The sequence below is a fragment of the Streptomyces sp. NPDC088157 genome (assembly GCF_044741545.1).
Taxonomy (GTDB): Bacteria; Actinomycetota; Actinomycetes; order Streptomycetales; family Streptomycetaceae; genus Streptomyces.
In genome coordinates this window covers 288,358-402,692 of record NZ_JBIUSU010000001.1, presented here as the reverse complement: position 1 = coordinate 402,692, position 114,335 = coordinate 288,358, and the positions used below count along the sequence as shown (strand labels likewise).

General features: G+C 71.7%; 98 protein-coding genes and 1 tRNA gene (1 of these 99 running past the window's edge). 53 read left to right on the top strand and 46 right to left on the bottom strand.

The genetic code is table 11. From position 1 onward, the window contains the following. Positions 1-136: 136 nt before the first annotated feature. From ACIPFH_RS01735 to ACIPFH_RS01670, 14 genes are all read left to right on the top strand, one after another. Entirely contained in the window at positions 137-1,249 is a 1,113-nt protein-coding gene (locus tag ACIPFH_RS01735) for a mechanosensitive ion channel family protein (protein ID WP_401822061.1), read from the top strand. Positions 1,250-1,543: 294 nt separating this feature from the next. Next, on the top strand, positions 1,544-2,755 hold the full coding sequence (locus ACIPFH_RS01730; protein ID WP_401822059.1) for an ROK family transcriptional regulator: 1,212 nt from the start codon (positions 1,544-1,546) through the stop codon (positions 2,753-2,755). An 87-nt stretch (positions 2,756-2,842) separates the two neighbouring features. Continuing rightward, positions 2,843-4,192: an ABC transporter substrate-binding protein gene (locus ACIPFH_RS01725; RefSeq protein ID WP_401822056.1), complete on the top strand. Its 1,350-nt coding sequence runs from the start codon at positions 2,843-2,845 to the stop codon at positions 4,190-4,192. A 2-nt stretch (positions 4,193-4,194) separates the two neighbouring features. Beyond that, complete coding sequence (locus ACIPFH_RS01720) at positions 4,195-5,136, top strand: carbohydrate ABC transporter permease (RefSeq protein ID WP_401822054.1); 942 nt, start codon at positions 4,195-4,197, stop codon at positions 5,134-5,136. 5 nt (positions 5,137-5,141) lie between these two features. Next, entirely contained in the window at positions 5,142-6,035 is an 894-nt protein-coding gene (locus tag ACIPFH_RS01715; protein ID WP_356264503.1) for a carbohydrate ABC transporter permease, read from the top strand. A 6-nt stretch (positions 6,036-6,041) separates the two neighbouring features. Next, positions 6,042-7,307: a 6-phospho-beta-glucosidase gene (locus ACIPFH_RS01710; RefSeq protein WP_356264500.1), complete on the top strand. Its 1,266-nt coding sequence runs from the start codon at positions 6,042-6,044 to the stop codon at positions 7,305-7,307. Beyond that, positions 7,298-8,275: a BadF/BadG/BcrA/BcrD ATPase family protein gene (locus tag ACIPFH_RS01705; RefSeq protein ID WP_356264497.1), complete on the top strand. Its 978-nt coding sequence runs from the start codon at positions 7,298-7,300 to the stop codon at positions 8,273-8,275. Before ACIPFH_RS01710 ends, ACIPFH_RS01705 begins: the two co-directional genes overlap by 10 nt. Before the next feature lie 224 nt (positions 8,276-8,499). Further along, positions 8,500-9,909, top strand: coding sequence for a hypothetical protein (locus tag ACIPFH_RS01700; RefSeq protein ID WP_401822049.1), 1,410 nt, complete (start codon positions 8,500-8,502; stop codon positions 9,907-9,909). Between the two features lie 122 nt (positions 9,910-10,031). Then, positions 10,032-11,063, top strand: coding sequence for a glutamate ABC transporter substrate-binding protein (locus ACIPFH_RS01695; RefSeq protein WP_401822047.1), 1,032 nt, complete (start codon positions 10,032-10,034; stop codon positions 11,061-11,063). A gap of 66 nt (positions 11,064-11,129) precedes the next feature. Beyond that, positions 11,130-12,467 (top strand): hypothetical protein, encoded by a 1,338-nt coding sequence (locus ACIPFH_RS01690; protein ID WP_401822045.1) that lies wholly within the window; start codon positions 11,130-11,132, stop codon positions 12,465-12,467. Positions 12,468-12,469: 2 nt separating this feature from the next. After that, positions 12,470-15,199: a tetratricopeptide repeat protein gene (locus ACIPFH_RS01685; RefSeq protein ID WP_401822043.1), complete on the top strand. Its 2,730-nt coding sequence runs from the start codon at positions 12,470-12,472 to the stop codon at positions 15,197-15,199. Positions 15,200-15,202: 3 nt separating this feature from the next. Then, entirely contained in the window at positions 15,203-16,861 is a 1,659-nt protein-coding gene (locus ACIPFH_RS01680; protein ID WP_401822041.1) for a protein phosphatase 2C domain-containing protein, read from the top strand. 158 nt (positions 16,862-17,019) lie between these two features. Further along, on the top strand, positions 17,020-18,366 hold the full coding sequence (locus tag ACIPFH_RS01675; protein ID WP_401822038.1) for a VWA domain-containing protein: 1,347 nt from the start codon (positions 17,020-17,022) through the stop codon (positions 18,364-18,366). A gap of 48 nt (positions 18,367-18,414) precedes the next feature. Further along, positions 18,415-20,160, top strand: a complete 1,746-nt coding sequence (locus ACIPFH_RS01670) for an FHA domain-containing protein (protein WP_401822036.1) — start codon at positions 18,415-18,417, stop codon at positions 20,158-20,160. Here ACIPFH_RS01670 and ACIPFH_RS01665 read toward each other — a convergent pair. Further along, positions 20,157-21,251 carry a methyltransferase domain-containing protein gene (locus ACIPFH_RS01665; protein ID WP_401822033.1) on the bottom strand — a complete coding sequence of 365 codons (1,095 nt, stop codon included), beginning with the start codon at positions 21,249-21,251 and terminating at the stop codon, positions 20,157-20,159. The two genes, ACIPFH_RS01670 and ACIPFH_RS01665, sit on opposite strands and share 4 nt — an antisense overlap. 98 nt (positions 21,252-21,349) lie before the next feature. On the opposite strand from ACIPFH_RS01665, the gene ACIPFH_RS01660 reads away from it, so the two are divergent. Then, positions 21,350-21,763, top strand: a complete 414-nt coding sequence (locus ACIPFH_RS01660; RefSeq protein WP_401822031.1) for a globin — start codon at positions 21,350-21,352, stop codon at positions 21,761-21,763. 217 nt (positions 21,764-21,980) lie between these two features. Here the strand turns inward: ACIPFH_RS01660 and ACIPFH_RS01655 are convergent, their stop codons facing one another. The 8 genes from ACIPFH_RS01655 to ACIPFH_RS01620 all read right to left on the bottom strand — a co-directional run bounded on the left by ACIPFH_RS01655 (position 21,981) and on the right by ACIPFH_RS01620 (position 32,038). After that, complete coding sequence (locus ACIPFH_RS01655; RefSeq protein WP_401822029.1) at positions 21,981-22,661, bottom strand: hypothetical protein; 681 nt, start codon at positions 22,659-22,661, stop codon at positions 21,981-21,983. After that, a complete protein-coding gene (locus ACIPFH_RS01650; protein ID WP_401822027.1) occupies positions 22,658-23,080 on the bottom strand; it encodes an acyl-CoA thioesterase in 423 nt (140 codons plus the stop codon). The genes ACIPFH_RS01655 and ACIPFH_RS01650 overlap by 4 nt, the downstream gene beginning before the upstream one ends. A gap of 6 nt (positions 23,081-23,086) precedes the next feature. Then, entirely contained in the window at positions 23,087-24,751 is a 1,665-nt protein-coding gene (gene ettA / locus ACIPFH_RS01645; protein ID WP_356252065.1) for an energy-dependent translational throttle protein EttA, read from the bottom strand. Between the two features lie 309 nt (positions 24,752-25,060). Further along, positions 25,061-25,348, bottom strand: a complete 288-nt coding sequence (locus tag ACIPFH_RS01640; protein ID WP_359123152.1) for a DUF4190 domain-containing protein — start codon at positions 25,346-25,348, stop codon at positions 25,061-25,063. A gap of 249 nt (positions 25,349-25,597) precedes the next feature. Then, positions 25,598-27,016, bottom strand: coding sequence for a TQXA domain-containing protein (locus ACIPFH_RS01635; RefSeq protein WP_401822024.1), 1,419 nt, complete (start codon positions 27,014-27,016; stop codon positions 25,598-25,600). 473 nt (positions 27,017-27,489) lie between these two features. Beyond that, positions 27,490-27,972, bottom strand: coding sequence for a single-stranded DNA-binding protein (locus tag ACIPFH_RS01630; RefSeq protein WP_401822022.1), 483 nt, complete (start codon positions 27,970-27,972; stop codon positions 27,490-27,492). A gap of 277 nt (positions 27,973-28,249) precedes the next feature. Continuing rightward, a complete protein-coding gene (locus ACIPFH_RS01625; protein WP_401822020.1) occupies positions 28,250-30,427 on the bottom strand; it encodes a GTPase in 2,178 nt (725 codons plus the stop codon). A 3-nt stretch (positions 30,428-30,430) separates the two neighbouring features. Then, positions 30,431-32,038, bottom strand: a complete 1,608-nt coding sequence (locus tag ACIPFH_RS01620; RefSeq protein WP_401822018.1) for a dynamin family protein — start codon at positions 32,036-32,038, stop codon at positions 30,431-30,433. A 321-nt stretch (positions 32,039-32,359) separates the two neighbouring features. On the opposite strand from ACIPFH_RS01620, the gene ACIPFH_RS01615 reads away from it, so the two are divergent. After that, a tRNA-Arg gene (locus ACIPFH_RS01615) sits at positions 32,360-32,432 on the top strand. 906 nt (positions 32,433-33,338) lie between these two features. Here the strand turns inward: ACIPFH_RS01615 and ACIPFH_RS01610 are convergent. The 3 genes from ACIPFH_RS01610 to ACIPFH_RS01600 form a co-directional block, all read right to left on the bottom strand. Continuing rightward, positions 33,339-34,619, bottom strand: a complete 1,281-nt coding sequence (locus ACIPFH_RS01610; protein ID WP_401822016.1) for a hypothetical protein — start codon at positions 34,617-34,619, stop codon at positions 33,339-33,341. Positions 34,620-35,235: 616 nt separating this feature from the next. Beyond that, on the bottom strand, positions 35,236-35,712 hold the full coding sequence (locus tag ACIPFH_RS01605) for a hypothetical protein (protein ID WP_401822015.1): 477 nt from the start codon (positions 35,710-35,712) through the stop codon (positions 35,236-35,238). A 128-nt stretch (positions 35,713-35,840) separates the two neighbouring features. Next, complete coding sequence (locus ACIPFH_RS01600) at positions 35,841-36,995, bottom strand: 4'-phosphopantetheinyl transferase superfamily protein (RefSeq protein WP_401822013.1); 1,155 nt, start codon at positions 36,993-36,995, stop codon at positions 35,841-35,843. On the opposite strand from ACIPFH_RS01600, the gene ACIPFH_RS01595 reads away from it, so the two are divergent. Beyond that, complete coding sequence (locus ACIPFH_RS01595) at positions 36,994-37,713, top strand: alpha/beta hydrolase (protein ID WP_356252104.1); 720 nt, start codon at positions 36,994-36,996, stop codon at positions 37,711-37,713. The two genes, ACIPFH_RS01600 and ACIPFH_RS01595, sit on opposite strands and share 2 nt — an antisense overlap. 31 nt (positions 37,714-37,744) lie before the next feature. Here the strand turns inward: ACIPFH_RS01595 and ACIPFH_RS01590 are convergent, their stop codons facing one another. After that, the gene (locus ACIPFH_RS01590) at positions 37,745-38,125 is read right to left on the bottom strand and encodes an S-adenosylmethionine decarboxylase family protein (protein ID WP_256918927.1); all 381 of its coding nucleotides are present in this window, start codon (positions 38,123-38,125) and stop codon (positions 37,745-37,747) included. A 505-nt stretch (positions 38,126-38,630) separates the two neighbouring features. Between ACIPFH_RS01590 and ACIPFH_RS01585 the strand changes: the two genes are divergently transcribed. From ACIPFH_RS01585 to ACIPFH_RS01570, 4 genes are all read left to right on the top strand, one after another. Next, on the top strand, positions 38,631-40,469 hold the full coding sequence (locus ACIPFH_RS01585; protein ID WP_401822010.1) for a GNAT family N-acetyltransferase: 1,839 nt from the start codon (positions 38,631-38,633) through the stop codon (positions 40,467-40,469). After that, entirely contained in the window at positions 40,466-41,587 is a 1,122-nt protein-coding gene (locus ACIPFH_RS01580; RefSeq protein ID WP_401822009.1) for an HAD-IIIC family phosphatase, read from the top strand. The genes ACIPFH_RS01585 and ACIPFH_RS01580 overlap by 4 nt, the downstream gene beginning before the upstream one ends. Beyond that, positions 41,584-41,862, top strand: a complete 279-nt coding sequence (locus ACIPFH_RS01575) for an acyl carrier protein (protein ID WP_401822007.1) — start codon at positions 41,584-41,586, stop codon at positions 41,860-41,862. The genes ACIPFH_RS01580 and ACIPFH_RS01575 overlap by 4 nt, the downstream gene beginning before the upstream one ends. A gap of 140 nt (positions 41,863-42,002) precedes the next feature. Further along, positions 42,003-42,338, top strand: coding sequence for a chaplin (locus tag ACIPFH_RS01570; RefSeq protein WP_401822005.1), 336 nt, complete (start codon positions 42,003-42,005; stop codon positions 42,336-42,338). Between the two features lie 178 nt (positions 42,339-42,516). Here the strand turns inward: ACIPFH_RS01570 and ACIPFH_RS01565 are convergent, their stop codons facing one another. The 8 genes from ACIPFH_RS01565 to ACIPFH_RS01530 form a co-directional block, all read right to left on the bottom strand. Next, the gene (locus ACIPFH_RS01565) at positions 42,517-43,383 is read right to left on the bottom strand and encodes a tyrosinase family protein (protein ID WP_401822004.1); all 867 of its coding nucleotides are present in this window, start codon (positions 43,381-43,383) and stop codon (positions 42,517-42,519) included. Next, complete coding sequence (locus ACIPFH_RS01560; RefSeq protein WP_401822003.1) at positions 43,367-43,849, bottom strand: tyrosinase family oxidase copper chaperone; 483 nt, start codon at positions 43,847-43,849, stop codon at positions 43,367-43,369. The genes ACIPFH_RS01565 and ACIPFH_RS01560 overlap by 17 nt, the downstream gene beginning before the upstream one ends. A 238-nt stretch (positions 43,850-44,087) precedes the next feature. Beyond that, a complete protein-coding gene (locus tag ACIPFH_RS01555; RefSeq protein ID WP_401822000.1) occupies positions 44,088-44,612 on the bottom strand; it encodes a hypothetical protein in 525 nt (174 codons plus the stop codon). A gap of 137 nt (positions 44,613-44,749) precedes the next feature. Then, the gene (locus ACIPFH_RS01550; protein WP_401821998.1) at positions 44,750-45,346 is read right to left on the bottom strand and encodes a vitamin K epoxide reductase family protein; all 597 of its coding nucleotides are present in this window, start codon (positions 45,344-45,346) and stop codon (positions 44,750-44,752) included. Beyond that, positions 45,346-45,843 carry a DUF5949 family protein gene (locus ACIPFH_RS01545; RefSeq protein ID WP_356258969.1) on the bottom strand — a complete coding sequence of 166 codons (498 nt, stop codon included), beginning with the start codon at positions 45,841-45,843 and terminating at the stop codon, positions 45,346-45,348. The genes ACIPFH_RS01550 and ACIPFH_RS01545 overlap by 1 nt, the downstream gene beginning before the upstream one ends. A gap of 167 nt (positions 45,844-46,010) precedes the next feature. Then, positions 46,011-46,298: a hypothetical protein gene (locus ACIPFH_RS01540; RefSeq protein ID WP_401821995.1), complete on the bottom strand. Its 288-nt coding sequence runs from the start codon at positions 46,296-46,298 to the stop codon at positions 46,011-46,013. Between the two features lie 164 nt (positions 46,299-46,462). Next, entirely contained in the window at positions 46,463-47,308 is an 846-nt protein-coding gene (locus ACIPFH_RS01535; RefSeq protein WP_401821993.1) for a hypothetical protein, read from the bottom strand. 256 nt (positions 47,309-47,564) lie between these two features. Then, positions 47,565-47,804, bottom strand: coding sequence for a chaplin (locus ACIPFH_RS01530; protein ID WP_401821992.1), 240 nt, complete (start codon positions 47,802-47,804; stop codon positions 47,565-47,567). A gap of 237 nt (positions 47,805-48,041) precedes the next feature. Here ACIPFH_RS01530 and ACIPFH_RS01525 point away from each other — a divergent pair, with 237 nt between their 5' ends. From ACIPFH_RS01525 to ACIPFH_RS01485, 9 genes are read left to right on the top strand one after another with little or no spacing between them, the layout of a single operon-like run. After that, positions 48,042-49,190 carry a DUF3344 domain-containing protein gene (locus ACIPFH_RS01525; RefSeq protein WP_401821990.1) on the top strand — a complete coding sequence of 383 codons (1,149 nt, stop codon included), beginning with the start codon at positions 48,042-48,044 and terminating at the stop codon, positions 49,188-49,190. Between the two features lie 49 nt (positions 49,191-49,239). Further along, positions 49,240-50,415 carry a glycosyltransferase gene (locus tag ACIPFH_RS01520; protein ID WP_401821989.1) on the top strand — a complete coding sequence of 392 codons (1,176 nt, stop codon included), beginning with the start codon at positions 49,240-49,242 and terminating at the stop codon, positions 50,413-50,415. Then, entirely contained in the window at positions 50,412-51,827 is a 1,416-nt protein-coding gene (locus ACIPFH_RS01515; protein ID WP_401821987.1) for an exopolysaccharide biosynthesis polyprenyl glycosylphosphotransferase, read from the top strand. Before ACIPFH_RS01520 ends, ACIPFH_RS01515 begins: the two co-directional genes overlap by 4 nt. Positions 51,828-51,834: 7 nt before the next feature. Continuing rightward, positions 51,835-53,145 carry an O-antigen ligase family protein gene (locus ACIPFH_RS01510; RefSeq protein ID WP_401821985.1) on the top strand — a complete coding sequence of 437 codons (1,311 nt, stop codon included), beginning with the start codon at positions 51,835-51,837 and terminating at the stop codon, positions 53,143-53,145. Beyond that, positions 53,142-54,875 (top strand): murein biosynthesis integral membrane protein MurJ, encoded by a 1,734-nt coding sequence (gene murJ, locus ACIPFH_RS01505; RefSeq protein WP_401821983.1) that lies wholly within the window; start codon positions 53,142-53,144, stop codon positions 54,873-54,875. Before ACIPFH_RS01510 ends, murJ begins: the two co-directional genes overlap by 4 nt. Then, positions 54,862-55,611: a polysaccharide deacetylase family protein gene (locus ACIPFH_RS01500; RefSeq protein ID WP_401821980.1), complete on the top strand. Its 750-nt coding sequence runs from the start codon at positions 54,862-54,864 to the stop codon at positions 55,609-55,611. The genes murJ and ACIPFH_RS01500 overlap by 14 nt, the downstream gene beginning before the upstream one ends. Further along, positions 55,608-56,771 (top strand): glycosyltransferase, encoded by a 1,164-nt coding sequence (locus ACIPFH_RS01495; RefSeq protein ID WP_401821978.1) that lies wholly within the window; start codon positions 55,608-55,610, stop codon positions 56,769-56,771. Before ACIPFH_RS01500 ends, ACIPFH_RS01495 begins: the two co-directional genes overlap by 4 nt. Further along, the gene (locus ACIPFH_RS01490) at positions 56,768-57,412 is read left to right on the top strand and encodes a lipopolysaccharide biosynthesis protein (protein ID WP_401821975.1); all 645 of its coding nucleotides are present in this window, start codon (positions 56,768-56,770) and stop codon (positions 57,410-57,412) included. Before ACIPFH_RS01495 ends, ACIPFH_RS01490 begins: the two co-directional genes overlap by 4 nt. Beyond that, positions 57,409-58,524: a GNAT family N-acetyltransferase gene (locus ACIPFH_RS01485; RefSeq protein WP_401821973.1), complete on the top strand. Its 1,116-nt coding sequence runs from the start codon at positions 57,409-57,411 to the stop codon at positions 58,522-58,524. The genes ACIPFH_RS01490 and ACIPFH_RS01485 overlap by 4 nt, the downstream gene beginning before the upstream one ends. 28 nt (positions 58,525-58,552) lie before the next feature. On the opposite strand, the gene ACIPFH_RS01480 is transcribed toward ACIPFH_RS01485, so the two are convergent. Next, a complete protein-coding gene (locus ACIPFH_RS01480; RefSeq protein ID WP_401821972.1) occupies positions 58,553-59,968 on the bottom strand; it encodes a glycoside hydrolase family 26 protein in 1,416 nt (471 codons plus the stop codon). Between the two features lie 162 nt (positions 59,969-60,130). On the opposite strand from ACIPFH_RS01480, the gene ACIPFH_RS01475 reads away from it, so the two are divergent. Then, positions 60,131-61,492: an ATP-grasp domain-containing protein gene (locus ACIPFH_RS01475; protein WP_401821970.1), complete on the top strand. Its 1,362-nt coding sequence runs from the start codon at positions 60,131-60,133 to the stop codon at positions 61,490-61,492. After that, complete coding sequence (locus ACIPFH_RS01470; protein ID WP_401821968.1) at positions 61,492-62,736, top strand: NAD(P)-binding domain-containing protein; 1,245 nt, start codon at positions 61,492-61,494, stop codon at positions 62,734-62,736. Before ACIPFH_RS01475 ends, ACIPFH_RS01470 begins: the two co-directional genes overlap by 1 nt. Before the next feature lie 272 nt (positions 62,737-63,008). On the opposite strand, the gene ACIPFH_RS01465 is transcribed toward ACIPFH_RS01470, so the two are convergent. From ACIPFH_RS01465 to ACIPFH_RS01455, 3 genes are all read right to left on the bottom strand, one after another. After that, positions 63,009-63,908 (bottom strand): chaplin family protein, encoded by a 900-nt coding sequence (locus ACIPFH_RS01465; RefSeq protein WP_401821967.1) that lies wholly within the window; start codon positions 63,906-63,908, stop codon positions 63,009-63,011. A 106-nt stretch (positions 63,909-64,014) separates the two neighbouring features. Then, positions 64,015-64,272 (bottom strand): chaplin, encoded by a 258-nt coding sequence (locus tag ACIPFH_RS01460; protein WP_401821966.1) that lies wholly within the window; start codon positions 64,270-64,272, stop codon positions 64,015-64,017. 308 nt (positions 64,273-64,580) lie between these two features. Next, positions 64,581-64,991 carry a rodlin gene (locus ACIPFH_RS01455; protein ID WP_401821965.1) on the bottom strand — a complete coding sequence of 137 codons (411 nt, stop codon included), beginning with the start codon at positions 64,989-64,991 and terminating at the stop codon, positions 64,581-64,583. 227 nt (positions 64,992-65,218) lie between these two features. Here ACIPFH_RS01455 and ACIPFH_RS01450 point away from each other — a divergent pair, with 227 nt between their 5' ends. Together ACIPFH_RS01450 and ACIPFH_RS01445 are read left to right on the top strand one after the other, a co-directional pair. Beyond that, positions 65,219-65,629, top strand: coding sequence for a rodlin (locus ACIPFH_RS01450; RefSeq protein WP_366881754.1), 411 nt, complete (start codon positions 65,219-65,221; stop codon positions 65,627-65,629). Positions 65,630-65,946: 317 nt separating this feature from the next. Continuing rightward, positions 65,947-66,354, top strand: a complete 408-nt coding sequence (locus ACIPFH_RS01445) for a rodlin (RefSeq protein WP_401821964.1) — start codon at positions 65,947-65,949, stop codon at positions 66,352-66,354. 90 nt (positions 66,355-66,444) lie between these two features. On the opposite strand, the gene ACIPFH_RS01440 is transcribed toward ACIPFH_RS01445, so the two are convergent. The 9 genes from ACIPFH_RS01440 to iolC form a co-directional block, all read right to left on the bottom strand. Continuing rightward, the gene (locus ACIPFH_RS01440) at positions 66,445-67,941 is read right to left on the bottom strand and encodes a von Willebrand factor type A domain-containing protein (protein WP_401821962.1); all 1,497 of its coding nucleotides are present in this window, start codon (positions 67,939-67,941) and stop codon (positions 66,445-66,447) included. A 141-nt stretch (positions 67,942-68,082) separates the two neighbouring features. Then, positions 68,083-68,937: an ABC transporter permease gene (locus tag ACIPFH_RS01435; RefSeq protein ID WP_401821960.1), complete on the bottom strand. Its 855-nt coding sequence runs from the start codon at positions 68,935-68,937 to the stop codon at positions 68,083-68,085. Next, the gene (locus tag ACIPFH_RS01430) at positions 68,934-71,579 is read right to left on the bottom strand and encodes an alpha/beta fold hydrolase (RefSeq protein WP_401821958.1); all 2,646 of its coding nucleotides are present in this window, start codon (positions 71,577-71,579) and stop codon (positions 68,934-68,936) included. The genes ACIPFH_RS01435 and ACIPFH_RS01430 overlap by 4 nt, the downstream gene beginning before the upstream one ends. 107 nt (positions 71,580-71,686) lie before the next feature. Then, positions 71,687-73,084, bottom strand: a complete 1,398-nt coding sequence (locus tag ACIPFH_RS01425; protein WP_401821956.1) for an APC family permease — start codon at positions 73,082-73,084, stop codon at positions 71,687-71,689. 255 nt (positions 73,085-73,339) lie between these two features. Further along, positions 73,340-74,842, bottom strand: coding sequence for a CoA-acylating methylmalonate-semialdehyde dehydrogenase (gene mmsA, locus ACIPFH_RS01420; protein WP_401821954.1), 1,503 nt, complete (start codon positions 74,840-74,842; stop codon positions 73,340-73,342). A gap of 14 nt (positions 74,843-74,856) precedes the next feature. After that, entirely contained in the window at positions 74,857-76,749 is a 1,893-nt protein-coding gene (gene iolD / locus ACIPFH_RS01415) for a 3D-(3,5/4)-trihydroxycyclohexane-1,2-dione acylhydrolase (decyclizing) (protein ID WP_401821951.1), read from the bottom strand. Next, entirely contained in the window at positions 76,746-77,582 is an 837-nt protein-coding gene (gene iolB / locus ACIPFH_RS01410) for a 5-deoxy-glucuronate isomerase (RefSeq protein ID WP_401821950.1), read from the bottom strand. The genes iolD and iolB overlap by 4 nt, the downstream gene beginning before the upstream one ends. 7 nt (positions 77,583-77,589) lie before the next feature. Next, positions 77,590-78,474, bottom strand: coding sequence for a deoxyribose-phosphate aldolase (locus ACIPFH_RS01405; RefSeq protein WP_401821948.1), 885 nt, complete (start codon positions 78,472-78,474; stop codon positions 77,590-77,592). Beyond that, positions 78,471-79,421: a 5-dehydro-2-deoxygluconokinase gene (gene iolC / locus ACIPFH_RS01400; protein ID WP_401821945.1), complete on the bottom strand. Its 951-nt coding sequence runs from the start codon at positions 79,419-79,421 to the stop codon at positions 78,471-78,473. Before iolC ends, ACIPFH_RS01405 begins: the two co-directional genes overlap by 4 nt. A 175-nt stretch (positions 79,422-79,596) precedes the next feature. Between iolC and ACIPFH_RS01395 the strand changes: the two genes are divergently transcribed. The 3 genes from ACIPFH_RS01395 to ACIPFH_RS01385 all read left to right on the top strand — a co-directional run bounded on the left by ACIPFH_RS01395 (position 79,597) and on the right by ACIPFH_RS01385 (position 82,310). Next, complete coding sequence (locus ACIPFH_RS01395; protein ID WP_356250789.1) at positions 79,597-80,523, top strand: sugar phosphate isomerase/epimerase; 927 nt, start codon at positions 79,597-79,599, stop codon at positions 80,521-80,523. A 160-nt stretch (positions 80,524-80,683) separates the two neighbouring features. Beyond that, the gene (locus ACIPFH_RS01390) at positions 80,684-81,643 is read left to right on the top strand and encodes a helix-turn-helix domain-containing protein (protein WP_401821944.1); all 960 of its coding nucleotides are present in this window, start codon (positions 80,684-80,686) and stop codon (positions 81,641-81,643) included. A gap of 466 nt (positions 81,644-82,109) precedes the next feature. Continuing rightward, complete coding sequence (locus ACIPFH_RS01385) at positions 82,110-82,310, top strand: helix-turn-helix transcriptional regulator (RefSeq protein ID WP_401821942.1); 201 nt, start codon at positions 82,110-82,112, stop codon at positions 82,308-82,310. Between the two features lie 371 nt (positions 82,311-82,681). Here ACIPFH_RS01385 and ACIPFH_RS01380 read toward each other — a convergent pair whose 3' ends face one another. Continuing rightward, positions 82,682-83,725 carry a zinc-dependent alcohol dehydrogenase family protein gene (locus ACIPFH_RS01380; protein WP_356250783.1) on the bottom strand — a complete coding sequence of 348 codons (1,044 nt, stop codon included), beginning with the start codon at positions 83,723-83,725 and terminating at the stop codon, positions 82,682-82,684. A gap of 48 nt (positions 83,726-83,773) precedes the next feature. Continuing rightward, positions 83,774-86,200: an MMPL family transporter gene (locus tag ACIPFH_RS01375; RefSeq protein WP_401821939.1), complete on the bottom strand. Its 2,427-nt coding sequence runs from the start codon at positions 86,198-86,200 to the stop codon at positions 83,774-83,776. A 142-nt stretch (positions 86,201-86,342) separates the two neighbouring features. Here ACIPFH_RS01375 and ACIPFH_RS01370 point away from each other — a divergent pair, with 142 nt between their 5' ends. The 3 genes from ACIPFH_RS01370 (at position 86,343) to ACIPFH_RS01360 (ending at position 89,926) form a co-directional block, all read left to right on the top strand. Then, on the top strand, positions 86,343-87,014 hold the full coding sequence (locus ACIPFH_RS01370) for a TetR/AcrR family transcriptional regulator (RefSeq protein WP_401821937.1): 672 nt from the start codon (positions 86,343-86,345) through the stop codon (positions 87,012-87,014). 318 nt (positions 87,015-87,332) lie between these two features. Next, positions 87,333-87,572, top strand: a complete 240-nt coding sequence (locus ACIPFH_RS01365; RefSeq protein ID WP_401821934.1) for a heavy-metal-associated domain-containing protein — start codon at positions 87,333-87,335, stop codon at positions 87,570-87,572. Between the two features lie 110 nt (positions 87,573-87,682). After that, positions 87,683-89,926 carry a heavy metal translocating P-type ATPase gene (locus ACIPFH_RS01360; RefSeq protein WP_401821932.1) on the top strand — a complete coding sequence of 748 codons (2,244 nt, stop codon included), beginning with the start codon at positions 87,683-87,685 and terminating at the stop codon, positions 89,924-89,926. A gap of 848 nt (positions 89,927-90,774) precedes the next feature. Here ACIPFH_RS01360 and ACIPFH_RS01355 read toward each other — a convergent pair. Both ACIPFH_RS01355 and ACIPFH_RS01350 read right to left on the bottom strand, forming a co-directional pair. Next, positions 90,775-92,073 carry a citrate synthase gene (locus ACIPFH_RS01355; RefSeq protein WP_020131734.1) on the bottom strand — a complete coding sequence of 433 codons (1,299 nt, stop codon included), beginning with the start codon at positions 92,071-92,073 and terminating at the stop codon, positions 90,775-90,777. A gap of 242 nt (positions 92,074-92,315) precedes the next feature. Further along, the gene (locus ACIPFH_RS01350; RefSeq protein ID WP_401821929.1) at positions 92,316-94,574 is read right to left on the bottom strand and encodes an ATP-dependent RecD-like DNA helicase; all 2,259 of its coding nucleotides are present in this window, start codon (positions 94,572-94,574) and stop codon (positions 92,316-92,318) included. Positions 94,575-94,803: 229 nt separating this feature from the next. On the opposite strand from ACIPFH_RS01350, the gene ACIPFH_RS01345 reads away from it, so the two are divergent. The 6 genes from ACIPFH_RS01345 (at position 94,804) to ACIPFH_RS01320 (ending at position 102,518) form a co-directional block, all read left to right on the top strand. Then, positions 94,804-96,018 carry a substrate-binding domain-containing protein gene (locus ACIPFH_RS01345; RefSeq protein WP_401821928.1) on the top strand — a complete coding sequence of 405 codons (1,215 nt, stop codon included), beginning with the start codon at positions 94,804-94,806 and terminating at the stop codon, positions 96,016-96,018. Then, positions 96,015-97,550 (top strand): sugar ABC transporter ATP-binding protein, encoded by a 1,536-nt coding sequence (locus tag ACIPFH_RS01340; protein ID WP_401821925.1) that lies wholly within the window; start codon positions 96,015-96,017, stop codon positions 97,548-97,550. Before ACIPFH_RS01345 ends, ACIPFH_RS01340 begins: the two co-directional genes overlap by 4 nt. Continuing rightward, a complete protein-coding gene (locus ACIPFH_RS01335) occupies positions 97,540-99,489 on the top strand; it encodes a substrate-binding domain-containing protein (protein ID WP_401821923.1) in 1,950 nt (649 codons plus the stop codon). The genes ACIPFH_RS01340 and ACIPFH_RS01335 overlap by 11 nt, the downstream gene beginning before the upstream one ends. Before the next feature lie 128 nt (positions 99,490-99,617). Then, positions 99,618-100,523 (top strand): ribokinase, encoded by a 906-nt coding sequence (locus ACIPFH_RS01330; RefSeq protein WP_401821921.1) that lies wholly within the window; start codon positions 99,618-99,620, stop codon positions 100,521-100,523. Continuing rightward, a complete protein-coding gene (gene rbsD, locus ACIPFH_RS01325; RefSeq protein ID WP_401821919.1) occupies positions 100,520-100,909 on the top strand; it encodes a D-ribose pyranase in 390 nt (129 codons plus the stop codon). Before ACIPFH_RS01330 ends, rbsD begins: the two co-directional genes overlap by 4 nt. A gap of 400 nt (positions 100,910-101,309) precedes the next feature. After that, a complete protein-coding gene (locus ACIPFH_RS01320) occupies positions 101,310-102,518 on the top strand; it encodes an esterase/lipase family protein (RefSeq protein WP_401821917.1) in 1,209 nt (402 codons plus the stop codon). Between the two features lie 67 nt (positions 102,519-102,585). Here ACIPFH_RS01320 and ACIPFH_RS01315 read toward each other — a convergent pair whose 3' ends face one another. Further along, complete coding sequence (locus ACIPFH_RS01315) at positions 102,586-102,843, bottom strand: GntR family transcriptional regulator (RefSeq protein WP_401821915.1); 258 nt, start codon at positions 102,841-102,843, stop codon at positions 102,586-102,588. Between the two features lie 164 nt (positions 102,844-103,007). Between ACIPFH_RS01315 and ACIPFH_RS01310 the strand changes: the two genes are divergently transcribed. Next, positions 103,008-103,298: a hypothetical protein gene (locus ACIPFH_RS01310; protein WP_401821914.1), complete on the top strand. Its 291-nt coding sequence runs from the start codon at positions 103,008-103,010 to the stop codon at positions 103,296-103,298. Further along, entirely contained in the window at positions 103,295-103,555 is a 261-nt protein-coding gene (locus ACIPFH_RS01305; RefSeq protein WP_401821913.1) for a hypothetical protein, read from the top strand. Before ACIPFH_RS01310 ends, ACIPFH_RS01305 begins: the two co-directional genes overlap by 4 nt. Positions 103,556-103,633: 78 nt before the next feature. On the opposite strand, the gene ACIPFH_RS01300 is transcribed toward ACIPFH_RS01305, so the two are convergent. Genes ACIPFH_RS01300 through ACIPFH_RS01290 form a run of 3 tightly spaced genes read right to left on the bottom strand, consistent with a single transcriptional unit; the run spans position 103,634 to position 106,778 of the window. Beyond that, positions 103,634-104,434, bottom strand: coding sequence for a sugar phosphate isomerase/epimerase family protein (locus ACIPFH_RS01300; protein WP_401823695.1), 801 nt, complete (start codon positions 104,432-104,434; stop codon positions 103,634-103,636). Between the two features lie 35 nt (positions 104,435-104,469). Then, positions 104,470-105,624 (bottom strand): dihydrodipicolinate synthase family protein, encoded by a 1,155-nt coding sequence (locus ACIPFH_RS01295; RefSeq protein WP_401821911.1) that lies wholly within the window; start codon positions 105,622-105,624, stop codon positions 104,470-104,472. Then, on the bottom strand, positions 105,621-106,778 hold the full coding sequence (locus ACIPFH_RS01290) for a Gfo/Idh/MocA family protein (RefSeq protein ID WP_401821909.1): 1,158 nt from the start codon (positions 106,776-106,778) through the stop codon (positions 105,621-105,623). Before ACIPFH_RS01290 ends, ACIPFH_RS01295 begins: the two co-directional genes overlap by 4 nt. A gap of 276 nt (positions 106,779-107,054) precedes the next feature. Here ACIPFH_RS01290 and ACIPFH_RS01285 point away from each other — a divergent pair, with 276 nt between their 5' ends. From ACIPFH_RS01285 to ACIPFH_RS01275, 3 genes are all read left to right on the top strand, one after another. After that, on the top strand, positions 107,055-108,101 hold the full coding sequence (locus tag ACIPFH_RS01285; RefSeq protein WP_401821908.1) for a LacI family DNA-binding transcriptional regulator: 1,047 nt from the start codon (positions 107,055-107,057) through the stop codon (positions 108,099-108,101). Continuing rightward, entirely contained in the window at positions 108,098-108,481 is a 384-nt protein-coding gene (locus tag ACIPFH_RS01280) for a hypothetical protein (protein WP_401821906.1), read from the top strand. The genes ACIPFH_RS01285 and ACIPFH_RS01280 overlap by 4 nt, the downstream gene beginning before the upstream one ends. A 174-nt stretch (positions 108,482-108,655) precedes the next feature. After that, positions 108,656-109,444 carry a sugar phosphate isomerase/epimerase family protein gene (locus ACIPFH_RS01275; protein WP_401821905.1) on the top strand — a complete coding sequence of 263 codons (789 nt, stop codon included), beginning with the start codon at positions 108,656-108,658 and terminating at the stop codon, positions 109,442-109,444. 162 nt (positions 109,445-109,606) lie between these two features. On the opposite strand, the gene ACIPFH_RS01270 is transcribed toward ACIPFH_RS01275, so the two are convergent. Then, positions 109,607-110,212 (bottom strand): RBBP9/YdeN family alpha/beta hydrolase, encoded by a 606-nt coding sequence (locus ACIPFH_RS01270; protein ID WP_401821902.1) that lies wholly within the window; start codon positions 110,210-110,212, stop codon positions 109,607-109,609. 51 nt (positions 110,213-110,263) lie between these two features. Between ACIPFH_RS01270 and ACIPFH_RS01265 the strand changes: the two genes are divergently transcribed. Continuing rightward, entirely contained in the window at positions 110,264-111,250 is a 987-nt protein-coding gene (locus tag ACIPFH_RS01265; RefSeq protein ID WP_401821901.1) for a LysR family transcriptional regulator, read from the top strand. On the opposite strand, the gene ACIPFH_RS01260 is transcribed toward ACIPFH_RS01265, so the two are convergent. The 3 genes from ACIPFH_RS01260 to aroA are packed head-to-tail and all read right to left on the bottom strand — an operon-like array spanning position 111,243 to position 113,493. After that, a complete protein-coding gene (locus ACIPFH_RS01260) occupies positions 111,243-111,596 on the bottom strand; it encodes a hypothetical protein (protein ID WP_401821898.1) in 354 nt (117 codons plus the stop codon). The two genes, ACIPFH_RS01265 and ACIPFH_RS01260, sit on opposite strands and share 8 nt — an antisense overlap. After that, positions 111,593-112,225, bottom strand: a complete 633-nt coding sequence (locus ACIPFH_RS01255; RefSeq protein ID WP_401821896.1) for a GNAT family N-acetyltransferase — start codon at positions 112,223-112,225, stop codon at positions 111,593-111,595. Before ACIPFH_RS01255 ends, ACIPFH_RS01260 begins: the two co-directional genes overlap by 4 nt. Then, positions 112,222-113,493, bottom strand: a complete 1,272-nt coding sequence (aroA, locus tag ACIPFH_RS01250) for a 3-phosphoshikimate 1-carboxyvinyltransferase (RefSeq protein WP_401821894.1) — start codon at positions 113,491-113,493, stop codon at positions 112,222-112,224. The genes ACIPFH_RS01255 and aroA overlap by 4 nt, the downstream gene beginning before the upstream one ends. Positions 113,494-114,190: 697 nt before the next feature. Here aroA and ACIPFH_RS01245 point away from each other — a divergent pair. After that, positions 114,191-114,335, top strand: the 5' end (the start) of a protein-coding gene (locus ACIPFH_RS01245; RefSeq protein WP_401821891.1) for a glycoside hydrolase family 3 protein. Its footprint extends 1,640 nt past the window's final position; the window shows 145 of its 1,785 coding nt (coding positions 1-145); the start codon lies at positions 114,191-114,193; its stop codon lies beyond the right edge, outside the window.

The window sequence follows — 114,335 nt, the reverse complement described above, 5'->3', positions numbered from 1 at the left end:
ATCTCGCCGGAGCACACACAATGCCCGGTTAGTGTGGTGGTTCTGCCCGTCCGGTGACCTTTCCGTGACCTCGCAGTGCGTGTCGCCCTTGACCGCCGCACCGAATGGAGCAGTGCAGCACCTGGAGGTACCTGCCGTGTCCTTGCCCGCCGTCCTACTGGCCGCCGATGCGTCGCCGTCGCCGACTCCTTCGGAGTCGCCGACCGCGGTGACGGTCCCGACCCTTCAGGACGCCCAGGAGAGCGCGACGAACGCGGCCAGCTGGGTCGAGCAGAACTGGTCGACCTGGCTGGCGATCGGTCTGAGAGTCCTGCTGATCCTGGTGATCGCGGTGGTGCTGAGAGTGGTGGTGCAGCGGGCGATCACCAAGATGATCGATCGGATGAACCGCACCGTCGCGTCGGTCGACGGCACGGCGCTGGGCGGGCTGCTGGTCAACAACGAGCGGCGACGTCAGCGCTCGCAGGCGATCGGCTCGGTGCTGCGTTCGGTGGCGAGTTTCCTGATCCTCGGCACGGCGGCCCTGATGGTGCTGGGCACCTTCGAGATCAATCTGGCCCCGCTGCTGGCCTCCGCCGGTGTCGCGGGCGTGGCGATCGGTTTCGGCGCGCGCAACCTGGTCACCGACTTCCTCTCCGGTGTGTTCATGATCCTGGAGGACCAGTACGGCGTCGGCGACCAGATCGACGCGGGCGTGGCCAGCGGCGAGGTCATCGAGGTGGGGCTGCGGGTGACGAAGCTGCGCGGTGACAACGGTGAGATCTGGTACGTCCGCAACGGTGAGGTCAAGCGGATCGGCAACCTCTCGCAGGGCTGGGCGACCGCCGGCGTCGACGTGACCGTGAAGGCGTCCGAGGACCTCGACCTGGTCAAGGCCACCCTGGACGAGGTCGCCGAGAAGATGAGCAAGGAAGAGCCCTGGAACGAGCTCCTGTGGAGCCCGATCGAGGTGCTCGGCCTGGACAGCGTCCTCCTGGACTCGATGGTCGTCCGCGTCTCCGCGAAGACGATGCCCGGCAAGGCCCTCGCCGTCGAGCGGGAGCTGCGCTGGCGCGTCAAGCGCGCCTTCGACGCGGCCGACATCCGCATCGTGGGCGGCGCGACCGCCCCCGTCACGGAGGACCCGGCCGATCCGACGGCCCTGGTCGCGGCGCCGTCGGTGTTCGCCAACGCGGACTCCCCGCAGGTGGCGGCGGCGAGTCCGATCGCCCAGCCGCGGGCGGCCGCCCCGGCGACCCCCGCGAAGTAGCGGTCCGCCGGAAGGCCGCACCCGGGGCGCCCCGGGTGCGGCCTTCCGGCATGTCACGGCCTTTCGGCGCGTCCCGCGCCGTGCCGGCCGTCCGCCCACCCGCGAACGTTCCGCCCCCGAAGTAACGACTCTGTTGCCTCGGGGGCATTTCCCCTTTCACTCCTTGACGTCCCCTTCGTGACGGGCTTACGTTCCTGCCAGCCGATAGGAAACTTTCCTAACAGTGGCCGTATGTGGACTTGCGTCCGGCGGCACTGAGAAGCTGGGCAGTTCAGAAAGGCAGGTGTCGACCCCATGGCAGGAACCGCCGGTACGCCGGGCACCCCGCGCGTCCTGCGCGCCATGAACGACCGCGCCGCACTCGACCTCCTGCTGGCGCACGGCCCCCTGTCCCGCACCCGCATCGGCAAGCTCACCGGCCTGTCGAAGCCGACCGCGTCCCAGCTGCTGGCCCGCCTGGAGGCGGCGGGACTGGTGCTCGCGACCGGCACCACCGAGGGGCGCCCCGGCCCCAACGCCCAGCTGTACGAGGTCAATCCGGCCGCCGCGTACGCCGCGGGACTCGACGTCACCCCGGAACGCGTCCTGGCCGCCGTCGCCGACGCCACCGGCCGGACCGTGGGCGCCTTCGAGGTGGCCACGCCCGGCCGGAAGACCGCCGAAGCCGTCGTACGGCAGGTCACCGACGCCCTCGACGGCGCGGTGAAGACCGCGGGCCTCACCCGGGACGACGTACGACGCCTCGTCGTCGCCACCCCCGGCGCCTTCGACCCCACCACCGGTCGGCTGCGCTACGCCTCCCACCTGCCCGGCTGGCACTCCCCCGCGCTGCTCGACGACCTCGCCGCAGCGCTGCCGATGCCGGTCGAGTACGAGAACGACGTCAACCTCGCCGCCGTCGCCGAACAGCGCCTGGGCGCGGCCCGCGGTCACGAGGACTTCGTCCTGCTGTGGAACGAGGGCGGTCTCGGCGCCGCCCTGGTCCTCGGCGGCCGACTGCACCGCGGCTGGACCGGCGGCGCCGGAGAGGTGGGTTTCCTGCCGGTTCCGGGCGCACCCCTGGTCCGACAGGTGACCAAGGCCAACAGTGGCGGCTACCAGGAGCTCGCCGGCTCACAGGCCATTCCCCAGCTGGCCCGGGAACTCGGCATCACCGGCATCCCGTCCGGGCCCTACGCCGAGGTCGCCGCCGCACTCGTCGAGCGGGCCGCCGCCGAGGACACCGTCCTGAACCGGCTGCTGCTCCAGACGTACGCGACCCGGCTCGCGACCGGTCTCGCCTCGCTCGTCTCCGTGCTCGACCCCGAACTCGTCGTCCTCAGCGGCGCCTCCCTGACCGCCGGCGGCGAGGTGCTGCGCGCCCTCGTCCAGGACGAGCTGGAGGAACTGGCCGCGTCCCGGCCGAAGCTCGTCATGAGCGACGTCACCGAACGGCCCGTGCTGCGCGGCGCGCTGGAGAGCGCGCTGGCGGCCACCCGCGACGAGGTCTTCGACACCTCGCGCTAGCCGCACCACCACCCCTCCTCTCCCACCTTCACCTCACCCCGCTCCACCTCATCCCTTTCACCTGCCCTGTTCCTGGAAGGCTCCGCCATGCCCACACGCATACCCGAAGTCGTCCGAAAGGCGGCTTTCGCCCTCACCGCCTCCACGGCCCTCCTGCTCAGCACCACCGCCTGTACCGGCCAGTCCGCGACCGGATCCGACGACGACGCGTCGAAGGAGACGACCCTCACCTTCTGGCACGCCTGGAGCGCGCCGAACGAGGTCAAGGCCGTACAGGCGCTGGTCGCCGGCTTCGAGAAGACGCACCCCAACATCCATGTGAACGTCGTCGGCAACATGACCGACGACAAGATCAACCAGGCGCTGCGCGCGGGCGGCACCAAGGCGCCGGACGTGATCTCGTCGTTCACCACCAACAACGTCGGCAAGTTCTGCTCGTCGGGGGCCCTGGTCGATCTCAACCCCTTCTTCAAGAAGTCGGACATCGACGCGAACGCCATCTTCCCGAAGGCGATGAACGAGTACACCCAGTTCGAGCTCAACCGCTGCGCGGTTCCGCTGCTGGGCGACGCGTACGGCCTCTACTACAACAAGACGGCCTTCGCGAAGGCAGGCATCACCGACCCGCCGAAGACCTGGACCGAGTTCGAGGCCGACGCCAAGAAGCTGACGATCACCCAGGGGAACACGTTCAAGCAGCTCGGCTTCATGCCGAACTACCACGGCTGGGAGACGACGACCGAGCACTACATGGGCCAGTTCGGTCCGACCTACTTCAACAAGTCCGGCAAGTCGACGCTCGCCACCGACCCGGCCGTCGCCGACGCCTTCACACTGCAGAAGAAGCTCGTCGACGAACTCGGCGGCTTCAAGAAGCTGGAGACCTTCCGCTCCACGCTCGGCGACGAGTGGGGCCCGAAGCACCCCTTCCAGACCGGTCAGGTCGCCATGCAGCTCGACGGCGAGTGGCGCCTGGGCATGGCCCTGGACGCCAAGCCGGGCTTCGACATCGGCGTCGCCCCGCTCCCCGTCCCGGACGACCAGGTGGCCCAGTACGGCAAGGGCTACATCACCGGCACCATCGCCGGCATCGCCGCCACCAGCAAGAAGCAGAACGCGGCCTGGGAGCTGGTGAAGTACATGACCACCGACACGGCCGCGGTGGTCGCCTTCTCCAACGCCATCCACAACGTGCCGTCCACGCTGGCCGCCCTGAAGTCCCCGGACCTGAAGTACGACCCGCGCTTCAAGACGTTCCTGGACATCGCCGCGAACCCGAACTCGACCACGTCCCCGGCGTCGATCAACGGCGGCGTCTACCTGACCACCGTCCAGCAGCTCGGCTACGACTACGAGAGCGGCAAGGTCACCGACCTGAGGGCCGGCCTGAAGAAGGCGGCCGCACAGATCGACACGGACATCGCGCAGGCGAAGTAGCGATGACCACCCACACGTTGAGGGCGAAGCACCGGCGCTCGGCACTGCGCAACTTCGCCTTCCTCTCCCCCTGGCTGATCGGCTTCGCGGTCTTCTTCGCGTACCCGATGATCTCGACGGTCTACTTCTCGTTCATGCACTACGACGGCTTCAAGCCGCCCACGTGGAGCGGCACGAAGAACTGGACGTACGTCTTCGAGCACTACCCGTTCTTCTGGCCTGCCCTGCGCAACACCCTGTGGCTGGTCGTGATCATGGTGACCATGCGGGTGCTGTTCGGACTCGGCATCGGCATGCTCATCACGAAGATCAAGACGGGTACGGGTGTCTTCCGCACCCTCTTCTACCTGCCCTACCTCGCCCCGCCGGTGGCGGCCACCATGGCCTTCGCGTTCCTCCTCAACCCCGGTACGGGCCCGGTCAACTCGATCCTGGAGAAGATCGGCGTCCCGGCCCCGGGCTGGTTCAACGACCCCGACTGGTCCAAGCCCGCCCTCACCCTGATGTTCCTGTGGGGGGTCGGTGACCTGATGGTCATCTTCATGGCCGCGCTGCTCGACGTGCCGAAGGAGCAGTACGAGGCGGCGGAACTGGACGGCGCCTCGGCGTGGCAGCGGTTCCGGTTCGTCACCCTCCCCAACATCTCGCCGATCATCATGTTCGCGGTCGTCACCGGGGTGATCGCGGCGATGCAGTGCTACACACAACCCCTGGTCGCCGGAAAGGTCGCCTCGGGGGTCATCCAAGGGGCGGGCACCATGTTCGAGCCCGGCTACCCCGAGCACTCCACCCTCACCCTCCCCCAACTCGTCTACAACCTCGGCTTCCAGCGCTTCGACTACGGCTCCGCCTGTGTCGTCGCCCTGGTCCTGTTCGCCCTGTCGATGGCGTTCACCGCGCTCCTCATGCGGCGCCGGGGCGGCCTCATCCAGGCAGGTGACTGACCCACATGACACAAGTACTGGACCGCCCCGCGGAGTTGGCGACCCCGTCCTCTCCCGCCGAGCGCACCGCCCGCCGCAAGGCGCTGCTGGAGTGGATCGCGATCCACTCCCTCGGCGTGGCCGCCGCCCTCTTCTTCACCCTCCCCTTCGTGTTCGTGTTCCTGACGTCCCTGATGAGCGACTCGCAGGCACTCAGCCGGGACCTCGTCCCGCACACCTGGGAGTGGGCCAACTACCGGAAGGTCTTCGACACCCCGGGGTTCCTCACCTGGTGGAGGAACACGCTCGTCTACGCCGGACTGGGAACGGTCCTCACGGTCGTCTCCTCCATACCCGTGGCGTACGCGCTGGCCAAGTTCCGTTTCCGGGGCCGGAACCTGACGCTCATGCTGGTGATCTCGATGATGATGCTGCCGCCGCAGGTGGTCGTCATCCCGATGTACCTGTTCTGGGCGAAGCAGCTGGACCTGTCGGGCACCCTGTGGCCGCTGATCATCCCGCTGGCGTTCGGCGACGCGTTCTCGATCTTCCTGCTGCGCCAGTTCCTGCTGACCATCCCGAACGAGTACCTCGACGCGGCGAAGGTGGACGGCTGCGGCGACCTGCGGACCCTGCTGAAGGTCGTCCTGCCGATGGCCAAGCCCGGCATAGCCGCCGTCGCCCTCTTCCAGTTCTTCGCGGCGTGGAACGACTACTTCGGCCCGCAGATCTACGCCTCCGAGAACCCGAACGCGTGGACCCTCTCCTACGCCCTGGAGTCCTTCAAGGGCGCGCACCACACCGACTGGAACCTCACCATGGCGGCCACCGTGCTGGTCATGGCCCCCGTGATCCTCGTGTTCTTCTTCGCCCAGAAGGCGTTCGTCGAAGGTGTCACCCTCACCGGAGTAAAGGGTTAACAAGCCATGAAACTCACCGTGGTCGGCGGCGGCTCGACCTACACCCCAGAACTCATCGACGGCTTCGCGCGCCTGCGGGACACCCTCCCCGTGGAGGAACTGGTCCTCGTCGACCCGGCGGGCGACCGTCTGGAACTCGTCGGCGGCCTGGCCCGGCGCATCTTCGCCCGGCAGGACCATCCCGGCCGGATCGTGACGACGTCCGACCTGGACGCGGCCGTCGAGGGCGCCGACGCCGTGCTGCTGCAACTCCGCGTCGGCGGCCAGGCAGCGCGCGAGCGGGACGAGACCTGGCCTCTGGACTGCGGCTGCGTCGGGCAGGAGACGACGGGCGCGGGCGGTCTCGCGAAGGCGTTGCGCACGGTCCCGGTGGTCCTGGACATCGCCGAACGGGTCCGCCGGACCAACCCGCACGCCTGGATCATCGACTTCACCAACCCGGTCGGCATCGTGACCCGCGCTCTTCTCCAGGCCGGCCACAAGGCGGTCGGCCTGTGCAACGTGGCGATCGGCCTGCAACGGAAGTTCGCCGCCCTGCTCGACGTCACCCCGGCCGACGTCCACCTGGACCACGTGGGCCTCAACCACCTCACCTGGGAGACCGGGGTGCGCCTGGACGGCCCCGAGGGCGACGACGTCCTCCCGGGCCTGCTGACCGCCCACGCCGACACGATCGCCGCCGACCTGCGGCTGCCCCGCGCACTCCTGGACCGCCTGGGCACGGTCCCCTCCTACTACCTGCGCTACTACTACGCGCACGACGAGGTCGTACGGGAACTGCGCACGAAGCCGTCGAGGGCGGCGGAGGTGGCCGCGATGGAACGCGAGTTGCTGTCGCTGTACGCCGACCCGACCCTGGACGAGAAGCCGGAACTGCTGGCGAAGCGAGGCGGCGCCTACTACTCGGAGGCGGCGGTGGACCTGGCGGCGGCCCTGCTGACCGGCTCGGGCAGCCCCTACCAGGTGGTGAACACCCTCAACAACGGCACGCTGCCCTTCCTCCCGGACGACGCGGTGATCGAGGTCCAGGCGGCGGTGGGCCCCAAGGGCCCGTCCCCGCTGCCGGTGGCCCCCGTCGACCCGCTCTACGCGGGTCTGATGGCGAACGTGACGGCGTACGAGGACCTGGCGCTGCGGGCGGCCCTGCACGGCAGCCGCGACAACGTCTTCAAGGCCCTCCTGTCCCACCCCCTGATCGCCCAGTACGAGTACGCCGAGCAGCTGACCGACCGACTGATCGCACACAACCGGGAGCACCTCGCGTGGGCCTGACGGCAAGCGTTCTCGCCATCGACGCGGGCAACAGCAAGACGGACGTCGCGGTCGTGGCGGCCGACGGGGAGGTCCTCGCCACGGCCCGCGGCGACGGATTCCGCCCGCCCGCCGTGGGCGTGACCGCGGCGGTGGACGCCCTGGCCGACACCGTCACGCGCGCGTACACGGCCGCCGGCGTCGGCTCGGCGGTCCATGTCTCGGCCTGTCTGGCCAACGCGGATCTGCCGGTGGAGGAGGAGCAGCTGGCGGCAGCCCTGCACGCACGCGCGTGGGGCGCCTCCGTGGACGTCCGCAACGACACGTTCGCCATCCTGCGGGCGGGCGTGGCCGACCCCCGGGGAGTGGCCGTCGTCTGCGGCGCCGGCATCAACTGCGTCGGCATGCGCCCCGACGGCCGCACCGCCCGCTTCCCGGCCCTCGGCCGCCTCTCCGGCGACTGGGGCGGCGGCTGGGGCCTGGCCGAGGAGGCGATATGGCACGCGGCGAGGGCGGAGGACGGCCGGGGAGGACCGACGGCCCTCACCGACGCCCTCCCGTCCCACTTCGGCCTGCCGTCCATGTACGCCCTGATCGAGTCCCTCCACCTGGAACACATCTCCCCCTCCCGCCGCCACGAACTGACCCCGGTCCTCTTCCGGACGGCGGAGGCCGGAGACGCCGTGGCGCGCACGATCGTCGACCGGCTGGCGCAGGAGGTGGTGTCGATGGCGACGGTGGCCCTGACCCGTCTGGACCTCCTGGAGGAGGAGACACCGGTACTGCTGGGGGGCGGAGTCCTGACGGCGGGCCACGGGCAACTGGACGACGGCGTGAGAGAACTCCTGGCCGCGCGGGCGCCGAAGGCCGTGGCCAGCGTCGTACGGGAACGCCCGGTGCTGGGGGCCGCGCTGCTCGGCCTGGACCGACTGGGGGCGGACGCCGAGGCGCAGCGGAAGGTCAGGACGCACTTCGCCTCGGGCGAGTGAGCACACCGGGGGCGCGCGGGGCCGTATCGGGATACGGCCCCGCCACCTGGGCGCGAGCAGCGCCGACGCACGCGCCCCCGAACACAACACGAGCCCCCGCGAAGGAACCGAACACCCACCCGCAGCGTATTCATGGGCAGGGGTGACTGCGATCTGATCAAGATCCAGTGAAGGCCGGTGCGCAACACCGGTCCCGCCAGCGATACTGGCGGCGGCAGCTGACCATGGGGGAGGTCAAAAACGTGGCAAACCCGGCTACAAGCACCACCGTACCGGCGCCCACGCCCGCGCCGGCACCGCCGCCTACCCGCCGTACGGCTTTCGCCGAGGGCGTCGACAAGGCGCGCGCGGCGGCGACCACCGAGCCGGGCCGGCTCCGCATCATCGGCGCCCTCCTCGCCCTCCTCGTCATCGCCTTCGGCTCCGTGACGGCCTGGCAGACGACCGACCGCGCGGCCGCCGCCGACGACGTCCTGCACAAGAGCCAGCCGCTCAGCGCGGCCGCGGCCGACATCTACCGTTCGCTGGCCGACGCCAACACGGCCGCCTCCAGCGGCTTCCTGGCGGGCGGGCAGGAGACGGCGGAGTCCCGGCAGCGCTACGAGGAGGACATCGACGAGGCCGCCTCCAAGCTCGTCACCGCGGCCAACAACGCCGACCCCGACTCGCCCTCCACGGCGGTCATCACCAAGCTGAACAAGCTACTGCCCGAGTACAAGGGCCTGGTGGAGCGTGCGCGGACGTACAACCGGCAGGGTTTCCCCGTCGGCGGCGCCTATCTGCGGTACGCGAACCAGAAGATGCAGCAGGACATGCTCCCGGCGGCCCAGAGCCTCTACACCAAGGAGAACCAGCGCCTCCAGGACGACTACGCCGACGCCACCCCCTATCCGTGGGCGGCGATCGCGCTGGGCGTCCTCGCGCTGGCCGGCCTCTCATGGGCGCAGCACCGCAACTACCGCCGTACGAACCGGGTCCTGAACCAGGGTTTGGTCGCGGCGACGGCGACCACCACGGTCGTCCTGCTCTGGCTGGTCGTCGGCCACACCGTGGCCCGCGCGGGTCTCGACGACTCCTACGACCACGGCGTCCGCTCGCTGAACGTCCTGCACGACGCCCGGATCGCCTCCCTCAAGGCACGCGGCAACGAGAACCTGACACTGGTGGCGCGCGGCGCCGAGACGGTGAAGGTGGCGGCCGACGGCGAATCGGTGACGCTAGACAAGTACGACCACGACTTCACCACCGAGATCACCACCCTCGGCAAGGGCCTCACCCTCGCGGCGAAGCTCGCCGACGACGAGGCGGGCGAGAAGCCGGTCGAGACCGCCGAGAGCAACATGCTGGAGTGGAAGAAGCGCCACACGGCGGCCCGCGCGCAGGACGACAACGGCAACTACGAGCAGGCGCTGGCCCTGGTGATCGGCGGCAAGGACGCGACCGGCGCGTGCTTCGACGGCGTCGACAAGAACCTCGCGAACGCGCTGGAGCACGAGCAGAAGGAGTTCAGGCAGGCGGCCGGGGACGGTCTGGGCGCGATGACCGGCCTGCCGATCGGCGCCGCCGTCCTCGCCGTACTGGGCGCCGCGGGCGCGGTCCTGGGCATCGGCCGCAGGCTGTCGGAGTACCGGTGAACAGGCGCGGGCCGGTGAACGGGCGCGTACCGGTGAGCCGACGCCTGTCGGCGGGCACGAAAGGGTCGGTCGGCGGGGGCGAACCGGCGGAAGGAGGCGTACCGGTGGAAGGGGGCGTGACGATGCGTGTGCGACGTGTGCGGGCCGGCCTGAAGGGCTGGGGCGGAGTGGGCGCGATGGCGGCTCTGTGCGCCCTCGCGCTGGCCTTCGTCCTGCTCCTGCCGTGGACGACCCAGTCGCCCGGCGACGGAAGCACGGGCCGGGCCGGCCAGGGCGTCGCCGAGGGCACCCAGGCGGCCGACGCCGCGTGCACGGACCCGGAGAAGCGGACGCCGACGCCGTCCAGCGCGGACGGCGCGACGATCGCCGCCATCAAGGCCCGGCAGGGCCCGAAGCGCAAGCTGATCGTCGGCGTCGACCAGAACAGCTACCGCTGGGGCTACCGCGACCCGAACAACACGGGGGCGGAGCTGGAGGGCTTCGACATCGACCTGGTCCACCGGATCGCCCAGGACATCCTCGGCGACCCGAACGCGGTCCAGTTCAAGGCCATCCCGACCAACCAGCGCATCCCGGCCATCCAGGAGGGCCGGGTCGACATGATCGTCCGCACCATGACGATCTCCTGCACCCGGCTCGACGAAGTCGCCTTCTCCGCGCCGTACTTCAAGACGGGGCAGCAGGTCCTCGCGCCCAAGTCCTCGAAGATCACCGGCTATGACGGCACGCTGGCGAACAAGAAGGTCTGCACGGCGACCGGTTCGACGGCCAACACCAAGCTGGCCGACGACAAGAAGGCCGGCCGGATCGCCTCCACCGTCGACATCTCCACCACCGTGCCCAACCAGCTCGACTGCCTGGTCCGATTGCAGCTCGGCGAGGTCGACGCGGTGGTCACCGACGGCGCGCTCGCGGCCAGTCAGGCCGCCCAGGACCCCACGGTCCAACTCAAGGGCGCCCCCTTCACGACCGAGTACTACGGCGTGGCCATGGCGAAGAAGGCGACCGACCTGGTACGCCGGGTCAACCAGATCCTGGTGGAGTACCGCGCGAGCGGCTGGCAGGCCTCGTACGACAGGTGGCTGTCGGCGACACTGGGCGGTGACGCGACGACATCGAAACCGCCCGCGCCGCAGTACCTGAGCACGAACTGACGGGTCACCGCGCAGGTCAGGCAGCGTACAGAGCCGAGTAACCGAAACAGCAGCGAGAGGTGATCGATGGGCGTCACGGGACCCCCCGGGCCGGTGATGGACCGGGACGAGGTCGACCGTGCGCTGGCGCGGCTCGGCGCGGAGCACGAGGCGATCGAGACCTCGCTCCTCGCCCTCCAGGACCACGCGGGCCGCAGACTCCTCGAAGGCGCCGAACTCACCGGCGTCACCAAGGAGCGCTGGGCGTCCGCCGAGGTGTCGATCACGCTGCTGTGGGCGTACTTCGACGCGTACACCGACGCGCTGCGCGGCGCCCGCGACATCCGCTCGCGCCGCCGCTGGTCCAGCCGCGAGGACCTGACGGAGCTGACGGAACTGCTGCGCGGCGAGTCGGTCACGGTAGCCGGGTCGATCGCCGGATCGGCGACCGCCACCGCCGAAGCGCCGACGCTGCACGGCGCGGGCAAGCTCAGCCACAGCTTCTCCCTCACCGCCCTCGTCGACCGGATGAACGAGCTCTACGCGTCGTCGCTCGACATCGTCGTGACCGCCGACGCGGTGTGGTCGGCGCTGCCTGCCCGGATAGATTTACTGGCCGCGGAGCTCCAGCGCACCCGCCGGCTCGCGCACTCCGTCGGCGTGCGCCCGGGCGAACACCCGGCGGGCGACGACCTGGAGCGCATCACCCACACCCTGACCTCCCTGCGCGAGCAGGTGGTCTCGGACCCGCTCGCCTTCTGGGTGCGCGCGCAGGGCAGTTCGGCGCCGGGCGGCGGTCGTCCGGACACCACCGTGTACGACCGTGAGGCGCGCGCCCTGGAGGACGTACGGCGGGAGATCGACGCCGTGCTGACGGTCCGCCAGGACGCGGAGCAGCGGCTGGTGAGGCTGCGGGACATCCTCAGCCGCGCCGACCGGACGCTCGCCGAGGCGCGCACCGCGCGCGGCGAGGTGCTCGCGAAGATCGCCGCGACGGAGGTGCCCGTGGTCAGCGGCCCACCGACCGTGCTCCAGGAGCAGCTCGCGACGGCCGCCGACTACCGCCGGCGCGCCCAGTGGCACCGCCTGTCGCCGCTCCTGGAGTCCCTGGAGCAGAAGGCGGAGGACGAACTGATGCGCGCCCGCGAGTCGCTGACCGCGGTCACCCAGCCACTGGCGGTCCGCGCGGAGCTGCGCGGCCGCCTCGACGCGTACAAGGCGAAGGTCGCCCGGCACGGGCTCGCCGAGGACCCGTTCCTCATCGAGCGCTACGACGCGGCGCGCCGCATGCTGTGGAGCGCGCCCTGTGATCTGCGCGTCGCCGAACAGGCCGTCCTGCGTTACCAGCGGGCGGCGGCCGAACTTCTCACGGCGCCACGCGTGCCGGAGCAGGGCGGACCTCAGGACCGTAGGGGGGAGCAGTAGCCATGAGTCAGGCAGGGCAGTCGTGTCAACGGCCGGGCTGCGAGGGGTCGTACGAGGATGTGGGCGGCGGCGAGCTGTACTGCGACACCTGCGGTCTGGCCCCCGTCGTCTCGTCCGGGAGTCCCTCGTCCGGGGGAGGTCTGGTCGGCTCGCCGCCGACCGGGGTGACCGGAGGCGGCAAGGGCGCGGCGGGCAGCGCGAGTTCACGCTCCAGCGGGCGCAGCGCGCGCAGTACCCGTACGTCGTCGCAGTCGTCGAAGTCGCGCCGCTCGGTGTCCGGGCGGCTGTCGCGGTCCCTGTCGGGCACGTCGACGGGCCGTTCGGTGTCGGTGCGCAGCTCCGGCTCGACCGCCGGCTCCTCCGGGCGGGCCCGGCTCGGCGTCGGACTGGTCGCGGTGCCGCAGGTGCCGAGGCCCGACCCGCGCGCGATGGTGCAGGACAACCCCGAGGTGCCCGAGCGCAAGCGGTTCTGCTCGCGCTCCGACTGCGGGGCCCCGGTGGGCCGCTCGCGCGGCGAGCGGGAGGGACGCACGGAGGGCTTCTGCACCAAGTGCGGCCACCCGTACTCCTTCATGCCGAAGCTGAAGGCCGGCGACGTCGTGCACGGCCAGTACGAGGTCGTGGGCTGTCTGGCGCACGGCGGCCTCGGCTGGGTCTACCTGGCCGTCGACCGCGCGGTGTCCGACCGGTGGGTCGTGCTGAAGGGCCTCCTGGACACGGGTGACCAGGACGCGATGGCCGCGGCCATCTCCGAGCGCCGCTTCCTCGCCGAGATCGAGCACGCCAACATCGTGCGGATCTACAACTTCGTCGAACACCTCGACCAGCGCACCGGCTCCCTCGACGGCTACATCGTCATGGAGTACGTCGGCGGCAAGTCCCTGAAGGAGATCGCCAACGACCGCCGTACACCGCAGGGCAAGCGGGATCCGCTCCCCGTGGAGCAGGCCTGCGCCTACGGCATCGAGGCGCTCGAGGCGCTCGGCCATCTGCACAGCCGCAACCTGCTGTACTGCGACTTCAAGGTCGACAACGCGATCCAGACCGAGGACCAGCTCAAGCTGATCGACATGGGCGCGGTCAGAAGGATGGACGACGACGAGTCGGCCATCTACGGCACGGTCGGCTACCAGGGCCCGGAGGTCGCGGAGGTCGGCCCGTCGGTCGCGTCCGACCTGTACACGGTGGGCCGTACCCTCGCCGTCCTGACCTTCGACTTCCAGGGCTACACGACCGTCTTCGTCGACTCCCTGCCCGACCCCGACAACATCGAGGTCTTCCGCCAGTACGAGTCGTTCTACCGGCTGCTGGTCCGCGCCACCGACCCCGACCCGGCCCGCAGGTTCGCCTCCGCGCAGGAGATGGCGGAGCAGCTCACGGGCGTGCTGCGCGAGGTCGTGTCGCTCCAGAGCGGCCGGGCCCGGCCCGCGCTGTCGACCCTGTTCGGGCCGGAGATCAAGGTCACGGACACCGAGCTGTTCCCGAAGCTGGACGGGGAGGTGTCACAGCTGGGGTCGCGGGTCGCCGTCAAGTCGTCGCGTCGGTCCGGTGGTTCGGGGTCCGCGACGGCCCTGGCGGGCGGCCCGGGCAGCGCGTCCGCGTCCCCCGGCACCGCCCCCGCCCTGCCCGGAGTGGCCCCCGCCTTCGCCGGCACGGCTACGGCCCTCTCCGGCGCCGCGGCTCCCGCCCTCCCGGGCGCCGCCGCCGCGTTCACCGGCGGCGCGCTGCCGAGTACCGGCGGCGTCGCGTCGGCCGGTACCGGCAGCACCGTCGCCGGGAGCGTCGTCGCCCCCGGCCTCGTCAAGACGGTTCCCGCGCCCGCCGCCTCACTCGCGCTGCCCGTTCCGCACGTCGACGCCTCCGACCCCAACGCGGGTTTCCTGGCCGGCCTGCTGACGTCCGCGCCGACCGAGCTGATCACGGCTCTCGCGGCCGCGCCGGCGCCGTCCGTCGAGACCCGGCTGCGGCAGATCCGCGCCTGGCTGGAGAACGGCGACCACCAGGCCGCCCTCATGTCCCTCCAGAAACTGGACGGCGAACGGCCCGACGACTGGCGGGTGGTCTGGTACCGGGGCGTGACCTCGCTGGTCACCGGCGACCACGAGGGCGCCGCGCTCGCCTTCGACGCCATCTACGACGCCTTCCCGGGCGAACCCGCGCCGAAGCTGGCCCTCGGCCTGTGCGCGGAGGTACTGGGGCAGCTGGACAACGCCGCCGAGTACTACCGCCTGGTGTGGTCGACCGACCCGAGCTATGTGAGCTCCGCGTTCGGCCTGGCCCGCGTGCAGCTCGCGGCCGGGGACCGCAAGGGTGCCGTACGGACGCTGGAGTCGGTGCCGGAGTCGTCCATCCACTACACGGCGGCCCGGGTGGCGGCCGTGCGCGCCCGGCTCCGGCAGCGGACGGCCCTCGCCTCCGACGTACCCTTCCTGGAGGACCTCACCGCCGCCGCGGCCCAGGTCGAGGCGCTCGACGCGTACGGTCTGGATCCGACGCGGCGCGAGCAGTTGTCCGCGGAAGTCCTCGGCAGCGCCCTCGACTGGATACTCTCCGGTGGCCAGGGCGCGGGCCCGGCCGCCCGCGTGCTGCTCGGCAGCGAACTGGACGAGCGGGGGCTGCGCTTCGGCCTGGAGCGCTCGTACCGCACGCTGGCCCGGCTGGCGACGGGCGGCGAGGAAAGGATCGACCTGGTGGAACGTGCCAATCGTTACCGCCCCCGGACGTGGGTGTAGTTGATGTCGCAGATGCCCCGGCAGGCCGCCCTGCCGACGTGTCCGAGCTGCGCGGAGCCGCTCGACGCGGGTGACCGTTTCTGCGGTGCGTGCGGATACGACCTGTCCGCCGTACCGCGGCGCCCGGACGACCACCCGACCCTCACGATGAACGGCTCGGCCCAGCCGGCTCCCGCGCAGGCGCCGACGGGTCCGACGGGTCCGACGGTGAGCGGTACGGCCGTGCCGGGCGCCGGTGTGAGCGGCGCGGGTGCGAGCGGAGCCGGCTTCAGCGGCGCTGGTCACACCGGCGCAGCCGCGAGCGGTGCCGCCGGTTTCAGCGGTGCCGGTGTGAGCGGTGCCGCCGCCGCGGCGCTGCCGCCGGACGGCGCGGTGCCGCCACCGTCGTTTTCCGGAACGCCGGCGCCTTCGGGTTCCGGAGTGCCGGAACCGCAGGGCTCCGCGGCACAGGTGCCGCCGGGTTCCGGAGTGCCGGTGCCGCAGAACTCAGGAGCACCGGTGCCGCCAGGATTCGGAGCACCGGTGCCGCCGGGTTCCGGAGCGTCCGTGCCGCCCTCCCCGGGCTCCCCCCTCCCGCCGCCCGCCACCGGATCCCCCGCCCCGGGCGCACCCGTCTCCGGCGCACCCGGTGTCACCGAAGGCGCCGGTGCCTCCGGTGTGCGGTTCGACCGGCCTTCGGAGCCCGACGAGTACGCCCTTCAGGCGCCGGATCCCCGGGTGGCCGCCGCGGTGGCCGAGACCGAGACCGCGCAGGTGTGCGTGGCGTGCCGGGCGGGCCGGGTCGACGACGACGGGTACTGCGAGAACTGCGGACACGCCCAACCGCGCGAACGCGACCACATGGAGCTGGAGTCGGGTCCCATGGCCGCCGTCAGCGACCGCGGTCTGCGTCACCACCGCAACGAGGACGCCTTCGGCCTCGGCCGCGCCGCCCTGCCCGACGGCTCCCCCGCGCTCGTGGCGATCGTCTGCGACGGCGTGTCCTCCGCGACCCGCCCCGACGACGCCTCCCTCGCTGCGTCCAAGGCGGCCAGGGAGTCGCTGCTCGCAGCCCTGCCGCAGGGCACGCACCCGCAGCAGGCCATGCACGAGGCGATCGTCGCCGCCTCGTACGCGGTCAACGCGCTGGCCGACGAGCCGGCCACGGCCCGCGAGCACGCCCCGCACCAGAACGCCCCCGCCTGCACCCTCGTCGGGTCGATCGTCACGCCGGGACTGCTCGTCGTCGGCTGGGTCGGCGACAGCCGCGCCTACTGGGTCCCGACGGACCGGAGTTCGTCTCCGGCCCGGCTCACCGAGGACGACTCGTGGGCCGCGCAGATGGTCGCCGCGGGTCTGATGAACGAGGCGGAGGCCTACGCCGACGAGCGCGCCCACGCGATCACCGGCTGGCTCGGCGCCGACGCCTACGAACTGGAGCCGCACACCGCTTCCTTCAAGCCGGACCGGCCTGGTGTGGTGGTGGTGTGCACGGACGGTCTGTGGAACTACGCGGAGGCCGCCGAGGAAATGGCCGAGGTCGTCCCGCCGGACGCCTGCGCACGGCCGCTGCACAGCGCACGCGTCCTGGTCGGCCACGCCTTGGACGGCGGGGGCCACGACAACGTAACAGTGGCCGTCGTGCCGTTCCCCGCCCCCGCGCAGGGGGCAGGATCGGCCTGAGGCCGCAAACAGGGAAACACCGGAGACATCGGAAACACGGGGAAACACCGGAAACACGGGAAGCACGGGGAAGCACGCGTACGGACCGGTGGGGACCGGTCCGTAGCCACACATCACCCCACGAACACGTGGGGCTGCCGAGGGGGATTTGAGTAGGCATGGCCAATTTCTCGAAGTCGAACGTGCCGCAGTTCTCGGTGGACGTCTATCAGAACGAGTACCTGCCGGAAGGCGGCCGCGAGGTCAACGCGATCGTCACGGTCACCGCCACCGGCGGCGGCACGGTCGGCAGCGCGGCAGCCGCGCCGCACCTGTACTCGCCGAGCCAGGGCCCGTCCGCCGCCGTGGCGATCATGGTGGACTGTTCCGGCTCCATGGACTATCCGCCGACCAAGATGCGCAACGCCCGCGACGCCACCGCCGCCGCCATCGACACCCTGCGCGACGGTGTGCACTTCTCGGTGATCGGCGGCACGCACGTCGCCAAGGAGGTCTACCCGGGCGGCGGCCGGCTCGCGGTGGCCGACGCGACCACCCGTCACCAGGCCAAGCAGGCACTGCGTCGGCTGAGCGCGGGCGGCGGCACGGCGATCGGCACCTGGCTGCGGCTGGCCGACCGGCTGCTGTCCACAGCGGACGTCGCCATCCGGCACGGCATCCTGCTCACCGACGGCCGTAACGAGCACGAGTCGCCACAGGACCTCAAGGCCGCCCTCGACGACTGCGCCGGACGTTTCACCTGTGACGCCCGTGGCGTGGGCACCGACTGGGAAGTGAAAGAAGTCACAGGGATCGCCTCCGCCCTGCTCGGCACCGCCGACATCGTCGCCGACCCGGCCGGTCTCGCCACCGACTTCACGCAGATGATGGAGACGGCGATGGGGAAGGAGGTCGCGGACGTCGCGCTGCGGCTGTGGACCCCGGTCGGCACCGCCATCAAGTTCGTCAAGCAGGTCGCGCCGACGGTCGAGGAGCTGACCGGACGCCGCACGGAGGCGGGCCCGCGCGCGGGCGACTACCCCACCGGTTCCTGGGGCGACGAGTCCCGCGACTACCACGTGTGCGTCGAGGTCCCCTCCGCGAACGTCGGTCAGGAGATGCTCGCCGCCCGCGTCTCGCTGGTCATTCCGCAGCCGGAGGGCCCGGCTCAGAACCTGGGTGCGCAAGGTCTCGTGAAGGCCGTCTGGACCGACGACATGTCCGCCTCCACGTCGATCAACCCTCAGGTCGCGCACTACACGGGCCAGGCCGAACTGGCACAGGTCATCCAGCAAGGGCTTGACCTTCGCAAAGCGGGCGATATGGATGGAGCAACGGCCAAACTGGGCCGTGCGGTTCAGCTCGCGAGCGCCTCGGGGAACGGTGATACTGCGAAACTGCTTGCGAAGGTGGTGGACGTGGTCGATGCCACGACAGGTACTGTGCGACTGAAGGCGAAGGTCACGGACGCCGACGAGATGACGCTCGAGACCCGGTCCACAAAGACTGTTCGTGTAAAGAAGTGACCTGAACACGCTTTAGGGACACCGAAGGAGAGAGGGGGACGCGCCGACATGCCGACCTGCCCGAACGGACACCAGTCGGGTTCCGACGACTGGTGCGAGGTCTGCGGTCACCGCATGGCCGGTGCCGTACCTCCACCCCCTCCCCCGCCGCCTCCGACCGCCGGCGGCTACGGCTTCCCGCCCCCGCCCGGCCAGGGCCAGGGCGGCCAGCCCGGTGGACGGCACCTGTCGTCCGTACCGGACCACGAACCCGAGCTCTGCCCGCAGTGCCGTACGCCCCGTGAGGGCGGTGCGCCGTTCTGCGAGGAGTGCCGGTGGAACTTCCTGACCAACACGGCCACCTCGTACACCCCGGCCGCCCCGCGCCCGACGGCGCCGGGCCCCGGCGCGGGTCTCGGCGGTCCGGGTCAGGGTGGTCCTGGTGGTCCCGGTCCGGGTGGTCCCGGTCCGGGCGGGGGCTACCAGCCGCCGCCTCCGTCCTACGGGGGCAGCGACTCCTTCGACTACCAGAGTTCCCGCCCGTCCCAGATGAACCGTCCCGCGGAACCGATCCCGCCGTTCGGCGGCGAGCCGTCGGGCCCGGGCGGTCCCGGCGGACAGGGCAGGCACGGCGGCGGACAGGGCGGACAGGGCAGGCACGGTAATCCGGGTGGTCCTGCCGGTGGTCCGCCCGCGGGTGCCTTCGGGCGTGACCCGTCCGGTCAGGGCGGCGACCCCTTCCGGCGCGAGCCTTCCGGCCAGGGTGGCGACCCCTTCGGTCGTGAGCAGGGCGGCCCCGGCGGCCGTCCCCCCGGCCCGCCCGGTGATCCCTTCGGACGCGAGCCGTCGGGTCCGCCCTCGGACCCCTACCGGCGTGAGCAGACCGGGCAGGCCTCCGACCCCTTCGGACGTGAGCCTTCCGGCCAGGGCGGCGCCCCCTTCCGGCGCGAGCCTTCCGGTCCCGGCGGCGACCCCTTCGGCCCCGGTGGCCGTCCCCCGGGCCCGCCCGGCGCCGGTCCCGGTGGTCCGTCCGGCTTCGGCGCCGACCCTTCGCGCCCCGTTCCCCCGCCGCCCGGGCCCACCCCGACGGCCGGTCCCGGGATACCGGGCCAGGGCGGCTTCGGCGGCGGCCAGGGTGATCCCCGAGCTCAGGGTGGCCCCGGGGCTCCGCAGGCCTTCCAGTCGTCCGGCGCGACGGCCCCGCCCGCGTTCCCGCAGGAGACGGGCCGTCCGCAGCCCGGCGGCCAGCCGTTCGGCGGTGAGGACGACTGGGTGATCTCCCCGCCGTCGAACACCGGCCCCGGCCAGGGCGCTCCCGGTGGCCCCGGTCAGGGCGGCGGCTACGGATATCCGCAGCCCGGCGCCAACCAGGCGCCGCCCCCGCCCGGGCCCGGCTTCCCGCAGCAGTCGGCCACCTGGATGGTGACCATCGGACCGGACCGTGCGTACTTCATGGCGATGATGCACCGCTCGGGTCCCGAGGCCGCGGGTCTGAACCTGCCCGCGTACTCGCCCGAGCAGCAGCGCACGCTCACCGGCAACCAGTTCACCATCGGCCGCCGTCGTCACTCCACCGGCGAGACCCCCGACCTGGACCTCTCAGTGCCGCCGGAGGACCCGGGCGTCTCGCACCAGCACGCGGTGCTGGTGCAGCAGCCGGACGGCTCCTGGGCGGTCGTCGACCAGAACTCGACGAACGGCACGACGGTCAACGGCTCGGAAGAACCGATCCAGCCGTTCGTCCCGGTACCGCTCCAGGACGGCGACCAGGTGCATGTCGGCGCCTGGACGACGATCACGATCCGCCGCGGCTAGGCGTCGACGGAGCCCGGACCCGACGGACCGGGCTCAGCCGATCCACCCGACGGACCGGGCTCAGCCGATCCACCCGCCGCCCGACCCGACGGACCCGAAGAATCCGACGAATCCGGCAGGGGCCACACGTACGGCCCCTCCGGTTCGTCGAGCCACGCCCACGCGTGCTCGGCGCCGAGCGTGATGCCGTACCGCTCCCGTCCCGGCATGCCCTCGCGCTCCCACAGGGCGGCCGCCTCGTGTGGGTCGAGGGTGCCCCTGGTCAGGGCCAGCAGGAACCGGAACCGGTCGCTCTCCCGGGCCCGGCGCGGCACCCCGGCGAGCGCCACCGGCTCCGGCTCCGGCCGGTCCGACCCACGCAGCGGCACGAAGTAGGCCGCGGTCTCCAGGAACCGTCCCTCGGCATGTCCGGCGTCCCGGACGGTCAGCGCGATCAGCCCGGTGGCCAGCGGGGCCAGGATCAGGGCTCCGGGGGCGCACTGGGCGAGCCAGTCGCGCGGGATCGACGTCAGCGTGCAGGTCGCGATGATCCGGTCGAAGGGGGCGCGTTCGGGGACCCCGCGCGCCCCGTCCCCGGTGACGACGGTCGGCCGGTACCCGGCGTCGTCGAGATGCCTGCGGGCGGACTCGGTGATCTCCGGATCCAGGTCGACGGTGGTGACGTTCCCCTCGCCCAGCCGGTACGACATCAGCGCCGCGTTGTACCCGGTGCCCGCGCCGATCTCCAGGACCCGGTCGCCGTCCTCGACCCGCAGCTCGGCCAGCATCAACGCCATCAGCGAGGGCTGGCTGCTGGACGAGAGCAGCACACCGTCGCGCAGCCGGGTGGCCAGCGGGGTGTCCTCGTACACGCCCCGCAGCCACCGTTCCCGGGTGCGCGGGTCGGGGCTCTCGCCCCAGCGCCGTTCGTATCCGCCCACGCCGCTGACGTAGTAGTACGGCACGAAGAGGTGGCGCGGGACCGCCGCGAACGCCTCCCGCCAGCGCGGATCGGCGGCGAAGGCCCCGCTCGCCTCGATCTGGCGCAGCAGTCCGGCCTGCGCCGAGGCGGCGAGGTCTGCCCGCTCCTGGTCGAGTGCGTCCGCGCTCATGCCTCCACTGTGCGACGCGCGGCCCCTGGAAGCGAGCCGCTGGGAGGGTCGGATGGGCGGTCCTAAGCCTCAAGTCCTCCGTCTCCCGGTCTGAGACCATGGGAGGCGTGAAAGAGATTCGGCGCGGCACGCTTCAGGAGCAGACCTTCTACGAGCAGGTCGGTGGGGAGGAGACCTTCCGCCGGCTGGTCCACCGTTTCTATCAGGGAGTCGCCGAGGACCCGTTGCTGCGGCCCATGTACCCGGAGGAGGACCTGGGCCCGGCCGAGGAGCGTTTCGCGTTGTTCCTCATGCAGTACTGGGGCGGTCCGACGACCTACAGCGAGAACCGCGGCCACCCCCGGCTGCGCATGCGGCACGCCCCCTTCGTCGTGGACCGGGCCGCGCACGACGCCTGGCTGAAGCACATGCGGATCGCGGTGGACGAGCTCGGTCTGTCCGAGGAGCACGAGCACACCCTGTGGAACTACCTGACGTACGCCGCGGCGTCGATGGTGAACACCCCGGAGTAGACCTCGACGAGGCCTGGCACGGGACGCGTCGGAGACTGCGGGGGCTGCGGGAGCTGCGGGCGACCCGCCCCGCGTCGGAGCCTGCGGGGCGAGCTGTCGAGAGACCCGTCCGGCGACTGCCGAGAGACCACGTGTGCCGGGGCCCTCTCGGGGTCCAATCCGGCGGACCTGCCGAGAGGCGCGTCGAGGGGTAGGCCGCTTCCGGACGCGACGAGCGTCAGCGCACGCTGACGTCGAGCATCCCCAGCTGCCCCGCCCGCCGCACGGCGATCGATCCGTACGGTGTGCGCAGCCGCAGCCACGCACCGAGCGAGAGCAGCTTCAGCTCCCCCGACCCCGTCGAGGGCCGTAGGAATCCGAGCGACTGGGCCGCGTGCACGGCGCGCACGGGAAGGCCGGTGTCCCCGACCGACCGGGACCAGATCTCCCGCCCGATCCGGTCGAGCTCGGCCCGTGTCCGCAGCTCGGACGTCAACTCCTCGCTGCGGGAACGGAATTCACCGACAGCCGCACCGACCATCGCGCGCAGCGCGTCCGCGGCGGGCAGCCCCGCCTCCGCCCGCCACCCTCCGCGCGGCGGCAGGACACCGGCCCACGGCGGCCCGGTGACGGCCGCGGGAACGGCGGCCGTCGCGGCGGCCTCGTCGACGGACTCCAGCAGCTCACCCGCCGACACGGTCACGTCCAGCGTGACGTCGAGGCCGTTCTCGTACGGCTTGCCCAGCCGGACCGCGCGGATCGCCAGCACCTCGAAGGAGGGCGGCCGGCCGAAGACGGCGAGCGCGGTGCCGGCCGCCTGGAGCCGTACCGCCGCTCCACGGTCGTAGTGGAGCAGCCGGGAGAGGAAGGCCGCGACATCCGCCGCCTCCCCCTCGTCGGCGAGGTGGAGCACCGTCATGCGGCGACGGCCTCCTTGTCGGCATCCTTCTCGTCGTCCCGGTATCCCTCGAGGAACTCGCGTTCCTCAGCGGTGATCCGGCGCGGCCGCTGCGCCTCGAAGTCGAACGGCACGATGACGGTGGAAGCGCGGACGTACACGACGTCCCCGTCCTTCACCTCGTAGCAGATGGTGAAGGACGCGGCCCTTATCTGGGTGACCCACAGCTCGATGTCGACCGGCGAGTGCCGGTGGACGAGCTGCCGCTTGTAGTCGATCTCGTGGCGCGCCACCACGGACCCCTGCTTGAAGTCCTTTTCCGGGCGGAACAGGAAGTCGATACGGGCTTCCTCCAGATAGCGGAGGAAGACCACGTTGTTGACGTGGCCGTACGCGTCCATGTCCGCCCAGCGCAGTGGGCAGCGGTAGATGTGCCGCAAGATCGATCAGCCCCGGGTCAGCTTCTTGTAGGTGGCGCGGTGCGGACGCGCGGCGTCCGCACCCAGCCGCTCGACCTTGTTCTTCTCGTACGACTCGAAGTTGCCCTCGAACCAGAACCACTTGGAGTCACCCTCGTAGGCGAGGATGTGCGTGGCGACCCGGTCGAGGAACCACCGGTCGTGGGAGACGACCACGGCCGCACCCGGGAACTCCAGCAGCGCGTTCTCCAGGGAGGACAGCGTCTCGACGTCGAGGTCGTTGGTCGGCTCGTCGAGGAGGAGCAGGTTGCCGCCCTGCTTGAGGGTGAGCGCGAGGTTCAGACGGTTGCGCTCACCACCGGAGAGCACACCGGCCGGCTTCTGCTGGTCGGGCCCCTTGAACCCGAACGCGGAGACGTACGCCCGCGACGGCATCTCCACCTGCCCGACGTTGATGTAGTCGAGCTCGTCGGAGACCACGGCCCACAGCGACTTCTTCGGGTCGATGTTCTCGCGGCTCTGGTCGACGTACGAGATCTTGACGGTCTCGCCGACCTTGATGGACCCGGAGTCCGGCTCTTCGAGCCCCTGGATCATCTTGAAGAGGGTGGTCTTGCCGGCGCCGTTCGGGCCGATGATGCCGACGATGCCGTTACGCGGGAGCGTGAAGCTGAGATCGTCGATGAGCACCTTCTCGCCGAAGGCCTTGGAGAGGTTGCTGACCTCGACGACGATGGAACCCAGGCGCGGGCCCGGCGGGATCTGGATCTCCTCGAAGTCCAGCTTCCGCATCTTGTCGGCCTCGGCGGCCATCTCCTCGTACCGGGCGAGACGCGCCTTGGACTTGGCCTGACGCCCCTTGGCGTTGGACCGCACCCACTCGAGCTCTTCCTTCAGACGCTTCGCACGCTTGGCGTCCTTCGCCCCCTCCACCTTGAGACGGCTCGCCTTGGTGTCGAGGTAGGTGGAGTAGTTGCCCTCGTAGGGGTGGGCGCGGCCTCGGTCGAGCTCGAGGATCCACTCGGCGACGTTGTCGAGGAAGTACCGGTCGTGGGTGACGGCGACGACGGTGCCGGGGTACTTCGCGAGGTGCTGCTCCAGCCACTGCACGGACTCGGCGTCCAGGTGGTTGGTGGGCTCGTCCAGCAGCAGCAGGTCGGGGGCCTCGAGCAGCAGCTTGCACAGCGCGACGCGGCGGCGCTCACCACCGGAGAGGTTGGTGACGGGCCAGTCGCCGGGCGGGCAGCCCAGGGCGTCCATGGCCTGCTCCAGCTGGGTGTCCAGGTCCCACGCGTTGGCGTGGTCCAGGTCCTCCTGGAGCTTGCCCATCTCGTCCAGCAGCGCGTCGGAGTAGTCGGTCGCCATCAGCTCGGCGACCTCGTTGAAACGCCTGAGCTTGCCCATGATCTCGGCTGCCCCGTCCTGCACGTTCTGCAGAACGGTCTTGGACTCGTCGAGCGGCGGCTCCTGGAGGAGCATCCCGACGCTGTACCCGGGCGACAGGAACGCGTCACCGTTGGAGGGCTGCTCGAGCCCCGCCATGATCTTCAGAACGGTGGACTTACCGGCACCGTTCGGCCCGACCACACCGATCTTCGCGCCGGGCAGGAAGCTCAGCGTTACGTCGTCAAGGATGACCTTGTCGCCGTGTGCCTTGCGTGTCTTGCGCATGGTGTAGATGTACTCAGCCAAGAGAAACCGTCCGGCAGCTTGAAATCTGGCAGTGGGCAGATACACCCCATCTTGCCTGAGGTCCACCCCTGGGTGTTAACCCGTTCGGTCGGGGCGCTGTGAGCTGGGGGTTCGTCCTTGGGACGGGGCGCGCGTCCGTCACTCCCGGTCACCGCCGAGTGACGGGACGGCCGGGGTGCGGCCCGATATCGCTCGGTACCGGCTTCACACCGGACGCTGAGGTGGCACGCAGCCTGAGGGCAGTGGCGGCAGCGGCAGCGGCAGGGTGCCCAGCGGTCGGCCGGGCACCCCGTGGATCGTCTACGGCTGTCAGCCGCCGACGTACCAGCTGAATCCGCCGTTGCTGGCGGCGACGGCCAGCAGTACGAGCCAGAGCACCACGTCCACGACGCCGAGGATGATGCCGGCCTTCGCCATTCCGGCGCCGTTCCTGACTGCCGCCTGGCGTCGCGCGACGGCACCGAAGATGATGGCCAGGGGTCCCAGGACGATGTTCAGGATGAACAGTCCGACGATGCCGCAGCAGAGACTCGCGATCGCCAGGCCGTTGGTGCGCGATCCGGAGGACACGGTAGAAGAGTTGCCATAACTCGTCATCAGATACTCCCGGTTGTCGGTTGCACGGACCGAGCGGGCCACGCGCTCCTTACTTTCGACTCATGTCTGCGCATGCCCCTTCGAGGCGCTCCCATGTCGACGAGCCGTCAGATACCGGTCCGCCACCCCGTCGGGCGACTCATCGACCTCATCGGCACCGACTTCACCGACAGGCACCGACGTCACCGGCCACGGCCGACGGATGGTCCGCGCCCGTCGGCACCGGCGCGCACTTCGGCCGCCGTCGGGTCAGTGCCGGGTCTCGTTCTCCTTGCGTCCCACGAGCAGCAGGGCCGCTCCACCGATGACCACCAGGCCGATGGCGGTGCCTGCGATGAGGGGGGTGGCGCTGGTGCCGCCCGTCGCGGCGAGGTTGGTGTCGTCGGTGCTGGAGGTGCCACCCACGGTGGCCGGGCTGGGCTCGCTGAGCGTCTGGGTGGTCAGGTCGGCGGTCTCGTCGGTCTGGGTCTCGCAGTCCAGGACGCCCGTGAAGCGGCTTTCGACGCCTTGCGGGCCGTTGATCGTGAAGTCGTAGGCCTGGTCTTCCTGGAGCGGGATCGTCACCGTCCGGGACGCGCCGGCCGGCATGGTGTACGCGGTCCCCATCAGCTCGAAGGTGAAGACCTGGTCGCCCTGGTTGGCGGCGGTGATGTCCACTCCGCTCTTCGCGCAGTTCTTCGCCGCGGACAGGGCCGGTACGGCGCCCTGCTTCGCCCAGGTCGCGCTCGCCGTCGCCGACACCGTCGACTCGCTGGAGCCGGCCAGGATCTGGGTCTGGCTGCGGCTCTCCGAGGTGAAGGCGCGGCCGACGGGCACCGTGGTCGAGGCCTGGACGGTCAGTTCGGCCGAGCCGTCGGCCGCGGCGGCGGGCACGTCGAAGAACAGCCGGCTGCCGTCCGTCACGGACGTGACCACCTTGCCGTCCTTGCCGACGATCCGTACGCCGCTGGTGGCGGCGTCCAGCGGGGGCGTCACGGTCACGCCGCTCGCGTTGGTGTGCACGGTCACCGGGCCGAGCAGTGTGCCGGGGTGACCGGACACGGCGGGCGCTTCGAGGGTGAGTGAAGCCTTGGGCTCCGCCATGGTGCGGGCTGCCTTGTGGAGGTAGTCCGCGAGACGCTCGGCCTGCGGGTCGACGGCGTCGACGTCGGCGCCGTCCGAATAGCGCCAGATGGCCACCTGGGTGCCGGCGGCCGCGTCCTGTTCGGTGAGACCGCCGGCGATGCCGGCCTTCTCCGCGAGCGAGGCGAGGTCGTTGACCTGGGGGTAGGAGTTCTGAAGGATCCAACGGATCCGGCCCGCGTTCTGGTTGGCGCCCAGTGAGGTGCCGCTCCAGGGCGTCTCCCGGTACTTGGCGTCCTTCTGCGTGGGGTTGTAGAGGTCGACGCAGTAGGTCTGCAAGGTGCCGCCGCCGTCGACGGACATCTCGAACAGGCCGGCCGACACCTCCTGGTCTCCGCTGTCGGCGTGGATCACGACGGCGCCATAGGTCTTGAGGCCGCCTATCGTCGCGGTGGCCCCGCCCTGACTCTGTGTCACCTCAGCGGCGGCGGCCGTGCCCGTACCGGCGAGCACACCGACGGCGACGAAGCCGGACACCAACGTCGCCGCGGCAAGGCGGACCACCCCTCGCCCGCGCGCGAACGGCGCGGAGAACGAAGAAATCACACAATTCCCCTTCGAGCGAGACCCGTTGATGTGGGGGGTACGGGTCCCACCAGCAGAATCAGAAGCCCCGTGAGCCACGTCCGGCATCCTAGAGACGTCGCGCACCACGCTTACCGGTCATCTCATCGGAACGCCGATCCGAATCGGAATCGTTATCCCCAAGATCGTCCAAGGGTCCGGCTTATCGACAAGTCCACTTAGCCGTTCGAAGCGCATGCGTCGATAAGCCACAGTTCGGTACGGCGCCGGTGGACGCGGGCACTGACAGCCCGTCACCATTCCGTCGCAGGGCAGCGCAAGTCGCCGTCGGCATCCCGCGCCGCCCGCGGTGCACGACACGGCACCGCACCGCACCACACGACACGGCACCGCACCACACCGCACCACACCGCACCACACCGCACCACACGGCACCACACCGCACCGCACGGCACGGCACGGCACGGCATCGGACCCGCCGCCCGCCCTTCAGCTCACGTCACCGCCGCCGGCTCACGGCGTCGTGGGGTGTGGGGTTCCGGCTCGGTGGCATCCGCGGCAGGTGTCTCCCAGTTGGGCTCGGGCCGCGCCGGTGCGCCGGCGCCCGTCCCCTCGGGGCGGCCCGACCTCCGGAAGGCGGAGGTGCCCCGTGCGATGTCATGTCCGATCGCCACGGCGTCGATGTCCGCCGAGGTCCGGTTCTGCTGTCCCTCGCGCGGCTCCGTGCGCACCTTCAGCCTGCCCTGCACCATCACCGGGTCACCGACGTTCAGCGAGGCCATCGCGTTGGTGGCCAGTTGCCGGTTGGCCCACACCGTGAAGAAGTTGGTGTGCCCGTCGGTCCAGGTGGCCTTCTCGCGGTCCCAGTAGCGCGCGGTCACCGCCAGCCGGAACCTCGCCGAGGCGCCCGTCGCCAGGTCCCGGTAGACCGGCTGCGTCGCCACGTTGCCGACCGCGCAGATCATCGTCTCGTTCATCGCGAACCCCTCCTCGCCGGACGGCCGTACCGCCCGGATACACGTACGGGCCCGTCCCGTACGGCTGCGTCCGCCGTGACCGCCGCGGTCCCGTGCACCGCGTACCGTCACCGCCCTCGCGGCGACCGCGTCCGTCACGATCGCCGCGAAGCCAGACTGCCTCCGTCGGAACAGGCCCGCCGAGCGCTGTGGACCACCACCCGCCTGTGGAAAACCCCACCACCCGGACGAGTGATCCACATGCCCCTGCCTGTGGATCACTCCCCTGCCACGCGGTTCACCTCGCGGCGGCCCCCACCCCCATGACCCGCCCGTACTGCTCCCGGACCTCCCGGTACCGCAGCAGCTCCGCGGCGACGGGATCCAGTACGCGGGCCCTGCCGCACCCGGCCGCCGCCTCCCGCAGTCGGCGCTCCGCATCGTGGCCGTACCGCCGGGCCGGTCCCCGAGCCGCCAGTCGGCAGCTCCACTCGACGAGCGGGCCGCCGATGATGCCCGTCACCATCAGCAGCACCGGAACCCCGAGGTTCGGCGCCATGACGCCGATGATCTGTCCGACCAGCCACAGTCCGCCGACGACCTGGAGGAGGGTCATGCACGCCTGTGCCAGCACGGCCACCGGCCACCAGCCGGGCCGCGGCGGTCGTCCCGGCGGCAGACCGGCCCGCGCCGCCAACTCGTCCAGCGCCTCGGGCAGTCCCTGGGCACCGCGTACGGCCGCCTCCCGCACGGCCTGCGCCCACGGCGTGGGCAGTCCCGCCGAGGCCCGCTCGGACACCGTGCGCACCGCCTGTTCGACGCGTTGCCGTGCCGTCGCCTCCTCGTCGGCCTGGGCGCGGACCGGCAGTCGTCCGGTGGGAGGGTCACGCCGGTCCTGGTGCCACCGCCACAGCCGCAGCCATGGCGTCCCGCACGCCCGGCCCGCGTTGCGCAGCCAGGCGCGTTCGGCGGCCTCTCCCGCCGCGGTGGCGCCCACGGCGTCCGCCAGGCGGTCGGCGAACTCGTCGCGCGCCTCCTCGCTGAGCCCGGTGCGCCGCCCGGTGGCGTAGACGGGCCGCAACCGCCACGCCGCGGCGTCCACATCGGCCGAGATCCGCCGTGCCGCGGCGCCCCGCTCGGCGACGAACTGGCCGAGCAGTTCGCGCAGTTCTCCGATGCCGTCACCGGTGAGCGCGGACAGGGCGAGCACGATCGCGCCCGGTTCGCCGTACTCGCCGAGGGCGACACCGTCCTCGTCGAGCAGGCGTCGCAGGTCGTCGAGGACCAGCTCGGCGGCCTCGCCGGGCAGCCGGTCGACCTGGTTGAGGACGATGAACATGATCTCCGCGTGGCCCGCCATGGGCCGCAGATAGCGCTCGTGGAGGACGGCGTCGGCGTACTTCTCGGGATCGACGACCCAGATGACGGCGTCGACGAGCGCCAGGACGCGGTCGACCTGCTCACGGTGCTGCACGGCCGCCGAGTCGTGGTCGGGCAGGTCGATCAGGACGAGCCCGCGCAACTGCGCCTCCGCGTCCTGACTCTGCACCGGCCGCTTGCGCAGCCGCCCCGGGATGCCGATCCGGTCGATGAGGGTCGAAGCGCCGTCGCTCCAACTGCACACGATGGGCGCGGAGGTGGTCGGGCGGCGTACGCCCGTCTCCGAGATGGTCACTCCGGCCAGGGCGTTGAACAGCTGCGACTTGCCGCTTCCGGTGGCGCCCGCGATGGCGACGACGGTGTGCTGACCGGAGAGTCGCCGCCGGGCCGCCGCCTCGTCGAGCACCCGGCCGGCCTCGGCGAGCGTCCGGCTGTCGAGCCGGGTGCGGGAGAGCCCCACGAGTTCACGCAGCGCGTCGAGCCGGGACCGCAGGGGAACGTCGTACGAGAGCGGTGTCGAGGGCAGGGCACCACCGCCACCGCCGCCACCGCCGCCACCGCCGCCCTTACCGCCACCGATCCGGGTCTCCATGACAGCGGCCTGCTCGGCGGCGGCGGCTTCGTTCACCCGGCGGGCGATGAGACCGTCGTCCCAGGCCCCGACGGACTCCGTCCGGGGTTCCGTCCCGGCTTCCGCACGCGGTTCCGTACGGGAGGCCGCGGGTGGGCGCGGGCCCGCGCCGGACTCCCCACGAGGGGAGGCGACCCCTTCCGCGTCGGGTACGCGCGCGTGGACTGCGGCCTCCCGCGCTTCGGATTCCCGCGCGGGCCGCTCGGCCGCACGGCCGTCCTTCGAGTCCGCACGGTCCAACGCCTGCTCCCCGCCTTCCGGGTTCTCCGCCCTCCCCGGGCGGCTGTCCTTCCCCTGCTCCGCGTCCCGGTTGCCGTCGTGATCGCCGCCCGCGCGACCGCCGTCCCTGTGGTTGTCGGCCCTGTGGTTGTCGGCCCTGTGCTGGTTGGCCCTGTGGTCGTTGTCGGTGTGGTCGTCGGCTGTGTGGTCGTTGTCCGTGTGGTCCTGGTCAGTGACGGCGGTCACCGGTCACCTCTCCTTCTGAAGTACGGACAGCGCGGCGATGAGTTCGGACTGGGGTTCGGGGTGGACTTCGAGTCCGTCGAGGGGCGCGAGGCGGCGCTCGCGTTCGGTGTGCATCACGCGGTCGAGGTACTCGGTGAGCAGCCGTCCGGAACGGTCGCGCAGCCGCAGCGCCCCGTGCGCGCCGATCCGTTCGGCGAGCCCCTCACCGGCCGAACGTGCTCTGCGGCCGCCCAGCAGGGCGGTGGCGACGAGCGCTGCGACCGACTCGGGATCCGGCGCGGCACCGCGGTCGAGGCCGCGCACCTCGTCCTCGGCGTACTCCTCGAGCTCGCGCCGCCACCGTCGTACGGCCAGGCCGATCCGGTGCTCGGCGTCCTCCGGCGGGGTGTCGCGGTCCGTCAGCTCCGGGGCGTCCGCCGCCGGTTCGCGCCGCCAGGCCTCGTCGACGCGCTCGTCCGCGGCCGTGACGGCGCACAGCAGGAGCGCGCCGAGGCTCTCCGCCAGGGCGTCGAGGAGTTCACCGGCGGTGCAGTCCAGCGGGAAGGCGCGCCAGCGCTTGAGCGCGTCGCCGGCGAGCACCGCACCGCTCTGCAAACGGCCCCGCACGCGCGTGTACTCGGTGTCGTACGCCCCCTCGACGGCCGAGGTGAGCCGCAGCGCCGCCGCGTACTGCGAGGCGGCGGCGCCTGCCAGTGCGGGCATCCGGGCCTTGAGGGAGTCGAGGACGCCCTGGGCCGTCCGCGCCAGCGCGTAGCGGCGGGAATGGGCATCCTGGACGTGGTGGACGAGCCAGGTCCGCAGCGGCGCCACGGCGGTGGCCGGAAGAAGCCCACCGCCCCAGGCGGACTCGGGCAGTTCGGGCACCGTGAAGCGTGGTACGTCGCCCAGCCCGGCCTTGGTGAGCAGCGCGCCGTACTGCCGGGACACCTCGCCGACGACCTGGTGGGGCACCCGGTCGAGGACGGTCACGAGCATGGCGTCGTACTCCTTGGCAGTGCGGAGCAGGTGCCAGGGCACGGCGTCGGCGTAACGGGCGGCGGTCGTGACCATCACCCAGATGTCGGCGGCGCAGATCAGTTCGGCGGCGAGTACGCGGTTGTCGGCCACCAGGGAGTCGATGTCGGGCGCGTCGAGCAGGGCGAGGCCGGGTGGGAGCGTGTCCGCGGTCTCGATCCGCAGCACGCGTCTGCCGTCCTCGCCGGGCAGCAACAGGTCGTCCGTGGACTCCTGATGGGGCGCCCACACGCGGGTGAGCCCCGGCAGCACCCGCATGCCGCTGAACCAGTGCTGGTCCGCCGGATGGCATACGAGCACCGGAGTGCGTGTAGTCGGCCGCAACACGCCCGCCTCGCTGACGCGCCGGCCCACCAGAGAGTTGACGAGGGTCGACTTGCCCGCGCCGGTGGAGCCGCCCACGACGACCAGCAGCGGTGCTTCGGGCTGCCTGAGCCGGGGCACCAGATAGTCGTCGAGCTGGGCGAGCAGTTCGTCGCGGTTGGCACGCGCGCGTGGGGCCCCCGCCAGGGGAAGCGGGAAGCGTGCAGCGGCGACACGGTCGCGCAGGGCGGAAAGTGCGTCGAGCAGCTGAGGCCGTACGTCCAAGGTCACCACATGCGAAGAATGCCCAATTTTAGGGGATTTATGAAGCATATAGGCATGTCTGCGCGCCGATAGGACACAACGGACGGAAGGTGCGACTGGGACAGAGGCACAGCGCAGGCATAACGAGTGCACAACACCCGTGGCCCGAGACGCCAAAAGCGATGCACGATTCGCACCTGCCTGCGATTATCAGGACCGCTTCACCGAACCTCCACATTGAGCCACGGAGGTGAAGCAACCAGGACAAGGAATCGGGAGCCCTATCCTTGTCCCCGGCAGCGTGACGGATCGGCCCACACCCGGGCAGCACGTACGAGGCCACCACACCCGGCCCCCGTAGCTCAGTGGATAGAGCAGGCGCCTTCTAAGCGCTTGGCCGCAGGTTCGAGTCCTGCCGGGGGCGCAAGTCTCCGCCCTCCCTTCGGGAGGGCATTTTTGCTGCTCAGAGCACGTTTCACTCGCCACGACGGCAGCCCCGGACACTTCCCCGACGATCAAGGGGAGGCTCCGGGGCTGGCCGGCTGTCACCAGGTTTTCGCGGGTGGCCCTGTCGAATACGTGTCGAAATCCTCGGCGCGAAGCCCCAGCCGGCGTCGGGCAGCTCAGGGAGATCCCCCGCGGCCTCCAGGCGCTTTTTCAAGTCAGGCAGCTGCCCTTCGACACACCGTGCGTAGGTGGCCAGCAGCACCGGCACGCTGTTCCCGGCCCATTCGGCCACCTGTGCGGGTGGGATCCCGTCGTTGAGCCACCCTTGGGGAGTGGATTGGTCCGCAGGACGCGCCGCCGCATCGCGTGCGCCGCCTGCCTGACGTCGAGGGGGGAAGGCGTCGACGGCTGTCACCAGGACCAGCAACGCCGTGGACAAGCGGTCCTTGATGAATGCGGACCAGGCCGCGGCACTCCTCGACTGGATCCGGCGCCGGCCGCGTGGAGGGAAGCGGCTGCACGCGTTCTTCGCCCACGCTGTACTACTGCGCTCTGCGGCCGGAGAAAGCCGTAGCCATGCGAGTGCAGGACGTGACGCTTCCCGCCCGTCCTGCCTCCGCACGTCTTCGAGTCGTCGACGGGAGGCGGGCGTACGACAACAGGCACACGCCCCTCACGAATCCGGCCAACGGGCATCCACATACTCGACGGCGAACGCGTACCAGCTCATCGAAGCCGACTCGGAGCGGGGGACACCGGCGGCCCGGTGGCAATGACGAAGGCCTCGCCCTTGCCCGTGGCCCGAATGACACCTCTTCCTGAGCAGTGGGTCCTTTTGGCCCACGATCTCCGTCACGACTCCGCAGACCGCTGCGTCCGGGCTTCAATTCAGGAGTTGCTGCACCGTTTTCTGCGTTCGTCCACTCGGTGAGTGGTCGAGGCCGTACGCGGCGGTCAGTTGTTGCGGTTCGGCGGGTTCGGGCGTGCTGTTGACCTTGTCTGCCGGACTGACCTTGGCTACGAGGTATGGCCCATTCCAAGACTTGTCCGGCTCTTCAAGAACCCACCAGAGGGTGGCGTATCTGGCATTGCGAGTATGCTCAATGAACGCGCTGCTGTGGACAATGCGCGACTGGTACCTCAATATTTCGACACCTCGGTTTGCGATCCATTTCGGAGCCGATTTCCCTTCAGGACGCCCCTTGTCCGCATGCCATGAATTTCGTCCTGAATGCGCGTACTCTTCACTGGTCAGTACGACTCTGTCGGCCCGCAGGTAAACCAAGTCAGCCGTAGCATTTACGACTTCATAGGATGCACTTTCAGGGAATTGCACAAGGCTGTCCGTTGCAACTTCCGTGCCGGGGTCGAGCTTGCGGCCCACACGCATGAACCGTCCCTGGGCGAGCAGGTCGTACTTCTTCTTCCGCTCGTCCGCGTACCGGAGCAGAACGGCTTGGTTTTCACTGATGTCCTGCAACCAGTCCTGCGTGGTGCGAGGGACGTCGGTGGCGATGGGGCCTCTGGCCGACACCTGGAAGAGAGAGCCAAGGACGTAGACGGTCACGGATCCGGTGTTCTTCGACCGCAGGTGGACCGGCAGCGTCACCCTTCCGTTCGTGATGTCGGCCTTCCCCAGCTCGACTGTGGTGGAGACGGATGCTGGAGTGCTGTACGGCTGGTAGATCTGCGCGTACCCGAAATTGACGGCTGCGACCAAAGTGGTGACGAGCGCTCCGACGGCCAGCGATCTGGGCCTGGGAAGCTGGATTTTCTGACGCTGCGCGTAGAGAAAGGTGAGGGACAAGAGGGACGCCATGCCCAGAAACAGCCAGACCCACAGGCAGCGCGTGTAACTCCAGCTCTCCGCCTGCAGAGCAAGCAACATGAAATTGACAAGCATGGATATGACCATGGCAACTACCACCGCGGTTCCCGCGTACCGCGCAAGTCTGGTGCCGGTGGCAAGATGGTGACAGTACGCGGCGAGCGCCGCCAACTCGATCAAAGCCACCAACAGCAGGAGAGCTCCGTTAAGGCGGCCGGCATAGGTGAGGGCGCCATTGACGTCCTCGGAACCGAGCCAAATGAATTCAGCGGCGGTGAAGAACAGGGTCGCTATGAGAACCGCGGTCAGTACCCTTCTCAGCGTCATGTCTTCCATGAGAGCGCCTGTCGGGTGGCGCCCGCTCCTTGTGCTCGCCCATCTGCATGAAGCTGAGACGCTGCGCGAAAGGATGCCCGACGCAACGCTGCGGATCTCTTTGGCAGCCATCAGAAAGCCCAAGCTTCCCAAGCTCAGGGCCCAGTGGCGTCCTCGCTGATGCGCAGGTCGTCTCTCATGCGTGCCCGCAGTACAGCAAGGGCGTCGTCATGGCTTCGGCACCCTTCCAGGCATACGGACTCGGTAGCCGAGACTCCCTCCATGACGCGATCACGAAGGTCGCGCAGACGACGGAAGGCATCCTCCGAAGCCCTACGACACGATCGGACGCGCTGATGGTCATCTGGTACCTCGGTCCAGGCATGGGGCTTTGGGAGAGCCGGACCGACGCAAAGGTGCCGGCACCGGCGGAGGATCCCGATCAACCGGGTGCCGCGCCTACCTTCGGCGTCGGACGTACCAACCCGCCACCAGGTTTCGCAGGGCGGCATTCGGCCACCTGGGCGCCAGGAACCACGCCTGCCGCGGTGTGTGCGGGGGGAGTCCACGCCGGGTGGGATGGGTGCCGGGAGGGCGGTGGGCAGGCGCCGTTACGGCCGACCCGGCGTCGGCGGCTCTACCCAGGCGTGTCGGACGGCGGGACCGCCGAGCTGCATCCGGTGCGGACTCCGGCCGTGTCCATGAGGTGGCGCAGGCGTCGGTGCAGCGTGCGCGGTGACAGGCCGAGCTCTGCCGCGGCCGTCTGGTCCGTCAGGCAGGCCAGCAGGAGCGCGAGGATTCTTCGGTCGAGGTCGGTCGGGCGTTCCGCACCGAGCTCCACGGTGGTTTCGGCTTCTCCTCCGATGCCCGGCAGTTCGAGGGGATGGGCGGTGCGCCATACCGTCTCGAACAGCGCGTCCAACGCGTCCAGCAGGCCGCTGCGGTGCAGCAGTACGGCGGCGGGATCTCCGGCCGGTGTGACCGTGAGCGGGACAAGGCCGAGGTCGGCGTCGGCCGGCACGAGTTCCATCGGCAGCTGGTCGGCGACACGCAGCTGCACGCCGTTGCGCAGCGAATCGATCGCGTCGGTGATGATGCCCGGCTCTGCCAGCACGGCCCGGTCCCCGGCGCGTACGGCCCCGCCCGGTCACCCGGCTGCCCCGAAGGCCCGCGGCCCATCCCCCTCCAACCCGGCCGAGAACGGCCGGACTTCCCTCGCGCGCAACTGACGGACGCCCCCCGTCACCGTTCGTACGCGGCCAGCACGGCCGAGCCGTCGTGCTCGATGACCCGCACCAGGCTCGCCTCCCCCTCCCGCACCCCGGTCGTTCCTCCCTCTCCTGTGCCGGACCCGGCGCCCGTCGGCGCCACCGCCACCGCCGCGGGATGGACCCCGTCGACGACCAGGTCCGCCAGGACCATGCGGCGTGGCGTGAGTCGGCCGGGCCAGGTGAGTACGGTCGGCGGCCGATCGGGCTCGGACAGCTCCAGCCCGCGCGGCGGCACCCCCAGCCCCACGCCGAGCGCTTTCAGGACAGCCTCCTTGCGCGTCCAGGTGCGCAGGAAGGCGGGCCGACGCTCGTCTGCCGGGCGGGCGTACAACGCGGCGAGTTCGGCGTCGGACAGGGCGACTCGGGCCGCGGAGTCGACGTCCATGTCACCGTGGGACTCCTCCACGTCCAGGCCCACATCCCCGCCCCGGCAGACGGCGACGCCGACGAGCGCACCGCTGTGGGTGACGGAGAAGTCGCAGGCCGGAGGCCCGCCCGAGCGACTGCCCGAAGCGAGGCCCGGATGAGAGCCCGAGCGGCTGGCCGAAGACAGGTCCGGATGAGCACCCGAAGACAGGTCCGGATGGGAGTCCGCGCGGCTGGCCGAGGACAGGCCCGGACGAGCACCCGAAGACAGGCCCGGATGAGCACCCGAGCGGCTGGCCGAAGACAGGTCCGGATGAGCACCCGGAGGGAAGTCCGAAGGGAAGTCCGAAGGGAAGTCCGGATGGGAGTCCGGGCGGCCGTCGGTGGAGGGGGCCCGCCGAGGGCCGGAGGGGCTGTTCGGGGGTGTCTCCAGGTGGACCTTGCCGTGTGGTCCGCCGCAGCGCGGACACACGCGTCGTAGGGGGACGTCCGCCGGGGGCAGGCCGAGCAGTTCGCCCAGGACCAGGCGGCTGAGGGCGCAGCCGACCAGGAACCGCCCTCTTCCCGCGGGGTCGACGGTCGACTCGTACCGGGCGCGCTCCACGGGGTCGAGGAGCCCCAAAAGGCCCGCGCGGGCGTCACCCGGGCGAGCCCACCACACCTGTACCGGGTGTCCTGTCACAGCGCCTCGTCCTGGTTCGATGATCAGCCCGCGCCTACACTCCTGCTCACACCACACCACACGAGGAAGCAGCCGCATGCGACTGCACACACAGGAGTGGGGAACGGGCGAGCGCGTCGCCGTCCTCGTCCACGGCATCATGTCCGACCACCGCACCTGGCACGAGCTGGCACCGGTCCTGACCGGGCGGGGCTACCGCGTCCTCGCCGTGGATCTGCGCGGGCACGGCGCCAGCGCTCGCGGGCCGTACGAGCCCCGGCTCTTCGCCGAGGATCTCCTCCAGACGCTGCCGCACGCCCCGGAGGTGGCGCTGGGCCATTCGCTGGGCGCGCTGGCCCTGGCCCTCGCGGTGGGGGAACTGCGACCGGCCCGCGCCGTCTACTCGGAGCCGGCCTGGCAACTGGCCGGGGCCCACGGATCCCTGGACCCGGCCCTCTTCACCCTGTTCAAGCGTTCGTCCCGCGCACTGGCCGCCCTCTCCCGTCCGCGTCGGAACGGGGAAGGGGACGGCGGGCGCCTCGACGAGCGGACCGCCGCCGAGCAGCAGGCGCTCGACAACTGGGACGAGAACACGGCCCTCGCCCTCTCCTCCCACCGGCACATCGACCACACGCCGGAGAAGGCTGTGGTGCCCTCGCTCGTCCAGACCTCGGACCCGAGCATGCTCGTCAGCGCGGAGATGCGGGCGGAGCTGGTGCGACGCGGTTTCGAGGTGCGTACGGTGCCCGACGCACCGCACGCGATCCACCGGGACCGGTTCGACGCTTTCGTCGAGTCGCTGTCGGGGTGGTTGTGAAGCCCGCGGGATGGCAGGCCGGAAAAGCGGGTCAGTGCACCGCGCGGAGCATGCGCGTCACGTTGATCCGCGTCGGCGAGAGGCCGAGCTCCACGCTCTGCATCATTCGCTCACCGTTCAGTCGGCCATAGGCGAGCAGGTCGACGTTGGCCAGGCTGAATTCGGGCCACGTGTGAATGCTGAGATGCGACGCGGAAAGCAGGAGAATCGCGGTTACGGCACCATTGGGGAAAACGTGCGACGCCTCACCGAGTACCGTGGCGTTTCCCTTTTCGGCGGCCGTGCGCAGCACCTTGAGGAGGCGCTCCTCGTCGGTCAGGATGCTGTGGTCGCTCACCCAAACATCGACGGCATAAGAGCACAGATCGTCGACATTTATACCCTCGGTGGCGAGGTTGGCGGAGTTGGTCATGGGGAACCGGGGGTGACGAACCGCTGCCCCCGTCTCCTTTCACATAGATCTGCGCTGGTCCGCGCGGCCAAAGGGGAAGGTTGCGAGGCCGGCAGGCGGCGCTCGGTGGTGCCCAGCGTAGCATCCGGGGCGCTCTAGGGCTCGCGCGTGCACCGCGTCAAGGGGGGAGGGCGCGATCCGAGGGATTCGACCGAAAACGCACCACAGCCCTTCCGGAAGAACACCCGCCAAACCCTCGCCGAACAGTCTTCGGTCCCCCGACGGGGCACCTGTCGAAGCATGAGTCGAAGTGCCGGGAAAAGGACCCGGTGGAACGTCTTGCAGAATTCGGGGAAATTCCCGTCGCGCACTCGAATTCCGGGCCGTTTCCCCCCGCACCGAGCGGGGCCGGGCGCCTGCTCACCAGCCCGTATACTCGATGGTCCCGGAATCCATCAATCAGCTTGCCTGGAGCAGCATTGTGACGAACGCGCGTCGGCACCCTCGGAGCACCACCGCGGATTCCGTGCTCACGGACGTGGCGGAAGCCGTCCGGCTCCAGGAGGGCCCGCCCGGAGTTCGGTCCGTCCTCCGCGCCCTGCGCCGTCTGGCGCCCGCCTCCACGAAGGACCTCAGCCGCGCGACCGGCCTGCCCGTCCCGATCGTGGCCGCCCTGGGGAACGAACTGCGCCGCCGGGGGCTCGTGACCACACAGCGCCCGTCCCGGCTGACCGAGGCCGGTCTGGAGCTCGTCGCCGAGCTCGGCATGGACCTCTCCCTCGACGCCACCTGCGGTACCTGCGACGGGCGCGAGCTCGTGATCCCCGACGTCCTGGACGAGGCCGTACGCCGGTTGCGCGCCCTCATGGAGTCGGGTCCCGCAGCCGATATGGCGATCGATCAGTCGCACTGCACGGCCGAGACCAAGGTGCGCCGGGTGCTCGCGCTGCTCGCGGCGGGCGCGCTGCCGGGCGGTTCCCTGCTGCTGATCGGTGACGACGACCTGGTGTCCCTCGCCGTCGCCGTGGTGGGCGACGTGCTCGGCGGCCCGATCGTCGAACAGGTGACGGTCGTGGACATCTCCCCGGAGATCCTCGACTACATCCAGAAGGTGTCGGCCGGTCTCGGCACCCGCGTCGAGACCGTCCGGCACGATCTGCGCCTGCCGCTGCCCGCCGAGCTCCACCGGCAGCACGACGTGGCCATGACGGACCCGCCGTACACCCCCGAAGGCGCCCGCCTCTTCCTCTCCCGTGCCGTGGAGGGGCTGCGGCCCGGCCCCGCGCACAGCGTCTTCTTCTCCTTCGGCGGCAAGAGCCCGGACGAGATGCTGGAGGTGCAGCGGGAGATCATGGGGCTCGGCCTGATCACCAACGGTTACATCCGCAACTTCAACGAGTACGAAGGCAGCGGCATCCTCGGCGGTGTCGGCTTCTTCCAGCACCTGCTGACGACCACCTCGACGGCCCCCTCCCACGAGGGTGAGTTCAGCGGTCCCCTCTACACCGGCGACAAGCGGACCCGGCAGCGCGAGTACACGTGCGTGGCGTGCGAAGCCCGGCTCCGCGTCGGGCCGGGCGCCCGCTGGACCTCGGTCGCCGCCCTGCGCGAGGACGGCTGCCCGAGCTGCGGCAAGGGCCCCTTCCGCCCGGGCCGCCTGGTCGCGGCGGAGGATGCGACACCCCTGGCCGAGCAGCCGTCCGCCCCGGCGGAGCAGGCCCCGGCAGGCCGAGAGGCTCCGGTGCCCGCGGGGACGTCGGCCCCGGTCCGGCACAGCGCGGTCCCGGCCCAGGGCCCCGCCCCGGCCCCGGCCGCCGCCACGCCCGTCGGACGCACCCACGGCTGGCGTCCGCCGACCGACGACGACCGTGCCGCCCTCGCCGGACGGGCGCGGCCGTACGTCACCCGGGGGGCCGACGAGCGCGACCTCGCGGCCATCGGACGGTTCGAGGCCGAGATCGCCCGTGTCTCCTTCGGCGAGGACGCCATCGACGACCCCGCGCGGTGGGCGTCCCGCCTCGGCCGTGCCATGGAGAAGTCGAAGGAGGGCATGATCGTCGCCGACGGTCCGGGCGAGGAGCCCGTCGGCTGGTGCTGGGTGAGCATCAACCAGAACGCGATGACCGGCGACCGCTACGCCAACTTCCGCTCCCTTGCGGTGTCCCCGGTGGACAACCGCAGCGACGTCGCCGAACTGCTCCTCACCGCCGGCCTGGAGTTCTGCCTGGCCAACGGCATCACCGAGGTCGTCGGCCGGGTGCACGTGGGCAACGTCCCGATGCGCACGGTGTACCGCAAGTTCGGCTTCGACCCCACCAGCCTGTCGATGAAGCTGTTCCTCCCGGAGGGGGACAGCGCCCGATGAGCGTCACGGACGGCTTCGACCCCGGCGGCGTCAAGTGCGTCGTATGGGACCTCGACGGCACCCTGTGGGACGAGATCGCCGTCGAGTCGGCCACCGACGACCTGCCCGCGCCCCGCCCCGGGACGCTCGCCGCGATCGACGCCCTGGCGGCCCGCGGTGTGCTCAGCAGCATCGCGAGCCGTAGCGCGCCGTCGGTGCTCGACCGGCTGGACACCGTTCCCGAGGTGCGGGCGCGCTTCCTGGCCCCGCAGGTGTCCTGGCAGGACAAGAGCGAGTCGCTGCGCAGGATCGCCAAGGATCTCGGCATCGCGGTGGACGCCCTCCTCCTGGTCGACGACTCCCCCTACGAGCGCGCCGAGGTCGAGGCCCTGCTGCCGGGCGTGCGCACCCTCGCGCCCGAGGACGTACCCGCGCTGCTGGCCGCGTTCGAGGGACGGGAGATCACCCCCGAGTCCCGCGAACGCGTGCACCGTTACCGCACGGAGGAGACCCGCCGGGCCGAGGGTGAACGCTTCGAGGGCTCGCGCGAGGAGTTCCTGCGCTGGTGCGACATGCGCCTCACCGTCGGCGCGGCCACCGCGGACGAGATCCCGCGCGCGCTGGAACTCGCCGCCCGCACCCACCGGCTGAACTCCTCCGGGCTCACCCCCGACCGCCTGCGCGAACTGGTCTCCTCGGCCGGACACGAGCTGTACACCGCCCGCATGACGGACCGTTTCGGCGAGTACGGCATCATCGGCGCCGCCCTCGTCGACCGCACCGACCGCACCGACCGCACCGACGACTCGGCGCCCATCAGGTGGTCCGTCCCGCTGCTCGCGCTCTCCTGCCGGGTGGCAGGGCGGGGCGCGGCGGCGGCCTTCCTGTTCCGGCTGATGGAGCGGGCCCGCGAGGCCGGCGCCGAGGAGTTCCGGGTGACCCTGCGTCCGACGGACGCCAACCTGGAGATGCGCATCCTGCTCCGCCAGGCCGGCCTGCGCCGTACGGACGACACCACCACCAGCACCCCTCCCGCCACCGCCGCGGATTCGGCGGTCCTGGGCCGGACGCTTCGGGGCGACCTGCCCGGGCCACCCGCATGGCTGCACGTATCCGACCGAGAGGACGCCGAAGCGTGACGGACACCCGAGAGCGCGCCGTGGTGGAACGGGAGATCCGTTCGATGATCGCCGACGCCGCCCGCCTGGACGAGGCCGTGGTCGCGGGACTCCCCGCCGCCACCGACCTGTTCGGCCCGGAGATCGGCCTCACCTCGCTGGCCGGTGTGACCCTGCTGGGCACGATCGACAAGCGCTACGGCGTCGACGTGGCCACGCTGGACCTGAGCCTGGACAGCCTCCAGTCCATCGCCACCCTGACCGACTTCGTAGCGACACACCTCCAGTCGCACTAGCCACCCGACTGTACGTCCCTCCTGTTCAAAAAGGGTGATCCGTCCGAACGCACCGTGACCCGCTCACGGTGGCGGCGTTGAACCGGGAGTGCGGTGGCGACCCCTGCCGCCGCGCGAACCGATTCCCTAAGGAGAACGTGATGTCTCGCATCGCGAAGGTGGCCGCTGTTGCCCTCGGCACCAGCGCCGTGGTGGTCAGCGGAGCCGGCCTGGCCATGGCGGACGCGGGTGCGCAGGGCGCGGCCGTGGGTTCGCCGGGTGTCCTGTCGGGCAACGTCGTCCAGGTTCCCGTGCACATCCCGGTCAACGTCTGCGGCAACACCATCAGCATCATCGGCCTGCTGAACCCGGCCTTCGGCAACACCTGCGCCAACGTCAGCGACCACGACAAGGGTGGCGACAAGCACGACGACAAGCACGACGACAAGCACGGCGACGAGCACGACGGCGAGCACGGCGGCGGCTACGGCAGCTGAGCTGCATCCGTACGTCCCGTACGTACACCCCGGTCGTACCCCGCGTACGTACCACCAGGAGAGCCCCGGCACCTCGAGCGCCGGGGCTCTCCCCTTTCCGCGACCGGCCTACCGCGAACGGCTCACCGCGACCGGCCTACCGCGACGGGCTCACCGCGACGGGCTCACCGCGACCGGCTCACGCGTACCGGTAGGTCCGGGACGCGTCCTCCAACTGGTCCGGGGTGACGTTCCACGGGGGCAGCTTCTCCCGCCGGGCGACGACCCGGCGGTACTGGGGGTCGCGCGGACCCGGCGGTTCGGCGGGCAGGTAGCGGTGCTCGCGGTGACGGCTCTGCCAGCGCGTCCACAGCAGATCGACGAAGGCGTGGTGCAGCCAGAAGACGGGGTCGTTGACGGAGGCGCCGCCGAGCATGACCCCGCCGACCCACCGGTGCACCCGGTTGTGGTTGCGCCAGGCGGCGCTGCCCGAGCCGGTCCCCCATCCCTCCAGCTTGTTGCGGAAGCCCTGGGTGACCGTCGAGTCCCAGGGCGCGGAGTCGTAGACCGGGTCCTGGAGCGCCCACTCCAGGTCGCTCTTGGTCGGCAACCCGATCGGGGCGGCGGCGCGGCCGAGGTCCCGGGTGAGGAACTCCCCGTCGGTCACGTTCTCCTTGATGGTCCAGTCGCCGGTGGCGTAGGCGAACGGCCCGGTCGTCACCTGGTGGTCGGAGCGCCGTCCGTTGCCGCCGAGGAGGTCCGCGGTCCAGGGCGCGGCGGTCGTGGTGCGGTCACGCGTCCAGTCCCAGTAGGGCACCGTCACCGAGGAGTCGACCCGTTGCAGCGCCTGTTCGAGGTCCAGCAGGAACCGGCGGTGCCAGGGCAGGAACGAGGGCGCCATGTGGGCCGATCGCCGGCCGCCGTCGCCGTCGGAGGCGTAGTGGTCGATGTGCATGCGGACGAACTCGTCGTACTCGCCCTTGCGTTTGATCTCCAGGAGCGCCTTCACGAAGCGCCGTCGTTCGGCGCCGGTGAGTGTGCTGACGTCCTTACGGACGTAGGCCATGGTGTCCCCCCATGTGCGTGTGCTGGTGTGTGGGATCCGCCTCGCGCAGCCGCTCCCCCGGACCGAGTTCGTCCACGGCGGCCCGGACCGCCTCCAGGGGGGTGGCGTACGAGCGGTAGTGGTCGACCATGCTCAGCCAGGTGCCGTCGGCGCGGCGCATGAGGTGCAGGGGCCGACCGTCGACCGTGATGTTCCACCGGGCGTCCGCCGCGGCCGCCTCTCCCGTCGAGGCGAGGGCCCCGCTGATGCGCCGGCCCCGGTAGGTCTCGTCGAAGGAGTCCGTGGGGCCGCCGTCCGCCGGGCGCGGGGGCCGGGAGGCGGTGACGACGGGGACGATCGCGAGGGCCGCGGCGGCGCCGAGCAGCCCGCGCAGCAGGTCCCGTCGTCGTGTGCCGCCCTTCGGACCTCGTCTGCCCGCGGCCACCGGAACTGCGGTCACGGGTTCTCCGTCGACGCTGACGACCATGGTGTGCTCCTCGTCCGATGCGCTGATCCGGTGCGGTTGTCCGTTGCGGGTTCCGCGACGGGGTCGAAGCGGCTTCCCCGGCGGATTCCGTAGCGGGTTTCTCCGGAGGTAACCGCCCGGCGGCCCTCGTGGTCACCGCCCGGCGGCCGAACGGTCCGCCGGGTTACGCGGATCCGGGCACGGCGACGGGCCCGGACGAAGGCGTCCGGGCCCGTGGTCGATGCGGTTCGGCCGCCGGCTACAGCCCCTTGCCCAGGCCGAGGTCCGCGCCGGGCATCGCCTGGATCACGGGGGTGAGCACGCCCGCCTGGGGCTGCTGGAGGTCCGGCAGGCCGAAGCGGTCGGGGTTGGGCGCGGTCAGCGGGGCGTCCAGGGCGAGACCCGGGCCGAGCGTGCGCAGGTCGGAGGCGGGGGCGTCGAGGCCGAGGTGGTCGAAGTCGTCCCCGAGGACCTCGGGGAGAGGCGCGCGGAGCCCCGCGCCGGGCAGTCCCGCGGCGACGGGCAGCTGCGGAACGACCCGCTCCGGGAGGAGGCGGCCCTCGACGAAGCGCGGCCCCTCGGGCGCGCCCGGCGTGGGCAGCGGGATCTCGCCGCCGATCGTGGGCAGTTCCACGTTGAGGGACTTCTCGACGCCGTCCAGCGGTACGGGGACGGGCACCGTGCCGATCGCGGCCGCGGGGGTCACGGAGGCGGCGGCAGCGGCGGCGGCGGCAGCCACGCAGGTGATGACTGCGGCGAGGGTTCCTCGGGTGGTCGACTTCATCTCGGGTACGGGACCTTTCGCAGGGGTTCGGGGGGGCGTTGCGTCCGTACCGGGTAACGAGCCGGAAATCGGCATCAGTTCACAATTCCCCCGAGTGCAGCAATCGTGCTACGGCCGTCGGTGCGACAACGGGATCGTCAGCTTGTCCAGAAATCCCACCATCGGGTCAGGATCAGCATGCCGATCACCCCGATGTGCAACAGCGGCGGCGCCCAGGCGAATTCGGTGAAAAAGTTCCGCACTCCGGCCGGGGCCGGCAGGAACCCGTGGCGTACGGCGAACGAGACGGTGTACCAGAACATGAGGATCGTGGCGACCCACGCCAGACAGCACCACAGGCACAGCGCGTTGATCCGGTAGAGGGACTCGAACTGCAACCAGGACACGAACCCGACGCCGAAGAGGCAGCCGGCGGTGAAGGTCAGCCAGTACCAGCGCGGGAAGGCGGCGCCGGCCAGCAGGCTCACCCCGACACACACGACGATCCCGTAGGCCACCAGGCCCAGCATCGGGTTGGGGAACCCGAACGCCGAAGCCTGGTCGCTCGTCATGACGCTGCCGCAGGAGACGACGGGGTTCAGGCTGCACCCGGGCGTGAAGCCGGGGTCCTCCAGCAGCTTGAACTTGTCGAGGGTGATGACCCAGGCGGCCAGCAGCCCGGCCGCACCGGTGAGGACGAGCAGCAGGGCGTACCCGCGGCCGGCGCCCGCGGGCGCCGGGTGCGGCCGGTGCATCAGCGCAGGCGGCGGGCGGGCAGGACGATGTGCGCCGCGGCCGTCAGGGTCTCCACGGCGCCCGCGAACGCGGCCAGCGCCTCGGGGGTGACGGCCCGGCCGGGCGTGGCCTCCGGCCAGGCGCGGGTGGTGAGGACGAGGTAGGCGTAGCCGCGCTGCTCGGCGGCCGTGAGCCACTCCGCCGGCGGCAGGCACTGGGCGTTGAGGCCCGGCATGGTCAGGACGGCCGCGCCGGACTCGACGAGCAGGGTGAACGGCAGGCTGGGCCGCTCGGTGCCGTCGACGACGTCCCCGCCGACGGACATGCCGTTGTCGGTGAGCAGGCGCGCGACGGCGGCGGCCGTCCCCTCGGGGCCCTCCGCGGTGTCACCGAGGGAGTAGGCCAGGAGGTAGGGCATGTCGCTGCCGTCGGGGGCCTCGCCGCTCCACGGCATCACGACGAGGGTGCCAAGGTCGGCCACGCGGAAGGGGCGGGTTGCGCTCGGGGTTGAGGTCACCGCGCGACCCTATCGGCGCGCCGGGGGGCGATCCGGCGGGTTCTCACCCGACCGGGGGACGCCGGTCCGTTGCTCCACACGAACGAGGGACGCGCCGCTCGACCCGCCTCGAACAGCGGTGAGGGCCGGTCCCGTGGGGACGGGGCCGGCCCTGCGGGAAGCGCTTCTCAGCCCTGGAGCGGCAGCCCGCCGAGGAGGGGGTTGTGGCTGTTGAGGGCACCGGTCGCGCCCTTGACCGTGCTGAGCACGGAGTCCTTGTTCTCGGTGTCGAGCGCTTCCGACTGGTGCTGGAGCGGCATCGCGTCATTCAGGTTGATCGGCCCCCTGGCGAGGGTGTCCACGGCGCCGTTGAGGCTGGTGGGCGTGAGGTCGGCGGGGGTCGCGAACGCGGGCGCGGCGACACCGGCGAGGACCATGGATCCGGCAACGACAGCGGCAGCCTTCAGGGACTTCATCGGATTCCTTTCTTCGGCGACTCGGCAACGCGGCAACTCAAGTCGCCAGGGAAATTCTGGCGCCGTGCCTAACGAGCCCCGCCGAATGCGGAAACCGTGTACGCGGAAATTTCCGCACCCCGGCGGAACGAACGGCCGGGGTGCGGAAATCGGTGGGGCGACCGTCAGGTGGTGGGCAGGGCCGGCACCGCGGGAACCGCGGGCGCTGCCGGTACCGCGGGAACCGCGGGCAGCGCCGGTGCTTCGACCGGCAGGGTGGGCAGGGTCAGACCGACCCCGGCCAGCGTCGCGGTGAGCAGGTCGAGCAGGCCGGACACCACGCCGGTCACCGCGGGGACTACCTGGCCGACGTCGAGGGACGTCGCGGCCGCGAGAAGGGCGGCGACCGCCTTGTCCAGCGCGGCGACGGCGTCGGACACCGGGTCGGCGGCCGCCTTCGCCTTGCCGTCGTCACCGCTCTTGCCGACGGGGGAGAGCGCGGCCACGGGGGCGGCCGGGAGGGCGGGCTTGGCGGGGAGCGCGGCGGCCGGGTCGGCGGGCAGCGCGGGTTTGGCCGGGAGCGCGGCGGCCGGGTCGGCGGGCAGCGCGGGTTTGGCCGGGAGCGCGGCGGCCGGGTCGGCGGGCAGGGCCGGTTTGGCCGGGAGCGCGGCGGCGGGGTCCGCCGGCAGCGCCGGTGTCGTCACCGGGGCCGTCGCCGTGATCTTGGCGATGGCCGCCTTGACCGCGTCGCCGAGCTGGGTCGCCTGGGTGGCGGTGAGTTGACCGTCGTCGGCCTTGAGGACGGTGTTGATCAGTTCGGTGACCGGGGTGAGGACGGTGCCGAGTTCACCGAGGCCCTCGGCCTGGGCGAGCAGCGCGTCCGCGCCGGCGACGGGCGCGTCCGACAACGCGGCGTTGCGCTCGCGAGCGGCCGCTCCGTCGGCCGCCATGGCGGCGGGGGCGGCGGTGCCGAGGACGAGGGCGGCGCACAGTGCGGTGGAAGCGATACGCCGTACGGGCAGACCACGCATGGGAAATCCTTTCGATCGTGTCGGGTCTCGTGCCCACCGTGCGAACAGGCGTCACACTCCGCAACAGCTCAAGCGCCCTGTGTGACGACCGGTTGCCCGTCCCGCCCGCATCACCCCTGCTGGGAGGGCCTTTCGGGGCCTGGCGGGCAGGCCCTGGCGGCGTCCCTCCATTCGGGGCAACGCCAACGGCCGCCCTCCTTTGCGGGAGAGCGGCCGTTCGGCGAATGACGTGTCGTGGCCTGGCGGGGAGGTGACGTCAGTCGTTGATGCAGGTGTTGCCGAACGCCGGGTTCAGCAGGCCGACCAGGTTGATCGTGTTGCCGCAGACGTTGACCGGGATGTGCACGGGGACCTGGACGACGTTGCCGGACAGCACGCCCGGGGAGTGCGCGGCGACGCCGTTCGCGCCACTGTCGGCGGCGGCGATGCCGGAGGCGCCGACGACGGCCGCGGCGGCAACGGAGGTCAGGGCCAGGCCCTTCGCGATACGCGACATGGGGAGGTGCTCCTTGGGGTTTGGACACAAACACCCGGGCGGGGATGCCCGGCGCTGAAGTCAACGCGCGGAACCCGCGGGGGTTGTGCCGCCAAATGAGTGACGCCCCGGAGTCTGGCTTCACCATTCCGACACACTTGTCCTGTTTCTACGGATTAATCCGGACAGCGGTTAGAGTTGCGCCTCGTCCGACGCACGCCTATAGCAAGCAAATCGCACGAAAGGGCACCGCCGGCCATGCGCAATTCCCTTGGTCCGCCACTACGCCGCGCGACCGTCGGCGTAGTCGCCCTCGCCGCCCTCTGGACGCCCGGCGGCGCCCGGGCAGTCGGCGCACCGCCCGTCGCGGAGGCCCAACGCCTCGCCTTCACCCAGCGCTTCCACGCGACACAGCACGGAGGAATCGTCCGCGCGGCCAACGCGGCCATCAGCTGCCGCATCACATCCACGCCCACGCCCATGCCCATGCCCATGCCCATGCCCATGCCCATGCTCACGGCGGCGCCCGCCTGCCCCTCCGTGCGCCAGGGCCAGGGGGGCGCCAACAACGACTTCGACATGTTCTACGTCGACGTGGACCAGGACCCGAACACCTACAACTCCTCCCGCGCCGAGGTCCGTCTCCCCGAGGGCGCACGGGCGTCGTACGCACGGCTGTACTGGGGCGGCAACCTGCGGGTCGGCGAGCAGAAGCCGCCGAAGGACAACCGGCGGGTGCTGATCGCCGAGCCGGGCGGGGAGTACAAGGAGGTGCTCGCGGACACGGTCGTCGGCCACCGGGTGGCCCAGGGCGCCGACGCCTTCCAGGCCTCCGCGGACGTCACGACGCTGGTGCGCGAGAGCGGCCGGGGCCTGTACACGGTCGCGCAGATCAACGTGGCCAAGGGCAGGTCGACGGCCGGGGCGTGGGGCGGCTGGACGCTGGTCGTGGCGTACGAGAACCCGGCGGAGCCGCTGCGGGACCTGTCCGTCTGGGACGGCTTCGACACCCTCGGCTCCGGCACGGGGAAGGAGATCCGGCTGCGCGGACTCGCCATTCCCAAGGGCGCGGGCGGCCGGGCCGGGCTCGTCGCGTACGACGGCGACCGCGACCGAACAGGTGATTCGCTCATGTTCTCTACCGGTGGCCGGACGGCCGTCGCGCTCACGAACGCGGTCAACCCATCTGACGATGTGTTGAACTCCACGATCAGCGAGCCGGGGGAGGCTCCGGCGGCGCGTGTACCGGCGTACGCCAACACCCTCGGCTACGACTCCGACGTGTTCGATCTGGGCGCGCGTTTGCGGCACGGCGGTGACCAGCTGGCCGTCCGGCTCGTTTCCCACCGGGACGCGGCGTGGGCCGGGGCGCTCTTCGTCGCCGTCGACACACAGAAGAAGCAGTAGGCGCGTTCCCGCCCGTCCCGAGCGCCACCGTGAGCGAGGAAACCGCGCAATGCACCAGCCAGAACCCGACGGAGGACTCCGGGTCCTGCACCTCACCCAGCCCGTGGACGGCGGGGTCCCCCGGGTCGTGACGGACCTGGCGCGGGCCCAGCTCGCGGACGGCCTGCACGTCACCGTGGCCTGTCCGGCCGGCCGGTTCGCCGAGGACCTGCGGTCCCTGGGCGCGGAGGTGCGGCACTGGGCGGCGACGCGGTCCCCGGGGCCCTCGCTCCCCGGTGAGGTACGGCGGCTCGTACGTCTGATCGGCAAGGTACGCCCCGACCTGGTGCACGCGCACAGTGCGAAGGCCGGGCTGGCCGGGCGGCTCGCGGTGCGCGGGCGGATCCCGACCGTGTTCCAGCCGCACGCCTGGTCCTTCGAGGCGGTCGGCGGGACCACCGCGGCGCTGGCGCTCAAGTGGGAGCGTTTCGGGGCCCGTTGGGCGGACCGGCTGGTGTGTGTGAGCGAGGCGGAGCGCACGACCGGTCTGCGCGCCGGGATCGCCGGGCGGTGGAGCGTCATCCCCAACGGCATCGACCCCGAGCGCTTCCACCCCGCCTCCGTCGACACCGTGCGGGCCTCCCTGCTGCCCCGTCTCGACCCGGCGGCCCCGCTGGTGGTGTGCGTGGGGCGGCTGTGCCGGCAGAAGGGGCAGGACGTCCTGCTGACCGCGTGGGCGGACATCGCGGGGAAGGTGCCCGGCGCCCGGCTGGTACTCGTCGGCGACGGTCCGGACGGGGAGCGACTGCGGTCCCGGGCGCCGGAGTCGGTGGTGTTCGCCGGTGCCGTCGCCGATGCCGTGCCCTGGTACCAGGCCGCCGACCTGGTGGTGCTGCCCTCGCGCTGGGAGGGCATGGCGCTGTCCCCGCTGGAGGCGCTGGCCTGCGGGCGGCCCGTGGTGGTGACCGACGTGGACGGCGCCCGGGAGAGCCTGCCGGCCGCGCTCGCGCCACGCTGTCTGGTGCCCGCCGAGGACCCGGCGGCGCTGGCCGACGCCGTCGCCGCACTGCTGCTCGACCCGCTGCTGCGCGAGTCGCTCGGCCACCAGGGACGCCGGCACGTCCTGTCCACGCACGACGTGCGGCGCACGGCCGAGGCGGTGGCGGGCGTGTACCGCGAGCTGCTCACGACCACACAAGAGGCGCGCGTCGCGCCCACCGAGTGCAGGGAGTCCATCCACTCGTGACTGCGGAAAGCACCGTCCCCTCTCCCGGCGCGCAGCCCGGGTACTCGTCCGTCTCGGTCATTGCGCGGCGGGCCGGCGCAGTGGGATTCCGGTTCCCCACCCGGCGGCCCCCGGCGCGGCCCGCGTCGCCACTGCCGCTGCTGTTCGCCGACGGCCTCGCCGCGTTCGTGGGCGCGCTGGCACTGACCGGGGCGCAACGCCGCCCGCTGCTGGTGGCCCTGCTGGTGGCGGCGACCATACTGCTGCGCCCGCAGCGCGCGCGTCCGGTGACGGGGGTGCTGGACGAACTGCCCTCCGTCTGCGGCCGGATCGCGGTGGCCTGGCTGGCGCTGGGCACGCTCGTCGCGGCGTGGAACCCGGCCCAGGCGCTGTCGGTCCGCACCCTGCTCCTCGGGTTAGCCGCGCAGGCCGCGGCAGGCTGCGCGGGCCGCGCGGTGGTGCACCTGCGGCGGCGCCGGACGCTGCTGCGCCACCCGCACGCCGCGCTCGTCATCGGCCCCGCCGCGACCGCGCAGCGGGTGGCCGCCGCCGTGCTGCGCCACCCCCGGTGCGGGATCCAGCCGGTGGGCATCGTGACCGAGCGGCCCGACGGCGCCGACGGGCTGCCCGTGCTGACCACGGGTCAGGAGGTGCAGCGGGCCCTCATCCAGAACGGCGTCCGGGACGTCCTGTGCGTCCACCCCGCCGTGCGCACCGTGCAGGGACCGCTGCTGCGGGCGCTCGCCGAGTCGGGCTGCACGGTGTGGGAGGTCGACGCCGACATCCCCTCGTACGCGAGCCGGGACCAGCTCGCCGGGTTCTCCTGCCGCCGTCTCGACCTGGGCGCCCGTCGCCGGGGCAGCCTCGGCAAGCGGCTGCTGGACATCGCGGCCTCCGGGACCCTGCTCCTGCTGCTGAGCCCGCTGCTGCTGGTGTGCGCGGTGGTGCTGCGGCTGACCGACGGGCCGGGGGTCGTCTTCCGGCAGGAGCGCATCGGCAAGGACGGCCGGCCGTTCACGCTGCTGAAGTTCCGCACCCACCGCCCGGTCGACGAGCAGGAGGCCGCGACCCGGTGGAGCGTGGCCGGCGAGCGGGAGATGAGCCGCTTCTGCCGCTTCCTGCGCCAGACCTCGCTGGACGAGCTGCTCCAGCTGTGGAACGTCCTGAGCGGCGATATGAGCCTGGTGGGCCCGCGCCCCGAACGGCCCTACTTCGTCGGCCAGTTCAGCCAGGCCTACCCGGGCTACGCGGCCCGCCACCGGATGCAGACCGGAATCACCGGCCTCGCCCAGGTGCAGGGGCTGCGCGGCGACACCTCGATCGAGGACCGGGCCCGCTTCGACAACGCGTACATCGACAACTGGTCGCTGTGGCAGGACGTCTGCATCCTGCTGCGCACCGCGGCCGCCCTCGTGCGTCCGACCGGGAGCTGAACCGCCGATGACCCTCGCCCTGCCCCTGCCCCGCGCCCGGACGCTGTCACCGGTCCTGCCCGTGGTCGCCGTGGTCGCCCTGCTCGGCCTCCCGCTCGCCCCCGGCGGCGAGGGCGGCGCCGGACCGGCCGACGCGCTGTCCGCGCTGGTCGTGCTGTTCTGCGCGGTCCGGCTGCTGCGGCAGCGGAGCCGCCCGCTGTCCCGGAGGGCCGCCGTGGTCCTCGGGCTGCCGGTCGTCGGGCTCGCGCTCGCCGCGATGGGCGCGTCCTCGCCGGGGGCGGGGCTCAGCGGGCTGGGGCGCTACCTCCAGATCTTCGTGCTGGTCCCGGCGGCCGTCGTCCTCCTCGTCCGCGACCGGACCGACTTCCGGGTGCTGGCCTGGTCGTTCGTCGGGCTCGCGGGGTGGCAGGGGGCGGTCGGCGTCCACCAGTTCGTCACCGGGACCGGCGCGTCCTACCAGGGTGAGGATCTCCGGGCCGTCGGCACCTTCGGGCCGCAGGACGTGATGGGCATGGCGACCGTCGTGGCGTTCGGCCTGATCTGCGCCGTCGGGCTGGCGCTCGGCCGGACCCCCGCACGGCAACGGGCGATCGCCGCCTGCTCGGCACTCGCGCTGCTGGTGCCGCTCGCGCTCTCCTTCAGCCGGGGCGCGTGGATCGCGACCGCGCTGACCTGCACGGTCCAGCTGGCCCTCGCCGGGCTACGGCGGGCGCTGAAGGTGGGCGCGGTGGCGGCCGCGGCCGGGGTGATCCTGGTGGGCGGCTTCGGTGTCGGATCGGCGATGCTCCAGGAGCGCGTCAACAGCATCACGCAGGTCGCGGACGCGCCGGACCAGTCGGTCACCGACCGGTACACGCTGTGGGCGTCCGCGGTCGGCATCTGGCGCGACCAGCCGCTGACCGGCGTCGGGTTGAAGGGCTTCCCCGAGCACCGTGACGCCCACGCCTCCCTCGCACTGTCCTCCGGCAGCGACACCGACGGCGCGGGCTCCGGATTCGTCAAGCAGCCGCTGCTCTCCCCGCACAACATGTACCTGCTGATCCTCAGCGAGCAGGGTCTGATCGGGCTGCTCGCCCTCGCGGGGGGCTGGCTGGCGATGCTGGCGTGCGGGCTGCGCGGGTGGTTCCGGGTCCGGCGCTCCGGTCCCGGCCTCGACTGCGCGCTCGTCGCCTGCGGCCTGCTGGTCTGGCAGCTCGTGGACTTCACGTACGCCGACATCGGCGGTCCGTCGACGGTGCTGACCGCGGTCGTCTTCGGGGTCGTGGCCTGGTGGGCGCTGGTCGGCGCCGACGGCCGCGAGGAGGCGCTCGCGCGATGACGGTGACGCCTCCTCGGACACCTCGCACGGACGGTCCCGCCTCCGTGCCGCCGGCGCGATCCGCCGCGCGGTCCGGGGAGACGGCCGAAGAGTCTGCCGAAGGGGCTCCCGGAGCGAGTGCCGCGGCGGCCGCCGGAGCGAGTGCCGGGGAGCGGAGCGGCGGACTTCCCCCGGCCTCCCGCCGGTTCCTCGCCAAGGCCACCCTCGTCACCGCCGTGCTCTCCGTCGCCGGGGCCCTGCTCGGGCTGGTGCGGGACCAGGCGCTGGCCCGGCTGTTCGGGGCGGGCAGTGACACCGACGCCTTCCTGGTGGCGTGGACCGTGCCCGAGTTCGCGGCCACGCTGCTCATCGAGGACGGGCTGGCGTTCGCCCTGATCCCGGCGTTCAGCATGGCGCTGGCCCGCCGCTCCCAGGGCGCCCCCGGCGACCCGGTCCGCGCGCTGGTGGCCGGCACTCTGCCCCGGCTGTCGCTGGCGTTCGTCGCCGTCGGCGCCCTCTTCGTCGGCCTGGCTCCGCAGCTGGTCGAGATCCTCGCGCCGGGGCTGCCCGACCCCGCGCTCGCCGTCGACTGCACCCGGCTCACCGCCACCTGCGTGGTGAGCTTCGGACTCGCCGGGTACTTCAGCGCGGCGCTGCGCGCGCACCGGCGGTACGCGGCGCCCGCGGCGATCTACGTGGCCTACAACGTCGGCATCGTCACCGGGATGTTCGTGCTCGGAGGGCACTGGGGGGTGCGGTCGGCGGCGGTCGGGGTCGCGGTCGGCGGCCTGCTGATGGCCCTCGTCCAACTGCCTTCCCTGCTCAAGCAGTTGAGGAGACGCGGGGTGAGCGAGGAGGCCTCCGGGCAGGAGGCGCCCCGCCCCCTCGACACCCTTCTCCTGGCGACCGTGCTCCTGTTCGCCCTCTGCCGGCAGTCCCAGGTCCTCATCGAGCGCTTCCTCGCCTCGCAGCTCCCGGCCGGGGCGATCTCGCACCTGAACTACGCGCAGAAGGTCGCGCAGATGCCGATGATCCTGTCGGTGATGGTGTGCACGGTCACCTTCCCGGTGGTCGCGCGGGCGCTGGCCGAGGGGGACACCGAGCGGGCCCGCTCCCGGGTGGAGCGGGATCTGGCGCTGGCCGCGTGCATCGTGCTGCTGGGCACGGCCGCCGTGGTCGCGTGCTCCCCGCAGATCATCGAACTGCTCTTCCAGCGGGGCGCGTTCACCGCGAAGGACACGGCGGCGACGGCGGGTGTGATGCGCGTCTACGCGCTCGGGCTGCTCGGCCAGACCCTGGTGGGCGTGCTGGTCCGCTCCTATTTCTCGGCGGGCCGCGGCTCCTGGTACCCGGTCGGCGCGATGGCCGCCGGGATCGTCGTGACCTCCTGGATCGGCGCGCTCAGCGTCGGTTTCTGGGGGGTGTACGGGATCGCCGCGGCCAACGCGGCCGGCATCACCGTCACCGCCCTCGTCCTGCTGGCCGGGATGGGTCCGCGCAGCGTCCCGGTCGGCATCCGGGGCGTGCTGCGCGAACTGAGCCGGCCGGTGCAGGCCGCCCTGGTGGCCACCCTGGCGGGGTTCCTCGCCGCCGGACGGTTCACCGACCCCCTGTCCGGGCTGGCCGCCGGCGGGCTCACCGTGACCGTCGTCTTCCTGCTGCTCGGCCGTGCCCTGGGCTCCCAGGGCATCGCCTCCGCACTCCGTTCCGTACGTTCCGCGACCCGAAGGCTCTCCCATGGCCGCTCCTGACAGCAGCGACAACAGCAGACGCACTCCCGTCCCGTGGGTGGCGATGTACCACTCCGTGGGGGACTGCTCCGAGGATCCCTACCGCATCACGGTCACCCCCGAGCGGCTGGAGAAGCAGCTGACGTGGCTGAGCCGGCGCGGGCTGCGCGGCGTCCCCATGGCCGAACTGCTCGCCGCCCGCGCCCGGGGCGAGGGCCGTGACCTGGTCGGTCTCACCTTCGACGACGGTTACGCCGACTTCCTCACCGAGGCGCTGCCGGTCCTGCGCCGCCACCACTGCACGGCCACCCTCTTCGTGCTGCCCGGCCGGCTCGGCGGCGACAACGCCTGGGATCCGCTGGGCCCGCGCAAACCGCTGCTGACCGCCGACGGCATCCGCCGCGCCGCCCACGAGGGAGTCGAGATCGGCTCGCACGGCCTCACCCACGTCGATCTGACCAAGGCCGACGACCTCACCCTCAAGACGGAGACGGTGGAGAGCCGCGCGGCCCTCACCGCGTTGCTCGGCACCGAGGTCGGCGGTTTCTGCTACCCGTACGGGACGATCGACCGGCGCGCCATGGACGCCGTGCGCGAAGCCGGTTACTCCTATGCCTGCGCGATCGACCCGGGTCCGCTGAACGGCCTGCACGCACTCCCCCGGGTACACATCGGGCAGGACGACAACGCCGTCCGCATGCATCTGAAGTACCGGCTGCACGGGTTGCGCCGGCGTCCCGTCGAGGGGCTGCGGTGAAGGCGCTGCACATCATCACGGGGCTCGGGGTCGGCGGCGCCGAGCAGCAACTGCGACTGCTGCTGCGGCACCTGCCGGTCGAGTGCGAGGTGGTGACGCTGACGAACCCGGGCGCGGTGGCCGAGGGGCTGGCCGAGGACGGGGTCCGGGTCGTCCACCTCGGCATGGCCGGCAACCGCGACCTGGCCGCGCTGCCGCGCCTGGTCCGCATCATCCGTTCCGGCGGCTACGACCTGGTCCACACCCACCTCTACCGGGCCTGCGTCTACGGCCGGCTGGCCGCGCGGCTCGCCGGGGTCCGCGCGGTCGTCGCCACCGAACACTCGCTGGGCGACTCACAGCTGGAGGGGCGGAAACTGACCTCCGGGGTGCGTGCGCTCTACCTCGCCAGCGAGCGGCTGGGCCGCACCACGGTCGCCGTCTCCCCCACGGTCGCCGACCGCCTGCGCGGCTGGGGCGTCCCGGCCCCCCGTATCGAGGTCGTCCCCAACGGCATCGACCTGAACCGCTTCCGCTTCGACCCGGACGCCCGCCGACGCACCCGCCGGCGCCTCGGCCTGCCCGACCACGCCTACGTCGTCGGCGGCATCGGACGCCTCACCGCGGGCAAACGCTTCGACGTCCTCATCCACGCCCTCGCCCGACTGCCCTCCGACCACTGGCTGTTGCTGGTCGGCGGCGGCCCCGAGGAGAACGTGCTGCGCCGCACCGCCCACGAGGCGGGGGTCGCCGACCGTGTCCTGTTCACCGGCGAACGTCCCTACGTCCCCGACGGCACCCCGGGCCCCGACCTGCCCTCCCTCACCGCCGCGATGGACGTGTTCGTCTCCCCGTCCCCGGAGGAGACCTTCGGCCTGGCGATCGTCGAGGCGCTGGCCTGTGGTCTGCCCGTGCTCTACGCGTCCTGCCCGGCGATCGAGCGGCTGCCCTGCCGGGCGCCGGGCGCCCGCCGGGTGACCGGCGGCACCGACGCCCTGGTCCGCGCGCTGACCGAGGCGCGCGCGCAGGCGCCCGGCCCGCGCGTCGCCGCCGAAGCCGCCCGCCACTACGACATCACCCGCAGTGCCGCCCGGCTCATGGACGTGTACGCGGCCACGGTCTCCGGACCGATCCTGCCCTCCCCCGTTTCCCCGACACCCCAGGGAGTCAGTTCCCCATGACCGAGAACCCCCGCCGTCCTGCCGCCCTGCGCCGCGCCAGGACGCTCCCGCCCTGGTCCCTGCTCGCGGTCGGCGCCGTCGCCGGCGGTCTGCTCGGCGGCGCGTACGGCGCTCTCAAGCCACCCGTGTACACGGCCACCGCCTACGTCGTCGCCGTGCCCACCCAGAAGTCCGACCCGGCGTCCGCCCTCGGCTTCGCGCAGGCCTACGGCCGGGTCGCCACGCAGCTGGCGGTGCTCGGGGACGCGCAGGTCTGGGCCGGTGTGCCGGTGAAGACGCTGCAGTCGAGCGTGCAGACGGCGACCTCGCCGGACGCTCCGATGGTCTCGATCACGGCGACCTCCTCGCGGGCCGACCTGGCCGCCGACATGGCCAACGCGGTCTCCCGCTCGCTGACCCAGCACGCCAAGAGCTCCCGGGCCGCCACCAACGTCGAACTCCAGCAGTTCGCCCGTGCGGTCCGGCCGACCGGCCCCTCCTCGGCGTCCCCGGCGGTGACGAGCCTGGTGGGTGTCAGCGCGGGCGGGCTGCTCGGCGGGCTGGTGCTGCTGGTGCGCCCGAAGCGGGGCCCGGAGGAGGCCACGCGCACGGCCGCCGTCCCCGCCCCGGCCTTCGCCGCCGAAGCCCACGGAGCGCTGTGAACCCGACGTTCATCACCGAACTCGTCACCGACGAGCGGGCCTTCGGCGCCCTCGCCCCCGCGTGGGGCCGGCTCTACCAGCGGTGCGTGACGGCCACCCCGTTCCAGAGCCACGCCTGGCTGCACTCGTGGTGGCTGTCGTACGGCAGGCGCGGCCGGCTGCGGGTGCTGCTGGTCCGCGACGGCGGTGACCTGGTCGCCGCCGCCCCGCTGATGGCCGTACGCCGACCGCTGCCGGCGCTGGTACCGCTCGGCGGCGCGATCTCCGACTACGGTGACGTCCTCGTCGACGACGAACACGGCGAGCGGGCCGTCACCGCGCTCACCGAGGGCCTCGCGGCGGCCGCCCGGACCGCGCTGATCGACTTCCGCGAGGTGCGGCCGGGCGGCGCGGTGGAGCAGGTCTACGAGCGCTGGCACGGCCCCCGGCGGCGGGTGAGCGACTCGGTGTGCCTGGAGCTGCCCGCCGTGCCCATGGACGAGCTGGTGGCCCGGCTGCCGTCGGCGAAGGCCCAGCGGGTGCGCGCCAAGCTGCGCAAGCTGACCGCGCTGGGCGTGCAGCGTCAGGTCGTGTGCCCGGACGAGGTGGACTCGGCGCTGCGACGGCTGCTGGAACTGCACCAGTTGCAGTGGCAGGGGCGGAAGGTGACCGGCGAGCACCTGCGGGAGCGGTTCTGCGAGCACCTGGTGCGGTCGGTCGGTCCGATGGTGCGCTCCGGGGACGCGGTGGTCACCGAGTTCCGGCTGGACGACGACGTGGTGGCCGTCGATCTGACCCTGCTGTCGCGACGGCTGGCCGGGGGCTACCTCTACGGCGCCCATCCCCGGCTGCGCGAGCGCAAGGCGGACGTGGCGGTGATGCTGCTCGACGCCTGCGCCGAGCACTCCCGGGACGGGGGACGCTCCGCGCTGAGCCTGCTGCGCGGCAACGAACCGTACAAGCACCACTGGCGGCCCGAACCGGTCGTCAACCAGCGGCTGCTGCTGGCCCGTCGGCGCACCGCGCCCCTGCTGTCGGCGGTCGTGTGCGACGTGGCCGCGCGACGGCGGGGCAAGGAGTTGCTGCTCCGGCTGGAGCAGCGGAGGGAGCGCGACGGTGGCGGCAGGTCCTGACGCGGGCCTGCCGCCCCCGCACCGCGGTTCAGTCGTCGTCCGACCACCAGTCCAGCCGGACGCACAGCTTGCCGCCGATCCAGTACTCGACCCAGTCGCCGAGGTCCATCGGGGCGCAGTTCACCGTGGGTTCGGGCGTGGGCGTCGGGGGCGTCGGCTCCACGGGCGGTTCGACGGAGGGATCGAGGGTGGGCTCGAGAGGAGGCGCCGGACTCGTCGGCGCCGTGCTCGGCTCGTCGGTCCGGCCGGCCAGCAGCGACCGGTAGACCTCGGACGACCGCGGGTTCCGCCGGCACTGCCACACGCCGTGCGGGCAGTAGTCGGTCACCGTGTTGTACAGCGGCTTGTGCTCGTCCATCCAGGCGAGCATGCGCCGCATGTACGCGGGGTTGTCACCGTTGCGGAAGAGTCCCCATTCCGGATAGGAAATGGGCTTGCCATGGATTCTGGCGAAGTCCACGTGCGCCTGGAGCCCGTAGGGTTCCTCCACCTGCTCGTCGAAGGACAGGCCGGTCGGCTGGTCGTAGGAGTCCATTCCGATGATGTCGACCGTGTCGTCACCCGGGTAGCACTGGGTCCACGCAATGGCGTCCTTGCCGCGGGTCGGCGTGAAGTCGAACCTGAATTCCTGGCCCGGCACCGACCGCATGGTGGAGACGATCCTGTTCCAGTACTCCTTCCAGGCCTCCGGGTCCGGCCCGCACCGATGGGTGTACGTGCTGCCGTTCATCTCCCAGCCGAGCACGATCACCGTGTCCGGCACCTTCAGCGCGACCAGCCGTTCGGCGAGAGCCCTGAAGTGGTGATCGAAGTCCCCGTCCGCCCCCTGCCGCAGCAGCTCGCGCACCTCGTCGTCCGGAACCCCGTCCTCGTTGCGCTCCGTCATGGGCACGTTCAGGACGAGCATCCGGTCGTCCTTCTCCAGCCGCCAGTCCGCCCACACGTCGAGGAAGCCGGGCGGGCCCTCGATGCTGCTCCACCGGTCGCCCGGCAGGTAGGTGTGGCCGACGCGCAGCTCCGCGCCGTCCAGCCACTCGCTGAGCTGGGCGATCCTGGCCACGCCCCGGGCTCCGTAGTCGAGGTAGGCGCCGAAGGCGGGGGCGCCCTTCGCGGGCTCGGTGGACGGGGTGGGGGTCATCGACGGGGTCACCGACGGGGTCACCGACGCCTCGGGAGCCACCGGTGCCGCCGGTGCCGCACTCGGTTCGGGTACGGCCGGTTCGGGTACGGCCGGTTCGGGCGCGGCCGGTTCGGGCGCGGCGGGGGCGGGGAGGGTCGCCGCGGCCGTCGGGACGGCCGGAGGGGGAGCGGGCGGACCGGCTGCCCGCGCCACCCCCGCACCCGCGGCGAATCCAGGACCGGACGCGAGGGCGGCCGACGCCGCGACCGCTGCCGCGACGACGGCCAGCCGTCGGGGGCGCGCGGGTCGCTGAGGTGGGGCCATGCCTGCTCCTTTCTCCACTCTCACGTAACGCGCGAGGGCAGCGCACTACTGACGCTTAGTCATATGAAAGTCATACGAAAAGGAACTACGCCACCGCCGTTACGGCTTTCGAGTTTCTTGATCGCCCATATCGGTGAACCGAAGTTAAGGACCCGGAAAAACATGCCCGAGTCACTCCTCGACACCCGCGTCCCCGCCGTCCTCCTGCGGATCGACCGGAATCCCTTCCACCACGGAACGCTGGGTGCCGTGCGCTCGCTCGGCAGAGCCGGAATCGACGTGCACGTGGTCGCCGACTCGACGGGAAGTCCCGTCGGCAGGTCGCGATTCGTACGCCAGTTGCATCCCCCGCCGCCACCCGGCGCCACCCTCGCCGACATCGCCGCCACCCTGCTCCGGGTGGCCGCCCGCATCGAGCGTCCCGCCGTGCTGATCCCGATGGACGACGCCGGCGCGGTCGCGGTGAGCCGGCTGAGCGAGGAACTGACACCCGCCTACCTGCTGCCGCAACAGCCCGGCCCGGTGCCCGAACGGGTCGCCGACAAGGCGGAACTGGTCAGGCTGTGCGCGGCGGCGGACGTGCCGCACCCGCTCACCGTGATCCCGGACAGCGCGGCACAGGCCGCCTCCGACGCCTGGCGGCTCGGCCTGCCCGTGGTGGCGAAGTGGAGCCGGCCCTGGCTGCTCCCCGCCGGTTCCGGGCTGCGCAGCACGGTCGTGGTGCGCTCCTCCCAGGAGGCACGTGATCTGTACCTGCGCACCGAGGAGGCCGGCAGCCGACTGCTGCTCCAGGCCTTCCTCCCACCGGGCCCGAACCGCGACTGGTTCTTCCACGGGTACGCCGACCGCTCCGGCGCGGTCGGCGGCGGCGGTCCGGGCCGCAAGCTGTGCGCCTGGCCGCGCGGCGCGGGACTCACGGCGGTGGGCGAGTGGACCGAGAACCCGCAGGTGCGGACGCTGGCCGAGCGACTCACCGGCGAGCTCGGCTACCGGGGTATCTTCGACCTCGACTTCCGTCGCTGCGGCACCACCGGCGACTACCACCTGCTCGACTTCAATCCGCGCCCCGGAGCCCAGTTCCGGCTCTTCACCGACGCCGCCGGACTCGACGTCGTCCGCGCCCAGCATCTGGACCTGACGCACCGTCCGGTGCCGACCGGCGTGCCGCAGCCGGGGCGGGCGTTCGTGGTGGAGAACTACGCGCCGCTGGCCGCGCTGCGACCGGTGCGCCGCGGCCGTGAGCTGGCCTGGCACGCGGGCGACGACACCGCTCCCGGCCGTGCCATGTGGGGCCTGTGGGGCGCGCATGTCGCCCGTCGGCTGCTCGGCAGGCTGCGCCGATCCGACGCCTCGGGCCCGGCCGGGGTCCGGACCCGCGTGGTCCGCCAGGCCGCGCCGCCGCCGTCGCCCCTGACCGGCCTGACCGGCCTGACCGGCCTGACCGAACCGTCCCCGACCGCGGCGGTCCCGACGGCGCCGACCCCGATCGAACCGACCGACGACGAGAAAGCGAGCAGCTGCTGATGTACGACCTGCTGGTGGTGGGCGCGGGCCCGTACGGCCTGTCCATCGCGGCCCACGCCGCCGCCGCCGGACTCGAGCTGCGCGTGTTCGGCCGGCCGATGGCCTCCTGGCGCGACAACATGCCCGGCGGGATGTTCCTGAAGTCCGAGCCGTGGGCCTCCAACCTCTCCGACCCCACGGCCCGTTGGCGTCTCGACACGTACTGCGCGACCCGGGGTGTGACGGCCCGGCACGGGGAACCGATCCCGGTGGCGATGTTCGCGGAGTACGGCCTGTGGTTCGCCCGCAACGCCGTCCCGGCGGTCGACGAGCGCACGGTGACCCGGATCGTGCCCCGGCCGGGCGGCTTCGAGGCGGTCACCGCGGACGGCGAGACCGTGCGGGCCCGGACGGTCGCCCTCGCCGTGGGCGTCATGCCGTTCGTCGAGATCCCGGCACCCCTGCGGGGGCTCTCCCCCGCCCTGGTCTCGCACAGCAGCCACCACGGCGACCTCGACCGCTTCCGCGACCGGGACGTCACGGTGATCGGCGGCGGCCAGGCGGCCCTGGAGACGGCCGCCCTGCTCGCCGAACAGGGCTCCCGGGTGAGGGTGCTGGCGCGCGCCGAGCGGCTGCGCTGGAACGATGTGCCGCCAGTCTGGGAGCGCCCGTGGTGGCAGTCGGCCCGCTCCCCGCAGAGCGGGCTCGGCCGCGGCTGGCGCAACTGGTTCTACGCCGAACGCCCCGGCCTCTACCGCAGGCTCCCGGAACCGACCCGGGCGCGCATCGCGGCGACGGCGCTCGGACCGGCCGGCGCCTGGTGGGTACGGGACCGGGTGGAGGGCTCCGTCGAGGTACGCCTCGACCACGAGGTGACCGCGGCGCGTGCGGTCCCGGGCGGGGTACGGCTGGACATGACCGGAGCGGAATCCTTCGAGACCGAGCATGTGATCGCGGCCACCGGTTTCAAGGCGACCCGTGACCGGCTGGCACTGCTCTCCGGCGAACTGCGCGGGGCACTGGCCACGGTGCCCGACGGTTCCGCCGCGGTGGGCCGGGACTTCGAGTCGTCCCACCCCGGGCTGTTCCTGGCCGGTCTGGTGACGGCGGCCGGCTTCGGCCCGGCGATGCGCTTCGTGTACGGCGCGAGCTTCACGGCGCAGACCCTCGTCCGGGGCGTACGGCGCCGACTGCGCACGGGCGTGCCGAACGGCGCGATCCCGACGCCGGGTCGGCACGGGGCGGCGGAGCCGGTACACCGCTGAGCGGGTCCGGAGCGGGGCGTGGGTGCGGGGCGGAGTGGGGCGCCGATGCGGGTGCGGGGTGGGGCGTGGGTGCGGGGCGGAGTGGGGCGCGGATGCGGGTGCGGGGTGGGGCGGGGGTGCGGGGCGGGGGTGCGGGGTGGGGCGCGGGTGCCGGGTGGGGCGCAGGTGCCGGGTGGGGCACGGATGCCGGGTGGGGCGCAGGTGCCGGGTGGGGCGCGGGTGCCGGGTGGGGCACGGATGCCGGGCGCGAGGGCGTCCGGCACCCGGCGCCTTCACCTACGGGACGCCGCCCGGCCTCGCCGGTACAGGAGGGCGCCGCCCGCGACGAGCGCCGCGCTGACACCGGAGGCTGCCAGCAGAACGGCGCTGTCATTGCCGGTGTGCGGCAACTCTGGCGGCGAGCTGTGCTCACCACTTGGGGAAGGCTCGGTGTACCCGCCGTGCGAGGGCGGAGTGCTGCCGCCGTCGTGCGGGGGCGGACTCGTGTGTTCCCCACCGGGCGAAGTACTGTCGCCGCCATCGTGCGGAGGCGGAGAGGTGTGACCACCACCGGGGGGAGTGCTCTCGCCACCGTCGGTTGGCGGACCGGTGTGGTCCCCTCCCGGCGGAGTGCTGCCGCCACCGGGCGGGGGCGGAGAGGTCTGACCGCCACCGGGCGAAGTATTGTCACCGCCATCGTGCGGAGGCGTGGTCGTGCTCCCGCCGCAGTTGTCGCCGTAGCCCCCGCAGTCTTCGCCCTGGCCGTGGTCGTCGTGCCCGGAGTCGCCGTAACCGGCATCCCCGTCGTCGGAGCCGCCGTAGTCGGCATCCCCGTCGTCGGAGCCGCCGTAGTCGGCATCGCCATGGCCGGAGTCGCCGTAGTCGGCATCGCCATGGCCGGAGTCATCGTCGTACGGTGCGCCGGGTGAGCGCTGCTCCCGTGCGTCCGAGTGGTTGGCACAGGAGTTGCCGAACGCCGGATCGAGGGCGGCGGCGACGTCGACCGAGTTGCCGCAGGCGTTCACCGGGACGTGCACCGGGGCTTGGACGGCGTTGCCCGACAGGGCCCCGGGCGAACCCTTGACGGTCCCTTCGGCGTGAGAGTCGGCGAGGGCGTTGCCGCCCGCGCACAGGGACAGGATGCCCGTCACGGCGGCGGCCGCGACCATTCCCCTGCTCAGGGTCTGTCGCAATCTCGTTGTCTTCCTGCTCGGAGAAGTGGGAAAAGCCGGCCCTGGACCACAGGAATGTCGTCCAAGGCCGGCCTCGATCCAGCCGTACGGCCGGGATGTCGCGTCGTCAGCCGTTGACGCAGACGTTGCCGCTGGTCGGGTTCAGCGCGGCGAGGACGTTGACCGAGTTGCCGCACAGGTTGATCGGAATGTTGATCGGGGCCTGGACGACGTTGCCCGACAGGACACCCGGGGAGCCGATGGCGGCACCGTTGGCCACGGCTCCGGGGCCGGGGCCGGATCCGGCTCCGGTGTCGGCGAAGGCGGGGGCGGCTCCGCCCAGGGCCAGGATCAGACCCGCGACAACAGCAGCGCTCTTCTTCATGAATTTCCCTTCTCTGCGTTCATGCCCAGATGACGGTCGAAACCGAGCGAGCGCAACTGGAACGGCTCGCACCATGACTTGCAGGCTGCAACAAGAGATAGACAGCCGAAGAAGCTTTTGAACGCGCGTCGCCAGCTGATTCACTCGAACGCCTTCAGGGAATCCACACGTAGGGCCTACCGAGGAAGAAACGCTTCTCCGCAGCAGCGAGACAAATGACGGAACGTCAGCGAGAACGCATGGTGGAAAAAAGCGGCCGGACGGCCCGCCAAAAGAGGACGGGCCGTCCGGCGGCAACGCCGGGGGCGTCAGTGGTTGGCCACGCCGTTGCCCGAGAGGGCCGAGATGTCGTCCAGGAGGTGCGACAGCGGCTCGTCGCCCTTGGCCTGGGTGCTGTTCTCGGCGCACTGCTGGTTCTGCGGGGCGGACAGGATCGGGACGTCCTGCAGCGCCGCGACGCCGACGGCGCCGATCGCGGCGACGTTGGCCTTCAGCGGCAGACCGACGCACAGCTTGTTGAGAGTGCCCTGGACCAGAGTGGCCTGCGGGCTCAAGTCACCCTTGGTCACCGAGTTGCCGAACGCCTCGCGCGCGCCGTTGCCGCTGGCGGAGGTGGTGCCCGCATCGTCCCCGATGGCAAGCGCCTGAGGCGCGACCGCCGCCGACACGCCGATGACGGATGCGGCGACCGCGGCCGCGGCCATTGCCTTCTTCAGCATTTCGCTCTGTCCTTTCCCTGCCCTGGCTCCGACGCCAAGACCATGTGTCTGCCCCGGCTCAACCCGGTGCGCAGGGAATGGTTGCGGCACTTCACCCGATAGAAGCTCACATTTTTCGGGAGCCCGACAGGAATAGGCCATCGGAGTGAAGATGAGCAACCGAAATCCGTGGAATCAGTTGGTCAGGTCGCTCCGATGGACGGGGTTCATCCAGAAGGGACCAGTAAGTGATCAAGAGGGTAATGGCCACCGTCGCGGTTGCCGCATCCGTCATCGGTGCCTCGGCCGCCGCCGCCGTTCCGGCGCTCGCCATCGGCAACGACAGTGGCACCACCTCCGCCAGCGGCAACGGCGCCAGCCAGTCGTTCGGCAACTCGGCCACCTTCGGCAACATGAGCCCCCAGTTGGCGCTCGTCCAGGGGTCCTTCAACAAGCCCTGCATCGGCCTGCCCGCCAAGCTCAACCTCGGCGGGGCCGGTCTCATCGGCGTCGCGGCGCTCCAGGACGTGCCGATCCTGTCCGCCCCGCAGAACCAGCAGTGCGTCGAGAACAGCACCCAGGCCAAGGGCGACGAGCCGCTGTCGCACATCCTGGACGACATCTCGGCCCTCTCGGGCAACGGCGCGGCCAACCACTGAGCCGACGCACCGGGTTCAATTCCTGAGCCCCGCGGTGGTTTCTCCACCCGAGCAGCGGGCCGCCGAATCCTCGGCGGCCCGCTGTTCCGGCATGTGACGCGTGACGGTGAAGAGAATCCAGACCGCAGAACCCGCCGACCGTCCTCGACAGCACGACGCCGGAGCCCGGGAGCGCGTCCGCGTGCCGGTGAGGGGCGCACGACCGTCACGCGCGATGCGCTACGCCGATCGGGGCAAAGCGCGCAACTCCTGGCGGGGTCGGGCCGTTGATGATCACGCAGCTCCTCCCCGGAGCGCGCCTTTCGAAGGGAACGAAAATGAAGAAGCTGTGGGCAACCGTGGCTGTCGCCGCCTCCCTGGCCGGTGTCGCGCTCGCCGCCGCCCCGCAGGCCATGGCCATCGGCGACGACAGCGGCACCACCTCCGCCAGCGGCAACGGTGCCTCTTCGGAGTTCGGCAACTCGGCCACGTTCGGAGACATGAGCCCGCAGCTCTCGCTGGTCCAGGGTTCGCTGAACAAGCCGTGCGTGGGTCTGCCGCTGAAGGCCAACCTCGCCGGGATCGGCCTCGTCGGCGTCGCGGCGCTCCAGGACGTCCCGATCCTGTCCGCCCCGCAGAACCAGCAGTGCGTCGAGAACAGCACCCAGGCCAAGGGCGACGAGCCGCTGTCGCACATCCTGGACGACATCTCGGTCCTGGCGGGCAACGGCGCGGGCAACGGCTGAGCCTCGGCCTGACGTACCGCGACGGCGGGTCACCGGTTCTCCGGTGGCCCGCCGTTTCGCGTGTCGCCGACGGTGTCGGCTGCGTCGGTACTAGAGGTCGAGTCGGCTTGCGTCCGCGATGGCGTCCGCGAGGTCGCGGACCTCCTCGTCCTCGGTCTTCCTCGCCAACTCATCCGCAGTTTCCCCGAGTTCGCCCAACGTGGGGGCGTCCGGCAGCGGGGTCTCCGGGCGGCGCAGGGCGTCGGCGAAGTAGGCGGCCGTCGTCGTGACCCGGAAGCGGAGGGATGCGTCGGTGAGGTCGTCGTGCAGGGCGCCGGTCTCCAGTTGACCGGAGGTCTCGTGCGGGGTGCGGGTGTCGGGGTCGAGCCAGCGGACGGTGGCGGTGGCGAGGTGGCCGTCGGCGCCCGCCCTGGTGCGGACGGCGTAGAGGGCGGTGACGGTGTGGCCGGGGCCGACCTCGCCGCCGTCCACGCGGTCGTCGCGGAAGTCGTCGTCGGCGACCCGGCGGTCGTCGTAGCCGATCAGACGGAACTCGGCGACCGTCCCGGGGTCGAAGGCGACCTGGGCCTTGGCGTCGCGGGCGGTCAGGTCGAGGTTCTGCGCGAGGTCGGTGGAGAAGACCTTGGTCGCCTCGTCCTCGGTAGAGACGTAGGTGGTGTGGCCGTCGCCCTTGTCGGCGAGGCGTTCCATCAGTGCGTCGCCGTAGTCGCTGCCGACGCCGACGCCGAAGAGGGTGATGCCGTGTTCGCGGCGGGCGGTGTCGATGCGGTCCAGGATGGAGTCGGCGTCCGTGTCGCCGGTGTTGGCGAGGGCGTCGGAGACCAGGACGACCCGGTTCGTGGCACCCTCGCGCATGCCCTCGACGGCGGTGGCGTAGCCGGTCTCGACACCGGCGCCGAGGTTGGTGGAGTCGGTGGGTTCCAGGCCGCTGACGGCCTGGTGGACGCGGTCGCGGTGGTCGCCGAGGCGAGTCATCGGCAGGACGGTCTCGGCCTCGCCGCTGAAGGTGACGATGGCGACGGAGTCGTCGTCGCGAAGGCGGTCGGTCATCGTGCCGAGGGAGGACTTGGCGAGATCCAGGCGGCCGGGTCCCCCCATCGAGCCGGACACGTCGATGACGAAGGTGAGGGCGGCCGGCGGGCGTTCGCCCGACTTGCCGGCCGTGCGGGTGGCCAGGCCCACGCGGACCAGGGACCAGTCGTCGTCGCCGGTGCGGGCGCCGTCGACGGTGACCGAGAAGCCGTTGCCGTCGGGGCGTTCGTAGTCCTGGCGGAAGCTGTTGACGAATTCCTCGGGGCGGATCGTCGAGGGGTCCGGGCGCTGTCCCTCCGTGAGGGTGCGGCGGGCGTAGCCGTACGAGGCGGTGTCGACGTCGAGGGCGAAGGTGGAGAGGTGGTCGGGGGCGGCCGTCCTGCCGTTCTCGTCCGCGCGGGGAGCGCTCGGCGCGGGGAAGGCATCGCTGCCGCGTGCCGCTCCGTCCGAGGCCTCGCCGCCGGAGTCGCCCGCGCCGCATCCGGTGAGCAGCAGTGCCGTGGCCGCCGCGGTGGCGAACATTCGTGGTACCCGCTGTGTCCGGTGTGTCTTCATGTGCCGTGCCCCCTGTGTCCGTCGACGTATGTGACTGTGACGGGACAGGGGGCCGGAACGTGCGACACGGGGTGTTGCGGATCAGTCTCGAACAGGGCACGAGGGCGGGCCTTCGAGACCGGTGGGTGACCCTCCGGTGACCTAGGACACCACGTCCTTGCGGGCGAAACCCCGGAAGGCCAGGGCGAACAGGACCAGGGCGTACGTCACGGAGACGGCGGTGCCCTGGATCATGCCCGACCACTCCGGGGTGGGCTGGACGGCGTCGGCCCAGGCGAACTGCCAATGCGCGGGCAGGAAGTCGCGCCAGTCGCCGAGGGCGGTGACGGCGTCCAGGACGTTTCCGACGATGGTCAGGCCGACCGCGCCGCCGACCGCGCCGAGGGGGGCGTCCGTCTTCGTCGACAGCCAGAAGGCGAGCCCCGCGGTGACCAGTTGGGAGACGAAGACGTACGCGACCACGATCACGAGCCGCTGGGCCGCGGTGCCCGGGGCGAGCGCGCCGCCGGTGGGCAGCTCCAGGGGGCCCCAGCCGTAGGCCGCGATGCCGACGGCGAGGGCGACGACCGGCAGCAGGACCATCGCTGCCAGGCTGAGACCGAGGCCGACGACGAGCTTGGACCACAGCAGCCGGGCCCGCGGCACGGGGGCGGCGAGCAGGTAGCGCAGCGAGGACCAGCCGGCCTCCGAGGCGACCGTGTCCCCGCAGAACAGGGCGACCGGGATGACCAGGAGGAAGCCCGCGGACACGAACAGGTTGACCGCGGCGAAGTTGGCGCCGGACGCCGTCGCCGTGTCCATCAGCGACACCTGGCCGTTGCGGCCGCCGGGTTCGCCGCCGATCGCGAAGGCGATGACGAGGACGAACGGCAGGACGGCGAGGATGCCGCCCATGACCAGCGTGCGGCGGCGCTTGAGCTGGCGGACCAGCTCGACGCGCAGCGGCAGCGTACGGCCCGCCTGGTAGCCGGAGGCGACCTCGGTGAGCGTGCTCATGCGGAACCTCCGATCAGGGTGAGGAAGGCGTCCTCGAGGCGGCGGTGCGGGCCGACCGCCTGCACCGGCACGTCCAGCCGGACGAGTTCGGCGACCAGGCGCTGAGCGCTGCCGTCGGCGTCCAGGCGGACCAGCAGGCCCTCGTCGGTGGGCGCCGCGGAGACCACGCCAGGCAGTGCTGCGATCTTCTCCACGACCGGCTCCTCCACGGGGGTCGCGGTGCCCACCAGGAGGGTGTCGCCCGAGCCGACGATCTCGGCGACCGGGCCCGCCTGCACCAGCCTTCCGCGGTCCATGACCACGAGGTGCGTGCAGGACTGCTCGACCTCGGACAGGAGGTGGCTGGAGACGATGACCGTGCGGCCGGCCGCCGCGTACCCGATCATCACCTCGCGCATCTCGCGTATCTGAGGCGGGTCGAGTCCGTTGGTCGGCTCGTCGAGGATGAGCAGGTCCGGCAGGCCGAGCATGGCCTGGGCGATGGCGAGGCGCTGGCGCATGCCCTGGGAGTAGGTGCGTACCGCGCGGGCGAGGGCGTCGCCGAGGCCGGCGATCTCCAGGGCCTCGTCCAGGTGGGCGTCCTGGGCGGGGCGGCCGGTGGCCTGCCAGTACAGCTCCAGGTTCTCCCGGCCGGAGAGGTGTGGGAGGAAGCCGGCGCCCTCGACGAAGGAGCCGACGCGGGAGAGGACGGGCGAGCCCGGCCGGATGGCATGGCCGAAGACCCGGATCTCGCCGCCGTCGGGCGTGATCAGGCCCATCAGCATGCGCAGGGTCGTCGTCTTGCCCGCGCCGTTCGGGCCGAGGAGTCCGAGGACCTGGCCCTTCTCGACGCGGAAGGACAGGTCGCGGACGCTGTAGCGGTCACCGTTCGCGTACTTCTTGCTCAGGTCGGTGATCTGGAGCGGGACCTCTGCGAGCGCGGGGTCGGGGGCCGGGGTGGCGGTACGGCGGCGGGCCGTCAGCAGCAGCGCCAGGGCGATCGCCGCGCCCGTGAGGGGCAGCCACCACACCCAGGACGGGAGCGGGGCGGCGGCGGTCGTCACGGCGGGGGCGGTCGGGACCTTCAGGTCGCCCTTCATGGAGACGGTGTACGTCGCCGGGGTCATCGGGGAGGCGTAGCCGAGGTCGGTGGAGGCGAGGACCAGGCGCAGGCGGTGGCCTTCCTCCACCTTGTGGTCGATCGCCGGGAGCGTGATCGTGACGTCCTTGCCGGCCTTGGCGCCCTCGACGCGGACCGGGGTGACGAGCTGGGAGGGCAGCACCTGGTTGCCGCGGGCGCTGACGTCGTAGACCTTGGCGAAGAGGACGGCGGTGTCGGACGTCGACTTCACGTGGACGGTGACCGTCGGGGAACCGGTGACGCGCAGGTCGCCGGTGACCGGGACGGAGTCGAAGGCGGCGTACTGGCCGGGGAAGTCGAGGGAGACGCCGACGCCGAGGGAGGAGAGCTGGGAGAGACCGCCGCCGCCGAGTCCTGGCAGGGCCGAGACGGCGGGCGGGCTGGCGCCGGGCGGGTTGGTGAAGGACTGCTCCTCGCGGCGGCCGGTCAGCGGGAACGAGCGTTCGCCGTTCTCCAGGCCGGGGTAGCTGTCCGCGTCGGCGCCCCTGAGCTGGGCGGCGCCGTCGGTGGAGTCGACGCCTCCGGTGCGGGTGACGCGGAAGGCGGGGCCGGTGTCTGCGGCCTTGTCGTCCTTGAGGTAGCGGTCGAACCAGCCACGCACGCGTGCCTGGACGCGAGCGCCCTCCATGTCGCCGCCGTCGTGGCCGCCCGCGATCCAGTCGACGTCGACGGGGGCGCCGTTGGCACGGATCGCCTTCTCGGCCGCGTCGGACTGGGCGAGGGTGAAGAGGGAGTCGGTCTGGCCCTGGAGAAGCAGGGTGGGGACCTTGATGCGGTCGGCGACGGCGGACGGCGAGCGCTCCTCGAGGAGCTCGCGGGCGGCGGTGTCGGGAGTGCCGGATTCGGCGACGCGCTCGTACATCGCGGCCAGCGCGGGTTCGAAGTGGGCGGCGCCACCGCCCGTGTTGAAGAAGATGCCGGCCCACAGCTTCTTGAACACGCCGTCGGGGAACAGGGCGTCCGCGAGGTTCCAGTAGGTGATCGCGGGGGCGATGGCGTCGACGCGGTCGTCGTACCCGGCGGCCAGCAGGGAGATCGCGCCGCCGTAGGAGGCGCCGGCCACGCCGACCCGCGGGTCGCCGGTCCTGTCGAGCTGTACCTGGGGCTGCTCGGCGAGCCAGTCGATCAGCCCGGAGACGTCGGCGACCTCGCCCTTCGGGTCGTTCAGCCCGATCTTGCCGGTCGATTCGCCGAAGCCGCGCGCCGACCAGGTCAGGACCGCGTACCCGTCGCGGGCGAGGTCCTCGGCCTGCTGGCGTACGTCGTCCTTGGTGCCGCCGAAGCCGTGTCCGAGGAGGACGGCGGGGCGGCGGCCGGCCGCGCCGGAGGTGAAGTAGGAGGTGTCCAGGCGTACGCCGTCCACCGCCATGACCCGGTCGGCGCGGTGCACCGCGGGCGTGTCGTCGTCGGAGGCGACGGCCGTCCAGGTACCGGCACCGGCGAGTACGACCACGGCGGCCACGGCGGAGACGATCCGTCGCGGCCGCCGTGGTCCTCGCAGACCGGGCAGTCGAAGATCCATGCTTCAACCGTACGGGGTCAACCTGTCGTCGAGTTGTCGACCACAGACCGAACCCGGCACCATCCCGGCGGCGTACGAGGAGGCGCGCCGTACACCAGACGCGGTACTCAGGCCCGCGTGTCCTCCGGGATCGACACCAGCCAGCGGGTGTCGGGGCGGGGGCGGAGGTAGAGCGCCCAGTAGAGGGTGGCGGCGGCGGTGATGCCGCCGGTCCACAGGAGATGGACGGTCTCCTGCCGGGTGAGGACGTAGCCGAGGACGGCGATCAACAGGACCGGCAGCACCGGCCACAGCGGCATCCGCCAGGCGTGGGTGTGCCGGTGGTGGCCGCGGCGGGAGAGCAGGGCCGCGACCGCGACGAGCAGGTACATGCCGGTCACCGAGACGCCGGTGACGCCGTACAGGGTGTCCAGGTTCACGAAGCAGAGCAGCGCTCCGGGGACGCCGACGGCGAGCGTGGCGACCCAGGGGGAGCCGAAGCGGCCGAGCTTGGCGAGGGCGGCGTTGACCGGCCGGGGCCAGGCCTTGTCGCGGGCGGAGGCGAACAGGACGCGGGAGTTCTGGATGACCATCACGATCCCGGCGTTGATGATCGCGAGGGCCACGCAGAGGCTGACGAAGGTGCCGACGGCCGAGTTGGACCAGGCGGTGACCATGGCGCTGATGTCGCCGCCCGTGAGCTGGGCGAGGTCGGAGGCGCCGAAGGTGATGGCGACGACCGGGACCAGGATGATCACGGTGGAGATGGCGAGGGTGGCGAGAACCGTGCGGGCGACGTTGCGGCGCGGGTTCTCCAGTTCCTCGGAGAGGTAGACGGCGGTCGAGAAGCCCTGGGTGACGAAGAGGGCGATGGCGAGGCCGGAGACGATCAGCATGGCGGTGACGGTGTCGGTGTGGCCGTCGGCGCCGGCGACCTGCATCGAGACCAGGCTGCCCGCGCCGCGGTGGCCGTGGGCGAAGCCCAGGACGGCCACGGCGGCCGCCGCGATGACCTCAAGGACCAGGAAGACGCCGGTGATCCAGGCGTTGGCGCGCAGGTCGAGCAGGCCGGCGAGGGTGGACAGGAGCATGACGGCGGCACCCGCGAACGAGGGGTCGAGATGGACGACCGGGGCCAGGTAGTCGGCCGTGCCCATCGCGATCACCGGCGGAACGATCATGACGACGAGCAGGGAGAGGACGAAGACCAGCCAGCCGGCGAGCCGCCCGGCCAGCGTCGACACCATGGCGTACTCGCCGCCCGCGCTGGGGACGAGGGTACCCAGCTCCGAGTAGCAGAACGCCACGGCGACACAGAGCAGCGATCCGATCGCGATCGTGAGGGCGGTCGCGGTGCCGAGCGAACCGAAGAGGTCCGGGACGACGACGAAGAGGGTGGAGGCGGGGGTGACGCAGGAGAGGGTGAGCAGGGTGCCGCCGACGACTCCGATGGAGCGCTTGAGCTTCTGGGGACTGCCGGGCGCCTGAGGGAGGGCGGTCTCGACAGGGCGGAGCGTGTCGGTCATGCGGCGATTCCGATCGACTCGTGCGGATGCCTCCGGCGGCTGTGGTGGCGCTGCATGGAACCCCGACGAAAACCGGCGCGTCAATAGGTGTCAACCTACGGAACCCGTAGGTGAGGGGCGGCCTCTGCTGCGTTTACGGTCGTCTGCCGCAAGCAGCCACTGCGGCTCCGGGCGTGCGGGAACCGCAGGCCGGGCGTCGAAAAAACGTGCGGCCGTCCGGAGTCCGGACGGCCGCACAGGGAAAAGCCGGGTCGATCAGTGGTTGCGGGGGAAGCCCAGGTCGACGCCGCCGGGACCGTCGGCCGGGTCCGGCCAGCGGGTGGTGACGACCTTGCCGCGGGTGTAGAAGTGCGTGCCGTCGTTGCCGTAGATGTGGTGGTCGCCGAAGAGCGAGTCCTTCCAGCCGCCGAAGCTGTGGTAGCCGACGGGGACCGGGATCGGGACGTTCACGCCGACCATGCCGGCCTCGATCTCCAGCTGGAAGCGACGGGCCGCGCCGCCGTCCCGGGTGAAGATCGCGGTGCCGTTGCCGAACGGTGAGCTGTTGATCAGCGCCACGCCCTCGTCGTACGTGTCCACGCGGAGCACGCACAGCACCGGGCCGAAGATCTCGTCCTGGTAGGCCTTCGCGGTCGTCGGGACCTTGTCGAGCAGCGAGATGCCGATCCAGTGGCCGTCCTCGAAGCCGTCCACCGTGTAGCCGGTGCCGTCGAGGACCACCTCGGCGCCCTCCGCCGCCGCGCCCGTGACGTAGGACGCCACCTTGTCGCGGTGCACGGCCGTGATCAGCGGGCCCATCTCCGACGTCGGGTCGTTTCCGGGACCGATCTTGATCTTCTCGGCGCGCTCGCGGATCTTCTCCACCAGCTCGTCGCCGATGGCGCCGACGGCCACGACCGCGGAGATCGCCATGCAGCGCTCCCCCGCCGAGCCGTAGGCCGCCGAGACGGCCGCGTCCGCCGCCGCGTCGAGGTCGGCGTCCGGGAGGACCAGCATGTGGTTCTTCGCGCCGCCCAGGGCCTGGACGCGCTTGTGGTTCGCGGCTGCGGTGGTGTGGATGTACCGGGCGATCGGGGTCGAGCCGACGAAGGACACGGCCTTGACGTCCGGGTGCTCCAGGAGGCGGTCGACCGCGACCTTGTCACCGTTGACGACGTTGAAGACGCCGTCCGGCAGCCCGGCCTCGGCCAGCAGCTCGGCGATCTTCAGGGACGCCGACGGGTCCTTCTCGGACGGCTTCAGCACGAAGGTGTTGCCGGTCGCGATGGCGATCGGGAACATCCACATCGGGACCATCGCCGGGAAGTTGAACGGCGTGATGCCCGCGACGACGCCCAGCGGCTGGCGGATGGACGAGACGTCCACCCGGCTGGCCACCTCGGTCGACAGCTCGCCCTTCAGCTGCACGGTGATCCCGCACGCCAGGTCCACGATCTCCAGGCCGCGCGCGACCTCGCCCAGCGCGTCGCTGTGCACCTTGCCGTGCTCGGCGGTGATCAGCTCGGCGATCTCGTCCCGGTGCGCGTCCAGCAGCGCCCGGAACTTGAACAGGATCGTGGTGCGCTTGGCGAGGGACGACGCGCCCCAGGTGGCGTAGGCGTCCTTGGCGGCGGCGACCGCCGCGTCGACCTCCTCGACGGTCGCGAACGCGACGTTCGTGGTGACGGCGCCGGTCGCCGGGTCGGTGACCGGCCCGTACGTACCCGACGCGCCTTCGACGGTCTTGCCGCCGATCCAGTGGTTGACGATCTTCGTCATGACCGAGTACTCCTTCACAGATGGCGGCGTCGGGTGGAGACGTGCCGTTCGTACAGCTCACGTGCCTTCACCGCGGACGGTCGGGTCGCGGTCTCGGCCACAGGTACATCCCACCAGGCCTGCGCCGGCGGCGGGCCCGACACAGTGTCGGCCGTTTCCGTCTCGACGTAGACACATGTGGGAGTGTCGGCGCGGCGCGCCTCGGCGAGGGCCTCGCGCAGTTCGCGGACGGTCTTCGCGCGCAGCACGCGCATACCGAGACTGGCCACGTTGGCGGCCAGGTCGACGGGCAGCGGCGCCCCGGTGAAGGTGCCGTCGTCCGAGGTGAAGCGGTACGCGGTGCCGAACCGCTCGCCGCCCACCGACTCCGACAGACCTCCGATCGAGGCATAGCCGTGGTTCTGCACGAGCAGGATCTTGATCGCGATCCCCTCCTGCACGGCCGTCACGATCTCCGTCGGCATCATCAGGTACGTGCCGTCGCCGACCAGTGCCCAGACGTTGCGTTCGGGTGCGGCCAGTTTCACACCGATGGCGGCCGGGATCTCGTACCCCATGCAGGAGTAGCCGTACTCCAGGTGGTACTGGTCCCGGGACCGGGCCCGCCACAGTTTGTGCAGGTCACCGGGGAGTGAACCGGCCGCGTTGATGATCACGTCCGACTCGTCGGCGAGGGCGTCGAGCGCGCCGAGGACCTGCGGCTGGGTCGGGCGTACGTCCGGCTCCTCGGCCTCGTAGCAGGCGTCGACGCGCTGTTCCCAGCGCTCCTTGTCCTCGGAGTACTCGGTGACATAGGCGTCCGTGACCCGGTGGCCGTGCGTCCGGAGGGCCGCGGTCAGCTCGCCGAGGCCGCTGCGGGCGTCGGCCACGAGCGGCAGACCGGCGAGCTTGTGGCCGTCGTAGGACGCGATGTTGAGGTTGAGGAAGCGGACGCCGTCGCCCGCGAACAGGGTGTGGGAGGCGGTGGTGAAGTCCGTGTACCTCGTGCCGACGCCGATGACCAGGTCCGCCGTGCGGGCGAGTTCGTCCGCCGTCGCCGTGCCCGTGTGGCCCACGCCGCCCACGTCCTGCGGGTGGTCGTAGCGCAGCGAGCCCTTGCCGGCCTGGGTGGAGGCGACCGGGATGCCGGTGGCCTCCGCGAACTCGGCGAGGGCCTCCTCGGCGCGGCTGTGGTGGACTCCGCCGCCGGCCACGATCAGCGGGCGCCGGGCGGCACGGATCGCGCGGACCGCCTCCGCGAGCTCGGCCGGGTCGGCGCCCGGGCGGCGTACGGCCCAGGTGCGCTCGGCGAAGAACTCGTCGGGCCAGTCGTAGGCCTCGGCCTGGACGTCCTGGGGCAGCGCGAGGGTGACCGCGCCCGTCTCCACCGGGTCGGTGAGGACGCGCATCGCCTGGAGGGCCGCCGGGATCAGGGCCTCGGGGCGGGTGACGCGGTCGAAGTACCTCGACACCGGGCGCAGGGTGTCGTTGACGGACAGGTCGCCCGCGTAGGGGACCTCGAGCTGCTGGAGCACCGGGTCGGCGACCCGGGTGGCGAAGATGTCGCCGGGCAGCAGGAGGACCGGGAGGTGGTTGACGGTCGCCAGGGCGGCGCCGGTGACCAGGTTGGTCGCGCCGGGGCCGATCGACGTCGTCACCGCGTGGGTGGACAGCCGGTTGGACTGGCGGGCGTAGCCGACGGCCGCGTGGACCATCGACTGCTCGTTGCGGCCCTGGTGGAACGGCATGTCGTCGCCGTACTCGACCAGCGCCTGGCCGAGGCCGGCGACGTTGCCGTGGCCGAAGATGCCCCAGGTCGCGCCGATCAGCCGCTGCCGTACGCCATCGCGCTCCGTGTACTGGGCGGCGAGGAAGCGGACGAGTGCCTGGGCGACCGTCAGCCTCGTCGTCGAGGTCTGCGCCGTCATCGGTAACCCCCTGTGCTCTCTACGTGGTCCGGGTGGAAGCAGATCCGCCACTCCCGTGTCTCGCCCGGTCCCGCCATGACGTTCAGGTAGTACATGGCGTGGCCGGGCTGGGCGATGGCCGGGCCGTGCCAGCCGTCGGGGACGAGCACGGCGTCGCCGGAGCGGACCTCGGCGAGGACGTCGGATCCGCCCTCGCGTGAGGGGGATACGCGCTGATAGCCGAAACCGTTCGGGCCGTCGATCTCGAAGTAGTAGATCTCCTCGAGTTCGGCCTCCTCGCCCGGCCGGTGTTCGTCGTGCTTGTGCGGCGGGTACGAGGACCAGTTGCCGCCGGGCGTGATCACCTCGACGGCGATCAGCTTGTCGCAGTCGAAGGCGTCGGCGGAGGCGAAGTTGCGCACCAGACGGGCGCAGTTGCCGCTGCCGCGCTCTTCGACGGGGACCTCCGGCGCGGGGCCGTAGCGGGCGGGGAGTTGTCGCTCGCACTTCGCTCCTGCCAGGGCGAAGCGGCCTCCCGCGCCGGAGGCGATCTGGACCCGGGCGTCACGGGGAACGTACGCGAAGTCGGTTACCGACGCGAAAACGCTCTCCCTGCCCAGGAGTTGGAACTCTTCACCGGCTGTTCGCACGGTACATCCGCCTGCCAGCGGAAGTACGATCCACTCACTGTCACCGGTGGTGAAGTGGTGCGTGCCGCCCGGCTCCAGCTCGATGATCCGCAGACCGCAGTAGTCCCAGCCGGCTCGCTTCGGATCGATGTCGAGAAGGTAGTGGGCGCCGGCGGTGGTGCCGTGCGGGATGTACAGGTCGTGGTGCGGCTCGGTGTTCGTCATACGGCCCTCACAGCAGTCCTACGGCGGTGTCCACGGCGGCGGCGACGTCCCCGTCCGCCGGGTAGAGCAGCGAACGGCCGACCACCAGTCCCCGGACGGTGGGGAGTTGCAGCGCCCCGCGCCACTTCTCGTAGGCCCCGTCCTGATCGTCGCCGACCTCGCCGCCCAGCAGGACGGCCGGGAGCGTGGACGTCTGCATGACCTCGGCCATGTCGTCGGGGTTGTCGGTGACCGGGAGCTTCAGCCAGGTGTAGGCCGAGGTGCCGCCCAGGCCCGAGGCGATGGCGATCGACTTGGTGACGGCCTCGGCGGAGAGGTCGTTGCGCACCTTGCCGTCGGCGGTGCGGCGGCTGATGAACGGCTCCACGAAGAGGGGGAGCCCGCGGGCGGCCATGTCGTCGATGGCGCGGGCCGTGCTCTCCAGGGTGGTGAGCGAGCCCGGGTCGTCGTAGTCGATGCGCACGAGCAGCTTGCCCGCGTCGAAGTTCAGCCGCTCGACGTCCTCGGGACGGTGACCCGTGAAGCGGTCGTCGAGCTCGAAGACGGAGCCCTGGAGGCCGCCGCGGTTCAGCGAGCCCATGACGATCTTGCCGTCGAGAGCGCCGAGGAGGAGCAGGTCGTCCAGGATGTCGGCGGTCGCGAGGACGCCGTCCACGCCGGGCCGGGAGAGGGCCAGGCACAGGCGCTCGAGCAGACCGGCCCGGTTGGCCATGGCCAGCCTGTCGCCGCCGACGCCGAGCGCGCCACGGGCCGGGTGGTCGGCGGCGACGATCATCAGCCGGCCGGAGTCGCCGACGAGCGGTCTGCGGACGCGGCGGGCGGCCGCCTCGGCGATCGCCTCGGGGTGCTGGGTGCGCAGGCGGACGAGTTCGGAGATGTCGACGGTCGTCACAGGACGGCCCCCGCCTTGATCGCCGCTTCCACTTCGTCCGGCGTCGGCATCGCGGAGGAGCACTCCAGACGGGAGGCGACGATGGCGCCGGCGGCGTTGGCGTGACGCATGGTCTTCTCCAGGTCCCAGCCCGCGAGCAGGCCGTGACAGAGGGAGCCGCCGAAGGCGTCACCGGCCCCGAGGCCGTTGAGGACGTTCACCGGCAGCGGCGGGACCTCGGCGGACTCGCCCCCGCTGTGGACCGCGAGGACGCCCTTGGGGCCCTGCTTGACCACCGCGAGCTCGACGCCCGCGTCCAGCAGCGCCTGCGCCGCCGCACGCGGCTCGCGCACTCCGGTGGCGATCTCCACCTCGTCGAGGTTGCCCACGGCGACCGTGGTGTGTTTGAGGGCCTCGGCGTAGAACGGGCGGGCGGTGTCGGGGTCGCTCCAGAACATCGGGCGCCAGTCGAGGTCGAAGACCGTGGTGCCGGCCTTGGCCCGGTGGGCCAGCGCGGCGAGGGTCGCCGTACGGCTGGGCTCCTCGCTGAGGCCGGTCCCGGTGACCCAGAAGACGCGGGTCTCGCGGACGGCGTCGAGATCGAGGTCGTGGGCGTCGATCTCCAGGTCCGGCGCCTTGGGCTGCCGGTAGAAGTACAGCGGGAAGTCGTCCGGCGGGAAGACCTCGCAGAAGGTGACGGGCGTCGGCAGCCCGGGCACGGAGGTGACCCAGCGGTCGTCGACGCCGAAGCCGCGCAGGGCCTCGTGCAGATAGGTGCCGAAGGGGTCGTCACCGGTGCGGGAGATCACCGCCGTGTCGCGGCCGAGGCGGGCGGCGGCGACGGCGACGTTGGTCGCCGATCCCCCCAGGAACTTCCCGAAGGACGTGACCTGCGGGAGTGGGACACCCGTCTGTAGCGGATAGAGGTCCACCCCTATCCGCCCCATGGTGATCAGGTCGTACGCCATCGAGTTCCCTTCGTATCGGCTCGTACCGTGAAGCCGCTCGTGGCACGTCCCCGGCACACGTCCCGCATCGGCTCTCACGGCTTTGTAGCCCCGCGCGGCGGGCCCTGTCAATGTTTTGTCCAGACATTCGGACCAGCCCTTGACACCCCTCCGGTGAGCCAGCACGCTGACGCCCATGACGTCGTTGTCACCTCAGTCACCAGTTTCCGGTGTTTCCCGCATCCGTGTCGGATCCGCCCCCGACAGCTGGGGCGTCTGGTTCCCGGACGATCCCGCCCAGGTCCCCTGGCAGCGCTTCCTCGACGAGGTCGCGCAGTCCGGCTACGAATGGATCGAGCTCGGCCCCTACGGGTACCTGCCGACCGATCCCGCACTCCTCACCGAGGAGACGTCGAAGCGTGGCCTGAAGGTGTCGGCGGGCACGGTCTTCACCGGCCTGCACCACGGCGAGGCCGTCTGGGAGAAGACCTGGGCGCACGTCGCGGACAACGCCGTGCTCGCGCAGGCGATGGGCGCCAGGCACCTGGTCGTCATCCCGTCCTTCTGGCGGGACGACAAGACCGGCGAGGTGCTGGAGCCGGACACCCTCACCCCCGAGCAGTGGCGCAACCTCACCTCGCTGACCGAACGGCTCGGCAAGGAGGTGCGGGAGCGGTACGGCCTCCAGATCGTCGTCCACCCGCACGCCGACACGCATATCGACAGTGAGGAGAACGTCGTCCGGTTCCTGGACGGCACCGACTCCGACCTGGTGTCGCTGTGCCTGGACACCGGGCACTACGCGTACTGCGGCGGGGACAGCGTCAAGCTGATCGAGACGTACGGCGAGCGGATCGGGTACCTGCACCTCAAGCAGGTCGACCCGGAGATCCTGGCGGACGTACGGGCCAACCAGGTGCCGTTCGGGCCGGCAGTGGCGCGGGGCGTGATGTGCGAGCCGCCGAGCGGTGTGCCCGCCCTGGGGCCGGTGCTCGAAGCGGCGCAGAAGCTGGATGTCGATCTGTTCGCGATCGTCGAGCAGGACATGTATCCGTGCGCGCCGGACGCTCCGCTGCCCATCGCGCAACGCACGCGGGCGTTTCTGCGGTCCTGCGGGGCGTAGCCCTCCCGGGGTTCGGCGGGTCGCCCACCGGGGTGCCGGGTTCCGTGCCCACGCGCGTGCGGGTTGTGTGTGGCTTGTCGCGCCCACGCGGCGGAGCCGCACATCGATACAGCCCGCGCCCCTTAACGGAGTTGCCGCTGACGTAGCACCATAGGCGCCCATGACTGGGAACGCCGTACGCACCCGATCCGGTGAAGGGCCCGGCGGGTCCTGGGAGTTCGCCTTCGCCCTGCCGCATCCCCGGCTGCGGCCCGGAGTGATGAGCTACCGCGGGATCCGGCTCGGCATGACCCGGCCCCGGCGGCGGTTGGAGACGCCGATCGGGGCGGCGACGTTGTTGTTGGGGTTCGGGGAGCCCGTTCGCATCTCTCGCGCCGGGCGGGCTCCGGACACGCTCGTGTCCGTGTACTGCGGGCCCACGACCACACCGGCCGTCGGTGAGCACGGTGGCCGGCTCTCGGGCATCGAGGTGCTGCTCACGCCCTGGGCCGCGTTCACCCTGTTCGGCACGCCACAGCACGAGCTCGTCAACCGGACCGTGGATCCGGACGAGTTGCCGCACGCGCTGGCCACTTCCGTGGGCGAACTCGCCGCCGCCCTGGCCGCGTTGCCCTGCTGGGCGGACCGGTTCGGGCTGCTCGACGACGTCCTCGGCCGCTGGCGGGACGCCGGTACGCCGAGTTCGGAGCGGGTGGCACGGGCCTGGTCGCTGCTGGTGCGGACGGGTGGCGCGATTCCGGTACCGCGGCTGGCCGAGGAGGTCGGCTGGAGCGTACGGCACCTGGAGAACCGTTTCCGTGAGCAGATCGGGCTCGGCCCCAAAGCGGCGGCCCGGGTGCTGCGACTGCAACGTGCCCGTCGGCTGCTGGCCGAAGGACAGAGCGCGGCGGAGACCGCGGCACTCTGCGGCTTCTACGACCAGGCTCATCTCAGCGGCGAGTTCAAGGCGATGACAGGGTGCACGCCGAGGGAGTTCGCGCAGGCCAGGCGTCTTCCGGTGCAGGCGTCGCCGGTGGCGGACCGGCAGAGCGGGGAGGCGACGAGCCTGGTCCTGCCGGCCCGCTCGGAGGATTGGTCCGGACCGGGTGCGCATTTTTCCAAGACCGGACGCATTGGCTGAATACAGGCTGAGGGTCTGCCAGTTGATCCGGTGATCTCCGGTTGGTCCAGGCGCTCGGTGTGTCGCTTCGGCCGGTCCGGTCGTTCCGGGGGGATGGCGGGGAGCGGGAACGGGTCGGGCCTGTCGCAGCGGGCCCGGCCCGCCCCTGTCGGCGGCCCTCGGGGCGTTTGTCGACGCGCCCCTCCCGCAGGCCCCGCGTGCGCCTCTGCGTCACCCGTGTCGCCTGTATCGCCTGTATCGCCTGTATCGCCTGTATCGCCTGTATCGCCCATGTCACAAACACCTCCCTTCTGTCACACATGTCGCATGTACGCGGGCTTTGTGTCACCGGAGGTCAACAGCCGCCTCCGCACGGTCACCGAGCGTCGTTCACGGGGCACAGGCTTGGTGATCGCCAGCGCAGCGCCGGGTCCCCCCGGGCGGCCTCCCGGCCGCCGACCCCCGCGCGCGCAGTGAGGTGCAACTCATGACCGACCGAAGGCTCTGGTCCTACAAGGAGATCGCGGCGCACATCAGGGTGCAGCCGGACACCGTACGGTCCTACCGCAAGCACGGACTGCTGCCTCCGCCGGACCACGTCGAGGGCGGCAAGCCCTTCTGGTACGCCGACACGGTCCACGCCTGGGTCGCCTCCCGACCGGGCAACCGGGGACGCGCTCTGGACTGACCCCGGTCGAAGACGGAACGGCCTGTGCCCCACCTACGCGTGGGGCACAGGGCTGTGGGACATGGTGCCGTGACGCACAGTGCTGGAGGACGCGATACCCGAGGACGCGGCGCTGTGGGACGCGGGGCCGTGACGCACGGTGCTATGACGCAACGGGCTGCGCTTCCTCCGCCTCGCCGTCGAGACCCACGCGACGGCGCTCTGGGACGCGGTGCCGTGCGACGCGGTGCAGGTGACGCACGGCGCTGCGGGACGCGGTGCCGTGGGACGCGGTGCAGGTGACGCACGGCGCTGTGGAACGCGGTGCCGTGGGACGCAGTGCCCGTGACGCACGGCGCTGTGGGACAGGGCGCGTCACGGCCTGGGCGGGGTCAGGCCCACGGGGCGATGACCGTCACCCCCGCGCCCGGTGCGGTGCCCAGTGCGGACAGGGCGGCCGGAGTCTCGTCCAGGGTGATCGTCGACGTCACCAGCAGGTCGGGGCGCAGCACCCCGGCCCGGACCAGCTCCAGCATCTCCGGGTAGGCGTGCGCGGCCATGCCGTGGCTGCCCAGGATCTCCAACTCCAGGGCGATGGCGCGGGCCAGCGGCACGGGGGTCGTGCCGTCCGCCGACGGGAGCAGGCCGACCTGGACGTGACGGCCGCGGCGGCGCAGCCCGTTCACCGAGGCGGCGCAGGTGACGGGGGAGCCGAGCGCGTCGAGGGAGAGGTGGGCGCCTCCCCCGGTCAGCTCACGGACCGCCTCCGCCGTGTCCGGCACCCCCGTGGCGTCCACGCACTCGGCCGCGCCGAACTTCCTGGCCAGGTCCAGGGCCTTCGGAGAGACGTCCACCGCCACCACCCGTGCCCCGCTCGCCGCCGCGATCATCACCGCCGAGAGCCCCACGCCTCCGCAGCCGTGCACCGCCACCCACTCCCCCGCCGCGACCCGGCCCTGTCGCACCACCGCCCGGAACGCCGTGGCGAACCGGCAGCCGAGCGAGGCCGCGGTGGCGTACGACAGGTCGTCGGGGATCGCGACCAGGTTCACGTCGGCGTGGTCCAGGGCCACGTACTGGGCGAAGGAGCCCCAGTGCGTGAAGCCGGGCTGGGTCTGCCGCTCGCACACCTGGTGGTCGCCGGACGCGCAGGACGGACAGCTGCCGCAGCCGCACACGAAGGGGACGGTGACCCGGTCGCCGGCCCGCCACCCGGTGACCCGGTCGCCCACCGTTTCCACGACGCCGGCCAGTTCATGACCGGGCACGTGCGGCAGGGTGATGTCCGGGTCGTGGCCCATCCAGCCGTGCCAGTCGCTGCGGCACAGGCCGGTGGCCTCGACGCGCACGACCACTCCGTGGGGGGCCGGCCGGGGGTCGGTCAGCTCACGTACCTCGGCCGGCTCCCCGTACCGCTCGAACACCACAGCCCGCATACCCACTCCGTCCGTCGTCCAGGGGCACCCCGGAGATCTCCGCGAACGCTAACCGCGCGCGTCGACCTTGTCCCGTCCCTGGTCGTCCGTCTTGCGGCCGTCCGGCCCGTGGTCGTCCCGCTCCCGGTCGTCCCGCGCGTCGTCGTCCGGCCCGTGGTCGTCCCGCGCGTGGTCGTCCGGCCCGTGGTCGTCCCGCGCGTCGCCGTCCGGCCCGTCGCCGTCCGGCCCGTGGTCGTCCCGCGCGTCGTCCTCCGGCCCGTGGTCGTCCCGCGCGTCCTCGGACGTGGCGGCCGGTGCCCGGTGCGCCGACTCCCCCTCGCTCAGCCCGAACCGCTGGTGGAACCTGCGCAACGGCGCGGGCGCCCACCAGGTGGCCTTGCCCGTGAGGCGCATGATGGCCGGGACCAGGAGGCTGCGCACCACCATCGCGTCCATGAGGACCGCCAGGGCGATGCCCAGACCGAGCATCTTGGTGTTGGTGACGCGTGAGGTGCCTATCGCGACCATCACCACCGCCAGGATGACCGCCGCCGCCGTGATCAGGCCTCCCGTGCGCCGCAGGCCGAGGCCGACCGCCCCCTCGTGGTCGCCGGTGCGGTCGTACTCCTCCTTGATCCGGGAGAGCAGGAACACGCCGTAGTCCATCGAGAGGCCGAAGGCCACGCAGAACATCAGGACGGGAAGGGTGGTCTCGATGGATCCGGGGCTGGTGAAGCCGAGCAGGCCGGAGAGGTGCCCGTCCTGGAAGACCCAGACCACCGCGCCGAACATCGCCGTCAGGCTGAGCGCGTTGAGCAGCACTGCCTGGAGCGGGATCAGCACGCTGCCGGTCAGGAGGAAGACCAGGAGCAGGGTGACTATCGCTATGAAGGCCGCCGCCCAGGGCAGTTGGGCGCCGATCGCGTGCTTGGAGTCGACCAGGACGGCCGCCGTACCGGTCACCTTGGTCTCGAAGGGCGCGGCTGTGGCCCTCAGGTCGACCACCAGCGTCTGGGCCGTGTCGTCGACGGCCTCGCCCTTGGGCAGCACCGTGAAGTACGCCGAGTCGCCGCTCACCAACGGGCCCTCCACCCGGGCCACTTCCGGCAGCGCCGCCACACGCTCCTTGTAGGCGGCGTACTGGGTCGGCGTCGCCCTCCCCTCGGCGAGGACCTCGAGGCCACCGCCCGGGCTGCCCGGGAAGCCGTCCCTGATGTGCTGCTGCACCACATGGGACTCGGCGGAGGAGGGCAGTTGGCGGTCGTCCGCCGTGCCGAATTTCACGCCCAGGAAGGGCAGTCCGAGGAGGACGAGGACGGCCGTGGTGGCCAGGGCGAAGAACGGGGCCCGTCGCATGACCAGGTTCGCCGCGCGGCCCCAGGCTTTGCCGCCCTCCTCGCCGGACACCGCCGCGGACCGGCCTCGGCGGAACAGGCGCCGCAGGTCGAGGGAGTTGACCCGGTCGCCCAGCAGGACCAGCGCCGCCGGGAGCAGGATCAGGGCGGCCGCGGCGGCCAGCAGGACCACGGCCATGCCGGCGTAGGCGAAGGAGCGCAGGAAGTACTGCGGGAAGAGGAGCATCGCCGCGAGGGACACCGCGACCGTGAGCGCCGAGAAGAGAACCGTGCGGCCGGCCGTGCGCAGGGTGGTGCCGATGGCCGTCGACGGATCGGCGCCGGCCGCGAGTTCCTCGCGGAAGCGGCGGACGATGAACAGGGCGTAGTCGATGGCCAGGCCGAGGCCCAGGGCCGTGGTGAGGTTCATCGCGAAGATGGAGACGTCGGTGAACCGCGTGAGGCCGCTGAGGACCGCGTTGGTGCCGAGGATCGCGACGATGCCGATACCGAGCGGGAGCAGGGCGGCGACCGCGCTGCCGAAGACCATCACCAGCAGTACCAGCGTGATCGGCAGGGCGATCACCTCGGCCCGGGTCAGGTCCTCCTGGATGATGGTCTGCATCTCGTGCCGCACGGCGACGCCGCCGCCGATCCTGACCTCCACCGGCCCGTGCGTACCGCGCAGGGAGGGGGCGACGCGGTCGAGGGTCTCGCCCATCGTCTTCTCGTCGCCCGTGATGCGGGCGGCTATCAGCGCCTCGTGGCCGTCCTTCGCGCGCAGGGCGGCAGCCGCACTCGTCGCGTCCGCCTGCCAGTAGGAGCCGACGCCGACGACTCCCTTCTCGGCGGCGAGGCTCGCGGTGAGCCGGTTCGCCTCGGTCACGACCGCCGGGTCGTCCACCGAGGCGTCGCCCGCGTCGAGCAGGAGCAGGAGATTGGGCTGGGAGCCGGGGAACTCACGCTCCAGGGCCTTGGTCGCGTACGTGGACTGCGCGCCCGGATCCTCCCAGCCGCCGCTGCCCAGCCGCTCGGCGACGCCGCTGCCGGCCAGCACCGCGAGCACGGTGAGCACCAGGGCCGCGAGCAGCGACAGCCCGGGCCGGGCGGTCACGAAGCGGGTCCAGCCTCCGGGCCGGGGTGGGCTGTTGACTTCGGTCATCGTGCGGTGTCCCCTTCAGCCTGCAAGCAGTCGTGAAACCCGTAAAATGGCAAACACGAGACAGCGCTCGCGTTTCGGATCTCCAGAATGCGAGCGACCGCTCGTGTTTGTCAATCGTGTTCGGGAAAGCTGGGGACAACCCGTGGCCGAGAGCCAGGAGAAGGAACAGCCGCGCCGCCGCCAGGCTCGCGGCGAACGGCGCATCGCACAGCTGCTCGAGGCTGCGGCCAGCGTCTTCTGCACGACCGGCTACACAGCCGCCAGCACCAACGCCATCGCCCGCGAGGCGGGCGTCTCACCCGGCACGCTCTACCAGTTCTTCCCGAACAAGGAAGCGATCGCGATCGAGCTGGGCGACCGCCTCATGCACAAGATGCGCGACACCTTCGGCGAGGCGCTCGCGCCGGTCGACCCGGCGACCCCGCTGGAGGAGGCGGTCGGCACGGCCGTGGACCGGTTCATCGCCTTCAACTGCGACCACCCGGTGTTCTTCGCCCTGATGCACGGCCCCGACATCCCCGGCCACATCGCCGAGGAGCACGACGCGCTCCACGCCACGCTGCTCGCCCGCATCGAGGGCCTGCTCTCCTCCCTCCTGCCCGACGCGCCCCCCGCCGACCTCGCCCGCACCGCGCACATGTGTCTGGGCCTGTACAAGGCGGGCCTGGAGCTGGTCCTGGGGCACGAGGGCGCCGAGCGCGACGCGTACGTCCGGGAGCTGAAGAACGTACTGGTCCGCTACCTGGAGCCGTTGGTGGGCGACCGGCTGGGCTCCCGCGTGGACGGCGGCGCCGACGTCACGACGGCGCCGTAGCCACGCCGTAGCCCGCCCGACGCACGGCCGGAGACGGAGCGGCCGTGCGGGGTACCCGCCCCCCTCGGCCGGTTCGCCGCGCCGTCCGTCGGCACGCGCCCCGGCGGGCGGTCCGGCGCTCCGCGGCCGCACGCGTCCGGAGTACCCCCCGCGACTCCGTGTCTGCGGACGGCGCCCGCACGGCGTCCGCGTGGAGTCCGTGCGACGCCGTGCGACGGGTTCCTACCTTGGCTTCATACCCCCTAGGGGTATAGTGTGAGTCAACGGGAGACCTCTCGCGGCCCCGTCCGCCCCACCCGCCTCCTCGAGGAGAACGACATGACCGCTCGAACCGACACCCCGGGCTCCGTCACCACCGTCTACAAGGTGAGCGGCATGAGCTGCGGTCACTGCGAGGGCGCCGTCTCCGGCGAGCTCTCCGAGCTCTCCGGTGTCACCTCGGTGAAGGCCGTGGCCTCGACCGGTGAGGTCACGGTCGTCTCGGCCGCCGCGCTCGACGAGGAGGCCGTGCGCGCCGCCGTCGACGAGGCCGGCTTCGAACTGGTCGGCCAGGCCTGAGGCACCCACCGCCCGGCACCCGCTTTCGACTCCCCTCCTCCACCCACCGGGCCGTGCCGACCAGCTGATACTGGTTCCGTACGGCCCGGTCAGCTTCCTGGAGCACGGACATGACCAGCACCACCACGGAAACGCCGATAGCCGGACCGACCGAGCCGACCGCCGAGGTCGAACTGCTCATCGGCGGGATGACCTGCGCCTCCTGCGCGGCCCGCGTCGAGAAGAAGCTCAACCGCATGGACGGCGTCAGCGCGTCGGTCAACTACGCGACCGAGAAGGCTCAGGTCAGCTATCCGGCCGGGATCGAGGTCGCCGACCTGATCGCGACCGTGGTGAAGACCGGGTACACGGCAGAGGAGCCCGTGCCCGTACCGGACCCGGTCCAGGAGGACTCCCCCCAGGACCCCGAGCTCGCGGGTCTGCGCCACCGGCTCCTCGTCTCCGTGCTGCTCGCCGCGCCCGTCGTGCTGCTGGCGATGGTGCCCTCGCTCCAGTTCGACAACTGGCAGTGGCTCTCGCTGACGCTCGCCGCGCCCGTGGTCGTCTGGGGCGGCGGCCCGCTGCACAAGGCCGCCTGGACGAACCTGCGGCACGGCGCGGCCACCATGGACACCCTGGTGTCCGTCGGCACGCTGGCCGCGCTCGGCTGGTCCCTGTGGGCGCTGTTCTTCGGCGACGCGGGCATGCCCGGTATGCGCCACCCCTTCGAACTCACCGTCTCACGCACGGACGGCGCCTCCACGATCTATCTGGAGGTCGCCGCCGGGGTGACCGCCTTCATCCTGCTCGGCCGCTATCTGGAGGCCCGCTCCAAGCGGCGCGCGGGTGCGGCGCTGCGGGCCCTCATGGAGCTGGGCGCGAGGGACGTGGCCGTGCTGCGGGACGGCAAGGAGGTGCGGATCCCCGTCGACCGGCTGGCGGTCGGGGACCGGTTCGTCGTGCGGCCCGGGGAGAAGGTCGCCACCGACGGGACGGTCGTGGAGGGCGCGTCCGCCGTGGACGCCTCGATGCTGACCGGCGAGTCGGTGCCGGTGGACGTCGGACCCGGCGACGCCGTCACGGGCGCCACGGTGAACGCCGCCGGCCGACTGGTCGTCGAGGCCACCCGGATCGGCGCGGACACCCGGCTCGCGCGCATGGCGCAGCTGGTCGAGGCCGCGCAGACCGGCAAGGCCGAGGTGCAGCGGCTCGCCGACCGGATCTCGGGGATCTTCGTGCCGGTGGTCCTGCTGCTCGCGGCCGCCACCTTCGCCGGCTGGCTCGGCGCGACGGGTGACACGGTCGCCGCGTTCACGGCGGCCGTCGCGGTTCTGATCATCGCCTGCCCGTGCGCGCTCGGGCTCGCCACGCCGACCGCGCTGATGGTCGGCACCGGACGCGGCGCCCAGCTCGGCATCCTCATCAAGGGCCCCGAGGTCCTGGAGTCCACGCGCCGGGTCGACACCGTCGTCCTCGACAAGACCGGGACCGTCACCACCGGCCGGATGACCCTCCAGGACGTGTACGTCGCCGACGGCACCGACGAGCGGGAGCTGCTGCGGCTCGCGGGCGCCCTGGAGCACGCCTCCGAGCACCCGGTCGCCCGGGCGGTGGCGGCGGGCGCCGAGGAACGGGTCGGGGAGCTGCCGGTGGCCGAGCGGTTCGAGAACGTGCCGGGGCGTGGGGTACGCGGGCGCGTGGAGGGTCACGAGGTGGCCGTGGGGCGTCTCTTCGAGGCCGTTCCGGACGACGTGGCACGCGCCAAGGGCGAGGCGGAGCGGGGCGGTCGTACGGCCGTGGTCGTGGGCTGGGACGGCGTGGCGCGCGGGGTGCTCGCGGTCGCCGACGCGGTCAAGGAGACCAGCGCCGAGGCGGTGCGGGAGCTGCGCGCGCTGGGGCTCACGCCGGTACTGCTGACCGGGGACAACCGGGCGGTGGCGGAGGCGGTCGCGGCGGCGGTCGGGATCGACCGGGTGATCGCCGAGGTGCTGCCCGAGGACAAGGTCGACGTCGTACGGCGACTGCAGGGCGACGGGCGGGTCGTCGCCATGGTCGGGGACGGCGTCAACGACGCGGCCGCACTCGCCACCGCCGACCTCGGGCTGGCCATGGGGACGGGCACGGACGCGGCGATCGAGGCGAGTGACCTGACGCTGGTGCGGGGGGATCTGCGGGTGGCCGCGGACGCCATCCGGTTGTCCCGGCGGACCCTGGCGACGATCAAGGGCAACCTGGTGTGGGCCTTCGGGTACAACGTGGCCGCGCTGCCGCTGGCCGCCGCCGGGCTGCTGAACCCGATGATCGCGGGGGCGGCGATGGCGTTCTCGTCCGTGTTCGTCGTGACGAACAGCCTGAGGCTGCGCGCCTTCAAGTGAGACCGCCGCCCGAGACCGACCTCCGCCCGGGACCACAGGGTGAGACGGCCAGGTGAGACCGCCGCGTAAGTGACCGGCGAGTAGCACCGTGCCGATCAGGGAGACCCCTGGAGTCCTGCGCGAGCCTCACATAAGCTCTTCACAAGGCTCGCGCATCATCATTACGCTTGGGCCTCGATCGCCGTATCCGGTCTCTTGCGCATCTAACGGACATATGCAAGAGACACAGATCACAGTGATGCGAACGTAACCATCGAAGGGGTTCGAAGGTCTAAGTTGACGATGTCGGGAAGCGTCTTGGGGGGCGTGACCTGACATCTGGGGATGTCTTGGGGGACTTCCTCAGAGATGCGTTGCCGGGGCACGTACACCGGGAAGCTTTGAGCGGCCCTCCCAGCGTGCGCTGTCCCGGCAGATCGCACACAGCGGTGGCAGGACGAGTTCTGCTCGTTCTGCTCAACCGCAGGCACAACAACCGCAGATGGTTACCGAACAGCGAATTCAGGCGCTGTCCTCACAACGCCCGGCCGGATCCCGTGGGGGGAATCCGCACCGGGACATGGGAAGGCGCCCTGGTCGTCGGCCCGTGGGGGGACCGCCGCCGGGGCGCCTTCCGTATGCCCTGCGCACATTCCCGCATAAGGCGACCGCGCACCTCACATGCCACCGGGCGCGCCGCATACGGCTCGTACGTATCGCGCACATGCGACTGCGCACATACCTCTGCACACGTACGTCTGCGCGCGTACCTCTGCGCACATGCGACTGCCCGGGAAGCGGGTCCCGGGCAGTCGGAGAAATCACCGGCGACGAGGCGCTCCGAGAAACGGCGCCCCCTTCGGCAGGTGTCAGCGCTCCTCGACGGGAACGAAGTCGCGCTCGACGACGCCCGTGTAGATCTGGCGCGGGCGGCCGATGCGGGAGCCGGGCTCCTTGATCATCTCGTGCCACTGGGCGATCCAGCCCGGGAGGCGGCCCAGGGCGAACAGGACCGTGAACATCTCGGTCGGGAAGCCCATGGCCCGGTAGATCAGGCCGGTGTAGAAGTCGACGTTCGGGTAGAGGTTGCGCGAGACGAAGTAGTCGTCGGAGAGCGCGTGCTCCTCCAGCTTCAGGGCGATGTCCAGCAGTTCGTCGGACTTGCCGAGGGCGGAGAGGACGTCGTGCGCGGCCGCCTTGATGATCTTCGCGCGCGGGTCGAAGGACTTGTACACCCGGTGGCCGAAGCCCATCAGGCGGACGCCGTCCTCCTTGTTCTTCACCTTGCGGATGAAGGAGTCGACATCGCCGCCGTTGGCCTGGATGCCCTCGAGCATCTCCAGCACGGACTGGTTGGCGCCGCCGTGCAGCGGGCCCCACAGGGCGGAGATGCCGGCCGAGATCGACGCGAACATGTTGGCCTGGGACGAACCGACCAGGCGGACCGTGGACGTCGAACAGTTCTGCTCGTGGTCCGCGTGCAGGATCAGCAGCTTGTCGAGCGCGGAGACGACGACCGGGTCGAGCTCGTACTCCTGCGCCGGCACCGAGAACGTCATCCGCAGGAAGTTCTCGACGTAGCCGAGGTCGTTGCGCGGGTAGACGAACGGGTGGCCGATCGACTTCTTGTAGGCGTACGCGGCGATCGTCGGGAGCTTGGCGAGCAGCCGGATCGTGGAGAGGTTGCGCTGCTTCTCGTCGAACGGGTTGTGGCTGTCCTGGTAGAACGTCGACAGCGCCGAGACGACCGACGACAGCATGGCCATCGGGTGGGCGTCGCGCGGGAAGCCGCGGTAGAAGTTCTTGACGTCCTCGTGCAGCAGCGTGTGCTGGGTGATGTCGCTCTTGAAGACGGAGAGCTCGTCGACGGTCGGCAGCTCGCCGTTGATCAGCAGGTAGGCGACCTCGAGGAAGGTCGACCGCTCGGCCAGCTGCTCGATCGGGTAGCCGCGGTACCGGAGAATGCCTTGTTCGCCGTCAAGGTAGGTGATGGCGGATTTATAGGCGGCCGTGTTGCCGTAGCCGCTGTCCAGGGTCACCAGACCGGTCTGGGCGCGGAGCTTCCCGATGTCGAAGCCCTTGTCGCCGACGGTGCTGTCGATCACCGGGTAGGTGTACTCGCCGTCGCCGAACCGCAGTACTACAGCGTTGTTGGTGTGCTCGCTCACGTCATCCCTCACCGACGTTGTGCCTCTTCTTCGAGGTTGCCCTGACTGTCTTCTACCATCCCCCATTTGGCGCACCAGAGTGCACTCGGGGTCGACCATTGGGCTTATCGGCGGCACTCAGTGCCGCCAACTAGCTCATCCTGCCGCCTTCGTCACAGTTGGGGAAGTGCTCTGTGACCTTCATGACTCATTTGATCGATCATTTTTTCCGACCGCCCGAAAATCGCACGAGCCCGATGCGGTCAGCGGCCCGCCAGCCGGAAGTCCAGGGCCGTACAGCGGCGGCCCGCCGACACCGTGCGCACCGCCTGGCCGATCGCCTTGCGTGAGCCGACGAGGACGACCAGCTTCTTGGCGCGGGTCACGGCCGTATACAAGAGGTTCCGCTGAAGCATCATCCATGCTCCCGTGGTGACCGGGATCACCACTGCGGGATATTCACTTCCCTGTGAACGGTGGATGGTCACCGCGTACGCATGGGCGAGTTCGTCCAGTTCGTCGAACTCGTACGGAACCTCCTCGTCCTCGTCGGTCAGCACCGTGAGGCGCTGGTCGACGGGATCGAGCGCGGTCACCACGCCCACGGTGCCGTTGAAGACGCCGTTCTTCCCCTTGTCGTAGTTGTTGCGGATCTGGGTGACCTTGTCACCGACGCGGAAGACCCGGCCGCCGAACCGCTTCTCGGGCACGTCGGGCCGGCCGGGGGTGACGGCCTGCTGGAGCAGACCGTTGAGGGCGCCGGCGCCGGCCGGGCCGCGGTGCATGGGCGCCAGCACCTGTACGTCCCGGCGCGGGTCCAGGCCGAACTTCGCCGGAATGCGCCGGGCGGCCACGTCCACCGTGAGGCGGCCGGTCTCCTCCGTGTCGTCCTCGACGAAGAGGAAGAAGTCCTTCATGCCGTCGGTGACCGGGTGCTGTCCGGCGTTGATCCGGTGCGCGTTGGTCACCACGCCGGACTGCTGGGCCTGGCGGAACACGCGCGTGAGGCGCACGGCCGGCACCGGGCTGCCGTCGGCGAGGAGATCGCGCAGTACCTCGCCCGCGCCGACGCTGGGCAACTGGTCGACGTCGCCGACGAAGAGCAGGTGCGCGCCCGGGGGTACGGCCTTGACCAGCTTGTTGGCGAGGAGCAGGTCCAGCATCGACGCCTCGTCGACCACCACGAGGTCGGCGTCCAGTGGGCGGTCCCGGTCGTAGGCCGCGTCGCCGCCGGGCTTGAGCTCCAGCAGGCGGTGGACGGTGGAGGCCTCGGCGCCGGTCAGCTCGGCCAGCCGCTTGGCGGCGCGGCCGGTGGGGGCGGCCAGCACGACCTTGGCCTTCCTGGCACGGGCCAGCTCCACGATCGAGCGGACGGTGAACGACTTGCCGCAGCCGGGGCCGCCGGTGAGCACGGCGACCTTCTCGGTCAGGGCGAGCCGGACGGCCGCCTCCTGCTCGGGCGCGAGGTCCGCCTTCGTGCGGGCCTTCAGCCAGGCAAGCGCCTTGTCCCAGGCCACGTCACGGAAGGCCGGCATCCGGTCCCCGTCGCTGCGCAGCAGTCGCAACAGCTGTGCGGAGAGCGAGAGTTCGGCCCGGTGGAAGGGGACCAGGTAGACGGCCGTGACGGGTTCCGCCGCGCCGTCCGGGCCCGGGACCTTCTCCCGTACGACTCCGGGGTCCTCGCCCTCCTCCGGGGGCGCCGCGAGTTCGGCGAGGCACTCGATGACCAGGCCGGTGTCGACCTGGAGGAGCTTGACCGCGTCGGCGATCAACCGCTCCTCGGGGAGGTAGCAGTGGCCCTGATCGGTGGCCTGGGACAGGGCGTACTGGAGGCCCGCCTTGACCCGCTCGGGGCTGTCGTGCGGGATGCCGACGGACTGGGCGATCTTGTCGGCGGTGAGGAAGCCGATGCCCCAGACGTCCGAGGCGAGCCGGTAGGGCTGGTTCCTCACCACGGAGATGGAGGCGTCGCCGTACTTCTTGTAGATGCGCACCGCGATGGAGGTGGACACCTCGACGGTCTGGAGGAAGAGCATGACCTCCTTGATCGCCTTCTGCTCCTCCCAGGCGTCGGCGATCTTCTTCGTGCGCTTCGGGCCGAGGCCGGGGACTTCGATGAGCCGCTTCGGCTCCTCCTCGATGATCTTCAGGGTATCCATGCCGAAGTGCTGGGTGATGCGGTCGGCGAAGACCGGGCCGATGCCCTTGACCAGGCCGGATCCCAGGTAGCGGCGGATGCCCTGGACCGTGGCGGGCAGCAGGGTCGTGTAGTTCTCGACGGTGAACTGCTTGCCGTACTGCGGGTGCGAGCCCCAACGGCCCTCCATCCGCAGTGACTCGCCGACCTGGGCGCCGAGCAGCGCGCCAACGACGGTCAGGAGGTCGCCGCCGCCTCTGCCGGTGTCGACGCGGGCGACCGTGTAGCCGTTCTCCTCGTTCGCGTACGTGATGCGCTCGAGCACGCCTTCCAGCGTGGCCTGTCGCCGTTCTCCCGCCTGGGCGGCCCCCGCCTGATCGGTCATGATCCGACGTTACCGCCCGCCACCGACAGTCCCCGAGGGCGTAGCGCCGGGCGTTCGCCGGGTGCTGCCGGGCCTCCGTCGGCGCCGTTCATCACGATCCGGTCTCGGGATGTGGTTGAGGGCTTGATTAATCCCCGTGTAATCGATTCCAATCCTTCGTAACCGCCGATGTAATCGATTCCACGACATCGGCGTTCATGAACCGAATCCACAAGGAGGTGGGGCGGCGATGGCGAGCATCAAGGACGTCGCGGCCGAGGCGGGGGTCTCCGTCGCCACGGTGTCGCGCGTCCTGAACGACCATCCGTCGGTCAGCGAGGACGCACGCACGCGTGTGCTGGCCGCCGTCGAGGCGCTGGGCTACCGCCCGAACGCCGTCGCCCGGTCGCTGCGCACCGACCAGACCCACACCCTCGGCCTGGTCATCAGCGACGTGATGAACCCGTACTTCACCGAACTGGCCCGCTCCGTCGAGGGGGAGGCCCGGGCGCTGGGCTACAGCGTCATCATCGGCAACGCCGACGAACGGCCCGATCTCCAGGACCACCACGTACGGAGCCTGCTGGACCGCCGGATCGACGGCCTCCTCGTCTCCCCCACGGACGGCGGCTCGCCGCTGATCCTCGACGCCGCGCGCGCGGGGACGCCGATGGTGTTCGTCGACCGGTGGATCCCGGGCGTGGACGTGCCCGTGGTGCGGGCCGACGGACGCGCCGCCGTGCGGGACCTCGTCGCGCATCTGTACGGGCTGGGGCACCGCAGGCTCGCCATCATCGCGGGGCCGGCCGCCACCACGACCGGCAGCGAGCGCGTCGAGGCCTTCCGGGCCGCCATGGCCGAATACGGGCTTCCCCTCCCGGACGCCTACATCGGCCAGGGCGACTTCCAGGCGGAGAGCGGCCGCCGGGTCACCGAGGGCTTCCTCGACCTGCCCGAGCCGCCCGAGGTCGTGTTCGCCGCCGACAACCTGATGGCGCTGGGCGCGCTGGACGCCGTACGCGCGCGTGGGCTGCGCGTTCCGCACGACCTCGCGCTCGCCGCGTTCGACGACATCCCGTGGTTCGTGCACACCGACCCGCCGATCACGGCGCTCGCCCAGCCGACGGGCGAGCTGGGACGGGCCGCCGTGCGAGCACTCGTCGACCGCATCGAGGGGCGGCCCCCACAGTCCGTCACCCTGGCCGCCCGGCTCGTCGTGCGCCGCTCGTGCGGCGAGCCCGCCGCGGCGGGGCCGTCCGCGACTCCGGACCCCTCCGCAACCCGGCCGCCTTCCGCGGCACCGGACTCACACGCCACCGCCAAACCCCCGGCCCCCTCGGAGCCGACCGCTCGGCCGGAAACCTCGGAGCCGACCGCTTCTCCGTCGGCGCCCCGCGCCGCCGATGAGCCGCCTGCGCGGGATCCTTCCGCGCAGCCCCCCGTGACGAACAGGAGCCAGACGTGAGCAACGCGGACGAGTTGCTGCGCATCGAGGGCATACGCAAGACCTTCCCCGGTGTGGTCGCGCTGGACAGCGTCGACTTCGATCTGCGCCGGGGCGAGGTGCATGTGCTGCTCGGTGAGAACGGCGCGGGCAAGAGCACCCTCATCAAGATGCTCTCCGGCGCCTACCGGCCCGACGCCGGTCGGATCCTGGCCGGCGGCGAGGAGGTGCGCATCCATGGCGCGCAGGACTCGGCACGCCTCGGGATCGCCACCATCTACCAGGAGTTCAACCTCGTCCCCGATCTGACGGTCGCCGAGAACATCTTCCTGGGCCGGCAGCCGCGCCGTTTCGGGATGATCGACCGCAAGCGGATGGAGGCCGAGGCGGCCGTTCTGCTGGAGCGGGTGGGGGTGAGGGTCTCGCCACGCACGCGTGTGCGTGAACTCGGCATCGCCCGCCTCCAGATGGTCGAGATCGCCAAGGCGCTCAGCCTGAACGCGCGCGTGCTGATCATGGACGAGCCGACCGCCGTGCTGACCTCCGAGGAGGTCGAGAAGCTCTTCGCCATCGTGCGCAGGCTGCGCGAGGACGGCGTCGGCATCGTGTTCATCACGCACCACCTCGAGGAGATCGCCGCCCTCGGCGACCGGGTCACGGTCATCCGTGACGGCAGGAGCGTCGGACAGGTCCCGGCCGACACGCCCGAGGACGAACTCGTACGGCTCATGGTGGGCCGCTCCATCGAGCAGCAGTACCCCAGGGAGCGTGCCGGGACGGGCGCCGCGCTGCTGTCCGTCGAGGGGCTCACCCGGGACGGCGTCTTCCACGACGTCGGCTTCGAGGTGCACGCCGGTGAGGTCGTCGGTGTCGCCGGGCTCGTCGGCGCCGGTCGTACCGAGGTCGTACGGGCCGTGTTCGGGGCGGACCCGTACGACCGGGGAGCCGTCCGGGTCGGCGGCGCGGACCTCCCCCGGTACGACGTGAACGCCGCGATGGCGGCCGGGATCGGACTCGTGCCCGAGGACCGCAAGGGCCAGGGGCTGGTGCTCGACCAGTCGGTCGAGGAGAACCTCGGGCTCGTGACCATGCGGGCCGCGACCCGCGCCGGCCTGGTGGATCTGAAGGGCCAGCACGAGGCGGCGGCGCGGATCGCGGGGCAGCTGGGGGTGCGGATGGCGGGCCTCGGCCAGCAGGTGCGCACGCTGTCCGGCGGCAACCAGCAGAAGGTCGTCATCGGCAAGTGGCTGCTCGCCGACACCAAGGTGCTGATCCTCGACGAGCCGACGCGCGGGATCGACGTCGGCGCGAAGGTCGAGATCTACCAGCTCATCAACGAGCTCACGGCCGCCGGTGCCGCCGTCCTGATGGTCTCCAGCGATCTGCCCGAGGTGCTCGGCATGAGCGACCGGGTGCTGGTGATGGCCCAGGGCCGGATCGCCGGCGAGCTGTCGGCCGACGAGGCGACCCAGGACTCCGTCATGGCGCTCGCCGTCAGCACCACCCCCACCCACAACGAAACCGAAGAACTGGAGGCCGGCCGTGGCCGCTGAGACGCTCAAGAGCGGGGCGGGCGCCGGTGGCGCCGCGGCGGTCCGCCGTCTGCTCCTCGACAACGGCGCGCTGACCGCGCTGATCGTCCTCGTCATCGCCATGTCGGCGCTGTCGGGTGACTTCCTGACCACGGACAACCTGCTCAACGTGGGTGTCCAGGCGGCCGTGACCGCCATTCTCGCCTTCGGCGTGACCTTCGTGATCGTCTCGGCGGGCATCGACCTGTCGGTCGGCTCGGTGGCGGCCCTGTCGGCCACCGTGCTGGCCTGGAGCGCCACGCAGCACGGTGTGCCGGTGGTACTGGCGGTGGTCCTGGCCGTCGCGACCGGTGTCGCGGCCGGTCTGGTGAACGGTTTCCTCATCGCCTACGGCAAGCTGCCGCCGTTCATCGCGACGCTCGCGATGCTGTCGGTGGCGCGCGGTCTGTCGCTGGTGATCTCCGAGGGCTCGCCGATCGCCTTCCCCGACTCGGTCTCGCACCTCGGTGACACGCTCGGCGGCCGGCTGCCGGTGCCGGTGCTCGTGATGGTCGTGATGGGGCTGATCGCCGCGTTCGTGCTCGGCCGGACGTACATCGGCCGTTCGATGTACGCCATCGGCGGCAACGAGGAGGCGGCACGCCTCTCCGGCCTGCGGGTGAAGAAGCAGAAGCTCGCGATCTACGCGCTGTCCGGGGTGTTCGCGGCCGCGGCGGGCATCGTGCTCGCCTCCCGGCTGTCCTCGGCCCAGCCGCAGGCCGCCGACGGCTACGAGCTGGACGCGATCGCCGCGGTCGTCATCGGCGGCGCCTCCCTCGCGGGCGGTACGGGCAAGGCCTCGGGCACGCTGATCGGCGCGCTGATCCTGGCGGTGCTGCGCAACGGCCTCAACCTGCTGTCCGTGTCCGCCTTCTGGCAGCAGGTCGTCATCGGTGTCGTCATCGCGCTGGCCGTGCTCCTGGACACGTTGCGCCGCAAGGCGGGGGCGACCCCGGTGGCGGCCGGGGCGGGCGGCGGCGGCAAGGGCCGGCAGGCGGCGACGTACGGTCTCGCGGCCGTGGTCACCGTGGCGATCGTCGGCGCGACCTCCTTCCTGCACGGCGGTGCCGGGGCGAGCACGAACCCGAAGGTCGGTCTGGCGCTGTCCACGCTCAACAACCCGTTCTTCGTGCAGATCCAGTCGGGCGCGAAGGCGGAGGCGAAGAAGCTGGGCGTGGACCTGACGGTCACCGACGCCCAGAACGACGCCTCGCAGCAGGCCAACCAGCTCCAGAACTTCACCAGTTCCGGCTTCGACTCGATCATCGTCAACCCGGTGGACTCGGACGCGGCGAGCAACCCGGTGAAGGCCGCCGACAAGGCGAAGATCCCGGTGATCGCGGTCGACCGGGGCGTCAACAAGGCCACGGTGGACGCGCTGGTCGCCTCCGACAACGTGGCCGGCGGTGAGCTGGCCGCCAAGACGGTCGCCGAGAAGCTGGGCGGCACCGGCAAGATCGTGATCCTTCAGGGCCAGGCGGGCACCTCAGCGGCGCGGGAGCGGGCGGAGGGTTTCGCCAAGGGTCTGAAGGCCTACCCCGGCATCCAGGTGCTGGCCCAGCAGCCGGCCGACTTCGACCGCACCAAGGGCCTCGACGTGATGTCGAACCTGCTCCAGGCGCACCCGGACGTCCAGGGCGTCATCGCCGCCAACGACGAGATGGCGCTCGGCGCGATCAAGGCGCTGGGCTCCAAGGCGGGCAGGTCCGTCCAGGTCGTCGGCTTCGACGGCACGCCGGACGGGCTGACGGCCGTCAAGAACGGCACGCTGTACGCGTCGGTGGCACAGCAGCCGTCCCAGCTGGGCAGGATCGCTGTGGACAACGCGCTGAAGGCGTTCCAGGGCAAGAAGGTCGAGGAGACGGTGAAGGTGCCGGTGAAGGTGGTCACGAAGGAGAACGTGGCCGGGTTCAGCGGCTGAGTTCCGGCGAGCGGGCGGACGGTCGCTCCGGGGGCATCCCCGGGACAGCTCCGGGGCATCCCCGGGGACGTCCCCGGGACATCTCCGGGGGCCGTCCGCCCCGAGTCACGTATCAGGGGAGTCACTTCATGTACGACCACGACCTTCTGGTCGTAGGGTCGGCCAACGCCGACCTGGTGATCGGTGTCGAGCGCAGGCCCGCCGCCGGGGAGACGGTCCTCGGTTCCGACCTGGCCGTCCACCCGGGCGGCAAGGGAGCGAACCAGGCCGTCGCGGCCGCCCGGCTCGGGGCCCGTACGGCCCTGCTGGCCCGGGTCGGCGACGACGCGTACGGCCGGCTGCTGCTCGACTCGCAGCGGGCGGCCGGGGTCGACACGGCCGGCGTCCTGGTGGGCGGGGCGCCCACGGGCGTCGCGCTGATCACCGTGGACCCGTCGGGCGACAACAGCATCGTGGTGTCACCGGGGGCCAACGGCCACCTGACGCCGGCGGACGTCCGCGCGGCCACCGGCCTCCTCCACGCCTCCCGCGTGGTGTCGGCGCAGCTGGAGATCCCGCTGGAGACGGTCGTGGAGGTCGTGGGAAACCTGGCGGCGGGCAGCCGCTTCGTGCTGAACCCGTCCCCGCCGCGTCCGTTGCCCGCCGAGGTGCTGGCGGCCTGCGACCCGCTCATCGTCAACGAGCACGAGGCGAAGGTGATCCTCGGCGAGGCGGCGGGCGTCGGCGACGAGCCCGAGGAGTGGGCGCGGCTGCTGCTCGCGAAGGGGCCGAAGTCGGTGGTCGTGACGCTGGGCGGCGAGGGTGCGCTGGTGGCGTCGGCGGAGGGCGTCTCCCGGGTGCCGTCCGTGAAGGTGACGGCGGTGGACACAACCGGTGCGGGTGACTCGTTCACGGCCGCGCTGGGGTGGCGGCTGGGCACGGGTTCGTCCCTGGCCGAGGCGGCGGCGTACGCGGCGAGGGTCGGGGCGGCGGCCGTGACCCGGCCAGGGGCGCAGGAGTCGTTCCCCACCGCCGCGGAGGTCGAGGCCCTGTGAGGAAGACCGGGATACTCAACCGGCATCTCTGCGGTGCGCTGGCCGAGTTGGGGCACGGGGACGGCGTGCTGGTGTGCGACGTCGGTATGCCGGTCCCGGACGGGCCGCGGGTCGTGGACCTCGCCTTCCGGGCGGGGGTGCCGTCGTTCGCGGAGGTGGTCGACGGGCTGCTCGCCGAGCTGGTCGTGGAGGGCGCCACGGCGGCGACGGAGGTCCGGGAGGCCAATCCCGCGGCGGCCGGGCTGCTGGACGGGCACTTTCCCGAGCTGGTGCTGGTCCCGCACGAGGAGCTGAAGAGGCTCTCGGCGGGGGCACGGCTGGTGGTGCGGACCGGCGAGGCACGGCCCTACGCGAACGTGCTGCTGCGGTGCGGGGTGTTCTTCTGAGGTCCACCGACCGACACCGAAGCTTCGAGGGGGTCCGGTCCGTCGACCGGGCCCCCTCGGCTCTTCCCCTCCGTATCAGAACCCCCGCGATCCCCCCGGATCCCCCTCCAGAAGCCCTGATGCCAAGTACGACACGCTTCCGGCGGGAAGGGTTGCACGGTTTCCGGGGAATTTTTCGGTGGGAATTCGGCAGGCGTTCGACATGACCCCGGTAAGGGAACGGCAAGCGAACGGAAGTGCGAAGAGAACAGGCCAAAGGCACATGCCAGGCGCACTAAACAGTTTCCGTGCGTATTCCATCAATTATGGTGAAAGCCCCAGCTCATTCGGGTGATACGCCCGAATTGCCCCCGATGATGACGTCGTCTCCCAAGCCTCTCCCACAAGGAGTACGACGACCATGTCGGACACGACCGAGCCCAACGTCGGTACGTTCACCCTCGCCGATCCGCTGACCACGGCACCCGCCGAACCGGTCGAGGTACCGGACCACGCCGAGTGGCCTCTGCCGAACGGCTTCGCCTGGGTCTTCCCCGCCGACGGCAACACCACCGGCGACGTCGTCCGGCCCGTGATCATGGCCGACGGCTTCAACCTCGGCCGCAGCGAACTGGACAAGACCTACCAGGGACTGGAAAGCGGCTACAAGTTCATCAGCGAGCTGCACCGGCGCGGCAGAGACGTGATCCTCCTCGGCTTCGAGGAGCGCAGCGCGTCCATCATGGACAACGCACGGGCGGCCGAAGCGGCGATCATGAAAACCATCAGCCACCGTCAGGGCCACACCAGGCTGGTCGTCGGCGGGTTCAGCATGGGCGGCATCGTCACCCGCTACGCGCTGGCCGATCTGGAGAGGAAGCGGATGGACCACCAGACCGCGCTGTACTTCTCCTACGACAGCCCGCACCGCGGCGCCTCCATCCCCGTCGGTGTGCAGGCGTTCTCGCACTTCATCCCGTTCCCGAACGACTTCGCGAGGCAGATGGACAGCCCGGCCGCGCGCCAGATGCTGTGGCGGCACTACGACAAGGACACCAAGAAGATCGGGGTCGCTCCGGAGCGCACCGAGTTCCTGGACGCCCTGAACCGGCTCGGCGGCTGGCCGCAGATCCCGATGAAGATCGCCGTCGCCAACGGCCGCGCCGACGGCATCGGCCTGCCCGACGTGACGCCCGGCGAGGTCGCGCTGCGGATCGACCGCATCTACCCCGGCACCACCTTCTACACCCAGGCCCAGGGCGACGACGTCACGGCCGCCTACCTCTACCGGCGTTTCCCCGAGGCCGAAGAGACCGTCACGACCAGCGACTTCCCGGAGGTGGACGGCGCTCCCGGCGGCACGCTGCACACGTACAGGATCCTGGCCGACGCGATGCGGAAGCTCGGCGGCACGGTGGACCTGCGGCACGAGGAGGTCTGCTTCGTCGCGTCGGTGAGCGCGGTGGCCGTCCGCGACGTCGAGACGCAGGAGGACCTGTACACGCCGATCGGGCAACTCGCCTCGGACAAGAGCGAGTTGGACGACTACTTCTGCTCGCCCACGACCACCGCGCACACGGCGATCACCGCTGAACTCTGTACCTGGCTGATGGACCGCCTGCCCGACTGACCCGACACCCACCAGGCACCACCGGGGCCGCCCGTCCGCTCACATCCCGCGGAGGGCGGCCCCTTCGTCACACCTCGGCGGCGGGCGGCAGGGGGTCGGAGACGAATGACCCTCGGGCGCGTACGGTCACCACCAGCCCCCTGTCCCGAAGGATGTCCAGAGCGCGGCGGACCGTGCCCGGACCGACCTTGTGCTCGTGCGTCATGGTCAGTTCGCCCGGCAGCCGCGTGCCCGGCGGGTACTCGCCGGAACGAATCTTCCGTTCGATGATCGCGGCGAGCTGTTCATAGACGTACTGCGGCGAATCGGGGCTGATCTTGTCCACCCGTCGACCGTATGACGCCACCATCAACCACGCATTACTTAGTACTACTACCAACCACTACCTACCACTACTGCTACGCAGGTAGAGTTCGGCGAACCAAAGACGCCCCGGCAGGAAGGTGAAAGCTTCCACACCGGGGCTGAGCCGACACTAGGAGTCGACCTATGCGCAGCCTACTGGCCGCGATCCTGAGCCTCTTCCTGCCGCCTCGCGGAGCGCACCGCGCCCTCGACCCGGTCACGTTCCCGCTCCCGCTCCCGTTCCCGGCCGCCTCCGCGCAGCGGCCCGCCGACGTGATCCCCGCCGATGCTCTGCCCCTGGTCCGGCCGTACCTCGCCGTCTGGGAACGCGAGCGTGACGAACGGGACCGCAGGCAGCTCCAGCGGGAGCGGCGCCGTGCGGCGGTCCTGGCCACCCTGGGCCAGGACTACATCCCGTCGGGGGCCGCCGCATGAGCGCGAGGAGGTTCCGCAGCCTCGGCGTCGACCCCGCCACCGGCAAGGAGGCGTTCGTGGTCGCGCGCGCCGGCGGGGTGCTCGAGGAACTGGCCGACGCGCATGCCCTCAAGGCCGCCGCCGTCCTGGTGACGGTCGTCGGCGCCGTACTGGAGGGAGGCAGATCGTCGGACACCGAACTCGCGGCCTTCGTACCTTGCCTCCACGCGGCGCTCGAGGAATGCGTGGGCATCATGGCTGCGGACAGGGAGCGATGACGCAGCGGGCCGCCGGGCGCCGGAGTGACTCCGGCGCCCGGCGGCCCCCGGACTCCACGAGCGGCCCGCAGCCGTCGCTCAGAGGGTCAGGTTCTCCGCGAACCTCTGTGCCGTCTCGACGAGCACTTCCCTGCCGTCCCGCGCCCACAAGGCGTCGTTGAACAGTTCGACCTCGATCGCGCCCGTGTAGCCGGCCGTCTCCACGTAGGTCTGCCATTCGCGCATGTCGATCGCGCCGTCGCCGATCTGGCCGCGGCCGTTCAGTACGCCCTCGGGCAGGGGCGTCGTCCAGTCGGCGAGCTGGAAGGTGTGGATACGGCCGGACGCGCCCGCCCGGGCGATCTGCGCGGGGGCCTGGTCGTCCCACCAGATGTGGTACGTGTCAACCGCGACGCCCACCTGGTGGGCCGGGAAGCGTTCCGCGATGTCCAGGGCCTGGGTGAGGGTCGAGACCACGCAGCGGTCCGAGGCGTACATGGGGTGCAGGGGCTCGATGGCCAGCTTCACCCCGTGGTCCTCTGCGTACGGGCCCAGCTCCGTCAGCGCGTCCGCGATGCGTTCGCGGGCTCCGCGCAGGTCCGTCGAGCCCGGCGGGAGGCCGCCGGAGACGAGGACCAGGACCTCGGTGCCCAGGGTCGCCGCCTCGTCGATCGCCCGGCGGTTGTCGGCCAGGGCCGCCGCGCGCTCGTCCGGGTCGATGGCGGTGAAGAAGCCGCCACGGCACAACGTCGTGACCCTCAGGCCCGCGTCACGGACCAGCTTCGCCGTCCTGTCGACGCCGTACGTCCGGACCGGGTCGCGCCAGAGGCCCACGTTGCCGATGCCCAGGTCGCGGCAGGCCGTGACCAGTTCGGGCATCGACAACTGCTTCACCGTCATCTGGTTGATGGAGAAGCGGGTCAGGTCCGGGTCGCTCACTGGGTCACTCCGTACAGGGCGAGCAGGTTCTTCATCCGTTCCTCGGCCAGCTTCGGGTCGGGGAACAGGCCCAGTCCGTCGGCGAGTTCGTAGGCGCGGGCGAAGTGCGGGAGGGAGCGGGCCGACTGGAGGCCGCCGACCATCGTGAAGTGCGACTGGTGGCCGGCCAGCCAGGCCAGGAACACCACGCCCGTCTTGTAGAAGCGGGTGGGGGTCTGGAACAGGTGGCGGGAGAGGTCGACCGTGGGGTCGAGCAGGGCGCGGAAGCCTGCCGTGTCGCCCGTGTCCAGGACCCGGACCGCCTCCGCCGCCAGCGGGCCCAGCGGGTCGAAGATGCCGAGGAGGGCGTGGCTGAAGCCCTTCTCGTCGCCCGCGATCAGCTCGGGGTAGTTGAAGTCGTCGCCGGTGTAGCAGCGGACGCCCTGCGGCAGCCTGCGGCGGACGTCGATCTCCCGCCCGGCGTCCAGCAGCGAGACCTTGATGCCCTCCACCTTGTCGGGGTGGGCGGCGATGACCTCCAGGAAGGTGTCCGTCGCCGCGTCCAGGTCCGAGGAGCCCCAGTAGCCCTCCAGCGCCGGGTCGAACATCGGGCCCAGCCAGTGCAGGACCACCGGCTCCGTGGCCTGGCGCAGGAGGTGGCCGTAGACCTCGAGGTAGTCCTCGGGGCCCGACGCGGCGGCGGCCAGGGCGCGGGAGGCCATGAGGATGGCCCGGGCGCCGGAGGCCTCGACCAGGGCGAGTTGCTCCTCGTAGGCCGCGCGGACCTCTCCGAGGGTCGCCGGACCGGTGAGCTGGTCGGTGCCGACTCCGCAGGCGATGAGGCCGCCCACCGATCGGGCCTCGGCCGCCGACCGGCGGATCAGTTCGGCCGCGCCCGCCCAGTCCAGGCCCATGCCGCGCTGGGCGGTGTCCATCGCCTCGGCCACGCCGAGCCCGTGGGACCACAGATGGCGGCGGAAGGCGAGGGTGGCGTCCCAGTCGACCGCGGCGGGCGAGTCGGGCGTGGTGTCGGCGAAGGGGTCCGCGACGACGTGCGCCGCCGAGAAGACCGTACGGGAGGTGAACGGCGCGCCGGTGGTGAGGGCGAGGGGCTCGGTGCGGGGCTCGTAGGTCCGCAGGGTTCCCTCGGCGCCGGGGAGCTGGATCGTCACAGCGTGACCTCCGGGACGTCCAGACGCAGGCCCTGCGAGGAGGACTTCAGGCCCAGCTCGGCGAGCTGGACGCCGCGGGCGCCGGCCAGCAGGTCCCAGTGGTAGGGGGCGTCGGCGTAGACGTGCTTGAGGAACAGCTCCCACTGGGCCTTGAAGCCGTTGTCGAACTCGCCGTTGTCGGGCACCTCCTGCCACTGGTCGCGGAAGACCTCGGTGGCGGGGATGTCCGGGTTCCAGACCGGCTTGGGGGTCGCGCTGCGGTGCTGGACGCGGCAGTTGCGCAGGCCGGCGACCGCCGAGCCCTCCGTGCCGTCGACCTGGAACTCCACGAGCTCGTCGCGGTTGACCCGGACCGCCCAGGAGGAGTTGATCTGGGCGATGGCCCCGCCGTCGAGTTCGAAGATGCCGTAGGCGGCGTCGTCGGCCGTGGCGTCGTAGGGCTTGCCGTTCTCGTCCCAGCGCTGCGGGATGTGGGTGGTGGCGATGGCCTGGACGGACTTCACCCGGCCGAACAGCTCGTGCAGGACGTACTCCCAGTGCGGGAACATGTCGACGACGATGCCGCCGCCGTCCTCGGCGCGGTAGTTCCAGGACGGGCGCTGGGCGGCCTGCCAGTCGCCCTCGAAGACCCAGTAGCCGAACTCGCCGCGGACGGAGAGGATCCGGCCGAAGAAGCCGCCGTCGATGAGGCGCTTGAGCTTCAGCAGACCCGGGAGGAACAGCTTGTCCTGGACGACGCCGTGCTTGATGCCCGCGGCGGTGGCGAGGCGGGCGAGTTCGAGGGCGCCGTCGAGGCCGGTGGCCGTCGGCTTCTCGGTGTAGATGTGCTTGCCGGCGGCGATAGCCTTCGTGAGGGCCTCCTCGCGGGCGGAGGTGACCTGGGCGTCGAAGTAGATGTCGACGGTGGGGTCGGCGAGGACCGCGTCGACGTCGGTGGAGACGTTCCGCGGGTCCAGGCCGTGGCGCTCGGCCAGCGTCCTCAGCGCGTGCTCGCGGCGGCCGACGAGGATGGGTTCCGGCCACAGCACGGTGCCGTCGCCGAGGTCGAGGCCGCCCTGTTCACGCAGGGCCAGGATGGATCGGACGAGGTGCTGGCGGTAGCCCATGCGTCCCGTCACGCCGTTCATGGCGATACGCACCGTCTTGCGTGTCACGTCGGTCCCTTCGTGGGCGTTGTACGCGGTGGTTGCGCGCCGCGTACGCCTCTTCCTGATCAGCGTTACAGCAAGCGCTTTCTATACAAGGAGAAGCTAGCCTCTGACCACTGGTCCATACAAGACCGTGTCCATCCTGAGTTGTTCGAGGGGGCGAACAACCGGGGTACTGGGCCGTAAGGTCTGCTCGACACGCCCGGAACCGGACCCGCGAGGTTGCTGTCCACCAGGGCGTATGACGACATACGACGAGACGCGTGACCGGAGGACGACTAGATGACGGTGACCCTGGCGGACGTGGCGGCCCGTGCGCAGGTCTCGCCCGCGACGGTGTCGCGCGTGCTGAACGGGAACTACCCCGTCGCCGCCACCACCCGGGAGCGGGTCCTGCGGGCGGTCGACGAGCTGGACTACGTGCTGAACGGGCCGGCGAGCGCCCTGGCGGCCGCTACTTCCGACCTGGTCGGCATCCTGGTGAACGACATCGCGGACCCCTTCTTCGGGATCATGGCGAGCGCGATCCAGTCGGAGATCGGAGGGCCCGGCGGGCGGGCCGGCGGCGAACGGCTGGCGGTGGTCTGCAACACCGGGGGCTCGCCGGAGCGCGAGCTGACCTACCTGACGCTGCTGCAGCGGCAGCGGGCCGCGGCCGTGGTGCTGACCGGCGGGGCCATGGAGAACGAGCCGCACGCGGCGGCGGTGGCGTCGAAGCTGCGCCGGCTGGGCGAGGCGGGGACGCGGGTGGTGCTGTGCGGTCGGCCGCCGGCGCCGGAGACCGCCGCGATCGCGCTGACGTTCGACAACCGCGGGGGCGGGCGGGAACTGACCGAGCATCTGATCGGGCTCGGGCACCGGCGGCTCGGCTACATCGCGGGACCGGAGGAGCGGACGACCACCCGGCACCGGCTGGAGGGCCACCGGGCGGCGCTGGCCTCGGCCGGTATCGAGGAGGACCCCCGCTGGACCGTGCACGGGCGCTACGACCGCCGGGCGGGCTACGAGGCGACGCTGGAACTGCTGCGCCGGGACCCCTCCCTGACGGCGGTGGTCGCCGCCAACGACTCCGTCGCCGTCGGCGCCTGCGCGGCCCTGCGCGACTCCGGCCTGCGCATTCCGGACGACGTCTCGGTGGCCGGTTTCGACGACCTCCCCTTCAGCATCGACGCGGTGCCCTCCCTGACGACGGTGCGGCTGCCGCTGGCCGAGGCCGGAGCGCGGGCGGGCCGCATCGCCATGGGCCGCGAGGAACCGCCGCCCGGCGGAATCGCCACGGTCCGGGGCGAGTTGATGGTGCGCGGCTCTTCGGGGGTGCCGCGGGCGTGAGACTGCCCCTCGCGCACGATCGGGCCGAGCTGATCGAGGTCGTCCGGATCGGCGACCCCGCCGGGCATCTCACCTCGCGGGGTCTGACCGGTGACGTCGTCGAGGTCTGGGCAGGGGAAGAGGTGCGACAGTTCCTGCACCTGGTCGGCGAGCTCCCGGACAGCCCCAGATACCGCTGCTTCGTTCCTGGTTGGGGCATCCGCGCGTACGACGACACCGATCCCGAGCCGCTCTTCGAGATCGCGTTCTGCTTCCGATGCAACGGAGCCCGCGTCCGGGGACGTGACGTCACGGACGAGCAGGGGCACCAGGACTTCGAAGCGGACAGTCCGGCCGGACGGGAGCTGCTGCGCCGGTTCCGCGCCTGCACTCCCGGGTGAGACGTCGCGGACCCCGATGGGGAGCCGCCGCGCCGCTTCCCGCGCCTGCACTCACGGGTGAAAGGTCGCGGACCCGATCGGGAGCCGCCGCGCCGGTTCCGCCGCCTGTGCTCCCGGGTGAAGCGTCGCGGCCCCACTGGACCCGAGCCCCGTACCGGGGTAACAGTGGTGACCATGAAGTTCGCGTTCTCCACCCTCGGCGTTCCCGGTCTTCCCCTCTCCGAAGTGCTGCGGCTCGCGGTCGCGCACGGCTATCACGGCGTGGAGCTGCGCGCCCATCCCGAGGAGCCGGTCCACCCCGGGCTCGGTCCGGACGAACGGGCCGACGCCGCCGCCGAGTTCAAGGCGGCGGGCGTCGAGATCCTGGGGCTCGCGGGCTACCCGCGGGTCGCCGCGCCGGGGGACGACGAGGCCGTGATCGAGGAGATCCGGGACCTCGTCGAGCTCGCCCATGACCTCGGGGCGCCCTTCGTCCGCGTCTTTCCCGGCGGCGAGGACGAGCACGCCGACGCCATCGCCGCCCGGCGGCTCGCCACCGCCGCCGAGTACGCCGCCGACCTCGGCGTACGCATCCTGCTGGAGACCCACGACTCGCACCGCACCGGCGCGGACGCCATCCGCGTGCTCGGTCCGGTCGGGCATCGGCAGGTCGGCGCGCTGTGGGACGTCATGCACACCTGGCTGGGCGGCGAGCAGCCGCTGGAGACCTACGCGGCGCTCTCGCCGTACCTGGGGTACGTGCAGGTCAAGGACATCGCCTCGGCCGAGGACAGCACCCCCCTGGCGCTCGGTGCCGGGGTACTGCCGCTCGCCGAGTGCGTGGAGGTCCTGACGCGGCACGGCTGGGACGGGTGGCTGTGCTGGGAGTACGAGCGGCGCTGGTACGAGAACGCCGAGCCGCTGCCCGGCCTGCTGAGCGGCGGACGAGAGCATCTCGGCCGCCTGCTGAACGACTCCGCGTGAGCGTGCGGAGGGGACGGCCGCCGGGGTGGCCGACACGGCCGACGGACGCCGCCGGCTGCTGATGCACGGCGCGGAGGCGGACCCGCGGCTGACCCGCGCCCTCCCCGACCGACCGCACCGCTCCGGACCGGGCCGCGCCGCCGCCGCTCGGCGTGTCGTGGGTCATCGCACCGTGAGCCTCGCCCGGCCGTCCGCGCACCACTCCAGCACCGACGGCCAGGGGCCGTAGCCGGCGTCGAGGTCGAGGTGGGCGGCGCCCGGGAGGAGTTCGGCGGTGAGGCCCAGGGGGTCGCCGTAGGCCGCCTGTACGCCTTCCGGGAGGTACGGGTCGTCGTCCCCGGCGACGAGCCTGGTCGGGTGCGGGAGCGTGAGCGGGCGGCCGTCAGGGCGCCCGACGACGCCTCCGGCGAACGCGAACCCCTCGACCTCCGGATACCGGGCGAGGACCGAGCCGGACGGCGGAGCCACCAGCAGCACCCGGTCGACGCCGACGAGCCCCGGCAGATCGCGGGCCACGGCGTGCAGCCAGAGCAGGACCGAGAGGCTGTGGGCGACGACCACCCGCTCCGCACCGGCCGCGAGGGCGTCGAGGTGACGGGCCAGTTCCGTCAGCCACACCTCCAGGTCGGGGTCGTCCGGGTCGGGCAGCTGCGGGTAGGTGACCTCGTGGCCGAGTTCGGTGAGGCGGTCGGCCAGCCAGTGCTGCCAGTGGTTCTCGGGGCGGTGGTTCTGCCAGCCGTGCAGGATGAGATAGGAGCGCGTGGTCATGGGGTCGATGATTTCCGACCCCGATACGCAAGGTCCAGTTAATGTTTCCGGGTGGAACCCATAAGCCGGCCCTCAACTCCCGCCGCCTTCGCCATCGACCTGCGCCGTCTGACCGTCCTGCGCGAACTGGAGCGCCGGGGCAGCCTCGCGCGCACGGCCGAGGCCCTGCATCTCACGCCCTCGGCGGTCTCCCAGCAGCTCGCCGCCCTCGCCCGCGACCTGGACGTGCCACTCACGGAACGGGACGGCAGGGGCGTACGCCTCACCGGCCAGGCCCGGGTCCTGCTCGCGCACGCCGAAGTCATCGCCGCCCAACTGGAGCGCGTCCGCGTCGACTTGGCGGCGTACGGGGAGGGTGGGCGGGGCTCGGTGACCGTCGGCTGTTTCTCCAGCGGCATCCTGGGGCTGCTGCCGGCCGCGCTGCGGGCGTTGCGCGAACGGGTCCCGCGGCTGCGCGTGGACGTCGTGGAGGCCGAACCGCCGGACCTGTTCACGGCGCTCGACTGCGGGCAGGTCGATGTGGCCGTCGCCGTCGACTTCGCGGCCGCTCCCCCGCACACCGACCGCCGCTACACCCGCGAGGACCTGCTGACGGACGTCCTGGACATCGCCCTGCCGCCCGACCACCCCCTCGCGGGGCACGACGAGGTGCCCTTGCGGGAGCTGGCCACCGACACCTGGATCATCGGGAACGCCCTCAGCTGCTGCGGGGCGGTGACCCGCTCGGTCTGCGCGGCGGCCGGGTTCACGCCCGACATCCGGCACGACGTGAACGACTGGGCCGCGCTGGCGGGTCTGGTGGAGGCGGGGCAGGGGGTCGCGCTGGTGCCCCGGCTGGTGCGGTCGCTGTACGCCCCCCGGCAACTGGCGCTGCGCCCGGCGCAGGGCGAGCCGCCGTCACGCAACGTCTTCGTCGCCGTACGGGCCGGGGCCGAGCAGGATCCGGTGGTGGCGGCGGTGCGGGAGGAACTCCGTACGGCGGCGGCCCTCGTACGCACCGGCGCGACCGCCCGGGAGGGGGCGGATCGCGTCAGGTGAGGGCGACGACGATCAGGGCCGCCCAGGTCACGGTCACCGCGGCCCCCCGGACCAGGGCCACCCGGTCGAGGAGGCCGCCCAGCCGACCGGTGCGGCCGGCCGGGAGGGCCCGCAGCGCCCAGGTGAGCAGCAGCGACGCCCCGGCCACGTGGGCCGGCAGGAAGAAGAGGCGATCGTCGGGATGATCCGGGTCCCAGGGCTCCCCGGCCTCGTTCTCCAGGTACAGAAGCACGGCGAGGGCGTACCAGAGGAGCGCGCTGCCCGCCGTGACGACGGTTTCCAGCGCCGAGGACAGCACCTCCCCGGGCCGGACGAAGCGCCGTGCCGCGTCCCTGACGGCGCTCAATCGGCGCTCGGCAGGAATCGCGCCACCCGCTCCACCAGCCGCCGCTCGCACTGCGGCCATTCGTCCGCCGTGACGGAGAAGATCGCGGAGTCGCGCAGGCGGCCGTCCTCGCCCGGCGCCCAGGAGCGCGACCAGTTGCGCAGGACGCCCTCGAAGCGGGCGCCGACGCTCTCGATCGCCGCGCGCGAGCGGCTGTTGCGGGCGTCCGTCTTCAGGTCCACCCGCGAGACGCCCCACTGCGCGAAGGCGTGCCGGAAGAGCAGGAGCTTGGCCTCGGCGTTGACGCCCGTGCCCTGGGCGGAGCCGGCCAGCCAGGTGAAACCGACCTCCACGGCGTCCAGTCGCTCGTCGCTCCGCCAGGAACGCGGCTCCCAGTACGAGGTCGCGCCGACCACCCGGCCGGAGGCGAGCGAGATCTGCGCGTAGGGCGCGAGCCTGCCGGTGGCCGCGCGGGCGAGCTGGGCGTCGACGTAGTCGCCGACCTCGTCCGCCCTGGGCACCCAGGTGAAGTCGTACGTCTTCCGGTTCTCCTCCGCCGCCACCGCCAGCTCGGCCGTGTGCCGGTGCTCCAGCGGCTCCAGGCGCACCAGCGCGCCCTCGAGAACCGGCCCCTCCAGCTTGAAGCTCACCCGTCGGCGTCCTTCCGCAGCAGCTTCCCCAGTTTCCCGAAGGCCTCGTGGAAACCGGGGAAAGTCTTGCGGACGCAGCCCGGGTCGTCGAACGAGATTCCGGGGACGCGCAGGCCGGTCACCGCGAAGGACATGACGATGCGGTGGTCGCCGTAGGTCTTGATGTCGGCGCCGACGGGCGAGCCGCCCGCACGGGAACCGCGCGCGCCGGGCCGGATCTCGATCCAGTCGGGGCCGGTGGCCACCTCGACGCCCAGTCGCCGGAGGTTCTCCGCGCAGGCCTCCAGGCGGTCGCACTCCTTCACGCGCGTGTTCGCCACGTCCTCGATGCGTACGGGGCCGGAGGCGAAGGGGGCGATCGCGGCGAGGGTCGGCATGGTGTCGGAGATGTCCCGCATGTTGACGGTGAGGCCGTGGAGTTCGCCGGTCCCGGCCACGGTGGTGCGGTCGGCGCCGACGTCCACCCGGGCGCCCATCCGCCGCAGTACGTCCACGAATCCCAGGTCGCCCTGGAGCGCGCCCCGGCCGAGGCCCGGCACGGTCACCTCGCCGCCGGTCAGCGCGGCCGCCGCGAAGAAGTAGCTCGCGGTGGAGGCGTCGGGTTCGATCGCGTAGGTCGTGGCACGGTATCCGCCCGGCGGGACGAGGTACGTGTTCCCCTCGCGCCCCACCTCCACCCCGAACGCCCGCATCATCGCGATCGTGATCTCGACGTACGGCACCGAGACCAGGTCCGTGACCGTGACGCGCAGGCCGGTGCGGGTGAGCGGGCCGAGCAGGAGAAGGGCGGTCAGGTACTGCGAGGACTGACCGGCGTCCAGCACCACATCCCCGCCCTCGACGCCGGCCGCCCGCACGGTCAGCGGGTGGTGGCCCTCCGCCTCCTCGTGCCGCAGGTCCACGCCCAGGTCGCGCAGGGCGCGGGTGAGCGGGAGGAGGGGGCGGCGGCGCATCTGCGGGGAGGCGTCGAAGCGGTAGGTGCCGTGGCCGGCGGCGGCGAGGGTCGGCAGGAAGCGGGCCGTGGTCGCGCCGTCCCTGCAGTAGACGTCGGCCTCGGCGAGGGCGGGTCCCTGCGGGCGGCCGTCGACCTGCCAGGCGTCCGGTGTCCGTCCCACGCGGTAGCCGAGCCGTGTCAGGCCCTCGGCGAACCCCTCGGTGTCGTCGGAGCGGAGGGGGCGCCGGAGGGTGGTGACGCCGTCGGCGGCCGCCGCGAGGAAGAGGGCGCGGGCGGTCAGCGACTTGGAACCGGGGATGTCGACGAGGGCCATGCCCCTCATGATCCCGCGCCGGTCCGCTCCTGCGCCGGTACGTCCACGGGATGGACGAGTGTCGAAGCGGTTCCCTCCGGTTGAACGACAGGCTCGGCAGCGGGCTCGGAGACCGGCCGGACGGAGGGCTCGGCGGCGGTCCCGGACCTCCGACAGCGCACTCGGAGACCCGTCGGACGGCGGGCTCGACACCAGTCCCGGACCTCCGACAGCGCACTCGGAGACCGGCCGGACGGCGGGCTCGGCGGCGGTCCCGTACGGGAGGAGGGGGCCACCGTGGCGCACGGAGGCGACCCGCCGTCCGGCGATCGCGGAGGCGGTGCGGGTGGCCGCGCGAACAGTGGCCGAGGGCGTCGGCCCAGCAGCACCCCCGTCCACGTTCACCCGACGGGCGTGGGGTGACCCCGCGTCGGACGATCGCCCCGCCGGTCTCCCGTGTCACACCCGTACCGACTTCCGGTAATTCGCGCGTGGCCGGGAACCCTGGCCGAAGCCCGCTCGTCCAAGTGCCAAGCTGTCGGACGAGTCACCTCGTTGCGGTGTCGGCCCTCGCTGCTGGCTGCGATCGCTGACCCACCCTTCCGCCGCACCGGGGCCGGCAGCCGAGCCGTCATCGGCGCGCCCCCCTCCAATGCGCCGATGGCGGCGCCTCCCGCGGGTAGCGTGCGCCACCGGCCCCCCACCGGAAGGAGCGCACATGCCCTCCAGACGCACCGTCCTCGCCGCCGGCGCGGGCGTCACCGCCGCCCTGACCGTCGGCGGTTCCGCGCACGCGGACGACCGTCGTCCCGGCGAACTCCTCTCCCGGATGACCCTGGAGGAGAAGGTCGGCCAGGTCTTCG

Bases quoted from the DNA above. Each gene is read 5' to 3' on its own strand.
- ACIPFH_RS01365 (WP_401821934.1), top strand. From the start codon at position 87,333: ATGACCGCTCGAACCGACACCCCGGGCTCCGTCACCACCGTCTACAAG.
- ACIPFH_RS01715 (WP_356264503.1), top strand. From the start codon at position 5,142: ATGACACAAGTACTGGACCGCCCCGCGGAGTTGGCGACCCCGTCCTCT.
- ACIPFH_RS01510 (WP_401821985.1), top strand. From the start codon at position 51,835: ATGACCCTCGCCCTGCCCCTGCCCCGCGCCCGGACGCTGTCACCGGTC.
- ACIPFH_RS01700 (WP_401822049.1), top strand. From the start codon at position 8,500: ATGGGGGAGGTCAAAAACGTGGCAAACCCGGCTACAAGCACCACCGTA.
- ACIPFH_RS01275 (WP_401821905.1), top strand. From the start codon at position 108,656: ATGAAGTTCGCGTTCTCCACCCTCGGCGTTCCCGGTCTTCCCCTCTCC.
- ACIPFH_RS01380 (WP_356250783.1), bottom strand. From the start codon at position 83,725: ATGCGGGCTGTGGTGTTCGAGCGGTACGGGGAGCCGGCCGAGGTACGT.
- ACIPFH_RS01480 (WP_401821972.1), bottom strand. From the start codon at position 59,968: ATGGCCCCACCTCAGCGACCCGCGCGCCCCCGACGGCTGGCCGTCGTC.
- ACIPFH_RS01475 (WP_401821970.1), top strand. From the start codon at position 60,131: ATGCCCGAGTCACTCCTCGACACCCGCGTCCCCGCCGTCCTCCTGCGG.
- ACIPFH_RS01520 (WP_401821989.1), top strand. From the start codon at position 49,240: ATGCACCAGCCAGAACCCGACGGAGGACTCCGGGTCCTGCACCTCACC.
- ACIPFH_RS01430 (WP_401821958.1), bottom strand. From the start codon at position 71,579: ATGGATCTTCGACTGCCCGGTCTGCGAGGACCACGGCGGCCGCGACGG.
- ACIPFH_RS01375 (WP_401821939.1), bottom strand. From the start codon at position 86,200: ATGACCGAAGTCAACAGCCCACCCCGGCCCGGAGGCTGGACCCGCTTC.
- ACIPFH_RS01440 (WP_401821962.1), bottom strand. From the start codon at position 67,941: ATGAAGACACACCGGACACAGCGGGTACCACGAATGTTCGCCACCGCG.
- ACIPFH_RS01460 (WP_401821966.1), bottom strand. From the start codon at position 64,272: ATGAAGAAGAGCGCTGCTGTTGTCGCGGGTCTGATCCTGGCCCTGGGC.
- ACIPFH_RS01525 (WP_401821990.1), top strand. From the start codon at position 48,042: ATGCGCAATTCCCTTGGTCCGCCACTACGCCGCGCGACCGTCGGCGTA.
- ACIPFH_RS01680 (WP_401822041.1), top strand. From the start codon at position 15,203: ATGTCGCAGATGCCCCGGCAGGCCGCCCTGCCGACGTGTCCGAGCTGC.
- ACIPFH_RS01630 (WP_401822022.1), bottom strand. From the start codon at position 27,972: ATGAACGAGACGATGATCTGCGCGGTCGGCAACGTGGCGACGCAGCCG.
- murJ (WP_401821983.1), top strand. From the start codon at position 53,142: ATGACGGTGACGCCTCCTCGGACACCTCGCACGGACGGTCCCGCCTCC.
- ACIPFH_RS01580 (WP_401822009.1), top strand. From the start codon at position 40,466: ATGAGCGTCACGGACGGCTTCGACCCCGGCGGCGTCAAGTGCGTCGTA.
- ACIPFH_RS01350 (WP_401821929.1), bottom strand. From the start codon at position 94,574: ATGACCGATCAGGCGGGGGCCGCCCAGGCGGGAGAACGGCGACAGGCC.
- ACIPFH_RS01490 (WP_401821975.1), top strand. From the start codon at position 56,768: ATGACCGAGAACCCCCGCCGTCCTGCCGCCCTGCGCCGCGCCAGGACG.
- ACIPFH_RS01500 (WP_401821980.1), top strand. From the start codon at position 54,862: ATGGCCGCTCCTGACAGCAGCGACAACAGCAGACGCACTCCCGTCCCG.
- ACIPFH_RS01550 (WP_401821998.1), bottom strand. From the start codon at position 45,346: ATGCACCGGCCGCACCCGGCGCCCGCGGGCGCCGGCCGCGGGTACGCC.
- ACIPFH_RS01685 (WP_401822043.1), top strand. From the start codon at position 12,470: ATGAGTCAGGCAGGGCAGTCGTGTCAACGGCCGGGCTGCGAGGGGTCG.
- ACIPFH_RS01595 (WP_356252104.1), top strand. From the start codon at position 36,994: ATGCGACTGCACACACAGGAGTGGGGAACGGGCGAGCGCGTCGCCGTC.
- iolB (WP_401821950.1), bottom strand. From the start codon at position 77,582: ATGACGAACACCGAGCCGCACCACGACCTGTACATCCCGCACGGCACC.
- ACIPFH_RS01300 (WP_401823695.1), bottom strand. From the start codon at position 104,434: ATGACGGTGAAGCAGTTGTCGATGCCCGAACTGGTCACGGCCTGCCGC.
- iolC (WP_401821945.1), bottom strand. From the start codon at position 79,421: ATGGCGTACGACCTGATCACCATGGGGCGGATAGGGGTGGACCTCTAT.
- iolD (WP_401821951.1), bottom strand. From the start codon at position 76,749: ATGACGGCGCAGACCTCGACGACGAGGCTGACGGTCGCCCAGGCACTC.
- ACIPFH_RS01305 (WP_401821913.1), top strand. From the start codon at position 103,295: ATGAGCGCGAGGAGGTTCCGCAGCCTCGGCGTCGACCCCGCCACCGGC.
- ACIPFH_RS01660 (WP_401822031.1), top strand. From the start codon at position 21,350: ATGGGAGGCGTGAAAGAGATTCGGCGCGGCACGCTTCAGGAGCAGACC.
- ACIPFH_RS01555 (WP_401822000.1), bottom strand. From the start codon at position 44,612: ATGAAGTCGACCACCCGAGGAACCCTCGCCGCAGTCATCACCTGCGTG.
- ACIPFH_RS01665 (WP_401822033.1), bottom strand. From the start codon at position 21,251: ATGAGCGCGGACGCACTCGACCAGGAGCGGGCAGACCTCGCCGCCTCG.
- ACIPFH_RS01695 (WP_401822047.1), top strand. From the start codon at position 10,032: ATGCGTGTGCGACGTGTGCGGGCCGGCCTGAAGGGCTGGGGCGGAGTG.
- ACIPFH_RS01385 (WP_401821942.1), top strand. From the start codon at position 82,110: ATGACCGACCGAAGGCTCTGGTCCTACAAGGAGATCGCGGCGCACATC.
- ACIPFH_RS01590 (WP_256918927.1), bottom strand. From the start codon at position 38,125: ATGACCAACTCCGCCAACCTCGCCACCGAGGGTATAAATGTCGACGAT.
- ACIPFH_RS01535 (WP_401821993.1), bottom strand. From the start codon at position 47,308: ATGCGTGGTCTGCCCGTACGGCGTATCGCTTCCACCGCACTGTGCGCC.
- ACIPFH_RS01445 (WP_401821964.1), top strand. From the start codon at position 65,947: ATGAAGAAGCTGTGGGCAACCGTGGCTGTCGCCGCCTCCCTGGCCGGT.
- ACIPFH_RS01565 (WP_401822004.1), bottom strand. From the start codon at position 43,383: ATGGCCTACGTCCGTAAGGACGTCAGCACACTCACCGGCGCCGAACGA.
- ACIPFH_RS01720 (WP_401822054.1), top strand. From the start codon at position 4,195: ATGACCACCCACACGTTGAGGGCGAAGCACCGGCGCTCGGCACTGCGC.
- ACIPFH_RS01730 (WP_401822059.1), top strand. From the start codon at position 1,544: ATGGCAGGAACCGCCGGTACGCCGGGCACCCCGCGCGTCCTGCGCGCC.
- mmsA (WP_401821954.1), bottom strand. From the start codon at position 74,842: ATGACGAAGATCGTCAACCACTGGATCGGCGGCAAGACCGTCGAAGGC.
- ACIPFH_RS01435 (WP_401821960.1), bottom strand. From the start codon at position 68,937: ATGAGCACGCTCACCGAGGTCGCCTCCGGCTACCAGGCGGGCCGTACG.
- ACIPFH_RS01395 (WP_356250789.1), top strand. From the start codon at position 79,597: ATGACGTCGTTGTCACCTCAGTCACCAGTTTCCGGTGTTTCCCGCATC.
- ACIPFH_RS01670 (WP_401822036.1), top strand. From the start codon at position 18,415: ATGCCGACCTGCCCGAACGGACACCAGTCGGGTTCCGACGACTGGTGC.
- ACIPFH_RS01360 (WP_401821932.1), top strand. From the start codon at position 87,683: ATGACCAGCACCACCACGGAAACGCCGATAGCCGGACCGACCGAGCCG.
- ACIPFH_RS01640 (WP_359123152.1), bottom strand. From the start codon at position 25,348: ATGACGAGTTATGGCAACTCTTCTACCGTGTCCTCCGGATCGCGCACC.
- ACIPFH_RS01390 (WP_401821944.1), top strand. From the start codon at position 80,684: ATGACTGGGAACGCCGTACGCACCCGATCCGGTGAAGGGCCCGGCGGG.
- ACIPFH_RS01270 (WP_401821902.1), bottom strand. From the start codon at position 110,212: ATGACCACGCGCTCCTATCTCATCCTGCACGGCTGGCAGAACCACCGC.
- ACIPFH_RS01600 (WP_401822013.1), bottom strand. From the start codon at position 36,995: ATGCGGCTGCTTCCTCGTGTGGTGTGGTGTGAGCAGGAGTGTAGGCGC.
- ACIPFH_RS01570 (WP_401822005.1), top strand. From the start codon at position 42,003: ATGTCTCGCATCGCGAAGGTGGCCGCTGTTGCCCTCGGCACCAGCGCC.
- aroA (WP_401821894.1), bottom strand. From the start codon at position 113,493: ATGGCCCTCGTCGACATCCCCGGTTCCAAGTCGCTGACCGCCCGCGCC.
- ACIPFH_RS01560 (WP_401822003.1), bottom strand. From the start codon at position 43,849: ATGGTCGTCAGCGTCGACGGAGAACCCGTGACCGCAGTTCCGGTGGCC.
- ACIPFH_RS01725 (WP_401822056.1), top strand. From the start codon at position 2,843: ATGCCCACACGCATACCCGAAGTCGTCCGAAAGGCGGCTTTCGCCCTC.
- ACIPFH_RS01285 (WP_401821908.1), top strand. From the start codon at position 107,055: ATGACGGTGACCCTGGCGGACGTGGCGGCCCGTGCGCAGGTCTCGCCC.
- ACIPFH_RS01330 (WP_401821921.1), top strand. From the start codon at position 99,618: ATGTACGACCACGACCTTCTGGTCGTAGGGTCGGCCAACGCCGACCTG.
- ACIPFH_RS01470 (WP_401821968.1), top strand. From the start codon at position 61,492: ATGTACGACCTGCTGGTGGTGGGCGCGGGCCCGTACGGCCTGTCCATC.
- ACIPFH_RS01610 (WP_401822016.1), bottom strand. From the start codon at position 34,619: ATGGAAGACATGACGCTGAGAAGGGTACTGACCGCGGTTCTCATAGCG.
- ACIPFH_RS01540 (WP_401821995.1), bottom strand. From the start codon at position 46,298: ATGAAGTCCCTGAAGGCTGCCGCTGTCGTTGCCGGATCCATGGTCCTC.
- ACIPFH_RS01690 (WP_401822045.1), top strand. From the start codon at position 11,130: ATGGGCGTCACGGGACCCCCCGGGCCGGTGATGGACCGGGACGAGGTC.
- ACIPFH_RS01675 (WP_401822038.1), top strand. From the start codon at position 17,020: ATGGCCAATTTCTCGAAGTCGAACGTGCCGCAGTTCTCGGTGGACGTC.
- ACIPFH_RS01655 (WP_401822029.1), bottom strand. From the start codon at position 22,661: ATGACGGTGCTCCACCTCGCCGACGAGGGGGAGGCGGCGGATGTCGCG.
- ACIPFH_RS01425 (WP_401821956.1), bottom strand. From the start codon at position 73,084: ATGACCGACACGCTCCGCCCTGTCGAGACCGCCCTCCCTCAGGCGCCC.
- ACIPFH_RS01710 (WP_356264500.1), top strand. From the start codon at position 6,042: ATGAAACTCACCGTGGTCGGCGGCGGCTCGACCTACACCCCAGAACTC.
- ACIPFH_RS01345 (WP_401821928.1), top strand. From the start codon at position 94,804: ATGGCGAGCATCAAGGACGTCGCGGCCGAGGCGGGGGTCTCCGTCGCC.
- ACIPFH_RS01310 (WP_401821914.1), top strand. From the start codon at position 103,008: ATGCGCAGCCTACTGGCCGCGATCCTGAGCCTCTTCCTGCCGCCTCGC.
- ACIPFH_RS01320 (WP_401821917.1), top strand. From the start codon at position 101,310: ATGTCGGACACGACCGAGCCCAACGTCGGTACGTTCACCCTCGCCGAT.
- ACIPFH_RS01455 (WP_401821965.1), bottom strand. From the start codon at position 64,991: ATGCTGAAGAAGGCAATGGCCGCGGCCGCGGTCGCCGCATCCGTCATC.
- ACIPFH_RS01530 (WP_401821992.1), bottom strand. From the start codon at position 47,804: ATGTCGCGTATCGCGAAGGGCCTGGCCCTGACCTCCGTTGCCGCCGCG.